The sequence below is a fragment of the Acidovorax sp. GW821-FHT11A03 genome (genome assembly GCF_058809075.1).
In genome coordinates, this window is record NZ_JBXASG010000007.1 from 218686 (window position 1) to 331553 (window position 112868).

At 68.1% G+C, this 112868-nt stretch carries 101 protein-coding genes and 1 other RNA gene (2 of these 102 only partly in view); 40 read left to right on the top strand and 62 right to left on the bottom strand.

Annotated elements, in window-relative coordinates; translation table 11 throughout:
* A protein-coding gene (locus AC1RVY_RS18865) for a cation-translocating P-type ATPase (protein ID WP_492807686.1) crosses the window boundary here: on the top strand, nt 1–437 show its 3' end. The gene continues 2107 nt to the left of window position 1, outside the view; 437 of the gene's 2544 nt are visible here — the last part of the coding sequence; its start codon lies off the left edge, out of view; its stop codon occupies nt 435–437.
* 17 nt (nt 438–454) lie between these two features.
* Nucleotides 455–841 carry a VOC family protein gene (locus AC1RVY_RS18870; RefSeq protein ID WP_218297618.1) on the top strand — a complete coding sequence of 129 codons (387 nt, stop codon included), beginning with the start codon at nt 455–457 and terminating at the stop codon, nt 839–841.
* A gap of 43 nt (nt 842–884) precedes the next feature.
* Here AC1RVY_RS18870 and AC1RVY_RS18875 read toward each other — a convergent pair whose 3' ends face one another.
* The gene (locus AC1RVY_RS18875) at nt 885–1493 is read right to left on the bottom strand and encodes a TetR/AcrR family transcriptional regulator (protein WP_218297619.1); all 609 of its coding nucleotides are present in this window, start codon (nt 1491–1493) and stop codon (nt 885–887) included.
* Nucleotides 1494–1614: 121 nt separating this feature from the next.
* On the opposite strand from AC1RVY_RS18875, the gene AC1RVY_RS18880 reads away from it, so the two are divergent.
* The 5 genes from AC1RVY_RS18880 (at nt 1615) to AC1RVY_RS18900 (ending at nt 7573) form a co-directional block, all read left to right on the top strand.
* Nucleotides 1615–2436, top strand: coding sequence for a metal-dependent hydrolase (locus tag AC1RVY_RS18880; protein ID WP_492807688.1), 822 nt, complete (start codon nt 1615–1617; stop codon nt 2434–2436).
* Nucleotides 2437–2569: 133 nt separating this feature from the next.
* Nucleotides 2570–4003 (top strand): TolC family protein, encoded by a 1434-nt coding sequence (locus tag AC1RVY_RS18885; RefSeq protein ID WP_218297621.1) that lies wholly within the window; start codon nt 2570–2572, stop codon nt 4001–4003.
* A 30-nt stretch (nt 4004–4033) separates the two neighbouring features.
* On the top strand, nt 4034–5026 hold the full coding sequence (locus tag AC1RVY_RS18890) for an HlyD family secretion protein (RefSeq protein WP_492245470.1): 993 nt from the start codon (nt 4034–4036) through the stop codon (nt 5024–5026).
* A gap of 218 nt (nt 5027–5244) precedes the next feature.
* On the top strand, nt 5245–6417 hold the full coding sequence (locus AC1RVY_RS18895) for an ABC transporter permease (protein WP_492807690.1): 1173 nt from the start codon (nt 5245–5247) through the stop codon (nt 6415–6417).
* A 1-nt stretch (nt 6418) separates the two neighbouring features.
* Nucleotides 6419–7573: an ABC transporter permease gene (locus AC1RVY_RS18900; RefSeq protein WP_492807692.1), complete on the top strand. Its 1155-nt coding sequence runs from the start codon at nt 6419–6421 to the stop codon at nt 7571–7573.
* A gap of 49 nt (nt 7574–7622) precedes the next feature.
* On the opposite strand, the gene AC1RVY_RS18905 is transcribed toward AC1RVY_RS18900, so the two are convergent.
* The 3 genes from AC1RVY_RS18905 to AC1RVY_RS18915 all read right to left on the bottom strand — a co-directional run bounded on the left by AC1RVY_RS18905 (nt 7623) and on the right by AC1RVY_RS18915 (nt 10223).
* Complete coding sequence (locus AC1RVY_RS18905) at nt 7623–8642, bottom strand: MBL fold metallo-hydrolase (RefSeq protein ID WP_255594920.1); 1020 nt, start codon at nt 8640–8642, stop codon at nt 7623–7625.
* A gap of 5 nt (nt 8643–8647) precedes the next feature.
* On the bottom strand, nt 8648–9529 hold the full coding sequence (locus tag AC1RVY_RS18910) for a bile acid:sodium symporter family protein (RefSeq protein WP_492807694.1): 882 nt from the start codon (nt 9527–9529) through the stop codon (nt 8648–8650).
* Between the two features lie 169 nt (nt 9530–9698).
* Complete coding sequence (locus tag AC1RVY_RS18915) at nt 9699–10223, bottom strand: Mpo1 family 2-hydroxy fatty acid dioxygenase (protein ID WP_492807695.1); 525 nt, start codon at nt 10221–10223, stop codon at nt 9699–9701.
* 150 nt (nt 10224–10373) lie between these two features.
* On the opposite strand from AC1RVY_RS18915, the gene AC1RVY_RS18920 reads away from it, so the two are divergent.
* The 7 genes from AC1RVY_RS18920 to AC1RVY_RS18950 all read left to right on the top strand — a co-directional run bounded on the left by AC1RVY_RS18920 (nt 10374) and on the right by AC1RVY_RS18950 (nt 16445).
* A complete protein-coding gene (locus tag AC1RVY_RS18920) occupies nt 10374–11078 on the top strand; it encodes a Crp/Fnr family transcriptional regulator (protein WP_492245465.1) in 705 nt (234 codons plus the stop codon).
* A gap of 104 nt (nt 11079–11182) precedes the next feature.
* Nucleotides 11183–12616: an aldehyde dehydrogenase family protein gene (locus AC1RVY_RS18925; RefSeq protein ID WP_218297629.1), complete on the top strand. Its 1434-nt coding sequence runs from the start codon at nt 11183–11185 to the stop codon at nt 12614–12616.
* 356 nt (nt 12617–12972) lie between these two features.
* A complete protein-coding gene (locus AC1RVY_RS18930) occupies nt 12973–13590 on the top strand; it encodes a DUF2889 domain-containing protein (RefSeq protein WP_218341621.1) in 618 nt (205 codons plus the stop codon).
* A 58-nt stretch (nt 13591–13648) separates the two neighbouring features.
* Nucleotides 13649–14410 (top strand): SDR family oxidoreductase, encoded by a 762-nt coding sequence (locus AC1RVY_RS18935; protein ID WP_492245463.1) that lies wholly within the window; start codon nt 13649–13651, stop codon nt 14408–14410.
* Between the two features lie 149 nt (nt 14411–14559).
* Nucleotides 14560–14685, top strand: a complete 126-nt coding sequence (locus AC1RVY_RS18940) for a hypothetical protein (protein WP_255593112.1) — start codon at nt 14560–14562, stop codon at nt 14683–14685.
* Between the two features lie 114 nt (nt 14686–14799).
* On the top strand, nt 14800–15774 hold the full coding sequence (locus AC1RVY_RS18945; RefSeq protein WP_492245462.1) for a bactofilin family protein: 975 nt from the start codon (nt 14800–14802) through the stop codon (nt 15772–15774).
* A gap of 17 nt (nt 15775–15791) precedes the next feature.
* Nucleotides 15792–16445 (top strand): hypothetical protein, encoded by a 654-nt coding sequence (locus AC1RVY_RS18950; protein ID WP_492245461.1) that lies wholly within the window; start codon nt 15792–15794, stop codon nt 16443–16445.
* Between the two features lie 34 nt (nt 16446–16479).
* Here AC1RVY_RS18950 and AC1RVY_RS18955 read toward each other — a convergent pair whose 3' ends face one another.
* Nucleotides 16480–17322 (bottom strand): type IV pili methyl-accepting chemotaxis transducer N-terminal domain-containing protein, encoded by an 843-nt coding sequence (locus tag AC1RVY_RS18955; RefSeq protein WP_369642773.1) that lies wholly within the window; start codon nt 17320–17322, stop codon nt 16480–16482.
* Between the two features lie 166 nt (nt 17323–17488).
* Here AC1RVY_RS18955 and moaA point away from each other — a divergent pair, with 166 nt between their 5' ends.
* The 6 genes from moaA (at nt 17489) to AC1RVY_RS18985 (ending at nt 22199) form a co-directional block, all read left to right on the top strand.
* Nucleotides 17489–18628 carry a GTP 3',8-cyclase MoaA gene (gene moaA, locus AC1RVY_RS18960; RefSeq protein WP_492807699.1) on the top strand — a complete coding sequence of 380 codons (1140 nt, stop codon included), beginning with the start codon at nt 17489–17491 and terminating at the stop codon, nt 18626–18628.
* Between the two features lie 124 nt (nt 18629–18752).
* The gene (locus tag AC1RVY_RS18965; RefSeq protein WP_492807701.1) at nt 18753–19136 is read left to right on the top strand and encodes a DUF6713 family protein; all 384 of its coding nucleotides are present in this window, start codon (nt 18753–18755) and stop codon (nt 19134–19136) included.
* Between the two features lie 31 nt (nt 19137–19167).
* A complete protein-coding gene (gene mobA, locus AC1RVY_RS18970; protein WP_218297637.1) occupies nt 19168–19824 on the top strand; it encodes a molybdenum cofactor guanylyltransferase MobA in 657 nt (218 codons plus the stop codon).
* A 17-nt stretch (nt 19825–19841) separates the two neighbouring features.
* Entirely contained in the window at nt 19842–20387 is a 546-nt protein-coding gene (locus AC1RVY_RS18975) for a GNAT family N-acetyltransferase (protein WP_492245458.1), read from the top strand.
* A 19-nt stretch (nt 20388–20406) separates the two neighbouring features.
* Nucleotides 20407–21765 (top strand): molybdopterin molybdotransferase MoeA, encoded by a 1359-nt coding sequence (gene moeA / locus AC1RVY_RS18980; protein ID WP_492807703.1) that lies wholly within the window; start codon nt 20407–20409, stop codon nt 21763–21765.
* Between the two features lie 101 nt (nt 21766–21866).
* Nucleotides 21867–22199, top strand: a complete 333-nt coding sequence (locus AC1RVY_RS18985; protein ID WP_492807705.1) for a thioredoxin family protein — start codon at nt 21867–21869, stop codon at nt 22197–22199.
* Between the two features lie 96 nt (nt 22200–22295).
* Here AC1RVY_RS18985 and AC1RVY_RS18990 read toward each other — a convergent pair whose 3' ends face one another.
* The 4 genes from AC1RVY_RS18990 to AC1RVY_RS19005 all read right to left on the bottom strand — a co-directional run bounded on the left by AC1RVY_RS18990 (nt 22296) and on the right by AC1RVY_RS19005 (nt 28355).
* Entirely contained in the window at nt 22296–25451 is a 3156-nt protein-coding gene (locus tag AC1RVY_RS18990) for an efflux RND transporter permease subunit (protein ID WP_218297641.1), read from the bottom strand.
* 18 nt (nt 25452–25469) lie between these two features.
* The gene (locus AC1RVY_RS18995) at nt 25470–26861 is read right to left on the bottom strand and encodes an efflux RND transporter periplasmic adaptor subunit (RefSeq protein WP_492807707.1); all 1392 of its coding nucleotides are present in this window, start codon (nt 26859–26861) and stop codon (nt 25470–25472) included.
* A gap of 178 nt (nt 26862–27039) precedes the next feature.
* Nucleotides 27040–27489 carry a ribonuclease HI gene (gene rnhA, locus AC1RVY_RS19000; RefSeq protein ID WP_218297643.1) on the bottom strand — a complete coding sequence of 150 codons (450 nt, stop codon included), beginning with the start codon at nt 27487–27489 and terminating at the stop codon, nt 27040–27042.
* Complete coding sequence (locus AC1RVY_RS19005; RefSeq protein ID WP_218297644.1) at nt 27486–28355, bottom strand: class I SAM-dependent methyltransferase; 870 nt, start codon at nt 28353–28355, stop codon at nt 27486–27488. Before AC1RVY_RS19005 ends, rnhA begins: the two co-directional genes overlap by 4 nt.
* Here AC1RVY_RS19005 and gloB point away from each other — a divergent pair.
* Both gloB and AC1RVY_RS19015 read left to right on the top strand, forming a co-directional pair.
* Nucleotides 28354–29130, top strand: a complete 777-nt coding sequence (gene gloB, locus AC1RVY_RS19010; protein WP_492245455.1) for a hydroxyacylglutathione hydrolase — start codon at nt 28354–28356, stop codon at nt 29128–29130. The genes AC1RVY_RS19005 and gloB overlap by 2 nt on opposite strands.
* On the top strand, nt 29127–30653 hold the full coding sequence (locus AC1RVY_RS19015) for a transglycosylase SLT domain-containing protein (RefSeq protein WP_218297646.1): 1527 nt from the start codon (nt 29127–29129) through the stop codon (nt 30651–30653). The genes gloB and AC1RVY_RS19015 overlap by 4 nt, the downstream gene beginning before the upstream one ends.
* Nucleotides 30654–30696: 43 nt before the next feature.
* Here AC1RVY_RS19015 and AC1RVY_RS19020 read toward each other — a convergent pair whose 3' ends face one another.
* The 6 genes from AC1RVY_RS19020 to dnaX all read right to left on the bottom strand — a co-directional run bounded on the left by AC1RVY_RS19020 (nt 30697) and on the right by dnaX (nt 36071).
* Nucleotides 30697–30849 carry a DUF3096 domain-containing protein gene (locus tag AC1RVY_RS19020; RefSeq protein ID WP_218297647.1) on the bottom strand — a complete coding sequence of 51 codons (153 nt, stop codon included), beginning with the start codon at nt 30847–30849 and terminating at the stop codon, nt 30697–30699.
* Nucleotides 30850–31048: 199 nt separating this feature from the next.
* The gene (locus AC1RVY_RS19025; protein WP_492807710.1) at nt 31049–32101 is read right to left on the bottom strand and encodes an ABC transporter substrate-binding protein; all 1053 of its coding nucleotides are present in this window, start codon (nt 32099–32101) and stop codon (nt 31049–31051) included.
* Nucleotides 32102–32272: 171 nt separating this feature from the next.
* Nucleotides 32273–32698 (bottom strand): MAPEG family protein, encoded by a 426-nt coding sequence (locus tag AC1RVY_RS19030; RefSeq protein ID WP_218297649.1) that lies wholly within the window; start codon nt 32696–32698, stop codon nt 32273–32275.
* 100 nt (nt 32699–32798) lie between these two features.
* Nucleotides 32799–33389, bottom strand: coding sequence for a recombination mediator RecR (gene recR / locus AC1RVY_RS19035; RefSeq protein ID WP_218297650.1), 591 nt, complete (start codon nt 33387–33389; stop codon nt 32799–32801).
* A 153-nt stretch (nt 33390–33542) separates the two neighbouring features.
* The gene (locus AC1RVY_RS19040; protein WP_010457931.1) at nt 33543–33875 is read right to left on the bottom strand and encodes a YbaB/EbfC family nucleoid-associated protein; all 333 of its coding nucleotides are present in this window, start codon (nt 33873–33875) and stop codon (nt 33543–33545) included.
* Nucleotides 33876–34103: 228 nt separating this feature from the next.
* Nucleotides 34104–36071 (bottom strand): DNA polymerase III subunit gamma/tau, encoded by a 1968-nt coding sequence (gene dnaX, locus AC1RVY_RS19045; protein WP_492807712.1) that lies wholly within the window; start codon nt 36069–36071, stop codon nt 34104–34106.
* A 228-nt stretch (nt 36072–36299) separates the two neighbouring features.
* On the opposite strand from dnaX, the gene ffs reads away from it, so the two are divergent.
* Both ffs and AC1RVY_RS19055 read left to right on the top strand, forming a co-directional pair.
* Nucleotides 36300–36396, top strand: an RNA gene (ffs, locus tag AC1RVY_RS19050) — signal recognition particle sRNA small type.
* Nucleotides 36397–36645: 249 nt separating this feature from the next.
* A complete protein-coding gene (locus tag AC1RVY_RS19055; RefSeq protein WP_492807714.1) occupies nt 36646–37401 on the top strand; it encodes a hypothetical protein in 756 nt (251 codons plus the stop codon).
* 155 nt (nt 37402–37556) lie between these two features.
* Here the strand turns inward: AC1RVY_RS19055 and AC1RVY_RS19060 are convergent, their stop codons facing one another.
* From AC1RVY_RS19060 to AC1RVY_RS19070, 3 genes are all read right to left on the bottom strand, one after another.
* Nucleotides 37557–38912, bottom strand: coding sequence for a TIGR03862 family flavoprotein (locus tag AC1RVY_RS19060; RefSeq protein WP_492807715.1), 1356 nt, complete (start codon nt 38910–38912; stop codon nt 37557–37559).
* A 44-nt stretch (nt 38913–38956) separates the two neighbouring features.
* The gene (locus tag AC1RVY_RS19065; RefSeq protein WP_492807717.1) at nt 38957–42451 is read right to left on the bottom strand and encodes a UvrD-helicase domain-containing protein; all 3495 of its coding nucleotides are present in this window, start codon (nt 42449–42451) and stop codon (nt 38957–38959) included.
* Between the two features lie 165 nt (nt 42452–42616).
* Entirely contained in the window at nt 42617–45172 is a 2556-nt protein-coding gene (locus AC1RVY_RS19070) for a PD-(D/E)XK nuclease family protein (RefSeq protein WP_492807718.1), read from the bottom strand.
* A gap of 109 nt (nt 45173–45281) precedes the next feature.
* Between AC1RVY_RS19070 and trxA the strand changes: the two genes are divergently transcribed.
* From trxA to AC1RVY_RS19095, 5 genes are all read left to right on the top strand, one after another.
* Complete coding sequence (trxA, locus tag AC1RVY_RS19075; protein WP_218297655.1) at nt 45282–45614, top strand: thioredoxin TrxA; 333 nt, start codon at nt 45282–45284, stop codon at nt 45612–45614.
* Nucleotides 45615–45888: 274 nt separating this feature from the next.
* Complete coding sequence (gene rho, locus AC1RVY_RS19080; RefSeq protein ID WP_056067265.1) at nt 45889–47151, top strand: transcription termination factor Rho; 1263 nt, start codon at nt 45889–45891, stop codon at nt 47149–47151.
* 259 nt (nt 47152–47410) lie between these two features.
* Nucleotides 47411–47665: a type B 50S ribosomal protein L31 gene (locus tag AC1RVY_RS19085; RefSeq protein WP_008906759.1), complete on the top strand. Its 255-nt coding sequence runs from the start codon at nt 47411–47413 to the stop codon at nt 47663–47665.
* Between the two features lie 106 nt (nt 47666–47771).
* Nucleotides 47772–49472, top strand: coding sequence for a hypothetical protein (locus AC1RVY_RS19090; RefSeq protein ID WP_218297656.1), 1701 nt, complete (start codon nt 47772–47774; stop codon nt 49470–49472).
* The gene (locus tag AC1RVY_RS19095; protein WP_492807720.1) at nt 49472–50839 is read left to right on the top strand and encodes an MATE family efflux transporter; all 1368 of its coding nucleotides are present in this window, start codon (nt 49472–49474) and stop codon (nt 50837–50839) included. The genes AC1RVY_RS19090 and AC1RVY_RS19095 overlap by 1 nt, the downstream gene beginning before the upstream one ends.
* Here the strand turns inward: AC1RVY_RS19095 and phoR are convergent.
* The 7 genes from phoR to pstS all read right to left on the bottom strand — a co-directional run bounded on the left by phoR (nt 50793) and on the right by pstS (nt 57559).
* Nucleotides 50793–52139 (bottom strand): phosphate regulon sensor histidine kinase PhoR, encoded by a 1347-nt coding sequence (gene phoR, locus AC1RVY_RS19100; protein WP_492807721.1) that lies wholly within the window; start codon nt 52137–52139, stop codon nt 50793–50795. The two genes, AC1RVY_RS19095 and phoR, sit on opposite strands and share 47 nt — an antisense overlap.
* Before the next feature lie 117 nt (nt 52140–52256).
* The gene (phoB, locus tag AC1RVY_RS19105) at nt 52257–52964 is read right to left on the bottom strand and encodes a phosphate regulon transcriptional regulator PhoB (protein WP_492807722.1); all 708 of its coding nucleotides are present in this window, start codon (nt 52962–52964) and stop codon (nt 52257–52259) included.
* A gap of 21 nt (nt 52965–52985) precedes the next feature.
* Nucleotides 52986–53687, bottom strand: a complete 702-nt coding sequence (gene phoU / locus AC1RVY_RS19110) for a phosphate signaling complex protein PhoU (protein WP_010457902.1) — start codon at nt 53685–53687, stop codon at nt 52986–52988.
* A gap of 11 nt (nt 53688–53698) precedes the next feature.
* Nucleotides 53699–54481 (bottom strand): phosphate ABC transporter ATP-binding protein PstB, encoded by a 783-nt coding sequence (pstB, locus tag AC1RVY_RS19115; RefSeq protein WP_218297659.1) that lies wholly within the window; start codon nt 54479–54481, stop codon nt 53699–53701.
* Nucleotides 54482–54539: 58 nt separating this feature from the next.
* Nucleotides 54540–55394: a phosphate ABC transporter permease PstA gene (gene pstA / locus AC1RVY_RS19120; protein ID WP_492807724.1), complete on the bottom strand. Its 855-nt coding sequence runs from the start codon at nt 55392–55394 to the stop codon at nt 54540–54542.
* Between the two features lie 43 nt (nt 55395–55437).
* Nucleotides 55438–56457, bottom strand: a complete 1020-nt coding sequence (pstC, locus tag AC1RVY_RS19125) for a phosphate ABC transporter permease subunit PstC (protein ID WP_218297661.1) — start codon at nt 56455–56457, stop codon at nt 55438–55440.
* A 79-nt stretch (nt 56458–56536) separates the two neighbouring features.
* Entirely contained in the window at nt 56537–57559 is a 1023-nt protein-coding gene (gene pstS, locus AC1RVY_RS19130) for a phosphate ABC transporter substrate-binding protein PstS (RefSeq protein ID WP_218297662.1), read from the bottom strand.
* Nucleotides 57560–57826: 267 nt separating this feature from the next.
* On the opposite strand from pstS, the gene AC1RVY_RS19135 reads away from it, so the two are divergent.
* Both AC1RVY_RS19135 and AC1RVY_RS19140 read left to right on the top strand, forming a co-directional pair.
* On the top strand, nt 57827–59305 hold the full coding sequence (locus AC1RVY_RS19135) for a Ppx/GppA phosphatase family protein (RefSeq protein WP_492807726.1): 1479 nt from the start codon (nt 57827–57829) through the stop codon (nt 59303–59305).
* A 62-nt stretch (nt 59306–59367) separates the two neighbouring features.
* Nucleotides 59368–59925 (top strand): hypothetical protein, encoded by a 558-nt coding sequence (locus AC1RVY_RS19140; RefSeq protein ID WP_492807727.1) that lies wholly within the window; start codon nt 59368–59370, stop codon nt 59923–59925.
* A gap of 40 nt (nt 59926–59965) precedes the next feature.
* Here AC1RVY_RS19140 and AC1RVY_RS19145 read toward each other — a convergent pair whose 3' ends face one another.
* Genes AC1RVY_RS19145 through AC1RVY_RS19165 form a run of 5 tightly spaced genes read right to left on the bottom strand, consistent with a single transcriptional unit; the run spans nt 59966 to nt 65443 of the window.
* A complete protein-coding gene (locus AC1RVY_RS19145; RefSeq protein WP_492807729.1) occupies nt 59966–60430 on the bottom strand; it encodes a SixA phosphatase family protein in 465 nt (154 codons plus the stop codon).
* Nucleotides 60427–62613, bottom strand: a complete 2187-nt coding sequence (ppk1, locus tag AC1RVY_RS19150; protein WP_492807731.1) for a polyphosphate kinase 1 — start codon at nt 62611–62613, stop codon at nt 60427–60429. Before ppk1 ends, AC1RVY_RS19145 begins: the two co-directional genes overlap by 4 nt.
* Nucleotides 62614–62652: 39 nt before the next feature.
* Nucleotides 62653–63741: a glycosyltransferase family 4 protein gene (locus AC1RVY_RS19155; RefSeq protein WP_492807732.1), complete on the bottom strand. Its 1089-nt coding sequence runs from the start codon at nt 63739–63741 to the stop codon at nt 62653–62655.
* Nucleotides 63738–64607 (bottom strand): UDP-2,3-diacylglucosamine diphosphatase, encoded by an 870-nt coding sequence (locus AC1RVY_RS19160; RefSeq protein WP_218297668.1) that lies wholly within the window; start codon nt 64605–64607, stop codon nt 63738–63740. Before AC1RVY_RS19160 ends, AC1RVY_RS19155 begins: the two co-directional genes overlap by 4 nt.
* Complete coding sequence (locus AC1RVY_RS19165; RefSeq protein WP_492807734.1) at nt 64607–65443, bottom strand: GNAT family N-acetyltransferase; 837 nt, start codon at nt 65441–65443, stop codon at nt 64607–64609. Before AC1RVY_RS19165 ends, AC1RVY_RS19160 begins: the two co-directional genes overlap by 1 nt.
* Nucleotides 65444–65645: 202 nt before the next feature.
* On the opposite strand from AC1RVY_RS19165, the gene AC1RVY_RS19170 reads away from it, so the two are divergent.
* Together AC1RVY_RS19170 and AC1RVY_RS19175 are read left to right on the top strand one after the other, a co-directional pair.
* Nucleotides 65646–68597, top strand: a complete 2952-nt coding sequence (locus tag AC1RVY_RS19170; RefSeq protein ID WP_492807736.1) for a bifunctional diguanylate cyclase/phosphodiesterase — start codon at nt 65646–65648, stop codon at nt 68595–68597.
* A gap of 122 nt (nt 68598–68719) precedes the next feature.
* Nucleotides 68720–70945, top strand: coding sequence for a bifunctional diguanylate cyclase/phosphodiesterase (locus AC1RVY_RS19175; protein ID WP_218297671.1), 2226 nt, complete (start codon nt 68720–68722; stop codon nt 70943–70945).
* 237 nt (nt 70946–71182) lie between these two features.
* Here AC1RVY_RS19175 and AC1RVY_RS19180 read toward each other — a convergent pair whose 3' ends face one another.
* From AC1RVY_RS19180 to AC1RVY_RS19205, 6 genes are all read right to left on the bottom strand, one after another.
* A complete protein-coding gene (locus tag AC1RVY_RS19180; RefSeq protein ID WP_218341597.1) occupies nt 71183–72220 on the bottom strand; it encodes an amino acid ABC transporter substrate-binding protein in 1038 nt (345 codons plus the stop codon).
* A gap of 26 nt (nt 72221–72246) precedes the next feature.
* Nucleotides 72247–72810 carry a GNAT family N-acetyltransferase gene (locus tag AC1RVY_RS19185; RefSeq protein ID WP_492807738.1) on the bottom strand — a complete coding sequence of 188 codons (564 nt, stop codon included), beginning with the start codon at nt 72808–72810 and terminating at the stop codon, nt 72247–72249.
* Nucleotides 72811–72898: 88 nt separating this feature from the next.
* A complete protein-coding gene (glmM, locus tag AC1RVY_RS19190; protein ID WP_218297674.1) occupies nt 72899–74233 on the bottom strand; it encodes a phosphoglucosamine mutase in 1335 nt (444 codons plus the stop codon).
* A gap of 93 nt (nt 74234–74326) precedes the next feature.
* On the bottom strand, nt 74327–75157 hold the full coding sequence (gene folP, locus AC1RVY_RS19195) for a dihydropteroate synthase (protein WP_492245440.1): 831 nt from the start codon (nt 75155–75157) through the stop codon (nt 74327–74329).
* Between the two features lie 116 nt (nt 75158–75273).
* The gene (gene ftsH / locus AC1RVY_RS19200; RefSeq protein ID WP_218297676.1) at nt 75274–77193 is read right to left on the bottom strand and encodes an ATP-dependent zinc metalloprotease FtsH; all 1920 of its coding nucleotides are present in this window, start codon (nt 77191–77193) and stop codon (nt 75274–75276) included.
* A 175-nt stretch (nt 77194–77368) separates the two neighbouring features.
* Nucleotides 77369–78031 (bottom strand): RlmE family RNA methyltransferase, encoded by a 663-nt coding sequence (locus AC1RVY_RS19205; RefSeq protein WP_218297677.1) that lies wholly within the window; start codon nt 78029–78031, stop codon nt 77369–77371.
* Nucleotides 78032–78138: 107 nt separating this feature from the next.
* Between AC1RVY_RS19205 and AC1RVY_RS19210 the strand changes: the two genes are divergently transcribed.
* Both AC1RVY_RS19210 and AC1RVY_RS19215 read left to right on the top strand, forming a co-directional pair.
* On the top strand, nt 78139–78612 hold the full coding sequence (locus tag AC1RVY_RS19210) for a YhbY family RNA-binding protein (protein WP_218297678.1): 474 nt from the start codon (nt 78139–78141) through the stop codon (nt 78610–78612).
* Entirely contained in the window at nt 78612–79400 is a 789-nt protein-coding gene (locus tag AC1RVY_RS19215; RefSeq protein ID WP_492807741.1) for a glycosyltransferase, read from the top strand. The genes AC1RVY_RS19210 and AC1RVY_RS19215 overlap by 1 nt, the downstream gene beginning before the upstream one ends.
* A 46-nt stretch (nt 79401–79446) precedes the next feature.
* On the opposite strand, the gene AC1RVY_RS19220 is transcribed toward AC1RVY_RS19215, so the two are convergent.
* From AC1RVY_RS19220 to carA, 5 genes are all read right to left on the bottom strand, one after another.
* On the bottom strand, nt 79447–79893 hold the full coding sequence (locus AC1RVY_RS19220) for a DUF4149 domain-containing protein (protein ID WP_218341594.1): 447 nt from the start codon (nt 79891–79893) through the stop codon (nt 79447–79449).
* Between the two features lie 11 nt (nt 79894–79904).
* Complete coding sequence (greA, locus tag AC1RVY_RS19225) at nt 79905–80381, bottom strand: transcription elongation factor GreA (protein ID WP_218297680.1); 477 nt, start codon at nt 80379–80381, stop codon at nt 79905–79907.
* A gap of 180 nt (nt 80382–80561) precedes the next feature.
* Complete coding sequence (gene carB, locus AC1RVY_RS19230) at nt 80562–83807, bottom strand: carbamoyl-phosphate synthase large subunit (protein WP_492807743.1); 3246 nt, start codon at nt 83805–83807, stop codon at nt 80562–80564.
* A 10-nt stretch (nt 83808–83817) separates the two neighbouring features.
* Nucleotides 83818–84240 carry a hypothetical protein gene (locus AC1RVY_RS19235; protein WP_492807744.1) on the bottom strand — a complete coding sequence of 141 codons (423 nt, stop codon included), beginning with the start codon at nt 84238–84240 and terminating at the stop codon, nt 83818–83820.
* Between the two features lie 20 nt (nt 84241–84260).
* Entirely contained in the window at nt 84261–85433 is a 1173-nt protein-coding gene (gene carA, locus AC1RVY_RS19240) for a glutamine-hydrolyzing carbamoyl-phosphate synthase small subunit (RefSeq protein ID WP_492807745.1), read from the bottom strand.
* Between the two features lie 286 nt (nt 85434–85719).
* Between carA and AC1RVY_RS19245 the strand changes: the two genes are divergently transcribed.
* A complete protein-coding gene (locus AC1RVY_RS19245) occupies nt 85720–86535 on the top strand; it encodes a hypothetical protein (RefSeq protein WP_218297684.1) in 816 nt (271 codons plus the stop codon).
* Between the two features lie 60 nt (nt 86536–86595).
* Here the strand turns inward: AC1RVY_RS19245 and AC1RVY_RS19250 are convergent, their stop codons facing one another.
* From AC1RVY_RS19250 to rpsB, 16 genes are all read right to left on the bottom strand, one after another.
* On the bottom strand, nt 86596–87369 hold the full coding sequence (locus AC1RVY_RS19250) for a TrmH family RNA methyltransferase (RefSeq protein ID WP_492253494.1): 774 nt from the start codon (nt 87367–87369) through the stop codon (nt 86596–86598).
* A 17-nt stretch (nt 87370–87386) separates the two neighbouring features.
* Entirely contained in the window at nt 87387–88013 is a 627-nt protein-coding gene (gene rnhB / locus AC1RVY_RS19255) for a ribonuclease HII (RefSeq protein ID WP_218297686.1), read from the bottom strand.
* Nucleotides 87979–89142 carry a lipid-A-disaccharide synthase gene (lpxB, locus tag AC1RVY_RS19260; RefSeq protein ID WP_218297687.1) on the bottom strand — a complete coding sequence of 388 codons (1164 nt, stop codon included), beginning with the start codon at nt 89140–89142 and terminating at the stop codon, nt 87979–87981. Before lpxB ends, rnhB begins: the two co-directional genes overlap by 35 nt.
* A 9-nt stretch (nt 89143–89151) precedes the next feature.
* Nucleotides 89152–89940 (bottom strand): acyl-ACP--UDP-N-acetylglucosamine O-acyltransferase, encoded by a 789-nt coding sequence (gene lpxA / locus AC1RVY_RS19265; protein ID WP_218341591.1) that lies wholly within the window; start codon nt 89938–89940, stop codon nt 89152–89154.
* A 20-nt stretch (nt 89941–89960) separates the two neighbouring features.
* Nucleotides 89961–90401 (bottom strand): 3-hydroxyacyl-ACP dehydratase FabZ, encoded by a 441-nt coding sequence (fabZ, locus tag AC1RVY_RS19270; protein WP_010457855.1) that lies wholly within the window; start codon nt 90399–90401, stop codon nt 89961–89963.
* A 16-nt stretch (nt 90402–90417) separates the two neighbouring features.
* Complete coding sequence (gene lpxD / locus AC1RVY_RS19275) at nt 90418–91401, bottom strand: UDP-3-O-(3-hydroxymyristoyl)glucosamine N-acyltransferase (protein WP_218341590.1); 984 nt, start codon at nt 91399–91401, stop codon at nt 90418–90420.
* Nucleotides 91402–91425: 24 nt separating this feature from the next.
* Nucleotides 91426–91944, bottom strand: a complete 519-nt coding sequence (locus AC1RVY_RS19280; protein WP_218297690.1) for an OmpH/Skp family outer membrane protein — start codon at nt 91942–91944, stop codon at nt 91426–91428.
* Nucleotides 91944–94241, bottom strand: a complete 2298-nt coding sequence (bamA, locus tag AC1RVY_RS19285; protein ID WP_218297691.1) for an outer membrane protein assembly factor BamA — start codon at nt 94239–94241, stop codon at nt 91944–91946. The genes AC1RVY_RS19280 and bamA overlap by 1 nt, the downstream gene beginning before the upstream one ends.
* A 45-nt stretch (nt 94242–94286) precedes the next feature.
* The gene (rseP, locus tag AC1RVY_RS19290) at nt 94287–95651 is read right to left on the bottom strand and encodes an RIP metalloprotease RseP (protein WP_492807750.1); all 1365 of its coding nucleotides are present in this window, start codon (nt 95649–95651) and stop codon (nt 94287–94289) included.
* Between the two features lie 26 nt (nt 95652–95677).
* Complete coding sequence (gene ispC, locus AC1RVY_RS19295) at nt 95678–96856, bottom strand: 1-deoxy-D-xylulose-5-phosphate reductoisomerase (RefSeq protein WP_369643761.1); 1179 nt, start codon at nt 96854–96856, stop codon at nt 95678–95680.
* A complete protein-coding gene (locus AC1RVY_RS19300) occupies nt 96856–97713 on the bottom strand; it encodes a phosphatidate cytidylyltransferase (RefSeq protein ID WP_492807751.1) in 858 nt (285 codons plus the stop codon). The genes ispC and AC1RVY_RS19300 overlap by 1 nt, the downstream gene beginning before the upstream one ends.
* 8 nt (nt 97714–97721) lie before the next feature.
* On the bottom strand, nt 97722–98453 hold the full coding sequence (gene uppS / locus AC1RVY_RS19305) for a polyprenyl diphosphate synthase (RefSeq protein ID WP_218297694.1): 732 nt from the start codon (nt 98451–98453) through the stop codon (nt 97722–97724).
* A 23-nt stretch (nt 98454–98476) separates the two neighbouring features.
* A complete protein-coding gene (gene frr / locus AC1RVY_RS19310; protein WP_218297695.1) occupies nt 98477–99037 on the bottom strand; it encodes a ribosome recycling factor in 561 nt (186 codons plus the stop codon).
* Between the two features lie 58 nt (nt 99038–99095).
* Complete coding sequence (pyrH, locus tag AC1RVY_RS19315) at nt 99096–99818, bottom strand: UMP kinase (protein ID WP_056413356.1); 723 nt, start codon at nt 99816–99818, stop codon at nt 99096–99098.
* Between the two features lie 50 nt (nt 99819–99868).
* Nucleotides 99869–100795 (bottom strand): translation elongation factor Ts, encoded by a 927-nt coding sequence (gene tsf, locus AC1RVY_RS19320; protein WP_218297696.1) that lies wholly within the window; start codon nt 100793–100795, stop codon nt 99869–99871.
* Between the two features lie 104 nt (nt 100796–100899).
* Nucleotides 100900–101652, bottom strand: coding sequence for a 30S ribosomal protein S2 (gene rpsB, locus AC1RVY_RS19325; RefSeq protein WP_218297697.1), 753 nt, complete (start codon nt 101650–101652; stop codon nt 100900–100902).
* Nucleotides 101653–101866: 214 nt separating this feature from the next.
* Between rpsB and AC1RVY_RS19330 the strand changes: the two genes are divergently transcribed.
* The gene (locus AC1RVY_RS19330; RefSeq protein ID WP_492807753.1) at nt 101867–103225 is read left to right on the top strand and encodes an amidase; all 1359 of its coding nucleotides are present in this window, start codon (nt 101867–101869) and stop codon (nt 103223–103225) included.
* A 49-nt stretch (nt 103226–103274) separates the two neighbouring features.
* Nucleotides 103275–104507, top strand: coding sequence for an FAD-dependent oxidoreductase (locus tag AC1RVY_RS19335; RefSeq protein ID WP_218341587.1), 1233 nt, complete (start codon nt 103275–103277; stop codon nt 104505–104507).
* 145 nt (nt 104508–104652) lie between these two features.
* Here the strand turns inward: AC1RVY_RS19335 and AC1RVY_RS19340 are convergent, their stop codons facing one another.
* Nucleotides 104653–106176, bottom strand: coding sequence for a CoA-acylating methylmalonate-semialdehyde dehydrogenase (locus AC1RVY_RS19340; RefSeq protein WP_492807754.1), 1524 nt, complete (start codon nt 106174–106176; stop codon nt 104653–104655).
* Between the two features lie 112 nt (nt 106177–106288).
* On the opposite strand from AC1RVY_RS19340, the gene AC1RVY_RS19345 reads away from it, so the two are divergent.
* A complete protein-coding gene (locus AC1RVY_RS19345) occupies nt 106289–107233 on the top strand; it encodes a LysR family transcriptional regulator (protein WP_218297701.1) in 945 nt (314 codons plus the stop codon).
* A 162-nt stretch (nt 107234–107395) separates the two neighbouring features.
* Here the strand turns inward: AC1RVY_RS19345 and AC1RVY_RS19350 are convergent, their stop codons facing one another.
* From AC1RVY_RS19350 to AC1RVY_RS19365, 4 genes are all read right to left on the bottom strand, one after another.
* Nucleotides 107396–108373 carry a tripartite tricarboxylate transporter substrate binding protein gene (locus tag AC1RVY_RS19350; protein ID WP_492807756.1) on the bottom strand — a complete coding sequence of 326 codons (978 nt, stop codon included), beginning with the start codon at nt 108371–108373 and terminating at the stop codon, nt 107396–107398.
* Nucleotides 108374–108417: 44 nt separating this feature from the next.
* Nucleotides 108418–109392, bottom strand: a complete 975-nt coding sequence (locus AC1RVY_RS19355; protein ID WP_218297703.1) for a Bug family tripartite tricarboxylate transporter substrate binding protein — start codon at nt 109390–109392, stop codon at nt 108418–108420.
* Nucleotides 109393–109519: 127 nt separating this feature from the next.
* Complete coding sequence (gene iolB, locus AC1RVY_RS19360; protein WP_218297704.1) at nt 109520–110326, bottom strand: 5-deoxy-glucuronate isomerase; 807 nt, start codon at nt 110324–110326, stop codon at nt 109520–109522.
* Complete coding sequence (locus tag AC1RVY_RS19365; RefSeq protein ID WP_492807758.1) at nt 110323–112290, bottom strand: bifunctional 5-dehydro-2-deoxygluconokinase/5-dehydro-2-deoxyphosphogluconate aldolase; 1968 nt, start codon at nt 112288–112290, stop codon at nt 110323–110325. The genes iolB and AC1RVY_RS19365 overlap by 4 nt, the downstream gene beginning before the upstream one ends.
* Before the next feature lie 99 nt (nt 112291–112389).
* Here AC1RVY_RS19365 and AC1RVY_RS19370 point away from each other — a divergent pair, with 99 nt between their 5' ends.
* Nucleotides 112390–112868, top strand: partial view of a MurR/RpiR family transcriptional regulator gene (locus AC1RVY_RS19370; RefSeq protein WP_492245430.1) — the 5' portion only. The gene runs 433 nt beyond the window's last position; only the first 479 of its 912 coding nucleotides appear in the window; the start codon lies at nt 112390–112392; its stop codon lies off the right edge, out of view.

Sequence of the window (112868 nt, forward strand, 5' to 3'; positions counted from 1 at the left end):
TCTCGGCACGCCACTTCCTGCTGAGCATGTTGCAAGGCAGCGTGGTGACCGCCGCCGTGGTGGGCCTGTATGCCTGGCTCCTGGGCCAGCCGGCACATGCCGCCACTGCCAGCACGGCCGCATTCGTGGTGCTGGTGGCTGCGAACGCAGCGCTCATCCTGCCCAGCCGCAGCAGCGACACCCCCGGCATCTTGGGTTGGCGCAGCCTGTGGGCGGGCCTCACCCCCGTCAGCCTGTGGGTGTCGGGGGGCACGCTGGCGGCGCTGACCGCGATCACCACCGTGCCGGGGCTGGCCAGCGCTTTCAAGTTTGCGCCGCTATCGCCCCCGCACTGGTTCATGGCGCTGCTGGCCGGGCTGGCGCTGACGGCAGTGTTTGCGGCCAACAAGCGGTGGCTGCAGCCCGCGACACTGGAGCACAATCACCCGCCTGCTTGACCACACCGCCGCACGCCATGCCCATCGCTCTGGAATCAATCGACCACGTCGTCCTCACCGTTGCCAGCATCGACAAGACCATTGCGTTTTATGAGCGCGTGCTGGGCATGATCGCGCGGGAGTTCAAGCCCCGGCGGTACGCGCTGCACTTCGGCGCGCAAAAGATCAACCTGCACGAAGTAGGCACGGTGGTGGACCCCAATGTGCGCCATGCCACTGCGGGCTCGGGCGACCTGTGTTTTCTCACCAGGATGCCGCTTGACGATGTCATCGCGCACCTGCAGGCCGAAGGCGTCGCCATCGTGCAAGGCCCGGTGGGTGCAACGGGCGCACGCCACAGGCTGCGCTCGGTCTATATCTACGACCCGGACGAAAACCTGATCGAGATTGCCAACGAGGTGTGACCGGCTCGCGGCGCGGGCTGCGGCACCCGTGCCGGCAACACGCTCAGAATTCCGCCGAAATCGCGGCCCGCAGCAATGCTGCGGCGGGCTCCACCAGCTCCTGCAACTGGCCCGCCCGCTCCTGCTCGATCGCCTGCAGGACCATCTCGTTGATGCCGCCCACGACCGCCATGGCCATGGTGGGCTGCAGCGGCGTCTTGCGCAGGCGCTCGCCCGGGCGGTTGTTCACCACGTCCAGCATCAGGTCGGCCAGTTGCTGGTTGGCGCGCCGCCGCGCTCCCAGGCCCGGGGCGCCCAGGCCCAGGATCTCGATGAACAGCGTGCGCAGCAGCACCGGGTTGCGCGTGAGCACGCCGAAGTACGCACCCATCGCCTGCTCCACCTGCGCCTGCCAGTCGCTGTGCGGGTCGATCGCCGCGCGCAGCACCGCGATCGCATTACCGCTGGCCACCTCGTACAGAGCGATCAGGCACTCGGCCTTGTCGGCGAAATTCTCGTAGAACGTGCGGCGCGACACGCTGGCCTCGCGCACGATGTCGGCGATGGTGGTGTCGGCATAGCCTTTGGAGGCCACCGCGCGGGCCATGCCCTCGAGCAGGCGGGCGCGGGGCTCGGGGGCCGGGGCGGAGGGGGCGGCGTCAGGGGTCGGCATGCGGATGGGGGCAGGAATCACAGCGGGTACTTGACAGTACCACACCCGGCAGGCATGATCCAGATCATTGGTACCCACCAGTACCAACCCTGTTCCCCGGCCTTCCCAAGGAGTGTTTTCCATGACCGAACTTGTTGTCCGCCGCCTGCTGATCGATCTTGAAACGCCGTTTGCGCGCCACTGGTGCGGCGGCGACGCGTTTCGCTCGGCCTTCTTCAATGCGCTGTCGATGAGCTTTCCGGTGGGCGAGCAGTTCTTCATCGACGCCGTGAAGGACGGCCACAAGGCCCTGCCGCCCGAACAGCATGCGCGGTTCGCGGACGAAGTGCGCGGCTTCATCGGCCAGGAGGCCACGCACCGCCGCATCCACGCGCTGTTCAACGGCCACCTGGAAAAGCAGGGCCTGGTCAACGAATGGGCTCCCCGCGCGCAGGAGCGCATGAAGCTTTTCGCCCATGCCGATCCGCGCCACCCGCTGGCCGTGACCGCCGCCAACGAGCACTTCACCGCCCTGCTGGCCGAATGGCTGCTGGCGCACCCCGAAACGCTCGCCGGCGCCGAGCCGCGCCTGGCCACGATGTGGCAATGGCACTGCGCCGAAGAATCGGAGCACCGGAACACGGCCTTCGACCTATACCAGGCCCTGGGCGGCAACCACGAATGGCGCATCACCTGGTTTCGCCGCATCACCCTGGTGTTCCTGGGCGATGTGCTGCGCCAGACCCTGGGCAACCTGCGCCGCCACGGCACGCTGTGGAAGTGGAGCACCTGGGCCAGCGCCGCCCGCACGCTGCTTGGCAAGGGCGGCCTCGTGCGCGAGACGTGGCGGCCCTGGCGCGAATACCTGCGGCGCGACTTCCATCCCGGCCAGCACGGCAGCGACCTGTCCGCGCGCTGGCTGGCCGAACACAGCGACGCCTTCACCCCCGTGGGCGCGCGCTGATGCCGGCAACGGACCACCGCGCACCGCCCCTTTGACCCGCAAGCCCCGTGCTGCTACAAACCAACCACCTGCCCTGCACCGCGCGGCCTGCCCCCGGCCACCGGGGCAGGCGCTGACCACGACGAGCTGAAACATGACATCCAACAGAACGCACCGGCGCAAGAGCCGGGCAGGCGAAGCTTTGCTGTGCCTGATCGCCACCGTCCCCCTCGCGCTTGCCGCCGGGGCCGCACATGCGCAACCCATGGCGTTCGACGCCGCGCTGCAGCAGCTCGGCCAGCGTTCCGACCAGCTTGCCGCCTCGAAAAGCGCCATCGAGAGCGCACGGCTGCGCCGCGATGCGATGCAGCGCCTGGGCGGCCCGGTGGTCAACCTGACCGGAGCGGCCTATGCCTACAACGCCAACCTGGATGTGGACCTGAACCCGCTCAACCGCGTGCTGCCCGGCGTGCTGTCGCAGCTGCCGCCACAGCTGGCGGCCCCACTGGCGCAGCTGCCACACCTGCCGTCGAGCTACACGCTCAACCGCCACAAGAGCGACACCACCAGCTCCGTCTCGGCCGTCTGGCCGATCTACATGGGGGGCGCCAGCCAGGCGGCGCGCGGCCTGCTCGATGCGCAGACCCACGAGGCCGAGGCCGACGCCGCCAGGACGGGCCATGAAGCGACCACGCTGCTGGTGCAGCGCTACTTCGGCACCCAGCTGGCCGAGCGGGCGGCCGCGCTGCGCGAGGCGGCCCTGGCCACCATCGAGCAGCACGACGCGGCCGCGCAGAAGATGCTGGACGCCGGCGTGATCGCCCGCGTGGAGCGCCTGCAGGCCCGCTCCGCCCTGGAAGAGGCCCGCCGCAACGCCCGCAAGGCGCGCGACGACGCCGAGCTGGCCGCCACCGCCCTCACCCGCACGCTCAAGGCCAGCGAACGCGTGACGCCCACCAGCCCGCTGTTCGTGCTGAACGGGCCGCTCGAGCCCCTGCCGCAGTTCATCGACACCGCGCTCGCGCGCCACCCGGGCCTGTCCAAGGTGGCCGCCAAGAAGGAGCAGGCCACGCAGCTGCACGCCGCGCAGGAGGCACTGCGCAAGCCCCAGGTGTTCGCCTTCGGCCAGCGCCAGCTCAAGACCGGCAAGGAGGCCGACTGGGTGGCGGGCGTGGGCGTGCGCTGGACGCTGTGGGATTCGATCGACCGCAATGCGCTGGCCGAGTCGTCCAACCGCCAGATCGAGCAGGCCGAGCGCACCGGCGCGCAGGCGCAGAACGACATCGCCCTGCTGGTGGAAAAGCGCTGGCTGGGCGTGGAGCAGGCCCGCCGCCAGTTCCTGGCCATGGCCCCCAGCCTGGAACTGGCCGACGAGGTGCTGCGCCTGCGCGCCGCGGGCCTGAAGGCCGGCACCAGCACCACGCTGGACCTGATCGACGCGCAGGTGAACCAGGCCAAGGCCCAGACTGAACGCGCCCAGGCGGCGCACGACTACGTGAAGGCCCTGGCCGACCTGCTGGAGAGCTGCGGCCTGTCGGAAGACTTTGGCAACTACATGGCGCGCGCCGATGCAGTGCGGCTGGAATGAACGAAGGCGAAACGAACGAAGGCGAATGACATGAGCAACAGCAAGAACAACAGCAAGAAGGCCGCCGTGATCGGCACCGTGGCCGTCGTGGCCGTGGCCGGTTTCGTGGGCTTTGGCCTGTGGAAGGCCTCGCAGCCCGCACCCGAGCTTTTCCAGGGCCAGATGGAGGCCCAGGAGGCCGACATCGCTCCCAAGGTGACCGCGCGCATCGCGCAGATCCTGGTGAAGGAAGGCGACCAGATCGCCGTGGGCGCGCCGCTGATCCGCATGGACAGCCCCGAGGTCAAGGCCAAGCTGGCCCAGGCCACCGCCGCGCAGGAGGCCGCCCAGGCCGTGGCCGACAAGGCCCAGCACGGCGCCCGCCCGCAGGAAATCGAAATGGCCCGGCTGAACTGGCAGCGCGCCGTGGCCGCCGCCGACCTGGCCGAGTCCTCCTTCAAGCGCGTGGACGGCCTGGCCCGCGAGGGCCTGGTGGCCGCGCAAAAGCGTGACGAGGCCGAGGCCAACTTCAAGGCATCGCGCGACCAGGCGCTGGCCGCCAGGGCCCAGTACGACCTGGCCCGCGCCGGCGCCCGCACCGAAGACCGCTCGGCCGCCAGCGCCCAGGCGCGCCAGGTCGCGGGCGTGGTGGCCGAGGTCGAGGCCGCCCAGGCCGAGACCGAACTCAAGAGCCCCGTGGCGGGCGAAGTGGCCAAGGTGCTGGCCCGCACCGGCGAACTCTCTCCCCAGGGCGTGGCCGTGGTCACCGTGGTGGACCTCAAGGACCAGTGGGTGGTGCTGAACGTGCGCGAGGACCGCCTGCAGCGCTTTGCCATCGGCAGCGAGTTCGACGCCACGCTGCCGGCCCTGGGCAACAAGGCGGTGAAGTTCAAGGTCTACCACACCGGCGCCCTGCCCGACTTCGCCACCTGGCGCGCCACGCGCGCGGGCCAGGGCTTCGACGCCCGCACCTTCGAGGTGCGCGCCCGCCCCGCCGCGCCCATCGAGGGCGCGCGCCCCGGCATGACGGTGCTGGTGCAGTGAAATGTACCGACACCCCCTGAGCGCCTGCGGCGCTTCCCCCCGGCTCTCGCAACGCTGTGCGTTGCGGGCAGGGGAACGCAGCCCTCGCCGCGGGGCGGCCCTTGTCCGGCTGCCCTGGCTGGGCCGCGCGTCTTCCATGCCCTGCGATGGTCGTGAAGCGCAATGGATCATCGACGTAAAAATTGCCTTCAGCGCTTGATACATAAGCGCCAGCAGCTATGAATTCAATAGTAAACAGCTTTCGCCGCGAGGCCCGCCGCCTGGCGGCCGACCCCTGGGACCTGGCCATGGTCACCTGGGTGCCGCTGCTGGCCGTGGCGCTGCTGTGGTGGATCTTCTCGGCCGGCCTGGCGCGCCACCTGCCCGTGGGGGTGGTCGATGAGGACCACTCCAGCCTGTCGCGCCAGCTGGTGCGCATGCTCGACGCCACGCCGGGCGTGCGCATCGCGCAGAACCACGCCAACACGGCCGAGGCGGAGCGCGCGCTGCGCGCCCTCGAGGTCTATGCCGTCGTCACCATCCCGCGCGACTTCGCGCGCACCGTGAAGGAAGGCCGCGCAGCCCAGGTCACGCTGCTGCACAACGCGCAGATGGGCACGCATTCGGGCCTGCTGCAGCGCGACGTGCGCGCCGCCGTGGGCACGCTGTCGGCGGGCATCGAGATGGCCGCGCGCAACAAGCGCGGCGAAAGCGCGCAGGCCGTGCGCGTGAGCATGGAGCCCATCCACACGCAGCTGGTGGCGCTGTTCAACGTGTCGAGCAACTACGAGCAGTTCCTGGGCGCGGCGCTGATCCCCGCGCTGCTGCACATCCTGGCCATGACGGCCGGAGCCTGGACGGTGGGCCGCGAGCTGCGCGACCGCAGCCTGGGCGAGTGGCTGGGCACAGGCCGTTTCGTCCCTGTCGCAGGCGCCTTGCTGGGCAAGCTCGTGCTGCCCTGGACCACCCTCACGCTGGTGGGCCTGCTGGCGCTGGCGGGCATCACCTGGGGCCGGGGCTGGCACCCGCCGGGCAGCCTGCCCTGGGTGGCCGCCGCGCTGGCGCTGCTGATGGCCGTGTCGGTGGCGGCGGGCGCGGCCCTGGCGGCCCTCACGCGCTCGCTGCGCACCGCGCTGTCGGGCGCGGGGTTCTTCGCGGCGCCGGCGTTCGCGTTCAGCGGCGTGGCGTTTCCCCTGGCGGGCATGCCCGCCAGCGCGCGCGCCTGGGCCGAGGCCATGCCGTTCACGCACTACATCCGGCTGCAGATCGAGCAGTTGCAGATGGGCGCGCCGCTGGCCACCAGCGTGTCCACCATGGCGGCGCTGCTCATCGCCACCGGCGTGCTCTGGCTCGTGGCCGCCATGGGGCTGAGCCTTGCCGCGGGCCAGCCCGCCAGTTGGGGAGGCCGCTGACATGCACGTCCACACGAACCCCGCCCCCCGGGGCCTGCTGCACGCCTGGCTGCTGGCGCTGGCCACCATGGCGCGCGACAAGGGCGTGCTGCTGCTGCTGATCGGCGCGCCCGTGCTCTACGGTTTCTTCTACCCCTGGTTCTATGCCGACGAGGTGCTCACCCGCGTGCCCGTGGCGGTGGTGGACATGGACCACAGCAGCCTGTCGCGCCAGATCACGCGCTTTGCCGACGCCGACCCGCGCATCGAGGTGCGCCTAGTCACGGGCAGCGAGCGCGAGGCGCAGGAGGCCCTGTGGCGCGGCGAGATCGAAGGCTATGCGCTGATCCCCGCCAACCTCAAGCGCAGCGTGGTGCGCGGCGAGAACGCGGTGGTCAGCATCGAGGCCAACGGTGCCTATGCGCTGCTCAACAAGGCCGTGCAGTACGGCTTCGCCGAGGCGGTGGGCACGGTGTCCGCCGGGGTCGAGATCCGCAAGCTGCAGGCCGGCGGCCAGAGCGCGCAGCAGGCCGCGGCCAGCCGCGCGCCGGTGCAGCTGCAGATGGTGGCGCTCTTCAATCCCATCGAGGGCTATGGCAGCTTCGTGGTGCCCGCCGTGGCGCTGCTGATCCTGCAGCAGACCCTGCTCATGGGCGCCGCCCTGCTCACCGGCACCTGGGTGGAGGCCGGCGAGCACCGCGCCAGCGCCACCACCTGGCTGGGCCGCCTGCTGGCGCTGAGCACGCTGGGCTGGGCCAGCGGGCTGTTCTACTTTGGCTGGATCTTCGTGCTGCACGGCTACCCGCGCGGCGGCAACCCGCTGGGCGCGCTGGCGCTCCTGGCCTGCTACGTACCCGCCATCGCCGCGCTGGGGTCGCTGCTGGGGCTGTGGTTCGGCAACCGCGAGCGCGCGCTGCAGGTACTGCTGTTCACCACGCTGCCCATCGCGTTCGTGGCCGGTTTCTCGTGGCCCGTGGAGGCCCTGCCCGAGCCGCTGCAGTGGCTGCGCTGGCTGCTGCCCAGCACCTCGGGCGTGCAGGCCTCGCTGCGGCTCAACCAGCTGGGCGCGCCGCTGTCGGCCGCCCTGCCCCACCTGTGCGCGCTGGTGGCGCTGTGCGCGGTGGCCACGGCGGCGCTGCTGTACAAGACCCGCCCCCGGCTCCTGCCAGCCGTCTGAGCACCACGCCGCGCCGGGCCCGCCGCCCTGCCCCCTCACCCCTCACCGCTCAACGGCGCGCGGGCAGCCCGGCCCACACGTCCATCGCCTGCCACTCCAGCGGCAGGCGGACATCCACGCCGTCGCGCGCGCCCCGCTCGCGCAGGTAGGCCATGGACACATCGAAGGCATCGAGCGGCGGGGGCATGGGCTGCATGGGCCGGCCCGGAGGCTGCCAGAAGTCGTCCCAGTGGATGGGAATGACGCGCCGGGCGCCCACGGCGGCGATCACCTCGGTCCACAGCGCATCGCGGTAGCTCTCGGGCCGGGGCCCCAGCGCGCCGATGCCCTGCAGCACCACGTCGGCCTGCACGCCGCGCAGCGCACCAGGCTCGAAGCCCGCGCTGCCCACGATGAGCAGCGTCCTGCCGCCATGCTCCACATGCAGGGCATAACTTTGCCCCTCCTTGTAGTCGCTGGCACGCACCGGCGGGTGCAGCGGGGCGGTGACCTCGCCCCCCGTGAAGCCGGTGGGCGCATGGCGGCTGGCGAACAGCGTCGCCGTGAAGCGGCCAAAGCGCTGCGGCTCGCCCAGCTTCGCCACGCGGATCTGCGCCTCGGCCAGGCCCCAGCCGCGCCCCACGTTGGCCGTGGACTCGGAGCCCAGCAGCAGCGCACCCATGCGCCGCGCGACCTCGGGCGCATCCATGGCGTGGTCGTAGTGCGAATGCACGGGGATCACCGCCGCCAGCCTGCCCGTTTCGCCCGGCAGGCCGGCACGCCGCAGGCCCTGCGTGATGGCCTGCATGTCGGGCTCCACCTTGCCCAGGAAGGTCTGCAGCTTGCCGGGGCGCGAGAAAAATCCGTCCGTCATCAGCGCCGTCTCGCCGTCGTCCAGCAGCACGGTGGAAACGCCCAGGAAGGTCACCTTGACGGGTGGCGGCGCCTCGCCGCCAGCGGGCACCTTCCAGCGCAGATCCGCGTACGGCTGCAGTGAGGGGTGCTGCTGCAGCGCCCAGGCCAGCGCGCCCAGCGCGAACACCGCCAGCAGCCCCAGGGCCAGCAGCGCCTTCGTCAGCAGCGGCCGCATCGCGCTCACGCCACCTTGGCCGCGGCCGCCGTGTCAGGGCGGCGCAGCACCAGCATGCCGAACAGCGTGGCCAGGAGGTACATGCTGACCGAGTAGATGGCGGCGGGCAGCGCGAGCTGGAAGTTGCCGAGCACCGACAGCGCGATGAAGATCGCGAGCGTGGAATTGTGGATGCCGATCTCGAAGCTGATCGCCGTGGCCATGGACTTGTCCAGCCCCGCCGCGCGTGCGAGGTAGTAGCCCGATGCGAGGCTGATGGCGTTGAACAGCAGCACGGCCGGGCCGATGCCCGCGAAGGACTCCACGAGCGCCGTCCACTCCTTGGCGATGGCGATGAGCGCGAACGCCGCCAGCACCACGGCGCTGAAGATCTTCATGGGCTTTTCCATGCGTGCGCTGAACGCCGGCGCGCGCTGGTGCACCGCCATGCCCAGCACCACGGGCACCAGCACGATGACGATCACCTCCACCACCTTGCCGAACTGCAGCGGCACCACCTGGCCCGTGCGGGCAAAGGTGTCGATGGCCCAGTTGGTGATGAGCGGCAGGCTCGCGATGGACAGCACGGTGTTGATGGCGGTGAGCGAGATGTTCATCGCCACGTTGCCGCCGAACAGATGGCTGAACAGGTTGGCCGACACGCCGCCGGGCGATGCCGCCAGCAGCATCAGCCCCACCGCGTAGACGGGGGCCACGCCCAGCAGCACGATGAGGGCGTAGCACGCCGCCGGCAGCACCAGCACCTGCAGCACCAGGGCCAGCAGCACCGCGCGCGGATGCTGCAGCAGGCGCCTGAAGTCGCCCACCGTGAGCGACAGGCCCAGGCCGAACATGACCAGCCCGAGCGCAATGAACAGCAGGGTGGGAAGGATGGAAACAAAGCTCATGTGCACACACGGCCCGCAGAGGGCCGTGCTCCGTTCAAAGCGGGTGGAAACGGCGATGCCCACGGCGCCACAAGGGCGCCGTGGGCGGAGTGCCGCGACCGGACGACAAGGAGAGAGAGAAAGAGAAGGAAAAAGGGACAGCGAGGCGGGCGGAAAAAGCGGCGTACCCCTAGGCCGCCGCCTGGCCCGTGCGCAGGCGCACCGGTCCGCTGCGCAGTTCGATGGCGGCCTGCACTTCCTTGCGCAGGCCCAGCGCGAAGGCCCACTCGGCCACCACGAACAGCGGGCCCACGATCAGGCCCACGAGGTCGTCCACGAACGCGGGCTTGCGGCCTTCGTAATGGTGGCCCACGAACTGGATCACCCAGCCCACGGCGAACAGGCCGATGCCCGTGGCCAGCCACACGGCCATGGACTGCAGCGCCACCCACTGCGCCACCACCAGCATCGCGGCCAGCAGCGCCGCCATGGCCAGGCCAAAACGCAGGTCGAGCCGCAGGTAGAAGACGCTGCTGGCCAGCGCGCAGAACAGCGCCGGGGTCAGGGGCAGGCCGCCCACCGCCCACGCGGGGCGCGAGAGCAGCACCACCACCGCGAACATGATCATCGGCACGCCCACGAAGTGGGTGTGGATGTTGCGCGGGTCGCGGTGGTAGTCGGCGTACTGGGTCAGGTGGTCGATCAGGGTTTTCATGGGTGTCTCCTGGTATTGTTTTGAGCAGGATCAATGGTCGCCCCGCAGGGGCCGCAACGTCTGTCGTACACACGACAAAAAGCCCCCTTCCCTTCAGCCCTTCCCTTTCAGCCCCTTCCTTCCGCCCCGCGCGCGCCCCGCCCTCCCCACATGACCGACCCCGCCGCCTACCTGCCCGTTCTCCAGTCCGGCCGCTGGTTTGCCCACCTGCCGCCGGACTTTGCCCAGCCGCTGATCGCCATGGCCCACCTGCGCCAGTTGCAGCCGGGCGAGGTGCTGTTCCTGCGCGGCGACGCGCCCTGCGGGCTGTACGCGGTGGTGCGCGGGGCCATCAGCATCTCGGGCACGGGCGGGCGGGCGCACGAGGCGCGCGCTGCGCTGCTCACGCGGTTGGAGCCGCCGCACTGGTTTGGTGAAATCTCGGTGTTCGACGGCTCGGCGCGCACCCACGACGCCCATGCCGCCGAGGCCAGCACGCTGCTGCAGGTGCCGCACGAACGGCTGCAGGCCTGGCTGCAGGCCCACCCGCAACACTGGCATGCGCTGGCCCTGCTGCTCACCGACAAGCTGCGCACCGCCTTCGTGGCCATGGAGGAACTGGCGCTGCTGCCCGCCCCGCAGCGCCTGGCGCGCCGCCTGGTGATGATGGCCGAGGGCTACGGCCAGTGGACGGCCGAGGGCCAGTCGCGCCGCGTGATCGGCATCTCGCAGGAGCAGCTGTCGCTGATGCTGGCCATCTCGCGCCAGACCACCAACCAGATCCTCAAGGACCTGGAGTCGCGCCACCTGGTGCGCGTGCAGCGTGGCGAGGTGGAGATTTTGGACCTGGCGGCGCTGCGGGCCACTTGCTATTGAATTACTATTAAATATATAGCAACCAGCGCTTTACCATCAAGCGCCATAGCCATTTTTCATACAAATAGTAAGCACACATTCCATTTCCGGGCAAAATGACGGCCATGCAACTGAACTACATCGCCAACGCCTCGGTTCCGTCCGCCTCGGGCCGCACGATCCCCGTGATCGACCCGTCCGACGGCCAGACCTTCGACGAAATCCAGCGCAGCAACGCCGACGACATCGATGCGGCGGTGCATGCGGCGCGCCAGTGCTACCACGCGGTGTGGCAGAAGATGGCGCCCGTGGAGCGCGGCCGCCTGCTGCAAAAGCTCTCGGCCAAGATCCTGGAGCATGCCGACGAACTCACGGCCCTGGAGCAGCGCGACTGCGGCAAGCCCACCAAGCAGGCACGCGCCGATGCGATTGCGCTGGCGCGCTACTTCGAGTTCTACGCCGGTGCGTGCGACAAGTTCCACGGCGAGACGATTCCCTACCCCGACGGCTACAGCGTGCTCACCTGGCGCGAGCCCCACGGCGTCACGGGCCACGTCATCCCCTGGAACTACCCCATGCAGATCTTCGGCCGCAGCGTGGGCGGCGCCCTGGCGGCGGGCAACGTCTGCGTGGTCAAGCCCGCCGAGGACGCCTGCCTGTCGCTGATCCGCGTGGCGCAGCTGGCGGCCGAGGTGGGCTTCCCCTCCGGCGCGCTGAACATCGTCACCGGCTACGGCCACGAGGTGGGCGACGCGCTGGCGCGCCACCCCGGCATCGACCACATCAGCTTCACCGGCAGCCCCAAGATCGGCACGCTGATCCAGCAGGTGGCCGCCGAGCGCCACTGCCCCGTGACGCTGGAGCTGGGCGGCAAGAGCCCGCAGATCATCTTTGCCGATGCCGACCTGGACGCCGCCATTCCCGTGGTCATCAACGCCATCGTGCAGAACGCCGGGCAGACCTGCTCGGCGGGCTCGCGCGTGCTGATCGACTCGCTGATCTATGAACCCCTGCTCGAACGCCTGGGCAAGGCGTTTGAAAAGCTGCGCGTGGGCCCCGCCGCCATGGACCTGGACGTGGGCCCGCTGATCCGCCAGACGCAGCAGCAGCGCGTGTGGGACTTCCTGTCCGACGCGCAGGTGGCCGGCATCCCCATGGTGGCCCAGGGCGTGGTGGTGGACGAAGCCCCCGAGACCGGCTACTACCAAGCCCCCACGCTGCTGCGCGATGTGCCTGTGCAGCACCGCCTGGCGCAGGAAGAAGTCTTCGGCCCCGTGCTGTCGGCCATGGCCTTCCAGGACGAGGACCATGCGGTGGAACTCGCCAACGCCACGCAGTTCGGCCTGGTGGCCGGGATCTGGACGCGCGACGGTGCGCGCCAGTTCCGCATGGCCAAGCGCGTGCACAGCGGGCAGGTGTTCATCAACAACTACGGCGCTGCGGGCGGTGTGGAGCTGCCATTTGGCGGCGTCAAATCCAGCGGCTACGGGCGCGAAAAGGGCTTTGAGGCGCTGTACGGCTTCACCACCTTGAAGACCGTCGCCATCAAGTACGGTTGAAGGCCTTAGAACGTGTTCACGATCTCCCAGGGGTCGCGCAGTGGTTTTTGCGGGATGGGATGCAAGGCGCGGTGGACAGCCAATAGCTCGGCTATTGGCAAGCGCCGCAACGCCGCAGACCGCCCGCAAAGACCACTGCCCGAAGGGTTGGAGCGAAATCGGGCGATTGGGCGCCTCGGCTGCTTGCATGGGCATGAGCCCATGCGGCGCATCCGAAGCATCCACTCATCCCGATTGCGCTCCAACGCGATCCCCTGCGAGATCGTGAACACGTTCTCAGTGTCCCGCCCGCGCACGACGGCACGGGCAGGCCCCGCTAACCTCGGCTGCTTCTGTACGACGATTTTTCTTCCTCCATGCCCCTGAGCCCCCCCGCCCCCCGCACCCTGAAGCATGTCCGCCGGGTGAACTACCAGGGCTTTGAACGCGACGATGGCCTGTGGGACATCGAGGGCGAGCTGCACGACAGCAAGGCCTACGACGCCCCCTCGCACCGCGACCCGACGCGCACGCGCCTGGCGGGTGAGGCCATCCACCACATGTGGCTGCGCGTGACCGTGAACCGCCAGCTGGTGGTGCAGGCGGTGGACGTGTCCATGGACTCGCACCCGCTCAAAGGCTGCACCGAGGCCCAGGCGGCGCTGCAGCGCATGGTGGGCTGCAGCATGGCGCGCGGCTGGCGCCAGGCCATTCAGAAGCACCTGGGCGGCGTGGAAAGCTGCACACACCTGCGCGAACTGCTGTTCAACCTGGCCACGGCGGCCTTCCAGTCGGTGCCTGCGGTGTTTGCCGCCAGCCACCCCGACGAGCCGCCGCGCCACCTGGGCCAGTGCACGGGGTGGGACTTCAACGGCAGCGGCGTGAAGGAATTTTTCCCCCAGTTCCATGGCCGGGAATCCAAGGCACCCGCCCCGGCCGCCCCGACGGCCCCTGCCACTGAAGTTTCAGCCCCATCGGGCTCTAGCGCTGGTTGAATAAGCGCTGGCAGCTATCAATTTTGATATATCTCACCACAACCCATCGGAGACACCCATGCGTGTGCAGAACAAATCCATCATCGTCACCGGCGCCGGCAACGGCATTGGCGAAGGCATCGCCAAGCGCCTGGCCGCGGAGGGCGGCAAGGTCATCGTCAATGACATCAACGAGGCAGGAGGCCAGCGCGTGGTGGCCGAGATCACGGCGGCAGGCGGCACGGCCGCTTTCTTCAAGGCCGACGTGACGAAGTCCGCCGAAGTGAAGGCCATGGTGGACGAGGCCGTGCGCCTGTACGGCCGCCTGGACGTGGTGGTGAACAACGCGGGCTGGACGCACCGCAACCGCCCCATGCTCGAAGTGAGCGAGGACGAGTTCGACAAGGTCTATGCCATCAACATGAAGAGCATCTACCTGTCGGCCATCCACGCCGTGCCCGCATTGCGCCAGGCCGGTGGCGGCAGCATCATCAACATCGCCTCCACCGCCGGCCTGCGCCCCCGCCCGGGCCTGACCTGGTACAACGGCTCCAAGGGCGCCGTCATCATCACCAGCAAGTCCATGGCCGCCGAGCTGGGCCCCGACAACATCCGCGTGAACTGCATCAACCCCGTGTTCAACCCCGACACCGGCCTGGCCGCCGAGTTCGCGGGCGGCCCGGTGGACGAGGCGCGCCGCGCCAAGTTCCTGGCCACCATTCCGCTGGGCCGCTTCTCCACCGCGCTCGACGTGGCCAACGCCGCGCTGTACCTGGCGAGCGAAGAGGCGTCCTTCGTCAGCGGCGTGTGCATCGAGGTGGACGGCGGGCGCTGCGTGTAGGCACCTGCTGGCGGTCTCGCAAGGGATCGCGCCCGGGCGCCCGCCACCTGCAAGGCCGCCGGAGGCCGCCCCGCGCAGGCACAAGCCGCACCAGGGAGGTGCGGATTGATTGACGGTTGCAGGGCAGCTGCCTATAGTGCCGCCCATCCATGTTTGCAAGCGCCTCTCCCGTCACGACCCCCAGCGGCACCGCGCCGCTGCGCCGTGCCGCGCGCTCGCAAGCCACCCTCCAGGCCGGCGACCGCCGGGTCTGCACGCTTGCTGCAGACTCCTGAGCCCGGCGACACCCTCTCCCCCACGTTCTTTCGCGCACCTCCTGTCGCCGGGCCCATCCCCCAGGCGCTTGCTTGCGCCCAGGCCACGGCCCGGGGCAGCCTTGAGGAGTGTTGATGCCCCCGTTCCCTTCCGGCGAGATCTCGCTCGCCCCGTGCCCCCCCGCGCGCCACGACCCCGCCGACGGGGCCGCTGCCGGCCTGACGGCCGCCACCGACATCACCCGCCACTTCATCCGCGCCAAACGGCCCTGCGCCGACGGCTACCGCTGGTACCTGCGCCGCCAGGAGGGCGCCAGCAACTACCAGGCCTTGCTGGACGACCTGGTGCGCGAAGGCCGGGTGGAGGACGCCTGCTGGATGCTCGACCAGTTCGGCCCCACCAACGACGTGCTGGAGGTGGACCATCTGGAGGCCGACGCGCTGGTGTTCGCCGGCAGCGTTCGGTGCCAGGGCAGCGCCGACGTGGACGGTGTGCTGCGCACCGGCCGCAGCCTCAGCGTGCTGGGCGGCCTGCGGGTGGGCGGTGCGCTGCGGGTGGGAGAAGACCTGCGCGTCGCGGGCGCGCTGCGCTGTGAGGGCAGCGTGCGGCTGCACGGCGATGCGCGCGTGGGCGGCTCCCTGGTGGTGGCGCAGCGGCTGCAGTGCACGGGCGGCCTGCGCGTGGGCGGTGAGCTGGACGCTGGCGCCTCGGCCCACATCGGCGGCCACTGCACGGTGGGCCAGGACCTGCGCGTGGCAGGCGCCCTGGACGGCGGCGGAGGCATCAAGGTGGGCGGCCACCTTCACGGCGACGCGGCCGTGCAGGCCACGCACGGCCTGCAGGTGGCGGGCGACGTGGACTGCCGGGGCCACCTGCAGGTGGGCTCGGGCGTGCGCGCGGGCGGGCGCATCCACGCAGGAGGGGCCATCCGCGCGGGCGAAAGCCTGTCGGCGGGGGAAACCATCGCGGCGGGTGAAGCCTATGGCGTGTACGCCGGCCTGGTGGTGCCGCTGCCCGACTGGCCCCACAGCGCCCGGGTGTGCGCCCGTGAGCAGCCCGCGCGCCTGCTGAGCGGCTGCTGGACCGATGGCCAGGGGCACACGCCATGATGCCCGGAGCCTGCGCCTTGCACCTCGCGCCCCGCATCGCCCCCGGTGCCCCGGCCGGCCGGGGCTGGCTGGGTGCGCTGGGCCACCTGCTGACCGAACTGCGCATCGACGTGGACCTGTCGGGCCGCGACATCCAGCGCGAGTTCGACGCACTGCACGAACGCATCCGCACCAACCACCGCACCCGCGACGCGATGCGCGCGCTGCCCCTGCGCCTGCACGGGCTGGAGTTGCGCCTGCGCGAAGCCGACGGCGAGTATTTTGTCTACGCCATCGACCCGCAGCGCAACCGCATCGTGGCCTACACCGTGTTCAACCGGCTGGTCGAGGTGGACCGCCGCACCGACCGCCACCTGCGCGCGCCCCACACCAAGGTGGTGGACGGCTACCGCCGCATGGGCATTGCCTCCGCCATCTACCGCTGGTGGCTGGACTCGGGCCGCAGCCTCATGACCGGGGCACGCCAGTCCGCCGGGGCCCACGGCCTGTGGATGGCCCTGGCGCGCGACTATGAGCTGGCGGCGGTGCGCATCGACGCGCACAAACGCGTGCAGCGCCTGCCCCTGCCACCACCCCCGGGATTCTTCGACGCGCTGGACACCCGGCTGGTGCTGGTGGGGCGCGATTGCCGCCTGGCGGACTTCACGCAGCACGCGGCCTGCAGCGGCTGATGGGGGGCCGGATGGCCGGATTGCCCCCGGACGCTCAGCCCAGCACCTCGCGCAGGGCTGCCTCGTACAGGTTGGTGAGCTTGTCCATCACGCCCAGCAGGCGCTCGCTGGTGGTGGCCACGGCGTTGAGCCCCACGTCATCGGCCGGGCGGCGCAGGGCCGATTCAAAGAACAGCCACTGCGAGTCGGCCAGCTCCAGCTCGTTGCGGATGGCGGGGGTGGACACCGGCGCCGCCTTCAACGTCTGCAGTGCCTGGCGAAAGTCGGCGGCGTCGGAGGCCAGTTGCGCCTGCACTACCTTGGACTCCACCTTGGCCGCGTGCAGAAAGTAGTTCTTGGCCAGGCGCTGCGACAGCATGCGCTGGCGGCCCGCCAGGTTCACCAGCCGCGCGCTGGGGGCCTGCGCCAGCCTCTCGATCGACTCGGTCACGGCCTGGGAAACCAGCAGCGTGCGGTCGGCCTGGTCGGACGCCGCCACCACCAGCGCCGTCTGGGTGGCTGGCACGGCGGTCAACTGGTTGAGCAGGGCAAACTGCTTTTGCACTTCTTCCAGCTGGCGCCCCACGTCGGCCGGCCAGCGCCCCGACTGCAGGCCCCGCGCCAGTTCGCTGCTGCCCGACTGCACCATCTTGCGCGCCAGCCCCATCGCATCCACCGCCGCCCCCGGCAGCACCTGCAGGTACTGCTGGCAATAGGCCTTGGCCATCCGCTGCGACAGGGCGCGGAACCAGCCCGCATAGTTGATGGCCCCCGACAGCCCTATCTGCGCCTGGGCACTGTGGCCCCAGGTGGGCAGCAGGATGCCCGCCGCCACCCATTGAACCGCCACGCGGCGCTGGCATGGCAGGGCGTCGGCGAAGAACTCACGAACTGGCATGGGAATCCCCTGAAATCGGATGACGTATTGTTGCAATGCAACATCCAGACCGCCCTGCGCCATGTCAAAGGCGGGCCACGCCGCCGCCGGGGCAAAACTTGACCGCGATCAACTCCGCGCGCAGGGGCTTGCCCCTCTGCGGGGCCCCTTGCGGCAAAATCACCCCATGGCCGAACGTGTGATTCCCCTGGTGGACCAACGCATCGCCGCACTGGCGGCGCGGGTGCCCACGCACCCGGCGGCCCCCACGGGCCAACTCACCGACACCCGGGGCCGCCCGCTGCGCGACCTGCGCATCAGCGTGACGGACCGCTGCAACTTCCGCTGCAACTACTGCATGCCCAAGGAAGTGTTCGACAAGGACTACCCCTACCTGCCGCACGGTGCCTTGCTGAGCTTCGAGGAGATCACCCGGCTGGCGCGGCTGTTCCTGGCGCACGGCGTGCGCAAGATCCGCCTGACCGGCGGCGAGCCCCTGCTGCGCAAGAACCTGGAAGCGCTGGTGGCCCAGCTGGCCCAGCTGCGCACGGTGGACGGCCTGGCGCCCGACCTCACCCTCACCACCAACGGGTCGCTGCTGGCGCGCAAGGCCCAGGCCTTGAAGGATGCGGGCCTGAACCGCGTGACCGTGAGCCTGGACGGACTGGACGACACGATCTTTCGCCGCATGAACGATGTGGACTTTCCGGTGGCCGACGTGCTGGCGGGCATCGAAGCCGCGCACGCGGCGGGCCTGTCGCACATCAAGGTCAACATGGTGGTCAAGCGCGGCACCAACGACCATGAAATCTTGCCCATGGCGCGCCACTTTCGCGGCACGGGCACCACGCTGCGTTTCATCGAGTACATGGACGTGGGCGCCACCAATGGCTGGCGCATGGACGAGGTGCTGCCCTCGGCCGAGCTGATCGAACGCCTGCGCGCCGAGCTGCCGCTGGTGCAGCTCGACCCCAGCAGCCCCGGCGAGACCGCCGAGCGCTGGGGCTACACCAACGCACAAGGCCAGTACGACCCCGCCCTGGGCGAGGTGGGCGTGATCAGCAGCGTGACCCAGGCCTTCTGCCACGACTGCAACCGCGCGCGCCTGTCCACCGAAGGCAAGCTCTACCTGTGCCTGTTTGCCTCGGAGGGTTACGACCTGCGCACCCTGCTGCGCGGCGGCGCCAGCGACGAAGCGATCGCCTCGGCCATCGCCCCCATCTGGCAACAGCGCGGCGACCGCTATTCGGAGCTGCGCAGCAGCCTGCCGGCGGACACCACACAGGGTGGCGCGCGGCGGGTGGAGATGAGCTATATCGGTGGCTAGCGGTGGGGCCGGCCCCGTGCATCTCGGCCCTGCGGAGCCCCCGCCCCGCGCCATGGTCCTGGCGCCGACGGTTTTCAGGCACCATGGGTGGCCGCGGCCTTCACCTCTTGCCCACACCCACCCCATGCCCCTTCAATCTAAACACCGCGCACTGTTCCTGGCCAATGCCACCGTCCTGGTCACGCACCAGATCGACGCCGCGTACTGGCATGAGTGGGAGCTGTTCCACATTCCCGGCGGCAACCAGGTCAACCTGCTGCTCAACCTGCCCATCATTGCGCTGGTGCTGTATGCCCAGGCGCAGGTCGCCCGGGGCGACGGCCGTTCGGCCCTGGCCTTCTACAAGCTCATGCCCTGCCTGGGAGCCTTGACCGTGGCGATCCACGGCCTGTTCTTTGCGCTGGGGCACGGGGCGTTCGCGCAACCCGTGTCCCTGGGCCTGCTGGCCTGCACGGCCGTCCTTTCGTGCCTGCAACTGACCGCGCTGCGTGCCCGGCAGCCGCTGTAGCACCCTGCTTTTCACCCCATCGCCCACCCCCATGATCGAAACCCAAGACATCACCGGCCTCGTGCTCGCAGGCGGACGCGGCAGCCGCATGGGCGGCGTCGACAAAGGCCTGCAGAACTTTCGCGGCCTGCCGCTGGCGCTGCACACGCTGATGCGGCTGCAGATGCAGACCGGCGCCACCATGGTTAATGCCAACCGCAACCTCGCGGCCTACGAGGCGTTTGGCGCCCCCGTGTGGCCCGATGTGCTGGCCGACTACGCTGGTCCGCTGGCGGGCTTTCTGACGGGGCTGGAGCGTTGCGAAACACCCTGGCTGCTGACGGTGCCCTGCGACACCCCGCTGTTCCCGCTGGACCTGGCCCAGCGCCTGGCGGCCGCGGCAGACGCCCAGGACGCCGACATCGCCATGGCCGCGGCGCCCGAAGACGATGGCACGGGCCGCACCAGCGTGCGCACCCAGCCGGTGTTCTGCCTGCTGCGCGTGGACCTGCTCGAAAGCCTGGTCGCCTTCACCCAGGCCGGCGGCCGCAAGATCGACGCCTGGACGGGCCAGCACCACTGCGCCATCGTGCCCTTCGACCAGCCGGGCGATGACCCCAAGGCCTTCTTCAACGCCAATACGCTGGCCGAGCTGCACGCGCTGGAGAGCACCAGCACACCGCAGGCCCCACAGGCCTCACAGGCTTGACGCGCCTCCCAACCGCCATGAACACGCGCCCGTTTCCGGCCACCAGCTCCGTACAGATCCGCCCCTTGGCCGCCGCGGATGCCGTGGCCTACAAGGCCCTGCGCGACGAGGCGCTGCGCACCGCGCCGGATGCGTTCACCTCCGACTACGAATCCTCGGTGGGCCGCGATGCCAGCGAGTACGTGACGCGCTTTGGCACCCTGGAATCCGGCCAGTTCTTCCTGGGGGCCTTCGACGCCACGGGCCAGCTGCTCGGCTGCCTGGGCTGTGAACGCGAACAGCGCGCCAAGCAGCGCCACTGCGCCGTGGTGGTGGGCATGATGGTGGCGCCCCGTGCGCAGCGCCAGGGCATCGGCCAGCAACTGGTGGCCGCCTGTGTGGAGGCCGCCAGCCGCGTGCCCGGGCTGACCCAGCTGGTGCTGACCGTCACCGCCTCCAACACGCACGTCGTGCGCCTGTACGAGCAGGCCGGGTTCCGCGCCTGGGGCCTGCTGCCCCACGCCATCGTGGTGGACGGCGTGGGCTTCGACAAGCTGCACATGGTGCGCGTGCTGCACGACTGATTGAAAGCTACTGAGACCCATGAAAACCATTGCCCAGATTGCCGCCGAACTGCAAGGCTACGACCCGCAGGCCCTGAGCGCCGCCGACGTGAACGCGTTTCTGCAGCGGCTGGTCGAGCCCGTGACCGCCACCGAAGAGCTCCCCCTCTTCGACGCCCTGGGCCGCGTGCTGGCGCGGGATGTGGTCTCGCCCCTCAGCGTGCCGCCCCACGACAACTCGGCGATGGATGGCTATGCGTTCGCCGGCGCACAGCTCACCCCAGGGCAGCCCCTCACGCTGCGGGTGGTGGGCACGGCGCTGGCGGGCAAGGCCTGGGTGGGCACCGTGGCGGCGGGCGATTGCGTGAAGATCATGACCGGCGCCATCATGCCCCCGGGCCTGGACACCGTGGTGCCGCAGGAGTTCACCACGGCCGCAGCCGATGATGGCCACATCACCATCGCGGCCGACGTGCTCAAGACCGGCGACAACCGCCGCTTCAAGGGCGAAGACCTCCTGGAAGGCGGCGTTGCGCTGGCCCAGGGCACGCTGCTGGCACCCGCCGCGCTGGGCCTGGTGGCCAGCCTGGGCCTGCCCACGGTGACGGTGTTCCGCCGCCTGCGCGTGGCGTATTTCTCGACCGGCGACGAGATCCTGAGCCTGGGCGAAGCCCCACGCGAAGGCGCGGTGTACGACAGCAACCGCTACACCGTCTTCGGCCTGCTCACCCGCCTGGGCGTGGAGGTGATCGACCTGGGCGTGGTGCGCGACGAGCCCGCGCTGCTGGAGGCGGCCTTTCGCAACGCGGCACAGCGCGCCGACGCCATCATCACCAGCGGCGGCGTGAGCGTGGGCGAGGCCGACCACACGCGCACCATGATGAAAAAGCTGGGCGACGTGGCCTTCTGGCGCATCGCCATGCGGCCCGGCCGCCCCATGGCCGCAGGGAGCATCGCCGCCACGGAATTTGAGGAAAAAACAGCCTCTGGCGCTGATCCAGCAAGCGCCAATAGCTACCAAAATAATAGCAAACAATCCCACAATGGCGCGGTGCTGTTCGGCTTGCCCGGCAACCCGGTGGCCGTGATGGTGACGTTTCTGGCCTTCGTGCGCCCTGCCCTGCTGCGCATGATGGGCAGCACACACACCGCCCCGCCCCTGGTGCGCGCCACCAGCACCGAAGCCCTGCGCAAGAAACCTGGCCGCACCGAGTACCAGCGCGGGACCGTCACCACCGCCGCCGACTGCACGCTGCAGGTGCGCACCACGGGCAACCAGGGCTCGGGCGTGCTCAGCTCCATGGTGCAGGCCAACGGGCTCATCGTGTTGCACCACGGCCAAGGCAATGTGGCGGTGGGCGACACGGTGGATGTGATGCTTTTTGACGGCGTGATCTGACACGGCCACGGGTACCGGGCCGGTACCCGTCCACCCCTGTCCCGCTAATCTGGAACTCACTGCTTTCCATTTATTTTTATTTCCCTCCGTGGACTCTGCCCATGACCTACGCCGCCCAGCACCTTGCCACGCCCCCCTCCCGCGACGATGTGGACCGCCTGCCGGGCACGGCCGTCGTCGAGTTCGGCACGCCCTGGTGCGGCCACTGCCAGCGGGCCCAGCCCCTCATCGAGCAGGCGCTCAAGGGCCGCGCGGACGTGGCGCACATCAAGGTGGAAGACGGCCCCGGCCAGCGCCTGGGCCGCACTTTTGGGGTCAAGCTGTGGCCGACGCTGGTGTTCCTGAAGAACGGGCAGGAAGTGGCGCGCCTCGTGCGGCCGCAGGCCCTGCAGGAGGTGCTGGATGCGTTGCAGGCGAACGCGGGGCCGGCCTGACCACGCCCCGGCGCCCTGAACGAAAAGAAGCCCGAGGGGGCTTTCCTTTCATCCGGTCCTCATGCACGCGCCCGGCGCCCCGGACCGGAAGGGGCGCTACTTGGCCACGTAGTCATGCGGGTGCAGCGGATGCGCGGGCTCCTCGGCCGCCACCGCCGTGTTCGCGCCCGGCACGGCCCGGCGCGCGAACAGCGTGTACATGGTGGGCACCACGAAGATGGTGAGCAATGTGCCCAGCGACATGCCGCCCACGATCACCCAGCCGATCTGCGTGCGCGTCTCGGCCCCCGCGCCCGAGGCCAGCGCCAGCGGGATGGCGCCGAGCACCATCGCGCCCGTGGTCATCAGGATGGGGCGCAGGCGCTGCGCCGAGGCCTTGACCAGCGCGTCCACCATCTCCATGCCCTGCTCGCGCAGCTGGTTGGTGAACTCGACGATCAGGATCCCGTGCTTGGTGATCAGCCCCACGAGCGTGATCAACCCGATCTGCGAATACACGTTGAGCGACCCCCCGCTCCACTTGAGGGCCAGCAGTGCCCCGATCATCGACAGCGGCACCGAGACCATGATCACCAGCGGGTCGATGAAGCTCTCGAACTGCGCCGCCAGCACCAGGAAGATGAACACCAGCGCCAGCACGAACACGATGCCCAAAGCGCCCTGTGAGCTCTTGAACTCGCGCGACGTGCCGTTCAGATCCGTGGTGTAGCCCGGCCGGATGACCTTGGCGGCGGTGTCATCCATGAACTTGAGCGCCTCGCCCAGCGAGTAGTCGGGCGACAGGTTGGCCGTGATGGTGGCCGAGCGGCGCTGCCCGAAGTGGTTGAGCTCGCGCGGGCTCACGCTCTCGCGCACCTTGACCAGGCTGGACAGCGGGATCATCGAATCGTTGCGTCCCCGCACGTAGATGGTGTCGATGTTCTCGGGCGTGGTGCGGCCCCGGGCCGCCGTCTGCACGATCACGTCGTACTGCTCGGCATCGCGCTTGTAGCGCGTCACCGTGCGCCCGCCCAGCATGGTCTCGATGGCCTTGGCCACCACGTCCACGCTCACGCCCAGGTCGGCCGCGCGCTCGCGGTTCACCTCGATGCGCAGCTCGGGCTTGTTCAGGCGCAGGTCGATGTCGGGCCCGATGATGCCGGGGTTCCGGGCGATCTCGGCCATGAACGCGGTGGTCACCTGGTTGAGGTTCTCGTAGCTGTCCGAGGTCTGGATCACATAGGTGAGCGGGCGCGCCCGGAACCCCTGGCCCAGCGACGGCGGGGTGATGAGGAACGAGCTGACGCCCGGCAGGTTGCCCACCTTGGGCTGGAGCTCGCGCGCAAGCTCCAGCGTGGTGCGCTTGCGGTTTTCCCAGTCCACCGTGCGGTAGATCACGCTGCCCTGCGCCACGGTGGGGTTGCCGATGTTGGCGAAGATGCGGTCGAACTCGGGGTACTCGCGGCCGACCTTCTCCAGCTCCAGCGCGTAGCGGTTGGTGTAGTCCAGCGTGGCGCCGTCGGGGGCGGTGACGTTGACGAGCACCGTGCCCCGGTCTTCCAGCGGCGAGAGCTCCTGCCGCATGCTCGGGTACACCACCACCAGCGCGGCGCCGCTGACCGCCATGACCGCGATCACGATCCAGCGCGCCTGGAAGACCGCGCCACGAATGCCGCCGCGCCCCGCGCCCTGACCGCCCCAGCGCGCCGTCACGATCCAGCGCAGCAGGCGGCCGTAGGCGTCCGACAGTGCCGTGAGCCAGCGCTCCATGGAGCGGTCGAACCAGTTGGGCTTGGGGTTGTGCTTGAGCAGGAGCGAACACATCATGGGCGACAGCGTGAGCGCCACGAAGCCCGACACCACCACCGCGCCGGCCAGCGCCAGCGCGAACTCCACGAACAGGCGCCCGGTGCGGCCGGGCGTGAAGGCCAGCGGCGCATACACGGCCACCAGCGTGAGCGTCATGGCCACGATGGCAAAGCCGATCTCGCGCGCGCCCTTGATGGCGGCGGAGAACGGGTCCAGGCCTTCCTCGATGTGCCGGTAGATGTTCTCCAGCATCACGATGGCGTCGTCCACCACCAGGCCGATGGCCAGCACCAGCGCCAGCAGCGTGAGCGTGTTGATGGAAAAGCCCGCCAGCGACATGAGCGCGAAGCTGCCCACCAGGCTCACCGGGATGGTGATGATGGGGATGATGGACGCGCGCAGCGTGCGCAGGAACACGAAGATCACCAGCGCCACGAGCACCACGGCTTCGGCGATGGTGGAGTACACGCTCTTGATGGACCGGTCGATGAACAGCGAGTTGTCGTTGGCCACGTCGATCACGATGTCCGAGGGCAGGTCGTCCTTGAGCACGGGCATCATCGCGCGCACGCCCTGCGACAGCTCCAGCGGGTTGGCCGTGGCCTGCCGGATCACGCCGACCGAGATGGCCTCGCGCCCGTTCAGGCGCACGCGGCTGCGGTCGCTGGCCGCGCCCTCCTCCACGCGCGCCACGTCGCGGATGCGCACCGGAAAGCCGTTGACGGTGCGGATCACCACCTCGGCGAACTGCCCGGGCGTGGCCAGGTCGGTCTGCGATGTCACGCTGAACTCGCGCTGCTGCGACTCGATGCGCCCCGCGGGCAGCTCCAGGTTGTTGCGCCGGATGGCGTCTTCCACATCCTGCGTGGTCAGGCGGTAGCCGGCCATGCGCTCGGGGTCCAGCCACACCCGCATCGCGTACTTGCGCTCGCCATAGATGGGCACGTCGGCCACGCCGGTCACCGTCTGCAGGCGCGGCTTGACGATGCGGTTGACGAGGTCGTTGATCTCCAGCGGCGTGCGGGTGTCGCTGCTGAAGGCCAGCCACATCACGGGCGAGGCGTCGGCCTCCACCTTGGCGATCACGGGCTCGTCCACCGCGTCGGGCAGGCGGTTGCGCACGCGGGCCGTGCGGTCGCGCACTTCGGCGGCCGCGTTGTCCGCGTCCTTCTCCAGGCGGAAGCGCACGCTGATCTGGCTCTGCTCGGGGCGGCTGATGGAGGTGATCACATCCACCGCGTCGATGCCGGCGATGGAATCCTCCAGCGGCTTGGTGACCTGCGACTCGATCACCTCCGCCGAGGCGCCCGCATAGCGCACGCTCACCGTCACCACGGGCTCGTCGATCTTGGGGTACTCGCGCACCGACAGGCGCGTGAAGCTCACGGCGCCGATCAGCAGCACCAGCAGGGACAGCACGGTCGCAAAGACCGGCCGGCGTATCGATATTTCAGCGAGTTGCATGGCAGTCCTGGTGCTTCATCAATCGCGCGCGGGGCGCGGGCCGGATGGCACCGCCTTGCCGGATGCGCCCGCAAGCTGGCAGGGGCTGGCCCCGGGCAGCGGGGCCACCAGGGCCGGCGAAGGCGCCGCGGCCACAGGCACGGGGGCGGGAACGGCGGCCGACGGCTGCTGCGCGGCGGGCATGCCCGCCGCGGAGCCGGCCGCGCCCGGTGCCGGGGCATCGGCCAGCGCCGCGGGCGCCGCCGAAGCGGGCTGCGCCGCGCCGGTGGCCGGCTTGCCCAGTTCCACCACGCGCACCACGGTGCCGTCCTTCTGGATGCGCTGCTGCCCTGCGGTCACCACCAGGTCACCCGTGGCAAGGCCGTCCACCACTTCCACAAACCCCGGCGTGCGCACGCCCAGCTTGACCGGCGTGCGCCGCGTGACCCGGCTGCCGGGCTCCTTGCCCTCGACGATCCTGAGCACGTAGGGGCTGGTGCCGTCCGGCACGACAGCCTCTTCCGGGATGACCCGGGCGTCGGCGCGCTCCGAAAACACCGCCGTCACCCGGGCAAACATGCCAGGGCGCAGCTGCAGGCGGCGGTTGTCGATGCATCCGCGCACCGCCACGGCACGGCCGTCGGCATCGATCTGGGGGTTGATGGCCTGCACCACGGCGGCATAGCGCACGCCCGGCAGCGCGTCGAACGCCACCTGGGCGGTCTGGCCCGTGCGGATCTTGCCTTGCAGGCGCTCGGGCAGGCGGAAGTCCACGTACACGGCATCCAGGTCTTCCACGTTGACGATGTCGGCGCCATCCTTGAGGTAGTCGCCCACGTTCACGCCCCGGATGCCCGCAATGCCGTCGAACGGCGCCACGATCTTCAGGCGCGAGGCCGTGGCCTGCGCCAGGGAGAGCTTGGCCTGGGCCACCTCCAGGTTCGCGGCGCTTTCGTCCACGGACCGCTGGCTGATGAAGCCCTGGGCCACGAGCTCCTGGTTGCGCTTGTGGTTGGCCCGGGCAATCGACAGTTCGGCCTGGCCCTGCTGGACCTGGGCACGCGGCAACTGGTCGTCGAACTGCACCAGCACCTGCCCGCGCCGCACGCGCTCGCCGTCCCGGAAATTGAGCTGGGTGATGCGCCCGCTCACCTCGGGGCGCAGCACCACGCTCTGGCGCGAACGCAGGCTGCCCACGGCCTCGGCGTCATCGCGCATGGCCATCTGCCGGACGGCCACCGCCTCGACCGCCACCGGCCGGCCGGCCCCACCCGGGGCGCCGCCCCGGGCGGGTGCACCATTGCCACCGCCGGCCAGGGCCGCCTCGGTGCGCGGGGCCTGCACGGATTTCTTCTGCAGCCACCATGCGGCACCGGAGGCTGCAGCGATGCCGATGACGGCGAAAACGATGTATCTGTGCTTGGACGCCATGGATCAATGAAACCGGGTGAAGTGGAAAAGCGCAACCAAAGAATGTATCAGTGCGTGTCTTGACCTGCAGCAACTCGCGGCTTGACCCCAAGGTCAATTGCGGCAGTTTTACGCAGGCTTTACACAAGGCGCGCACAAAAAAGGCTCCCGAAGGAGCCTTGGCTGGCGAAGAGCGCCGTCACGCGCGGCCCAGGGCCTTGTCCACGCCGCGGTTGGCCAGCGCGTCCGCGCGCTCGTTGCCCGGATCGCCAGAATGCCCCTTCACCCATCGCCACTCGATGCGATGCCCGCCGGTGCTCACCAGCGCATCCAGGCGCTGCCACAGCTCGACGTTCTTGACGGGCTGCTTGGAGGCGGTGCGCCAGCCCCGGGCCTTCCAGCCATGAATCCATTCGGTGATGCCCTTGCGCACATATTCGCTGTCCAGGTACAGCGTCACGGCGCAGGGCCGCTTCAAGGCGGAGAGTGCCTCGATCACGGCCAACAGCTCCATGCGGTTGTTGGTGGTGCCCAGTTCGCCGCCAAAAATCTCCTTCTCCGTCGGGCCGGAACGGAGCACGGCGCCCCATCCCCCCGGACCCGGGTTGCCCTTGCAGGCGCCATCTGTGTATATCTCTACCTGGTTCAAACTGTGTTCCTGTCTCTTTCGGCGGCCGTGATGGCCCGGGAGGTGCGCGCGGGCGTACCCGCCGCGTGTGCGCGGTTGGCGATGGGCACCGTGGCGGCGGACCGCTGGCGGCTGGTGCGCCAGGCGGGCTCCAGCAAGCGCATGCCATGCACCCGCTTGACCGCCACGATGAAATAGGCGGCGCCAAAAATGGGCCACCATTTCTCACCCAGCCCATCCATGAAGCCAAAGCGCTCCAGCCACCGGGTGGTGCGCACCGCTGGACGATAACAGCCAAACCGGGCGGATTCGACCTCGAAACTCAAAAGCCTGAGCCAGTCGCGCAACCGCCGGTAGCCAATGAACTCGCCCACGTCGGGCAGGTACAGCGTGCCATTGCCCATGCGCTGGTACATGCGTGCGCGCCACTGGCGCAGCCCCCACAGGCTCGTGGGGTTCAGCCCGCTGATGACCACGCGGCCCTCGGGCACCAGCACCCGCTCCACCTCGCGCAGGGCGGCGTGGGGGTCGACGCTCAGCTCCAGCGTATGGGGCAGGACCAGCAGGTCCAGGCTGGCCTGCGCGAACGGCAGGGCCACGGGTTCGGCGAGCAGGTTGACCATGCGGCACTGCAGGGGTGCGTCCACGCCACTGCCCGCCTCCAGAAAGCCCAGGGAGCCCTGGACGCCCTCCTGGCCCAGGGCCAGCCACTGGTGCGGCATGCGGTTGGCGCGCAGGCCGTCAAGCAGGGGCATGCCAAGCTGCAGGCTGTGATATCCAAAAATATCCGCCACCGCCTCGTCGAAGCGCGCCTGCTCCCACGCCAGCAGGTACCGGCCCGGCGGGGAATCGAACCAGTGGTGCAAACCTATAATTTGATCGCTCATGAACTTGCTGCCGCTGCCCGCCTTTACCGACAACTACATCTGGATGCTGCACAACGGCCGCCAGGCGCTCGTCGTCGACCCGGGGGATTCCGCGCCCGTGCTGCAGGCACTGCAGCAACTGGACCTGCAGTTGCAGGCCATTCTAGTCACGCACCACCACGCCGATCATGTCGGTGGCGTCGATGCCGTGCGCGACGCCACCGGCGCCACGGTGTATGGCCCCGCGCGGGAGCAGATCCCCGGGCCCCTGCACCGCCTCGCGCAGGGCGATACGGTGGACGCGCTGGGGCTGCGCTTCGAGGTCATCGACGTTCCGGGCCACACCGCCGGCCACATCGCCTACTACTGCCCCGACATCGACGGTGAGCCCCTGCTGTTCTGCGGCGACACGCTTTTTTCCGGCGGCTGCGGCCGGCTGTTCGAGGGCACGCCGGCCCAGATGCTGGACTCCCTGGACCAGCTGGCGGCCTTGCCCGGCAACACCCGCGTGTGCTGCACGCACGAGTACACCCTGTCCAACCTGAAATTCGCACGGGCCGTGGAACCCGGCAACGATGCGCTGCTCCACTACAGCAGCCAGTGCGAGGCGCTGCGGGCACGCCACCAGCCCACGCTGCCTTCGCGCATGGCCCTGGAGCGAGACATCAACCCCTTCCTGCGTGTGCGCCAGCCCGCGGTGGCCCAGGCCGCCCGAGGCTACGACGCGCAGGTGAATCAAGACGATGCAGTGGCGGTACTGGCCGCGCTGCGCCAATGGAAAAACGAGTTTCGATGAAAATTTTGCACATCGCCTGCCTGGCCTGCGCGCTCTGGCTCACGGGCTGCGCCACCACCGCGCCATCGCAGGACAGCGCAGCCGGCACCGCCCCTTCATCCTCCACCGGCGCTGCGCCCCGCACCGCCTCCCACACCCCCGTCATTCCCAACGGACCGCTGCGCCCCATCACGGCGGCGCAGGCGGCCAGCGGCGAGGTCGCATCGCTCTCCACCCCCGCCGACCTGTGGGACCGCATCCGCCGGGGCTTCGCGATGCCCGACCTGCAGCACGAACTGGTGCAGGACCGCGAGCAGTGGTACGCCACGCGCCCCGACTACATGCAGCGCATGACCGAGCGCTCCAGCAAGTACCTGTTCCACATCGTCGAGGAGCTGGAGCGGCGCGGCATGCCCACCGAGCTGGCGCTGCTGCCCTACATCGAAAGCGCGTTCAATCCCCAGGCCGTCTCCAGCGCCAAGGCGGCTGGCATGTGGCAGTTCATGCCCGCCACGGGCAACTATTTCGACCTCAAGCAGAACGCATTTCGCGATGACCGCCGCGATGTGCTCGCATCCACGCGCGCCGCGCTCGACTACCTGCAAAAGCTCCATGGCATGTTTGGCGACTGGCACCTGGCCCTGGCCGCCTACAACTGGGGCGAAGGCAGCGTGGGCCGGGCCATCGCCCGCAACCAGAAGCAGGGGCTGGGCACCACCTACACCGACCTCAACATGCCGGCCGAAACCCGCATGTACGTGCCCAAGCTGCAGGCCGTCAAGAACATCGTTGCCCACCCCGAGGCCTTCCGCACCGAGTTGCCGCTCATCGAGAACCACCCCTACTTCCAGACGGTGGACATCACCCACGACATCGACGTGGCCCTGGTGGCCACGCTGGCGGGCGTGCGCGAGGAGGACTTCCGGGCGCTGAACCCCTCCTTCAACAAGCCGGTGATCCTGGCGGCCGGCACGCCGCAGATCCTGCTGCCCTGGGACAACGCCAAGGTGTTCCAGCGCAACCTCGAAGCCCGCCGCGAAGGGCAGTACGCCAGCTGGACCGTGTGGTCCGTGCCCTCCACCATGACGGTGGCCGAAGCGGCGCAGCGCGCGGGCATGAGCGAGAACGACCTGCGCAGCGTCAACAACATACCGCCCCGCATGCTGATCAAGGCGGGCTCGGCCCTCATGGTTCCGCGCTCCTCGGCCATCCGCCAGGACGTGTCGTCCCACCTGGCGGACAACGGGCAGGTCGCTTTCTCGCCGGAGATCGTCACCCGCCGCACCACCGTGCGGGCGGGCAAGGGCGAAACCGTGGCGAGCATCGCCCGCCGCTACAAGCTCGCGGCGGCCAGTGTCGCGGACTGGAACGATGTGCGCGCGACGGCCGCCTTCAAGGCAGGCCAGCAGGTCGTGGTGTATCTGCCGGTGCGGCAGGCCAGCCAGGCACGGGGCACGGTGGCGCGGGCGGGCACCGCCGCCAAGCGGCCGGCGGCCGCGCCGTCGCGCCGGGGCGGCACGCCCTCCAAGGTCAAGCGCCGCTGAAAAGCCCCTGAAAGGGCAGCGCGGACAGAGGCGCCCGCCCGCCTCAGAACTTCAGCGTGTGCATGCCCAGCAGCCCCAGGATGCCCATGATGATGAGGTACAGCGCCACGATGGTGCTGAGCAGGCGGGGCATGACCAGGATGAGGATGCCCGCGATCAGGGAGACAAGCGGGCCGATGCTGAGGGTGAACGTCATGGAGCGATCCTTGGTGGATGGGTGAGTGGTATGCCGAGGCTACGGCCAACCGAACGCCGACGAATGTAAGCCATCTTCCCGACCCGGATGCCGCAGGCGCCACACGGAATGGGCGGCCTCACTTCATGTCTCCAGCGCCCTGCCCCCGCCCCACGGCAACGGCCGCCGCAAAGCGCCCCCGAGAGGCGCCGCCGCACGTTCAGACGCTGAATTTCTGGCGCGCCTTGCGCACGAAGTCGTTGGTGTAGGTGCGCGCCAGCTCCACCTTGAAATCCCCCAGCTCGGGGTGCACGCGCGCCAGCACGCGCAGCGCCGTGGCCGCGCCGTCGTCGGGCATCACCCCGTTGGGCGAGTAGGTTTCCCGCACGCGGCTGAAGGCGGCCAGGTACAGCCCCCGGTCGCCCATCAGGTAGCCCGCGGGCACGGCCTTGACAAGGTCGGCAGGGGCCGCGGTCTGCAGCCACTTGAGGGCGTGCACGATGCCGTTGGCCAGCGCCTGGGCCTGGGCGGCGTTCTTTTGCAGGAAGGCCTGCGGCGCGTAGAGGCAGCTGGCGGGCATCGCGCCGCCGAACATCTCATGCGCGGCCTTGAGCGAGCGCATGTCGGCCGTGATGCGGGTGTCCGCCTTCTGCTCCAGCAGCGTCATGATCGGGTCGGCATGGCACAGCGCATGCACCTGGCCGGAGCGCAGCGCATTCATCGCGGCCGTGCCGGAGCCCACGCCGACAAAGGCCACATCGCGCGGGCCCAGGCCCGCGCGCGCCAGCACCAGGCTGGCCGCCAGGTGCGTGGACGACCCCGCGGACGACACCCCGATGCGCCGCCCCTGCAGGTCGCCGAGATCCTTGTAGGCCGGCAGCGACCGCAGCGAGACCCCCAGTGCCAGCTGGGGCGCGCGCCCCTGCACCACCAGCGACCGGAACGCCTGGCCCCGCACCTGCTGGCGGATGGTGTGCTCGAAGGCGCCGGCACAGACATCGGCCGCGCCCTCCTGCACCGCCTGCAGCGCCAGCGCGCCGGCCGAGAAATCGCGCACCGTCACGTCCAGCCCCTCGGCGCGGAAATAGCCCAGCTGGACAGCGAGCGCCAGCGGCAGGTGGTAGAGCACGCCCTGCCCGCCCACGGCGATCGTGACATTGCCCAATGCCGCGCCTTCGGCCTGTGCCCGCACGGCGGCCGGCGCGAACACCGCGGCCGCCGACAGGGCGGACACGGCACCAAAGGCGCGGCGGGTGAGCAAGGGGCGGGTCATGGCAATCCGGAAAAATATCGATGCTGCGTTGCAACAATCGTGCCGCAGAGCGGGCCAGCCCGCATCAGGGGGATTCCCAGCGGGTTTCTACGTACCAGGGTCGAAAAACAGGGGCTACGGCCCCGGGCGAACCGGCCGTCCTGGCCCTTTGCAAGCCAGGCGCGGCGCGGGTCAGCGGTAGCCGACGAACAGGATGGCGATGTTGACCAGAAACGCCCCGGCCCAGATCGCGCTGCGCACGGTGGGCATGTCGGAAACGTACATCATGATGTAGAAGATGCGCAACATGACATACAAAAATGCCAGGATGTCCAGCAATGTCTGCCCCGCCCCCAGCAGGTGCGCAATGATCACGGCGCCGATGAAGAACGGCAGTGCCTCGAAGCTGTTGGCCTGCGCCGCATTGGCGCGGGCCCGCCAGTCGGTCTGACGGGCCATCCAGGCGCGGGGGTCCCGGTTGTCGAAACCCCCGTCCTTGCGCGGCTTGCCGAAGCTGCCGCTCTTGGCCAGCCAGGCACAGGCGATGGGAAGCAGTGCCGCGATCAGCACGCACCAGTAGGCCACTGTGAACCGTGCGACATGCATGGTGGTATTCATTTTCAAGCCTTTTCGGGCCCCAGCGCTTTATAGATAAGCGCTGGCAGCTATTAAATTGTGAGTATTCTAGCCGCCGTGGCGCCCTTTTTCCACGCAGGGCCTAGCGGCGGTCCACCAGCGCATGCGCAATCGTGCCCAGGTCCACATATTCCAGTTCGCTGCCCACGGGCACGCCGCGCGCCAGCCGCGTCACGTGCAGCCCCCGGCTCTTGAGCGCCTCGCTGATCACATGGGCCGTGGCCTCGCCTTCGGCATTGAAATTGGTCGCCAGGATGACCTCCTGCACCGTGCCATCGGTGGCGCGGCCCATGAGTTTCTGCAGGCCGATCTCCTTGGGGCCGATGCCGTCGAGCGGGCTCAGGCGCCCCATGAGCACGAAGTACAGCCCCTTGAATGCCCCCGTGCGCTCCAGCGCCGCCTGGTCGGCCGGCGTCTCCACCACGCACAGCCGCGTGGCGTCGCGCGCAGGGTCCAGGCAGGTGCCGCACACCTCGGCCTCGGTGAACGTATGGCAGCGCGCGCAATGGTGCACGGTGCCCACCGCCTCGCCCAGCGCCCGCGCCAGCGCCAGCGCCCCCTCCCGGTCATGCTGCAGCAGATGGAACGCCATGCGCTGCGCAGACTTCACCCCCACCCCCGGCAACCGGCGCAGCGCCTGGATCAAGACATCAAGGGAATCGGAAGCAGACATGCAGGTATTGGTTTTCAAAAACTCCGCCCTCAAGGGCGTAGCGAGCGGGATCAGCTGCCAGGCGGCCGGAGCGCAGGAACCGCAGCGTACTTCCTGTACGTGAGGATTGCGAGCACCGCCCAACGACGCAGATGGCCCGCTCGGCAGCCAGCTTCAGAAGGGGAATTTCATGCCGCCGGGGAGGCCTGGCATGCCTTGCGTCAGCTTGCCCATCTTCTCCGCCGAAGTCTCCTCCGCCTTGCGCACCGCCGCATTGAACGCCGCAGCCACGAGGTCTTCCAGCATGTCCTTGTCTTCGGCCAGCAGGCTCGGGTCGATGGTGATGCGCTTGACGTCGTGCTTGCAGGTCATCAGCACCTTCACCAGGCCGGCACCCGATTCACCTTCCACCTCGATGAAGGCCAGCTCGTCCTGCGCCTTCTTGAGGTTGTCCTGCATCGCCTGGGCTTGCTTCATGAGACCGGCGAGTTGTCCTTTGTTGAACATGGTGTGTTTCCTTTGCTTCTTTCTGGTTGATCGATTCCCACGAAGGGACAGAGATTCGGTATCCGAGATGCACGGTATTGTGCTGTGCAATGTCAGCGGCCGTCGAAACTGGCACACCCCAATCCAGTGCACTCGTGGAGCTGGCCGTGCCAGGCCACCGAGTGCGTCCGCCTCCCGCGAAGCGAGAGAGGGGGAAGGCGCCGAAGGCGACTGAGGGGGAGCCTCATCTCACGCAGGCTTGATGCTGCCCGGCACGATTCTCGCGCCGTAGTCGCGCATCAGCGATTGCACATAGGGGTCGTTGTTCACGATCTCTTCGGCGCGGCGCTGGCGCTCGGCAGCGGCGGCCGCATTGCGGCGGGCCGGGCTGTCGATGACATTGCCCACCTCCACACTGATCTGGGTGGCGTGCCCCGCGGCCTCCAGCGCGGCGCGCAGGCGCTCGCGGGCGGTGGGCTGATTGAGCGACTCGCGCTCCACGCGCAGCAGCCAGTGGCCACCGTCGCGCGCCACCAGCTGCGACTGCAGGGCCAGCTCACGCACCAGAGCGGTGATCGATTCCGCAGCCACCATCTGCTGCACGGTGGCATGCCAGACATCGCCCTCCTCGGTGGGCGTGTAGCGCGCGGAAACAGGCGCGGGGGCCGAAAGCGGCAGCGGTTGCAGCCGCTCCCCGGGTTCGGGCGTCTCGCGCACCGGAATCGCTACGAATTCAGGAGCACCTTGCGCTTGCGGGGACTGCGCTGGGGGCCGATTTCGCTCAAACCGATCGGACGTGCGCACCGGCAGCGCGGTGGCGGCCGAGGGGGCAGGCGCCGCGGCGCCCGGCTCGTCCGAGCCCGGCCAGGGAGGTGGCTCGGAGGCATCGGCGGATTCTGGTGAAGGGGCGTCTTGCGCCAACGCCGGGGCCACGGCGGGCTCCGGCGAAGCCGCCGGCACCTGGGGAGGTGGCGCGGCGGCCAGGGCCGGGGCAACCACGGGTGCCGGCATGGCGGCATCCGCCGCCGCGGGCACCGCGGAAACCGCCGGTGGCGGGCCAGAAGACGCCGCTTCAGGCCGCGTCAGAGTTTTTTTTTCAGCCGTTTCGCCCGAAGGCTTGAACGCCAGCAAGCGCAGCAGCACCATGGTCAGCGCCGCATACTCATCGGGCGCCAGGCCCAGTTCGCCGCGCCCGTGCAGGCACAGGCTGTAAAGCAGCTGGGTTTCGTCGGCGGGCATCAGGCCGGCAAGCCGGGCCGTTTCCACCGCCTCGGGGTCGTCGGCATCCACGGCAGCCGCCATCTGCGGCACGGCCTGGAACACGGCCATGCGCTGCAGCACGGCGCTCATCTCTTCCAGCGTGGAAGCGGCAGACAGGCCATTGAGGCGCAGCGTGTCCGAGGTTTCCACCACCGTCTTGCCATCGCCCCGGGCCAGCGCGTCGATGAGGCGGAACACGTAGGAGCGGTCCACCGCGCCCAGCATCTGGCGCACGGCGGCCTCCTGCAGCTGGCCGCTGCCAAAGGCGATGGCCTGGTCGGTGAGCGACAGCGCATCGCGCATGGAGCCACGCGCCGCGCGCGAGAGCAGGCGCAGCGCCGGGGGCTCGGCCGGCACGTTCTCCGACGCCAGCACCTGCGTGAGGTGCGACAGCACGGTCTCCGGCGCCATGGGGCGCAGGTTGAACTGCAGGCAGCGCGAAAGGACGGTGACCGGCACCTTCTGCGGGTCGGTCGTGGCGAGCACGAACTTGAGGTACTCGGGCGGCTCTTCCAGCGTCTTGAGCATGGCGTTGAACGCCGTGTTCGTGAGCATGTGCACTTCGTCGATCATGAAGACCTTGAAGCGGCCCTGCACCGGCTTGTAGACGGCCTGTTCCAGCAGGCTCTGCACCTCGTCCACGCCCCGGTTGGAGGCCGCGTCGAGCTCGGTGTAGTCCGGAAACCGGCCACTGTCGATGTCGCTGCAGGCCGCGCACACGCCACACGGCGTGGCGGTGATGCCGCCCTGCCCATCGGGCCCCTGGCAGTTGAGCGACTTGGCCAGGATGCGCGACACCGTCGTCTTGCCCACGCCCCGCGTCCCTGTGAACAGGTAGGCATGGTGCAGCCGCTGCTGGGTGAGCGCGTTGGTCAGGGCCTGCACCACGTGCTCCTGCCCCACCATTTCGGTGAAATTGCGGGGGCGGTACTTGCGGGCGAGCACGAGATAGGACATGGGGGGTGATTCTAGGGCCCATGGCGTACCGGGTCTGGGTGCCGCGGCCCGCCATCCGCGAAAGCCCTGCGCCGCCCGGCACCGGCTCGCGCGCCCACGCCAGGGACGCCGCCCAGGGGCCGCCCCTGGCGTGGGCAACGCCGCGCTGGCGTCGTCGCCCTTTGCAATTGCAGGCCATTCGAGAGGAGTAAAAAATGGCGTCCTGTTCAGGAGGTAGAATCCCATCCTGACGGGCCTCCCCGCATGGTGAAGCGGCCAACCGGGTCAGGTGGGGAACCAAGCAGCCCTAACTGTGGAGCCAGTGCCGGGGGTAAGGCTCGTCAACTTCTCTTTTCTTGCCTGCGCGGCGTGCCCGCGAGCGGCATTCCTGGCGCGGTGTTGTCGCGCATCCCCTCCCCCACCCCGTTCCCCTTCGTGGCATGTGCTGGCCGCCTCCTGCGCGCACAGGCACGCGGCGCGAGCGCATGTCAGTCCTTTCCCACGCTGTTTTGCGGCTTTCGGGATTGCGCCGCCCCGGGCGGCAGGCGCACACTTTGTTGCATCGCTTCATCCTTTCTTTTCATCGGGTGCCGCCATGTCAACCCCCCTGACTGCGCAAGTGATTTTTTCCTTCCGTTACCGGCGCGCCTTGCCGGCGCGTGCGCGCCGGCCGCAAGCCCTGGCCCGCATGCTGCCGGCGCGCCCGGTGGTAGGCTGGCTGTGCCTGGCCGTCGCGGGCGCGGCCTGGGGAGCCGACTCCCAGTTCGCCGACGAGGCGCGGGCCAGCCTGGAGCAGGAAACGGCCCGCCTTTCCGCCGCGTACGAGGTCCACAGCGTCGAGCTGCCCAGCATGGGCGAGACGGCCCCGCCATGGGCCACCTTGGGGGCGGCCCAGCCGGGCAGCAGCTTCAACAGCACGCAGCACATCGGCGTGACGCGCTGGCTCACGCCCGAAACGTCCGATAGCGGGGGCCGATTCGGGCTGTCGCTGGGCATGAGCGCGCCGGCACCCTCGGCCGCTGGCGCCCCCCTGGCGGGCGGCGCCCTGCCCCCCGCCAGCCTGGACCTCGGGGTTCGCTGGCGGTCCCGCCTGGACAGCGGGCGCCATCTGGACATTTCCGCCTGGACACGGCCTCTCCCGGCAGGCCAGCCCCAGGACGCGATGGGCATGATCTGGCAGTCGCAGCCGCCGATGTATGGAACCCGGGTGGAGGTGCAATGGGCCTCCTCCCGCACCCGGGGGCTGGTGCCCGAGTTTGGCGCCATCGGCGTGCAGTTGCAGGGCGGATCGCGCCTGGTGCTGCGGGCGCGCAAGGGCGGCCCGATGCTGTATTACCGCGCCAAGTTTTGAGCCCTCCTGATCCCCCTGAGCCGCCTTCGGCGTCTTCCTCCCCCGGGGGGGACGCCTCCGGTGGACCGGCGCAGCCGGATCCACGGTGGCGGTGGCGGCGTGTCAGTTTTGAACGCCGAAGGGAACTGCCATCTGGATGAAGGAGCCGCCGAAAGCTACACCCCGCGTTGGCGAATCCAGTCCAGCGCGCCGTGCCCGGCCACGCGACCACTCGCCAGACAAGCCGTGAGCAGGTAGCCGCCGGTGGGGGCTTCCCAGTCGAGCATCTCCCCCGCGCAGAACACGCCGGGCGCGGCGTTGGCCATGAGGCGGGCATCGAGCGCGTCAAAAGCCACGCCGCCCGCGGTGCTGATGGCCTCGTCCAGCGGCCGCGCGGCGACCACCGTGACGGGCAGCGCCTTGATCGCGTGGGCCAGCGCCACGGGGTCGTTCATCCCGTCCTTGCCCAGGTGCTCGTACAGGATGCCGGCCTTGATGCCGTCCAGCCCCAGGCGGCTCTTGAGATGGCTGGACAGCGAGCGCGACCCGCGTGGATGGCGCACCTCCACCAGCACGCGTTCGGGCGTGTGGTCGGGCAGCAGATCCAGGTGAAAAGTGGCATGGCCGTGGGCCTCGATCTCGTCGCGCAGCAGGTGCGATGCGGCATAGACCAGGCTGCCCTCCACGCCCGTGGCCGTGGCCACGAACTCGCCCCGGCGGCTGAAGGCGCGGCCCTGGCTGTCGGTGAACGCCAATGCCACCGTCTTGAACGGCTGGCCCGCGAACCGCCCGGCGAAGTGGGGCGTCCAGCCCGTGGCGGGAGCAGGTGTGCGACCGATGAGCTCCTGCAGGAACGCGCGGCGCGTCTCCCCCGCAGGCACATCCCCACGAAGCACGTCGAAACCGCAGTTGGCGGGGCGCAGCGGCGCCACGGCAAGCCCACGCCCGGCCAGCAGGGGCACCCAGGCGCCGTCCGAGCCGAGGCGCGCCCAGCTGCCGCCCCCGAGCGCCAGCACCACGGCGCGCGCCTGCACCCGCTCCTCGCCCGACGGCGCGGCGAAGCGCAGCGCGCCATCGTCCGCCCAGCCCAGCCAGCGGCGGCGCATGTGGAACACCACGCCCTGCCCCCGCAGGCGCTGCAGCCAGGCGCGCAGCAGCGGGGCGGCCTTCATGTCGGCCGGAAAGACCCGGCCCGAGGTGCCCACGAAGGTCTCCACCCCCAGCCCCTGCGCCCAGGCGCGGATCTCGGGCCCGCCCCACGCGGTGAGCCAGGGCTCGACCTGCGGCTGGCGCTCCGCAAACCGGGCGGCGAACGGCGCATGGGGCTCGGAATGCGTGAGGTTCAGCCCCCCCTTGCCCGCCAGCAGGAACTTGCGCCCCACCGAGGGCATGGCGTCGAACAGATGCACCGCCACGCCCGCCTGCGCCAGCACTTCGGCGGCCATGAGCCCGGCGGGGCCTCCGCCCACGATGGCGACGTCGCAGTGCAGGCCGGCCACGTCGTCGGGGGCGGGAGGAAGGGAAACATTCATGGGGAAAACCTTTGGATGGGAGGCCGGCAATCGGGAAAAAAGCGTCAGAACAGGGAACCCTGGGGCGAATCGTCGGGGCCGGGTCCCCGCGGCAGGGGCAGCGGCGGCGGCACGGCCCCGGGTTCCTGCGCGGCGGGGGCGAGAGTATGCCGCAGCGCGGCCTCTGCGCCCTGCACTGCATCGGGCCCGGCAGGCACGGCGTCGGGCACGGGCACGAGGCGCCCGTCGCCCGTGAGGAAGGCCGCGCGCACGCGCTCGCCGGGCGTCTGCCCCTGCACGGCGCTGCGGTAGCGCTGCAGCTGGGCCAGCAGCGCGGGCTGGCGCTCGGGCTCGGCCGCGCTCTTGTAGTCCAGCACCCACCACCCGGCGCGTTCGGGCGGCTGGTGGCAATGCACCAGGCGGTCCAGCCGCAGGCTCAGGCCCTGGTAGCGCAAGGGCGCCTCGTTGATGGCGGTGTCCACGGCCGACGCCTCCCAGGCCCAGGCGCCTTCACCCGCCAGGATGCGCTGCGCGGTCAGCGCGGCGTGCCGCGCGGCCGCGATGGTGATGTCGAAATCCCGCGCCAGCCGCGCCACCCGCGCGGGCGGCCAGCCCTGGGCGCGCAGCTCCACCAGCGGGGCCCCCGCCACGCCCGCCTGCTCCAGCAGCTGGTGCATGGCCTCGCCCAGCCGGGACAGCGGCGTGGAGGCAGCCGTGGCATCGCCGGGGTCGGCGGCCCGGTCGGCATCCACCGGCCCCGCGGCGGGTGCCGCGCGCAGGTGCTCCGGCAGCGGCGGCAGCTCCGCCAGCATGAAGTGATCGTGGCGGCCCGGCCCGGCCAGGGTTTCGCCCCCGGGCGCGCCAGGGCCCTCCTGCACGGCGATCTCGGCCGCCAGCGGCGCCAGGCGGTTCCACCAGCTGCCCGGCGCGGATGCGGCCGGCTGCACGCTGGACAGCGCCAGGCAGTGCTTGGCCCGCGTCATCGCCACGTAGAGCATGTTCAGCTCTTCGCGCTGGCGGGCCTGCTGCTCGGCGGCCAGCACTTCCACGGCGCTGGGCGGCGGGTTCGATTCGCTGGCGAGGAAGACGAAGGCCCTGGGCACGGCCTGCTCGCCGGGCCAGTCCACCAGCACGCCCATGGTCTCGGCCTTCTGGGGGCGGGTGTCGGTGTCCAGCAGCAGCACGCAGCGCGCCTCCAGCCCCTTGGCGCCGTGCACGGTGAGCAGGCGCACCGCCTGCGCATCCACCCGGCCCGGCGCGCGCACGCCGCCCTTTTTCATGGCACGCACAAAGGCATAGGGCGTGAGATAGCGGCCGCCGTCGTGCTGCAGCGCGGCCGACAGCAAGGCGCGCAGATTGGCCTGCACCGCGGTGCGCTGCGCGGCGGGGGCGGCCGCCGCGAAGCGCGCCAGCACATCGGCGTGCTGGTAGATGGCGTGCAGCGCGTCGTGCGGGGGCAGGCCATCCACCCAGGCCCTGTATTGAGCCAAAACGGGCCCCAGCGCTTTCATTTCAAGCGGTAGCAGCTCACTTTTCTGCAGCAAATCAAACCAGCTGCAGGCAGCGTGTTCCGGCTGGCGGCGCAGCAGCGCCAGGGTCACCAGGGCCTCGTCGCCGCAGCTAAACAGGGGCGAGCGGAGTGCCCGAGACAGGGAAAGGTCGTGCCCGGTGGACACCAGCGCATCGAGCAGCGCCACGATGTCCTGCACCTCGGGTGCGTCGAACAGGTCGGCCTTCTCGGGCTGCACGCAGGGCAGGTGCAGGGCGCGCAGGGCCTCCTGCAGGGCGGCGAGCCGGTCGCGCTTGCGGGCCAGCACCAGCACTTCGTAGGGCGGCGTGCCCTGCGCGATCTGCGCCGCCACCCACGCGGCGGCCTGTGTGCATTCGCGCATGCGCTGGGTTTCCTCGGCCTCGTGGCGGGGCTCGGTCAGGCTGTCGCGCCAGGCGAAAGGGTCCGCGCCCGCGCCGCCGCTGCCGGCATCCGGCGGCAGGATGGCGGGCAGGCGCAGCAGCACGCCGGGGTCCCTGGACTCGGTGGTGTGGTCGCGAAAGCCGCTGGTCTCGTGCTGCGCCTGGGCGGTGCCCATGACGTGGTTCACGGCGCCGATCACGCCCGTGGCGTTGCGGCGCGTGTGGTCGCAGCTGAGCAGGTCGCCCGCGAGCCCGTGGCGCACGAAGGCCTGCGCGGCGATGAACACCTGTGGCTCGGCGCGGCGAAAACGGTAGATGCTCTGCTTGGGGTCGCCCACGATGAACACGCTGGGCGGCGTCTGGCCGCTGGCGCCGCCGCCCGAACCCGCATAGCCCGACAGCCAGGCGTGCAGCGCCTGCCACTGCAGCGGGTTGGTGTCCTGGAACTCGTCGACCAGCAGGTGGCGCACGCGCGCATCGAGCCGCTCCTGCACCCACCCCGAGAGGATGGGATCGGACAGCATGACCAGCGCCGTGCGCTCCACGTCGTTCATGTCCACCCAGCCGTGCCGGTTCTTCACGGCGGCAAATTCGCCGATCAGGCAGCGTGCCAGGCGGGCCATGCGCTGCTGGTGCTGCCAGGCCTCGTGCTGGCGCCGCGCCAGCAGCAGGCGCTGCAGCTCGGGCTCGGCCTCCTGGGCGGCTGCGAACTTCTCGAGGTTCTTGGACAGCCTATCTTCCTTGGCCACGAACATCGCCTTGCGCAGCAGGTCCAGGCGCAGGTTCGGGTCGCCGCAGGCCAATGCGTCCACGATGGCGTCCGCCGCCTTCTGGGGCGTCTTGTTGGTCTCGGCCCCCAGCGCCCTGGCGCGCGCCAGCCAGCGCTGGTGGCAGGCATCGCCCTGCAGCGCGCCGGCGGGCTCATCCAGTCCCGCCAGTTCCGGGCAGTGCGCCTGAAAGGAAGGCACCGAGGCATCGAGCACGCCCGCCGCGTCGGCCAGGTCGAATTCCACGCGCTTGGCCAGCGCCGCCGCCAGCGCCTTGTGGGTCTGCGAGCGGCCGTGGCGGGCCACCACGGCCTCGTAGTCGGCCCGCAGGCCGGCGCTGGTGGCCACGGTGTGCAGGAACGGGGCCCACACCTCGCGCACGGCTTCGGCATCGTCTTCGAGCAGTTCGAAGTTGGCCGGCAGGCCCTGCGCCTGCAGCAGCGCCAGCGGGGCCGTGCCCAGCAGCGCGGCAAACCAGCTGTGGAAGGTGCGGATCTGCACCGGGCGGCCGCTGGCCAGCATCTGACGGTATAAATTTTGTAGCGCCTCGCGCTTGTCCTGAGCGCGCTCGGGGCTGATTCCTCTGGCAACCAGCTCGCGGGTGAGGTCTTCCAGGGGGGCCTGGGCAAAGGCTTCGAGCCATTCCTGCAGGCGCTGGCGCATTTCACCGGCCGCTTTCTTGGTGAAGGTGATGGCCAGGATCTCGTGCGGCGCGGCGCCATCGAGCAAGGCACGCAGCATGCGCGACACCAGCATCCAGGTCTTGCCCGCGCCCGCGCAGGCCTCCACGGCCACGCTGCGCGCCGGGTCGCAGGCGATGGCGTAGAAGGCCTCGCGGGAGACGGGACGGCCGTTGTGTTCGTAGGCGGCTTGTTCAGTCATTCTCGTGATCCACCGCGCCCTGTCCGCCGGGGGTCGGCAAAACCGGCGCGCGTCCAGGCGGGGGATGCCGCGCAAGGGCCGCCCCGCCGCGCTGGCATCGTTCCCCCTCCCGGCGCAGCCGGGAGAGGCAGGAAGCCGCGAAGCGGCTCAGGGGGGTGTTCCTCTTCATGTCCAGAAGTCTTTTCTGCACAGTCCGCGTGCGGCGCAGTAGTCGCACACGGCGCCCTCGCCCAGGGCGGGCATCGGCGCGCCCGCGGCAATGCGCTCAAAGTCGTGCTGGATGCCCTCCACCAGCAGGTCGCGCAGGTGCACCACCTCTTCCTGTTCGTGCATCTGCGTCTCGCCCCGCTCGCCCACGTTCACATAGGCGGCGCGCAGCGTGTCGTGGCTCAGCAAGGCTGCGTAGAAAGCAAGCTGGGTGTCTTCGGCACCCGCGCCAATGCGCTTGCGCGTGACGGTGTCGTTCTCGGTCTTGTAGTCGATGACCAGCGGCGTGGGCTCGCCGGTGGACGAGATGGCATCGATGCGGTCGATGGTGCCCACCAGCTGCAGGGCGCCCAGCGGTTGGGTGGTCTGCACCTCGGCCTGCCGGAAGTGCCCCCCGGCCTGTTCATGCTGCGCAAGCCAGCGCAGGTAGCCATCGCGCACCTGCGGCCAGCCCGCGGCGAACGGCAGGAAGTCGCCCTCCCCCAGGCCCTGCTCCAGCGTGACGGCCTGCGCGGCGCTGTCCATGCGCGCCGCGCGCCCGCCCGCGTCGTCCGTCGGCTCGGCCAGCAGCGCCTCATGGAAGTGCTGCAGCACCGCGTGCAGCCAGTTGCCGAAGTCGCGCTTGTCCACCTCGGCGGCCAGCTCGTCGGCCTCCTGCAGGCCCAGCTGGCGCAGCGCAAAGAAGCGGTAGGGGCAATGCCGCAGGTCGGAATAGGCCGTGGACGACAGGCGCTGGACAGGCAGGGCACTCCCGTCGGGCCCGGGGCGCGGGGTGGGCGCGGCCGGCACGGTGCGCGCGCGGCGCCCATCGGTGCCAGGGCGGGCGGCGCCATCCAGGTGCAGCGCCAGCACCAGCGCGCTGGCCAGCAGGGGCTCGCCACCTTCGTCGCCCGTTCGCCACAGCACATCCACCTCGGGTGTCTGCAGGGCGTAGTGCCAGGCCGCGCGCTGGGCGGCCTCGAGCGATCCGCGCGTGGGCAGGCCCCAGGCCTCGCGCTGGGCCGTGGTCCAGTCGCCCGTGGGCTCCGGTGACGACTGGAGGCGTTTTTCGTCGCACCCGGGCAGCACGAGCGCCGCAAACGGCCGTGCCAGCAGCTGCGGCAGGGGCAGGACGACCACGGGCGCATCGCCCGCGAGAGCCGGCACGTAGCGCGCGGCCTCGCACACCTCGCTGGCCCAGCGCGTGAATTCGGCGAGCGCCATGGGCCGCCCCACGCTGTCCCAGCCGTCGAGCTCGGCCTCTTGCCCCGCCTGCAGGCGCAGCGCGGCCAGCACGCGGGCGCCCGCGTCATCCGCCTCCAGTTGCGCCCACTGGCCGCTGGCCTGCAGCAGCAGGCGCAGGGCCTGCAGCCACTGCGCCAGCGGGCGGGGCGCGCGCAGGCCCTCACGCCAGCCCTGCGCGAGCGCCACGCACTGCGCCAGGGCCGGCTTGCCGGACCAGTCGCGCTGCGCCGCACCGGCCCAGTTCGCCACCGGGGCCTTGCGCAGCGCGCGCTCGAGCGCATCGAGCGCTGGCGCCGCCACGGCGGGGGCGTGCTTGAGCCAGTCGAGCACTTCATCCGCATGGGCATCCCATGCGCAGGCCTTGAGTGCGGCCATCAGCTGCGCGGCGGCGCGGGTGGTGGACAGCGTCCAGCCGTTTTCGTCGCGCACCGCCACGCCCGAGCTTGCCAGGTGCGCGCCAATGCGGCGCGTGAGAGCCCGGTCGTTGGCCGCCAGCGCCACCGGTGTGCGGCCCGCCGCCACATGCGCCAGCACGCAGGCGGCGGCCCGCTGGGCTTCGTCCTCGGCATCCTGCGCGGCATGCAGCGCGACCCGCCCCATGGGACCTGGATCGCCAGGCCCGGGAGGCAGCGCCAGGGCCGTGGCCTTGTCGCCCCAGTGGTTCTGCAAGGCCTGCGCCAGGGGTTCTGCCTGGAACCCGTGCAGCACCACCAGCGCGTCCACGGACTCCCGCACGCCGGCCTCGAACAGCACATCGGTGGCATGGCGCGAGGCAAGCACCCATTCGAGCGCAATGCGCGCCACGACGGCCTCGAAGCGCAGCGCCGAGGCGCCATCGGCCTCGGGCAGCAGGCCGCGCGCATGCGCGGCCCATGCTGGCCGCTGCGCGGGCGGCACCGCGGCCACCACGGTCGCCAGTTGCGCCGCGGCCTCCTGCAGCGGCGCGGCCAGCACGTCGCGCTGGGCCGAAAGGCCCGCGCGGTCCAGCAGCGCCCGCGCCGTCAAGGTGTCGCGCGCCACATCCCCGGCCAGGTCGTCGCCCATGGGCACGAACGCCGCCAGCTGCCGTGCCCAGTTGCGCGTTGTTTCAAACCGGGGAGCAAAACCGTCCGCATGGAACACGGCCCAATAGCGCTGCGCCCACGGCATGAGCTGGGCATAGGGGACCAGCACCACCGTGCGCGCGGGATGCGCGCCCTGCTGGCGCAGGTGCCCGGCCACCTGTCCCAGCACGCGCCGCCACAGGGGCACCAGGGCTGCGCACTGATCGCTTTTCGCTATGACAGTCATAGCGTCGCAGGGCCCGGCCACACCGGTGAACGTGGGATTGGTTTCTGTCACAATGCCCAGACTTTAAACGTACACCGGTCACAACCCGCTCAAAAACAAGGAATCCGCCATGGCCAGCGAACTCATCAAACATGTCTCTGACGCCAGCTTTGAAGCCGACGTGCTGAAACCCGGCACCGCCGTGCTGGTGGACTACTGGGCCGAATGGTGCGGCCCCTGCAAAATGATTGCCCCCATCCTGGACGAAGTCGCGGGCACCTACCAGGGCAAGCTGCAGATCGCCAAGATGAACGTGGACGAGAACCGCGAGATTCCCGCCAAGTTCGGCATCCGCGGCATCCCCACGCTGATGCTGTTCAAGGATGGCCAGCTGGCCGCCACGAAAGTGGGCGCCATGAGCAAGGCACAGCTGACCGCCTTCATCGACCAGCAACTGGCCTGACCGACGGCCCAGCCCCGGCCCCGCACGCGATCACCCGGCATGCGGGGCTTTCTTGATGAAGGTGCATGGCCCGGGCCGCCAGCCCGGCGCCCACCGAATCTGGCCCGCGTGAATCCCCTGCTTTTTTTCCTGTCATAATTCCCCCAGATCACCGGCCTGCACGCATTGGCAGCCGGACCGAGATCCCCGGCAAGCCGGACCTGCAAACAGCAGCCCATCCGGCACCAGCCCTCCTCCCCCAAGATTCATACCAGCTCCGCCAAGGAGTCATTCCATGCACTTAAACGAACTCAAGGCACTGCACGTGTCTGAAGTCCTGAAGCAGGCCGAAGAACTCGAAATCGAAAACACGGGCCGGATGCGCAAGCAGGAGCTGATGTTTGCCATCATCAAGAAGCGCGCCAAGGCGGGAGAGCAGGTGTTCGCGGACGGGGTGCTGGAAATCCTGCCGGACGGCTTCGGCTTCCTGCGCAGCCCGGACACGAGCTTCACGGCGAGCACGGACGACATCTACATCTCCCCCAGCCAAGTGCGCCGCTTCAACCTGCACACCGGCGACATGATCGAAGGCGAAGTGCGCACCCCGAAGGACGGCGAGCGCTACTTTGCCCTGACCAAGCTCGACAAGGTCAACGACGGCCCGCCCGAGCAGAACAAGCACAAGGTGATGTTCGAAAACCTGACGCCCCTGTTCCCCAAGGAGCAGATGCGCCTGGAGCGCGACGTCAAGAGCGAAGAGAACATCACCGGCCGCATCATCGACATCATCGCGCCCATCGGCCGCGGCCAGCGCGCATTGATCGTCGCCCCGCCCAAGAGCGGCAAGACGGTGATGATGCAGCACATCGCCCACGCCATCACGGCCAACAACCCCGACGTGCACCTGATGGTGCTGCTGGTGGACGAGCGCCCTGAGGAAGTGACCGAAATGCAGCGCACGGTGAAGGGCGAGATCATCGCCTCCACCTTCGACGAGCCCGCCGCGCGCCACGTGCACGTGGCCGAGATGGTGATCGAGCGCGCCAAGCGCCTGGTCGAGCTCAAGAAGGACGTGGTGATCCTGCTCGACTCCATCACCCGCCTGGCCCGCGCCTACAACAACGTCGTGCCTTCCAGCGGCAAGGTGTTGTCCGGTGGTGTGGACGCCGCCGCGCTGCAGCGCCCCAAGCGCTTCTTCGGCGCGGCGCGCAAGGTCGAGGAAGGTGGCTCGCTCACCATCATCGCCACCGCGCTGGTCGACACCGGCAGCCGCATGGACGAAGTGATCTTTGAAGAATTCAAGGGCACCGGCAACTGCGAGATCCACCTGAACCGCCGCCTGTACGAAAAGCGCGTGTTCCCGGCCATCGAGCTCAACAAGAGCGGCACCCGCCGCGAAGAGCTGCTGCTGGCGCCCGAGATCCTGCAAAAGACCCGCATCCTGCGCCAGTTCATGTACAACATGGACGAGATCGAGTCCATGGAGCTCATGATCAAGAACATGAAGGCCACCAAGACCAACGTGGACTTCTTCGACATGATGCGACGAGGCGGGTAAGCCCCCCTGAGTCGCCTTCGGTGCCTTCCCCCGGAGGGGGACGCCACCCGTGGCCTGGCAGAGCCAGTTCCACGGTGGCACTGGGCTTGGGCCGCGCCGGTTTCCATCGCTGTGACGGATGCGCAGCGACGTTGAAGAAGACACGTATTCGCCCTGTGCCATAATAGAGGGCTTTTTCTGCGGAAAGTACGCTGGATGTTCCACGGCGCAAAGGTTGCACCGGGTTCAGCACGGCTCCCGCACTTGACAAGGATTGATCATGAAAGAAGGCATTCACCCCAACTACCGCGAAGTCCTGTTCTCGGACCTGTCCAACGGTTTCAAGTTCGTGACCCGTTCGTGCGTGAACACGAAGGAAATGGAAACCTTCGAAGGCAAGGAATACCCGCTGTTCAAGCTGGACACCTCCTCTGAATCGCACCCCTTCTACACCGGCACGCAAAAGTCCGTGGACAACATGGGTGGCCGCGTCGAGCGCTTCCGCAACCGTTTCGGCAAGACCGCAGCGAAGTAATTCGCCTTCTGCGCTCCGCCACAAAGGCAGCCCGGGCAACCGCGCTGCCTTTTTCTATGCTTTTGCCTTTATTCTCGGTGGCTCCGCTTTTGCCGCCCCCTGACGCGTGAATCCACCGACCCCCGCCATCGTCACCCAGAACGCCGTCAGCCCCCTTCCACGCTGGGCGCTGATGCTGCTGTGCATCGCCTACGTCGTGCCGGGCTTCATCGGGCGCGATCCTTGGAAGAGCGCGGATGTCACGGCATTTGGGTACATGCTGGAGCTGGCACAGGGGCGCACTCCGTGGCTCAGCCCCTTGCTCGGGGGCATGCCTCCGGAAACCGAGGGGCTGCTTCCGTATTGGCTGGGTGCGTGGGCCATCCAGCTGGCGCCGCAGTGGGTGTCCGCCGAGATGGCCGTGCGCCTTCCGTTCGCGGCCCTGCTGGCGATCACCTTGACCGCCACCTGGTATGCCGTGTACTACCTCGCGCGCAGCCCGGGGGCCCAGCCCGTGGCCTTCGCCTTCGGCGGCGAAGCCAACCCGCCCGACTATGCCCGCGCCATCGCCGATGGCGGCCTGCTGGCCCTGATTGCCTGCCTGGGCCTGGCGCAGCTGTCGCATGAGGTGACGAGCTACCTGGCGCAGCTCAGTTGCACGGCGCTGCTCTTCTTCGCCGTGGCTGCCATGCCGCACCGCACGGTCGCGCCCGCCGTGGCGCTTGTCGCCGGCATGGCCGGCCTGACGCTGGCCGGGGCTCCCGCGCTCGCGGCCCTGCTCGGGCTGGGCAGCATGGCGGTGGTGGTGTATGCGCCCGGCAGCGGTTCCGACCGCCGCCTGCGGTGGGCGCTGGCCTTCGCGGCGGTCACGCTGGCGGCGGCGCTGCTGGCCTGGGGCCTGGACCTCTGGCGCTGGCGGATCGTGGGCTCCGGCTCCGGGGGCAAGGAGTGGCAGAGCCTGGCACGGCTGCTGCTGTGGTTTGGATGGCCCGCCTGGCCCCTGGCCCTGTGGACCCTGTGGCGCTGGCGCAAGCAGATCGTCAGCCGCCAGGGGCACCGGCACCTGCTGCTTCCGCTGTGGTTTGTGGCGGTATCCGTCGCCGCCACCGCCACCACCCAGCCCGCCGACCGGGCCTTGCTGCTGGGCCTGCCCGCCATGGCCGCGCTGGCGGCCTTCGCGCTGCCCACGCTGCGGCGCAGCGTGGGCGCCCTGATCGACTGGTTCACGCTGCTGTTCTTCACGGTGTCGGCGTTGGCGATCTGGGTCATCTGGATCGCCATGCAGACCGGGTTTCCCGCCAAGCCCGCCGCCAATGTGGCCAAGCTGGCCCCCGGCTTCGTGCCGGAGTTCTCCGCGCTGGCCCTGGTCGTGGCCCTGGCGGCCACCGTGGGCTGGTGCAGCCTGGTCTGGTGGCGCGCTTCGCGCGACCGGGCCCCGATCTGGAAAAGCCTGGTGCTGCCCGCCGGCGGCGCGGCGCTGGGCTGGCTGCTGCTCATGACGCTGTGGCTGCCGCTTCTGGACTACGCCCGCAGCTACCGGCCCCAGGTTCGCAGCGTGATGGCGGCACTCGGGCCGGCACCGGGCTGCGTGCAGACCGTGGGATTGAACCGCGCCCAGGTGGCGGCGCTGCAGTACCACGGCGGCCTTTCGCTGCAGCGGGCGGGACTGCAGGACGAGTGCGACTGGCTGGTGGCAGACATCGCGTCCTGGCCGCCTTCCGAGCGCATGGTCAACACGGCGCGCTGGGAAGCCCGGGCCACCATTCCCCGCCCCACCGACAAGAACGACCACCTCCTGGTGTTTCGCCGCGCAGGGCCTGCGCGCTGATGTCCGAACTGTCGGGCATCTCGCGCCACGCGGTGACGGTGCTGGCGGGGCAGCTGGCCGTGATGGCCTTTGGCGTCACGGACACCATCGTTGCCGGGCGCCATGCGGAATCCTCGCTGGCCGCGCTGTCGGTGGGTTCGGCCATCTTCATCAGCGTGTATGTGGCGCTGATCGGGATTCTGCAGGCCCTGCTGCCGGTATGGGCCGAGCAGCGCGGCGCCCGGCAGACCGACGCCCTGGGCCGCTCCCTGCGGCAGGCGCTGTACCTGTGCGGCGCGGCATCGCTGCTGGGAATGGCCATCCTGCTGTCGCCGGGGCCCCTGCTGCGCTGGACCGAGGTGCCCCCCGCCCTGCGCACCGAGGTGGAGAGCTACCTGGCCGTGCTGGCCCTGGCGCTGCCACCCGCCCTGCTCTTTCGGATCTACAGCACCCTGAACCAGGCCCTGGGCCGCCCCCAGCTGGTGACCTGGCTGCAGGTGGGATCGCTGCTCGTGAAGCTGCCCCTGTCGGTCTGGTTCACCTTCGGCGGCGGCGGGCTGCCCGCGCTGGGCGTGGTCGGATGCGCCTGGGCCACGCTGGTGGTCAACTGCAGCATGCTCGCGGTGGCGGTCTGGCTGCTGCGCACCCAGGATCTCTATGGGCCCCTGTGCATCTGGCGCCGCATGGAACCCCCTCACTGGCCCACCATCGCGGGCTTTGCCCGGCTTGGCATCCCGGCCGGGCTCGCGGTCATGGTCGAGGTGACCTCGTTCACGCTGATGGCCTTGTTCATCGCGCGCCAGGGCACCACGGCGTCGGCGGCCCACCAGATTGCGGCCAATGTGGCGGCCGTGCTCTACATGGTGCCTCTGTCGCTGGCGATCGCCACCAGCGCCCGCGTCAGCTACTGGCTGGGGGCGGGCGAACCTGCGCGGGCACGCCAGGTGGTTTTCATAGGTTTCAAGCTCTCAGCGCTTATCGGTATTGCGCTGGCAGCTATATTATTAATAGCAAAAGACCAGATTGGAGGCGTGTACTCCGGCAACACCGGCGTGGTGGCCCTGACGGGAGGGGTCATGGTGTGGGTGGCCGCCTACCACGCGGCCGATGCGCTGCAGACACTGTGCGTCTTCGTGCTGCGCTGCTACCGCATCACGGTGGCGCCGCTGGTGGTGTATTGCGTGCTGCTGTGGGGCGCCGGCCTGGGGGGCGGCTACCTGCTGGCCTATCGTGGCCTGGGGCCGTGGGCCGCTGAGCCATCGCCTACGCCTTTCTGGGCCGCGAGTGCAGCGGCGCTGGTCGCGACGGCCGCGCTGTTCCTGGCGATGCTCTGGCGTGCGGTCAATCCGGCAGCGAGAAAACACGCAACCGGTTCGCCGGGAAGGTGACCGCGAACACCGAGCCCTTGCCCAGGGTGCTGGAGATGTCCAGCGTGGCGCCGTGCCGCTGCAGCACATGCTTGACGATGGCCAGTCCCAGGCCCGTGCCGCCGGTCTCGCGGGAACGGCTGCGGTCCACGCGGTAAAAGCGCTCCGTCAGGCGTGGCAGGTGTTCCGGCGCGATGCCCGGCCCCGTGTCCTGCACCGAGAAGACGGCACGGCCGTCCTCCTTGCGCTGCCAGGCCACCGTGATCGATCCGCCCGCGGGCGTGTAGCGCACGGCGTTGCTGATGAGGTTGGACAGCGCGCTCTGCAGCTCGGCGGGCACGCCCGCGATATCGCCTTCGGCACGCAGGCTGTCCACGGCCGGAAAAACCATCACATGCTGGCGCGGCTGGTTCTGCGTGAGCAGGGCGGACAATGCGCGGCCCTCTTCCTCGCACCGCTGCATCAGCGCCTGCACGGGCGTCCACTCCGCCATGCCGGGCGGCGGGCTGCCCTCCAGGCGCGACAGGGTCAACAGGTCCTGCACCACGCTTTGCATGCGCAGCGCCTGCTGCGCCATCATGCCCAGGTAGCGCGCCCGCTCATCGGCATTCAGCGGCAGGGTCTGCAGGGTTTCGACGAAACCGGCCAGCACCGTCAGGGGCGTGCGGATCTCATGGGACACATTGGCCACGAAGTCACGCCGCATGGCCTCGGCCTGCTCCAGCGCCGTGACATCGCGCGACAGCAGCAGGGTACGCCCATCGCCATAGGGGTGCAGATGCACCGAGATGCGCACCGGCCGCGAAGGCGTGCTGAAACGCCCCTCCAGCACCACATCGTGGGTGAAGTCCTGGGCGGCAAAGTAGGCGGTGAACTCGGGGTCACGCACCAGGTTGCCGATCGACTGCATCACATCGCGCTGCGCATCAAAGCCGAACTGGCTGGCCGCCATCTGGTTGCACCACTCAATGCGGCCTTGCGCATCCAGCAAGACCACCCCATTGGGCGTGGCCTGCAGCGCGGCCAGGATCTCCTGCAGCCGGTCCTGGCTGTCGCGGATCTGGGCCTCCTGCCTGCGCAAGAGGCGCCGCGCACGGTCTGCCGCCTCGCCCCAGATACCGCGCATGGCCGGGACTTCGGACAGATCCCCCGTGCGCAGCCAGCGCAGCACGCGCGCACCGCGCAGCAGGTCCCAGACAAACCAGGCCCACGCCGCCAGGGCTGCACCCAGGGCAGCGCCCCAGGGGCCGCCACCGTGCCACCATCCCAGCCCACCACCCGCTATCTGCCAGAGCAGGAAATACGAAATACGCCACAGCATGCGGTCAGCAAAGCCTTCTCAGAAAAGCAGGGGCGCATCCTGTGCGCCCCATCGACAACATCAGGCTTGCGCCCTCAGCACCCGTTCACCCTATTGCAGGGGATCGTGAACAAGCACTCACGCCTGCAACTGCACCTGGGGCTGTGCCGTGAGCCGGTAGCCCGCACCGCGCACGGTTTCGACCATCACGGAGGCGGCGCCCAGCGCTTCGCGCAGGCGCTTCACATGCACGTCCACCGTGCGCTCCTCGATGAAGACATGGTCGCCCCACACCTTGTCGAGCAGCTGCGAGCGGCTGTGCACACGCTCGGCATGCTTCATCAGGAAGTGCAGCAGCTTGAACTCCGTAGGACCTACCTTGAGCGGCTGGCCCTGGAAGGTCACGCGGTACGTTCCGGCATCGAGCACCAGCTCGCCAATGGTCACGCTGTCGCTGACCTGCTCGGGCGCACGACGGCGCAGCACCGAGCGGATGCGGGCCAGCAGTTCCTGTGTGGAGAACGGCTTGGTGATGTAGTCGTCCGCGCCAGCATCGAGCCCTGCAATCTTGTCGGGCTCATCGCCGCGGGCCGTGAGCATCAGGATCGGGATCGGCTTGGTGCGGCTGTCGGCCCGCCATTTGCGGGCCAGCGACAGGCCGCTTTGCCCGGGCAGCATCCAGTCGAGCAGGATGACGTCGGGCAGCACGGCGTCGAGCTCGCGCTGGGCCGAGTCGCCGTCTTCCGCCCAGAAGGGCTGGAATCCGTTGTGGCGCAGATTGACAGCAATCAGCTCGGCAATCGCGGGTTCGTCCTCCACGATGAGGACGCGTGGGAGCTTTCTCATAAATGTGCCAAAGCCCTTTCGCTACAAGACAGCCGACTCGATCTCGTCGAGGGCAGTGTGGCGCACATCCTTGCCCTTGACCAGATAGATGATGAGCTCGGCCACGTTCTTGGAATGGTCACCGATGCGCTCGATGGCCTTGGCCAGGAACAACAGGTCCAGGCTGGGCGAGATGGTGCGCGGGTCTTCCATCATGTAGGTGATGAGCTTGCGCACGAAGCCGTCGAATTCCTTGTCGATGAGGTCATCCTCCTTGAGGATGGCCACGGCCGCCTTGACGTCCAGCCGCGCGAACGCGTCCAGCGTCTTGCGCAGCTGGCCCGAGGCCAGCTCGGCTGCCACGCGCAGGTCGCTCGACGGCAGCGAACGCGGGGCGCCGCCTTCGATGATGGAGCGCACCATGCGCGCCATCTTGTTGGCCTCGTCGCCCATGCGCTCGAGGTTGGCCGTGGCCTTGGAGAAGGCCAGCAGCAGGCGCAAATCGCGCGCGGTGGGCTGGCGGCGGGCGATGATGGAGGACAGCTCCTGGTCGATCTCGACCTCCATCGCATTGATGCGGGTCTCCATCGAGGCCACGGTCTCCACGGCCTCCAGGCTGAACTGGGACAGCGCGTAGACCGCCTGCCGGATCTGCGATTCCACCAGCCCCCCCATCTCCATGACACGGGCGGACACGCTGTTGAGTTCGCTGTCGAACTGGGACGAAAGATGTTTATCGGGCATCTGCTGTCTCCTTAGCCGAAACGGCCGGTAATGTAGTCTTCGGTTTCCTTGCGCTCGGGCTTGAAGAAGATCTGTTCGGTGGCACCGAACTCGATCATTTCGCCGAGGTACATGTAGGCGGTGTAGTCGCTGCAGCGGGCGGCTTGCTGCATGTTGTGCGTCACGATGGCGATGGTGTAGTCGTGCTTGAGCTCGTCGATCAGTTCTTCGATCTTGGCGGTGGACAGCGGGTCCAGCGCCGAGGTGGGCTCGTCGAGCAGGAGCACCGAGGGCTTGACGGCCACGCTGCGCGCGATGCACAGGCGCTGCTGCTGGCCGCCGGACAGGGACAGGCCGCTCTGGTGCAGCTTGTCCTTCACCTCGGTCCACAGCGCGGCCTTGGACAGCGCCCATTCCACGCGGTCGTCCATCTCGCTCTTGCTCAGCGTCTCGTAGAGCTTCACGCCGAAGGCGATGTTGTCGTAGATGGACATGGGAAACGGCGTGGGCTTCTGGAACACCATGCCGATGCGCGCGCGCAGCAGGTTGATGTCCTGCTTGGGGTCCAGGATGTCCTGGCCGTAGAAGTTGATCGAGCCTTCCGCACGCTGGCCCGGGTACAGGCTGTACATGCGGTTGAGCGTGCGCAGCAGGGTGGACTTGCCGCAGCCCGAAGGGCCGATGAAGGCGGTGACCTTGTGTTCCGCGATGTTGAGGCTGACATTGCGCAGCCCCTGGAACTTGCCGTAGAAGAAGCTCAGGTTGCGCAGTTCCAGCGCATTCTTGCTGGCGGTGGCGGTAGCGGTGGCGTTCATTGTCAATTCCTGAAAATGGAGGCGGTCTGTATCTGCAATGGGGAGGGCTGGCGTGGGGTCAGACGCGGTTCTTCTCGCGCAGGAAGACCCGTGCCACGACGTTGAGGATCAGCACCGACAGCGTGATGAGCAAGGCACCGCCCCAGGCCAGGCGCACCCAGTTCTCATAGGGGCTCAGGGCAAACTGGAAGATCACCACCGGCAGGTTGGCCATGGGGGCGCTCATGTTGGTGCTGAAGAACTGGTTGTTGAGCGCGGTGAACAGCAGGGGCGCCGTCTCGCCGCTGATGCGGGCCACCGCCAGCAGCAGGCCGGTCATCACGCCGCTGCGCGCGGCACGCAGGGTGACCATGGTGGACACCTTCCAGCGCGGCGCGCCGAGCGCGAAGGCCGCTTCGCGCAGGCTGCCGGGCACCAGGCGCAGCATGTTCTCGGTGGTGCGCACCACCACGGGCACGGCGATCAGCGACAGCGCCAGGCTGCCAGCCCAGCCCGAGAAGTTGCCCACCGTGGCCACGGCGATCGCGTAGACGAAGAGCCCGAGCACGATGGACGGGGCCGACAGCATGATGTCGGTCACGAAACGGGTGAGTTCGGCCGTCTTGCTCTGGTCGCCGTATTCCGCCAGGTACACGCCCGCCAGAATACCGATCGGCGTCGATACCAGCACGGTGAAGCCCACCATCATGAGGCTGCCGACGATGGCGTTGGCCAGGCCGCCGCCCTCGGAGCCCGGTGCCGGCGTGGACTGGGTGAACATGTTCAGGTCCAGCGCGGCCAGGCCGTTGGCCAGCAGCACGCTCAGTATCCACAGCAGCACGAACAGGCCCAGCACCATCGCGCCCAGGGACAGGGTCAGGCCGACGGCGTTGGAGCGCTGGCGCTTTTTGTAGAGTTGTTGGTTGAATTCCATGGAGCTTGTCTCAAAGGAGGTTCATGGGCAGTGCGGCGCGGGCTCAGAGGCCCTTGGCCTTTTCGGCGCGCAGCATCATGATCTTGGCGGCCGACAGGACCACGAACGTGATCACGAACAGCAGGAAACCGAGGGCAAACAGCGTGGAGAGGTGGAAATCCGCCGCCTCGCCAAATTCATTGGCCAGCGTGGAGGCAATGGACGTCCCTGGCGAAAACAGCGAAGTGGGCATGCGGTTGGCATTGCCGATCACGAAGGTCACCGCCATGGTCTCGCCCAGGGCGCGGCCCAGGCCCAGCATGACGCCGCCGATCACGCCCTTTTGCGTGTAGGGCAGCACGACGCGGCGCACCACCTCCCAGGTCGTGCAGCCCAGGCCGTAGGCCGACTCGCGCAGGATGGGCGGAACGATCTCGAACACATCGCGCATCACGGCCGCCACGAAGGGCAGCACCATGAACGCCAGCACGATGCCGGCGGCCAGGATGCCGAAACCGTTGGTGCTGCCGCCAAACAGGAAGCCCACCAGCGGCATCGAGCCCAGCAGCTTCTGCACCGGCATCTGGAAGTAGTCGGCAAACAGCGGGGCAAACACGAACAGGCCGAACATGCCGTAGATGATCGAAGGCACGGCCGCCAGCAACTCCACCGCCGTGCCCAGCGGGCGCCGCAGCCAGACCGGGCAGGTTTCCGTGAGGAAAAGGGCGATGCCGAAAGCCAGGGGCACCGCGATCAGCAGCGCGATGCCGGCGCTCGCCAGGGTGCCGACGATGGCAATCGCGGCACCGAATTCTTCATTGATGATGTCCCATTCCACGCGCCAGATGAACTGGACTCCGAACTTGTGGAATGTCGGCCACGCGTAGACAAAAAGGGAAACGATGATGCCCAGCAGCGCCGCGAGCACCAGCAGCGACAGGCTTTGGGTCAGGCGATGGAAAAAGATGTCCTGCAGGCGCTGCCGCCTGGCAATCGATACCATGGACTCTGTGGGGGCATCCGTCGTCTTGACGGACACAGGTTGCGAACTCATGGTGGTTCCCACGCTCATGTTGACTCCCATCTGGCTTCTGGAGGCCCCACAAACCAGCACCCATCAGCCAGACCAGCCGACCGATGGGGGGTATTCTGGGGCAACTGGCTTACTTCTTGATCTGCGACCAGACCTTGGAGCGGATCTCGGCGGTCAGGCTGTCGGGCAGCGGAACATAGTCCAGTTCCGTGGCCATGCCCTTGCCGTTCTTGAACGCCCACTCGAAGAACTTCAACACTTCGGCCGACTGCGCCTTGTCGGCGGGGTCCTTGTACATCAGGATGAAAGAAGCGGTGCTGACGGGCCAGCTGTCCGCGCCCTTGGCGTTGACCATCGAGATGCCCATGCCCGGCACGCTGAACCAGTCGGCGCTGGCGGCGGCGGCCGCAAAAGTCTTGTCGTCAGGGCTCACGTACTTGCCGTCTGCATTCTGCAGTTGCAGGAAGTTCATGTTGTTCTTCTTGACGTAGGCGTATTCCACATAGCCGACAGCGCCCTTCACGCGGGTCACGTTGGCGGCCACGCCTTCGTTGCCCTTGCCGCCCACGGACGACGCGGCAGGCCACTTCACGGCCGCGCCCTTGCCCACGGAATCAGCCCACTCCTTGCTGACCGCCGACAGGTAGTCGGTCCAGTTGAAGGTGGTGCCCGAACCATCCGCGCGGTGTACCACGGTGATGTTCTGGTCGGGCAGGGTCTTGCCAGGATTCAGCGCGGCGAGCTTGGCATCGTTCCACTTGGCGATCTTGCCCAGGAAGATGTCCGCCAGCACGGGGCCCGTCACGCGCAGTTCGCCGGGCTTGAAGCCGTCCAGGTTGATCACGGGCACCGTGCCGCCGATGATGGCGGGAAACTGCACCATGCCGTCCTTGTCCAGGTCGGCGCCGGACACGGGCGCATCGGTGGCGCCGAAAGCCACGGTCTTGGCGCGGATCTGGCGGATGCCGCCGGAAGATCCGATGGACTGGTAGTTCAGGCCCGTGCCCGTTTCCTTCTTGTAGGCCTCGGCCCACTTGGCGTACATGGGGAACGGAAAGGTCGCGCCTGCACCGGTGATGTCCGCCGCAAAGGCACTGCCCACAGCCATGGTGGCCAGTGCGACAGCGACGGTTTTGAGAAATGTGCGTTTCATTATTCAGTACCTTTTGGCTAGGGTTAACAGGAACAGCACGAACTCTAGGCCCCCAAGATGACAATTCGGTGACACAAGGCACCCCGTCGCACAGAGCCGCCACACGGTCATCCAGCGCCGCGCGTACCGTCATGAATCTGTCACACGGTCCACGGACACTGGGCGGCTCGCGATCAGCACCCGCCTCCATGAGGGAGACGACGGGTGCCGCACCGATGCACCTGACGCTCGCGGTACGATGCCGAACGAAGCTCCCACCAGAAATACATGCAGAACGGCACACGCCTCGCCGCGGTCGACCTCGGCTCCAATAGTTTTCGCCTTGAAATCGGGCGCTATGAGTTCGGACATATCCAGCGGGTGGAATACCTCAAGGAAACCGTGCGCCAGGGCAACGGCCTCGATGAAGACCGCAATCTGACGCGCGACGCCATGGAGCGTGGCTGGGCCTGCCTGGCACGATTCGGGGAGCGGCTGGCGGGGTTTCCCCGTGCCCAGGTCCGGGCCGTGGCGACCCAGACGCTGCGCGAGGCACGCAATCGGGACGAGTTCCTGTCACGCGGCAGCGAGGTGCTGGGCTATCCGATCGATGTGGTGTCGGGCCCGGAAGAAGCACGGCTGATCTACCAGGGGGTGGCCCGCCTGCTGCCGCAATCCGACGAGCGCCGCCTGGTCGTGGACATCGGAGGGCGTTCCACGGAGCTCATCCTGGGCCAGCAGTTCACACCCTACTCCGTGGCCTCGTACCGCGTGGGCAACGTGGCCTGGTCGCAGCGCTACTTCGCCAACGGCGAATTCACGGCCCAGGCGTTCCTGGCCGCCGAGATCGCGGCCAAGGCCGTGCTGGACGAAGCGCTGGAAACCTTCCGCCCCGAGACCTGGGACGTGTCTTACGGCTCCTCCGGCACCGCGGGCGCCGTGGGTGACATCCTGGCCGCCGCCGGCGGCCCGCAGGGCCTCATCACGCGGGACGGGCTGGGCTGGCTGCACGAGCGCCTGCTGCGCGCCCAGTCTGCCGACCGCGTGCGCCTGGAAGGGCTGAAGGAAGAGCGGCGCGCCGTCATCGGCGGGGGAATCAGCGTGCTGCGCGCCGTCTTCGACCTGCTGGACATCGAGCACATGCAGGTGGCACAGGGCGCCTTGCGCCAGGGCGCCCTCTACGACCTGCTGGACAGGGAGCAACCCGGCACCGACCTGCGTACCACCACCGTCAATGGACTCATGCAGCGGTTTGGCGTGGACATGGAGCACGCGGAACGGGTGGCGCGCACCGCGTGTGCCCTGTTCGAGCAGGCCACGCCCGGCGACAGCGAGCGAGCGTCGCGCAAGCTTGACTGGGCGGCGCGGCTGCACGAGATCGGCTGCCGCATATCCCACAGCGACTACCACCGCCACGGCGCCTACATCCTGGACAACACCGATGCCGCCGGGTTTGCCGTTCCCGAGCTGCATCGCCTGGGCGTGCTGGTGCAGGGACAGCGCGGCAAGGTGCGCAAGCTCGGCGCGGACCTGCAAGATCCTGTCTTCGTGCTGCAGCTGCTGAGCCTGCGCCTGTCCGTGGCGCTGTGCCATGCGCGCCGCGATCCGGACACGGCAGGCCTCTCATTGCAAGCCGAGGGGCCGCGTTTTCTCCTGCGCGCCCGCCCCGGCTGGGCTGCGGCCTTTCCGCAGTCTGCGCACCTTCTTCGCGAGGAAGTCCAGGCCTGGCAGAAGACGCCCTGGGAACTGGTGGTTGACCTTCCCTGAGCATTGGCAATAAACTATATAAACTGTTTATACCGTTTATTTATTGACCCACTGCCTTCATCATGACCACCACCAGCGCCACACCACCCGCCCCGTCCGCCCCCGCAGCCACAGCCACAGCGCCCGCAAAACCTGCCAAGCCCTCTGCCGCGGTGGCCGCCAAATCACCCGCCAAGGCAGTGGCTCCCGCCAAGCAGGCCAGGAAAGCGGGCGCGAAGCCCGCTGCTGCCGCCCCCAAGGCGAAAGGGGCCAGCTCCAAGAAGGCTGCGGCCGCGCCCCAGCCCGCCAAAGCAAAAGCACCCACGCCGCAGCCGGCGCCGGACACCAAGGCCAAGAAGCCCAAGCTGGTGCGTGACAGCTTTACCATCCCGAAGGATGAATACGCCGTTATCGAGACACTGAAGCAGCGCTCTGCGGCGCTCGCGCAGCCCGTGAAGAAGAGCGAGCTGTTGCGCGCCGGCCTGAAGGTGCTGGCGGCGATGTCCGACAACGCACTGCGCACCGCAGTGCAGGCCGTGCCGTCCATCAAGACGGGACGGCCCAGGGCCCAAGCGGCCGCAGCCCCCGTCGCCGCGGCCGCACCGGCCGCCAGGACCGCCGCCAAGGCCACGCGCAAGTGAGCCGGTCTGCGCCGGGGACGGCCCCCTGGCGCAACCGGCATCAAACAAACTCGGGCGACTGAACGGCGATCAGCAATGTCTGGCTTTGGTCCAGCCGCTGCCGTTGCCTCAGCCACCAGACCGAGCCCTTGCGCACGGCGCATTCCGAAGCCTGCAGTCCCATCAGCTGGGCGATGGTCTGCCCCAGCATGGGCTGGTGGCCCACGATCAGCACCGTGCCCTTGGCGCGCGGCCACTGTGCGAGGTCCAGCAGTTCCTGCGGCGTCCCGCCCGGCAGCAGCTCGGCCCGCATCTTGAACTTGCGCCCCAGGGCGCTGGCCGTCTGCTCGGTGCGCCGCGAGGGGCTGACCAGCACGCGCAGGCCCTCGGGCAGCTGCCGGTCCAGCCATGCAGCCATGCGCGCTGCCTGCTTTTCGCCCCGCGGCGTCAAGGCCCGCGCCAGGTCATCACCCCCCTCAGCGGCTTCTTCCGCCTCCGCATGTCGCCACAGGATGAGATCCATCATGCTGTCCCTTGGTCGAGTTGCGCCGGGGAAGGGGCCGGTCCGTAGCGGACCATCAGGGCGTCCTGGGCGCCCACTCCGTCCTCGGGGCGGGGTGCCCGGTCATAGCCTCCCTGCGCATTCAGCGTCCATGCGTCCCGGTCATCGTGCAGGTAGGCCACCAGGCACTCGTCAACGATCTGCTGCCGCAGGCGCGGGTCCGTCACGGGCCAGGCCAGTTCCACGCGCCGCATCATGTTGCGGTTCATCCAGTCGGCACTGGAAAGGTACAGGTCCTCGTCGCTGCCGCAGCGGAAGTAGAAGACCCGCGTGTGCTCGAGGAAGCGGCCGATCACCGAGCGCACCCGGATGTTGTCGGTTACCCCGGGCACCTGGGCCGCGAGCATGCAGGCCCCGCGCACGATGAGGTCGATGCGCGCTCCGCGCTGGGCGGCCAGAATCAGCGCGCGCATCAAGGCTTCATCGGTCAGGGCATTCATCTTGGCCACGATGCGCGCATCCTCTCCCCGGCTCGCGGCCTGCCCCACCTGCTCGATCTTCTCCAGCATGCGCCGGTGCAGATGGAACGGCGCCAGCATCAGCTTGCGCAGCTTGGGCGGGCGGTTCTGGCTCGCGAGGTGGTTGAACACCCCGTCCATGTCCGCCGTGGTTTCCTCGTCGGCAGTGAGATAGCTCAGATCGGTATAGAGCCGGGCCGTGCGCACGTTGTAGTTGCCGGTGGACAGGTGCCCGTACCGCCGCAGCTGGCGCCCTTCCCTGCGCGTGACCAGCAGCATCTTGGCATGTGTCTTGAGCCCCACCACGCCATACACCACCTGCGCGCCGATCGACTCCAGCGCCTCGGCCCAGTTGATGTTGGCTTCCTCGTCAAAGCGGGCCTTGAGTTCCACGACCGCCATGACCTCCTTGCCCCGGCGCACGGCCTCGGTCAGCAGGTCCATGAGTTCGGAATCGCCACCGGTGCGGTAGATCGTCTGCTTGATGACGAGGACGTCGGGATCGTTGACGGCCTCGCGCAGGAAAGCGAGCAGTCCGTCGAAGCTCTCGAACGGCTGGTGGATGAGCACGTCGCGCTGGCGCAGCTGCTCCATGATGGACACTCCGGCCTGCAATTGCCGTGGCCAGGCGGAATTCCAGGTCGGAAACAGCAGGGCGGGTGCATCCACCAGGTCCACCAGCTGGGTCAGGCGCACCAGGTTCACGGGCCCGGGTACCCGGTACAAGGCGGCGGGGGGCAAGGCAAACTGCGCCAGCAAAAAGTCGGACAGGAATTGCGAACATCCCGCGGACACTTCCAGCCGGACGGCCTGCCCGTAGTGCCTGTGCTGCAAGCCCTGGCGCAGGGCTGTCCGCAGATTGCGCACATCCTCCTCATCCAGCGCGAGGTCGGAATGGCGCGTCACCCGGAATTGCGAGAACTCCGTCACCTCGCGCCCCGGAAAGAGCTCGTCCAGGTGTGCCCGCACGATGCTGGAAAGGCTCACGAAAAGCGCTTCCGAGGGTGCCACGCGGGCAGGCATGCGAATCAGCCTGGGCAGGGCCCTGGGAACCTTGACGATGGCGATCTCGTTCTCTCGCCCGAATGCATCGTGCCCCTTCAGGCGCACGATGAAGTTCAGGGACTTGTTGGCCACCTGGGGAAAGGGGTGCGCGGGGTCCAGCCCCACCGGGATCAGCAGCGGCCGCACCTCGCCCACGAAATACTCGTGGACCCAGCGCTTCTGGGCGGGCGAACGCTCCCCATGCCCGACGATCCGGATGCCATGGGCGGCAAACGCAGGCACCAGGGACTCGTTGTACAGCGTGTACTGCCGGTCCACCAGCCCGTGCACCTTGGCGGCCACGGCTTCGAAGGATGCCGTCGAATAAAGGCCCTGGGTCTCGCCTTTCTGGGCCGCGGTGATGTGCGGCGCGGCACGCACTTCAAAAAACTCGTCCAGGTTGGACGACACGATGCACAGGTAGCGCAGCCGCTCCAGCAGCGGCACATCCGTTCTCACGGCCCAGTCGAACACCCGTTCGTTGAACGCGAGGATGCTGTGGTCCCTGTCCAGGAACATGTGCGGCGCCGCCGCAGTGGGCGCGGCTGCCGGTGCGTGGCCCACGCCGCCGTCGCGTGGCGCCGGCGTGGCATCGGGACTGTCACACGACAGGGCAACAGCGTCATCGGGGGGCAAGGGCAACATGGATACGCAAGCGCGGCGAGTGCAGGATGGCTGCAGTATTTAACGCCCAGATGACAAAGATGTGACAGGCTCCGTGACAGTCACACGCGCCACGCCCTGTGTCCGGGCAGGAACCAGGTACTGCTCGAACAGCCGCGCGGCGTGGGCCCATGTGAAATCGAGCGCACGCGCCCGGGCGTCGGAGCGGGCAATCGCCAGCGCCTCCTGGCTTGCAGTCAGCAAATCGTCATGCAGCACGCCCCCCCGTGCCGGCTGGCCAGGATGTGCACCCAGCACTTCCATCGGCCCGTCCACGGGGAAAGCGGCCACCGGCGTTCCGCAGGCCATGGCCTCGAGCATGACCAGCCCGAAGGTTTCAGAACGGCTGGGAAACACAAAAACATCCGCCGCCGCATACACCTGTGCCAGTGCCGGGCGGTCCAGGATGCCCAGCCAGCGGACCTGCGGGTACCTGGCCTTCAGGCGCGCCTCCAGCGGGCCGACACCACACACCACCTTGGAGCCGGGCATGTCCAGCCGGAGGAAGGCCCCGATGTTCTTTTCGTACGAGATCCGTCCCACGTACAAGGCCACGGGATGGGCCAGGGCCCCCATGAGCGGGCTGGGGGTGGTGGCACCGTGGAACGCGAAAGCCTGCGTGTCAACGCCATGGGTCCACAGGCGCAGGTTGCGAAATCCCCGGTGCTCCAGCATCTGCAGGACGCCGTGCGTCGGCACCATCACGCCCGATGACGGGCGATGGAAATGACGGAACAGCGCGTACCCCCATCCAAGCGGCACCCGCAAGGCCGCGTTCAGTATTTCCGGGAAACGGGTATGGAATGCCGTGGTGAATGCCAGGCCCTTGCGCAGGCAGTAGCGGCGCCCCGCCCAGCCCAGCGGCCCCTCGGTGGCAAGGTGGATGGCGTCGGGCTCCATCGCATCCAGCATCCCTGCCACGCGCTGCGCGGGCCGCACGGCCAGATCGATCCCTGCATAGCCAGGGCACGGGCGCGTTGCGAACTGGCCGGGATGCAGCACCTGGACCGCGTGCCCGGCGGCTTCCAGCTCCCGCACCAGCTCCAGCAGCGTGGTGACGACCCCGTTGACCTGGGGAAGCCAGGCATCCGTCAGCAAGGCGATTTTCATAGGGCAACGGCGGCCTCGGTCCGCGATGTGTCGGCGAAGGGAGAAGCGGGCCACTGGAGCAGTTCCAGCCGGCCGTCCAGGTGTTCGACCAGCGCGGTGTGGCTTTCCACCCAGTCGCCGTCATTGCAATACAGGGTTCCGCCGATCTCCCGCATCTCCGCGCGGTGGATATGGCCGCACACCACGCCGTCATGTCCCCTGCGGCGCGCCTCGGCGGCCACGGCCACTTCAAAGTCGGTCACGTAATTGAGCGCCTTCTTGACCTTGCCCTTCAGGTAGGCCGACAGCGACCAGTAGGGCAGCCCCATGCGGGCGCGCAAGGTGTTGAGGTGCCGGTTGAGCCGCAGCGTGAACTCATACAGGTTGTCCCCCAGGTATGCCAGCCACTTGGCGCACTGGATCACTCCGTCAAAGTGGTCTCCGTGCGTGACCCACAGGCTGCGGCCGTCCGCCGTGGTGTGCACCGCCTCGGCCAGCACTTCGATGCCGCCGAACGAGTGGCCGACAAAGGCGCGTGCAAACTCGTCATGGTTGCCAGGCACGAAGACCACCCGGCATCCCTTGCGCGCGCGCCGCAGGAGCTTTTGCACGACATCGTTGTGGGCCTGGGGCCAGAACCACTTGCGGCGCAGCTGCCAGCCGTCGACGATGTCGCCCACGAGGTAGAGGTGGTCGCTGGGGTGGTGCTTGAGAAAGTCCAGCAGCGCGACCGCCTGGCACCCCGGGGTGCCCAGGTGCAAATCCGAAATGAAGACCGCGCGGTACCGGCGATGACCCGCCGCGAAGGCATGTGCGTCGTCGGCCATGTCCTCGTGGCCCACGGACGGTTCCATCCAGGGGCCCAGGGCATCGAACGCGGTGCGCATCAGGCCCCCAGGAAATGCTTGCGATAGCGGGGGTGCAGGTCCGCCAGGCGCATCAGCATCGGCAGGTCCGCGGTGTTGAAGTCCGGGTCCCAGGCTGGAGCGCCCAGCACGCGCGCGCCCAAGCGCAGGTAGCCCTTGATGAGCGCCGGGGGATCCACCGTGATCGAGCCGTCCAGCTGCTCGACGGGCAGCGGCAGTCGGGGAAGCACGTGGTATTCGATGGGAGCCAGGTGTGTCTTGCGCACCTGCTGCCAGATGCTCGCGGCCGCGTCGCCGCTGACGACGCCGTTGTGCAGCATGGGGATGCTGGCGCAGCCGATCATCGTGTCGAGCTGGTTGCGCACCATGAAGTCCGCCAGCGCGCTCCACAGCGCCATGATCACGCCGCCGTGGCGGTGGTCGGGGTGCACGCAGCTGCGGCCCAGCTCCACCATGCGCGGGCGCAGGGAGCGCAGCCGCGTCAGGTCGAACTCGGTGTCGCTGTAGGTGCCGCCGACGCGCCGGGCCTGTGCGGGAGTGAGCACGCGGTAAGTCCCAATGACTTGCTGGCTCTGGGCGTCGCGCACCAGCAGGTGCTCGCAATAGTCGTCGAACAGGTCCACGTCGTGGCCGGGGATGGGGGTCGTCAATCGAGCGCCCATCTCCGCCGCGAACACATCGAACCGCAACCGCTGCGCCTGGCGCACCTCATCTTCATGCCGCGCCCATGCCACCTCGATGGCCCCCCGCGCCGCCACCGGCTGCAGGGCGCCGGGCATGGCAGCCGTGCCGCGAAGCGGCCGCTGGGGAACGATTTCGGCGGACAGGGGCGGCGTCAAGGTGGGCAGCTCATTCATGGTGCAACATCTCCTTGTGTCAGGACGGGTTCGGCTGGAGGCCCCAACCATGGGCTGGGAACCGTTTCCCCTGGGCACGAGTGTGAAATTGCCGCGTGACGCCGCCATGTCGGCCGCATGTCAATCCCATGACAGCGGATCGCCGCGCAGAACCCCGCATCGACGCCAACGGGCCTGCATAATTGGTTCAGGAAACCGCACCGTGCACGCATCCGCCCCCACCCGCTCCCGAAGCCCTCTTGCGGGCTCGCTGATCGTGTTTGTTCTGGCGGCGGCCTGTGCCGGGGTGGTGGTGTGGGCCCTTGAGCGCCAGGAGCGCGCCCAGCACCGCACGCAGGTGACGGACATGGCGGGTGACCACGTCCAGGCGCTGCAACGCGCCATCGAGCTGGCCCTGTCGGCCAACAACACCCTGGTGGCGCTGGTGCGCCAGGGCCGGGGAGAGGTGACGCAGTTCGAGGAGATCGGCACGCAGATGCTGCCCTTCTACCCGGGCATCACGGCCATGGGCCTCTCTCCCGGGGGAGTGGTCAAACAGGTCGTGCCGCGCCAGGGCAACGAGAACTCCATCGGGTTCGACCAGCTCAACGACCCCCGGCAGGGCCCCGAATCCGCCAGGGCCCGGGAGTCGGGCCGGCTGACCCTGGCCGGCCCCATGGAGCTGGTGCAAGGCGGCCTGGGCGTGGTGGGGCGCCAGCCCGTCTACCTCGACGATGCCCAGGGGCACCGCGCCTTCTGGGGGTTCACCTACGTCACCATCCGCCTGCCCGAAGTGCTGGCCGCGGCGCGCCTGCCGCAGCTGACGCTGCGCGGCTACCACTACCGGCTGTGGCGCGTCCGGCCCGACACGGGCGAGGAACAGACCATTGCCGCATCCGACCCGCCCCCGGGCGCGGACGCGGTGGGCCGGTCGCTGACCCTGCCCAACGGGCAATGGACCCTGAGCCTGGTCCCCATCAAGGGCTGGGGCGACCCGGCCGTGCTGCTCATGCGCTGCGCGGTGGGCCTGCTGTTTGCCTTGATGATGACCTACCTGGCCCGGCTTCTTTTCGAGCTGAAGGCCCACGAGCGCGGGCTGGCCTATCAGGTGGCCCAGCGCACCTCGGAAATCCAGGCCACCCAGCAGCAGCTGCACGCCACCATCGACGCCATCCCGGACCCTCTCTTCGAACTCGACCAGGACGGGTTCTATTGCAGCGTGCACAGCCAGCGCGCCGAATTGCTCATGGGCCCCGCCGAAACGCTGGTGGGACGCAACGTGACCGAGGTGCTGCCAGCGCTGGCAGCCCTGTCGGTGCTGGACGTGCTGAGCGATGCCCAGGCGCAGGGCTGGTCCTCCGGGCGGCAGATCATGCTCGACCTGCCCGGGGTGGGCACCACGTGGTTTGAGCTGTCCGCCGCGCGCAAGGCCACGTCCCCGGGCGCGAAGCCACGGTTCATCCTGCTGTCGCGCGACATCACGGAGCGCAAGCGGTCCCAGGAGCAACTGCAGCTGACCGCCCAGGTGTTCGACCAGAGCAGCGAGGCCATCGTGATCGCCGACGCGGCCCATACGATCGTGCGCATCAACCGGGCTTTCACGCGGATCACGGGGTACACGGAAGCCGAGGCCGTGGGGCAGTCCGTGCGCCTGCTCACGGTCGCCCGGCCGGCAGACAACGCCAGCGCCGACGCCGTGTACGCACGGCTGTCCCAGGACGGCCACTGGGAGGGGGAGGCCTGCGGCCGCCGCAAGGACGGGTCCACCTACCCCCAGTGGCTGTCGGTCAGCAGCGTGCGCGATGGCAATGGCGTCGCCACGCACTCCATCACGCTGTTTCGCGACATCACGCAGCAGCGCGAGGCCCAGGACCGCATCCAGCGCCTGGCGCATTTCGACCCGCTCACGAACCTTCCCAACCGCGCGCTGCTGGCCGAGCGCGCGCAGCACCTCATTGCCAACGAGCAGGCGCGAGGCGGCACCCTGGCCATGCTGTTCCTGGACCTGGACCACTTCAAGAACGTCAACGATTCGCTGGGCCACCGCATTGGAGACATCCTGCTCGTGGCGGTGGCGCAGCGCCTTCAGTCCCTGCTGCGGCCTCAGGACACCGTCTCGCGCCTCGGGGGCGATGAATTTCTGCTGCTGCTGCCCGCCACCTCGGCACCCTCCGCGGCTGACATGGCAACCCGGCTGCTCGCGGCCATCGCCCAGCCGTTTCAGGTGGACCCGTACGAACTCACCACCACCTTGTCGGTGGGCATCGCGATGTATCCCGCCGATGGCGACTCCTTCGACACGCTGTACCAGCGGGCCGATGCCGCCATGTACCGTGCCAAGCAGAACGGACGCAACCGGTACGGTTTCTTCACCGCCGACCTCGAGGCGCGCACGGCGCGCGCCCTGCTGATCGAGAACGCCCTGCGCCGCGCGCTGGAGCGCAACCAGTTCGAACTGCACTACCAGCCCCAGGTCTCGCTCACCGCGCGCCAGGTGGTGGGGGCCGAGGCACTGCTGCGCTGGCGCCATCCCGAGCTGGGCATGGTGTCGCCGGCCGAGTTCATTCCGGTGGCCGAAAGCAGCGGCATGATCGTGGCGATCGGGGAATGGGTGATCCACACCGCGGTGAAGGACGCCAAACGCTGGCTGGATCTGCAGCTGCCCTTGCGGGCGGTGTCCGTGAACGTCTCCGCCGTCCAGTTCAGGCATCCCCAGCTGCCCGAGATGGTCACGCGCTGCCTGGAACAGGCAGGCCTGCCCGCGCGCCGGCTGGAGCTGGAGCTGACCGAGGGCGCGGCGGTGGACGACCCCGCCGCCGCGCTCGCCATGATGGACCAGCTTCACGACCGCGGCGTGCGCCTGTCCATGGACGACTTCGGCACCGGATATTCCTCGTTGAGCTACCTCAAGCGGTTCCAGATCTACAAGCTCAAGATCGACCAGTCGTTCGTGCGCGATCTGGAAGACGATGCCAATGACCGGGCCATCGTGAGCGCCATCATCCGCATGGCGCAGGCCCTGGGCATGCAGACCACGGCGGAGGGGGTGGAAACCGACGGCCAGGTCGAGTTCCTGCAGGCCCAGGGCTGCGACGAGGGCCAGGGGTTCTACTTCAGCCGCCCCCTGCCCGCGCCGGAGTTCGAGGCGTACCTGCGCGCTCAGCGGGACCACTGAAGCCGACCCGACCCTGCACGGGAAAGGGCCGGACGCCCCGCCGAAAGGCTTGTAAGGGAGCGCTGCTACACTTTGGTACAAATTACCAAGGCCGCCTGGCCCTCCCGCCCGTACCGGTTTCCATGTCTGCGCCGTACAGCTCTCCAGAATTGCAGCGTCCTGGAGTTGCCACCGACACCCCCCTGCAACGCGCGCTGCGCGAACAGCAAACCCTGCTCGACAGTGCGGGCGTGGGCATTGTTTTCCTGCGCCAGCGCAGCGTGGTGCGCTGCAACCAGCGGTACGCCGAGATCTTCGGCTACGCCAGCGCCGAAGGGCTGGTGGGCCTCAACACCGAGGCGTTCTACCCTTCGCGCGATGCCTTTCGCGATCTGGGCCGCACCGCCTACCCGGTGCTCGCCCAGGGCCAGGCCTTCCGCGTGGAGCGCCAATTGCGCCGGCGCGACGGCTCCTTGTTCTGGGGCAGCCTGACGGGGCGGCTCATCAATCCGCACGACACGACCGAAGGCTCCATCTGGATCCTGGACGATATCGACGAGCAACGGCGCGCGCAGGCCGCGCTGGGCGCCGCGGTCCGCGAAAAGCAGCTGCTGTTCGACAGCGCCATGGTGGGCATCGTGTTCCTGCGCGACCGGCGCCTGACCCGGTGCAACCACCACTTCGAGCAGATGCTGGGCTACCAGCCGGGGGAACTGGCGGGCAGCCCGTCGCGCCGCTGGTATGCCAGCGACGCCGCGTGGGAAGAAGTCGGCCGCCGGTGCTATCCGCAGCTGGCCGCCGGCCATTCGTACGAAGGCGAGCTGGAACTGTGCCGCAAGGACGGCACCCCCGTGATCTGCGAGGTGCGCAGCAAATCCATAGATCCCGCCGATCCATCGCAGGGCTCCATCTGGATCACCATGGACATCACGGAGCGAAAGCAGGCACAGGCCGTCCTGGCCAGCACGCACGAGGACCTGGAACGGCAGGTGCAGGACCGCACCCGCGAACTGCGCGAGACCGTGGACAACCTGCACCGCGAGATCAACGACCGCAAGGCCGACCAGGAGCGCATCTACTGGCTCGCCCACTATGACGCCCTCACGGGCCTGCCCAACCGCGCCCTGCTGTCCGAGCGCGCGCAGCAGGCCATCCGCGTGGCCCAGGAGGGCAACACGCCCCTGGCCCTGATCTTCCTGGACCTGGATCACTTCAAGCACGTGAACGACTCGCTGGGCCACCGGGTGGGCGATGCACTGCTGGTGGAGATCGCCAAGCGGCTGCGCGCCGTGGTGCGCGACAAGGACACGGTGTCGCGCCTGGGTGGCGACGAGTTCATCCTGCTGCTGCCCGGCGCCAATGCGCACGGCGCGGCCCGCGTGGCCGGCAAGCTGCAGGAGGCCTCGCGCCAGCACTACCAGATCGACCACCATGAACTGACCATGGCCCCGTCCATGGGCATCGCGCTGTTCCCCCAGGACGGCAAGGACTTCGACACCCTGACGCAGTCGGCCGACGTGGCCATGTACCGCGCCAAGCTCGACGGGCGCAACACATTCAAGTTCTTCACGCCGGAAATGCAGGCGCAGTCGGTGCGCGCGCTGCAGCTCGAAAACGCCCTGCGCCGGGCGCTGGAGCGCAACCAGTTCCACTTGCACTACCAGCCGCAGATGAGCCTGACCACCGGGGCCGTGCGCAGCGTGGAAGCCCTGCTGCGCTGGCAGCACCCGCAGCTCGGTGGGGTGTCGCCCGCCGAATTCATTCCCATTGCAGAAGACAGCGGGCAGATCCTGCAGATCGGCGAATGGGTGCTGCGCACCGCGCTCTCGCAGCTCAAGACCTGGCGGGCCTGCGGGTTCCCGGGCCTGACGATGGCCGTGAACCTCTCGGCCATCCAGTTCCGCCAGCCCCAGCTGCCCGAACTGGTAAGCCGCATGCTGGCCGAATTCGACCTGCCGCCGGATTGCCTGGAGCTGGAGCTGACCGAAGGCGTGGCCGTGGACGACCCGCATGCCGCGGTGGCCACCATGGACCAGCTGCACGCGCGCGGCGTGCGCATGTCGATGGATGACTTCGGCACCGGCTATTCATCGCTGAGCCAGCTCAAGCGATTTCAGATCTTCAAGCTCAAGATCGACCAGTCGTTCGTGCGCGACCTGGGCAACGACAACAACGACCGCGCCATCGTGAGCGCCATCATCCGCATGGCGCAGGCGCTGGGCATGCGCACCACGGCCGAAGGCGTGGAGACCGAAGGCCAGCTGACCTTCCTGCGCGAGCAGGGGTGCGACGAGGCGCAGGGCTACCACTTCAGCATGCCGCTGTCGGCACCGGAGCTGGAAGCCTTCATGCGGCGGCAGCTGCATTGAGCCGGCCGGCCGGCAGCACAATCGTGCCGCGGCCCGGACCCGCCGGACCGGCTCTCACAGACCCGCCCGGGCAACAGGCCTCCACACGGGGAAATTTTGAATAAAATCAGCCCCTGACGCTTTATAGATAAGCGCGAGCAGCTATAAATATAATAGCAAATGCACTGTATTGCATTGCACTGCCGCGATGCCCGAGCTGTCGTCCGCACCGCGCGCGCAGATCCCTCCAGGCAACGCTCAGCGGATCGGAAAGGCGTACATCAGGCCCTGCCTGTTCCACAGGTTGTTGAGGCCGCGCGGCAGCGCCAGCGCCGACTTCTGCCCGACGTTGCGCTCGAAGATCTCGCCATAGTTGCCGGTGGTCCTGACGGCGCGCAGCAGCCAGTCGCGATCCAGGCCGAGCAGCTTTCCGGTGTCTTCAGAGGTCCCCAGCATGCGCTGCACCGCCGGGTGGCTGCTGCTGGTTTTCAGCTGGTCCGCGTTGGCCTGTGTCACGCCCTGCTCTTCGGCTTCGATGAGGCCGTAGATCACCCACTTGACCACCGCGAACCACTCGTCGTCCCCCCGCCGCACCATGGGGCCCAGAGGCTCCTTGGAGATGAGCTCGGGCAGGATGGTGTGCGTTGCCGCGCCTTGCGAAACGCCGCTCCGCAGGGATGCCAGGCCCGAGGCATCGGTGGTGAACGCGGAGCAGCGCCCCGACAGGTAGGCCGACGTTGCCGCGTCCACCTTCTCGAACATCACGGGCTTGATGTCGAGGTCGTGGGCACGGGAATAGTCGGCCAGGTTCTTTTCCGTCGTGGTGCCTGACTGCACGCACACGGTCTGCCCCTTGAGCTGGCGGAGGTTCTTGATCTTGCTCCTGGCCGGCACGATGAAGCCCTGGCCGTCGTAGTAGGTCACGGCCGTCTGGTGCAGGCCCAGCGATGCGTCGCGCGCCAGCGAGAATGTGGTGTTGCGCGAAAGCACGTCCACCTCGCCGGATTGCAGCGCGGTGAAGCGCTGCGGCACGTCCAGCGGCACGTATTTGACCTTCTGGCCGTCGCCCAGCACCGCGGCCGCAAGCGCCCGGCAGATGTCGACGTCCAGGCCCGACCACCGGCCACTGGAGTCCGCGATCGCAAACCCGGCCAGCCCGGTGTTGACGCCACACACCACCTGCCCGCGCGCCCGGATGCCGTCAAGCGTCTTGCCCGCATGGGCAGCGGGCGCCGCGAGCAACGCCGCCAATGCGGTGGCGCCCACCGCGGCGATCTGGCCCAGAGATGTCTTCATACGGTCTTGTCTCCCGGAAAAGTGATTCAGAGTACCGCGGGTGGCACAGGCCCTGCCCCGTCCAGCATCTTCTGCAGAAACTGCGCCTGTCCCATGCTGGGGTCCAGCGTGTAGGCGGCGAAGCCTTCCCGTTCGTACGCGCGCAGGGCGCTGCGGTTGCCCGAAAGCACTTCCAGCGTGAGCTTGCAGGCACCCCGCTCGCGCGCCAGCGCCTCCACCGACTGCAGCATGCGCTGGGCAATGCGGTGGCCGCGCCAGCCGGGGGCCACCACCACGTCATGCACGTTGACCAGGGGCCGGCAGGCAAAGGTCGAAAAGCCCTCCAGGCAATTGACCAGCCCCACGGGCACCTCGCCGTGCGGCGCCGCGGCGTCGGCCGCCCATGCGATCACGCTGAAAGCCTGGGGCCTGCGCCGCAAGGCTTCGGGCAGGCCGCGCAGGACCTCGGCGCTAAGCGGCACGCCTCCCCCCGCCACGTCCTTCGCATAGCTGTCGAGCAGTTCGACCAACGCCCGGGCTTGGCGGGCATCGCCATAGTCCACGCGCCGGACGGTGATGGGAGTGAGAGCATCGGTGGTGGTGGAAGGCATCAGCAACGGTTCCAGGCTGGCGGCAAAGACAGCAGCGTAGCCGATCGCACGGCGCGCCCCACAGTGGCGATGGCGCGCGGCGCCACCATCAGCCGGCACGGGCCGCGTCGGCCAGCTTCTGCGCACACGCGCTGGCCTGCTGCGCATCGCGCGCCTCGACCATCACGCGCAGCAGCGGTTCGGTGCCGCTCGCGCGGATCAGCACCCGGCCCGTGGCGCCCAGCTCCTGCTCCACGGCGCGGGTGGTCTCCTCCAGGCGGCGGTTGGACTTCCAGTCCTGCCCGGGCGCCAGGCGCACATTGAGCAGCACCTGGGGGTAGAGCGTGATGTCCGCCAGCAGCTGCGCCAGCGTGCGCCCGCTGCGCACGCTAGCCTGCAGCACCTGCAGCGCGCTCACCAGGCCGTCGCCGGTGGTGTGGCGGTCCAGCGCGAGCAGGTGGCCCGACCCCTCGCCGCCCAGCACCCACTGGTGCCGCGCCAGCTCTTCGAGCACATAGCGGTCACCCACCTTGGCGCGCACAAACTTCACGCCCCGGGCCTGCAGCGCCACCTCCACCGCCATGTTTGTCATCAGGGTGCCGACGACGCCGGGCACATGCTCGTCACGGCCCATGCGGTCCGACGCCATGAGGTACAGAAGCTCGTCGCCGTTGTACAGCCGCCCGGTGGCATCCACGATCTGCAGCCGGTCGGCATCGCCATCAAGCGCGATGCCATAGTCGGCGCGGTTGGCGCGCACGGCGCGCACGAGCGCGTCAGGGTGGGTGGCGCCCACCTCGTGGTTGATGTTGAGGCCATCGGGCGAGCAGCCAATCGACAGCACCTCGGCACCGAGTTCGTGAAAGACCTTGGGCGCCACCTGGTACGCCGCGCCATGGGCCGCGTCCACCACGATCTTGAGGCCCTTGAGGGTCAGGTCCTGCGGGAACGTGCTCTTGCAGAACTCGATGTAGCGGCCCGCGGCGTCATCAAGCCGGCGCGCCTTGCCCAGGCTGGCCGAGTCGGCCCACACCGGGGGCTCTGCCAGGGCGGCTTCGACCGCCTGCTCCCAGGCGTCGGGCAATTTGGTGCCCTGGGCGCTGAAGAACTTGATGCCGTTGTCGGGGTAAGGGTTGTGGCTGGCACTGATGACGACCCCCAGGCTCGCGCGCTGGGCACGGGTCAGGTACGCGACACCCGGGGTCGGCAAGGGGCCCAGCAGCACCACGTCCACGCCGGCGGAATTGAAACCCGACTCCAGCGCACTCTCCAGCATGTAGCCTGAAATGCGGGTGTCCTTGCCGATCAGCACCGTGGGCCGGTCTTCGGCCCTGCGCAGCACGCGCCCGACGGCATGGGCCAGGCGCAAGACGAAATCCGGGGTGATCGGAGGTTGCCCGACGGTGCCACGGATACCGTCGGTTCCAAAGTATTGGCGCGTCATGTTCTGGTGTCTCCTCGTGTGAATCTCTCGTTGTTTATTAATATGTGGATGCGGGCCGCCCGGCATGCTGCCCTCTCCTTGCAGCGCCCGGCCTCAACGCTCTCGCTGCATGGCGCTCCACACCGCCAGCGCCGACACGGTTTCTCGCACATCGTGCACGCGCACCACGGAAGCCCCGCGCTCCACGGCCAGCACGGCCGCGGCCACGCTCGGAACCATGCGCTGCTCCACCGCCAGCCCCGTCGCGGCCCCCAGGGACGACTTGCGCGACCAGCCCGCCAGGAGGGGGTAGCCCGCGCGCAACAATGCAGGCTGATGGGCCAGCAGCGCAAAATTCTGCTCCGGCGTCTTGCCGAATCCAATGCCAGGGTCCAGCACGATCCGGGTATTCTTGACCCCCAGCGCTTGCAGATCAAGCGCTGACTGCTGCAAGAACAATAGCACCTGCCGGACCACATCCCCCTGCATGGGGGCCGCTTGCATGGTCTGGGGGTCACGGTGCATGTGCATCAGGCACACGCCGCACTGCGGGTGCGAGGCCACAACCTGCGCCGCGCCTGGCTGGCGCAGCGCCCAGATGTCGTTGACGATGTCGGCGCCAAGGTCCAGCACCGCCCGCATGACCTCGGGCTTGTAGGTATCGACGGAGACCGGGGCGCCCAGGGACACCGCGTCCCGCACCAGGGGCACCACGCGCGCGAGTTCTTCGTCCAGGGGCACCGCGGGGCTGCCGGGCCGCGTGGACTCCCCCCCGATATCCAGAATGTGCGCCCCGTCCTTGAGCAGCTGCTCACAATGCCGCAGGGCCCCCGCCGTGGAGCCATGGCGTCCGCCATCGGAAAACGAATCCGGCGTGGCGTTGACGATCCCCATGACGCGGGGCTCGGAAAGATCGATGGAAAAGCGGGAGGTCTGCCAGAGCATGGTCCGTGGGGAAAAGAGATAGGGGTGCCGCCGCGAGGATCAGCAAGGGGACCAAACAGACCATGAAAAACGGGGCACAAGGCCCCGTTGGAACGGCTGGAACTGCAACAGGCTCCTCAGGCTGCCGAAGGCGCGGTGTCCGTTGCCACGGCGGGCGTGCCGCCGCTGGAATTGTCGCCGCCCGAGGGAGGCGTGCGGGGCGTCCAGTCCTTCGGAGGACGAGGCTCCTTGCCTGCCATTATGTCGTCCAATTGCTCGGTATCGATGGTCTCCCATTCGAGCAGGGCCTTGGCCATGGCGTGCATCTTGTCGCTGTTCTCCTCGATCAGGCGGCGGGCGAGGTTGTACTGCTCGTCGATGATGCGGCGCACTTCCATGTCGACCTTTTCCATGGTCTGCTCGCTCATGGTCGTGGTCTTGGTGACCGAGCGGCCCAGGAACACCTCGCCTTCGTTTTCCGCATAGACCATGGGGCCCAGCGCATCCGTCATGCCGTAGCGGGTAACCATGTCGCGGGCGATGTGCGTGGCGCGCTCGAAGTCGTTGCTGGCGCCGGTGGTCATCTGGTTCATGAACACTTCCTCGGCGATGCGGCCGCCGAACAGCATGCTGATCTGGTTGAGCATGTATTCGCGGTCATAGCTGTAGCGGTCCTGTGCGGGCAGGCTCATCGTCACGCCCAGGGCACGGCCACGGGGAATGATGGTGACCTTGTGCACCGGGTCGCACTTGGGCAGCAGCTTGCCGATGAGCGCGTGGCCGGACTCGTGGTAGGCCGTGTTGCGGCGCTCTTCCTCGGGCATGACCATGCTCTTGCGCTCGGGGCCCATGAGGATCTTGTCCTTGGCCTTCTCGAAGTCCTGCATCTCCACCGTGCGCGCATTGCGGCGGGCGGCCATCAGGGCGGCTTCGTTGCACAGGTTCGCCAGGTCGGCACCGCTCATGCCGGGCGTGCCGCGCGCGATGATGCCGGGGGCCACGTCCTGGCCGATCGGGATCTTGCGCATGTGCACGTTCAGAATCTGCTCGCGGCCCCGGATGTCGGGCAGCGTCACGTAGACCTGGCGGTCGAAGCGGCCGGGGCGCAGCAGGGCCGCGTCCAGGATGTCGGGGCGGTTGGTGGCAGCCACCACGATCACGCCCAGGTTGGTCTCGAAACCGTCCATCTCGACCAACATCTGGTTCAGGGTCTGCTCGCGCTCGTCGTTGCCACCGCCCAGGCCGGCACCGCGCTGGCGGCCCACGGCGTCGATTTCATCGATGAAGATGATGCAGGGGGCGTTCTTCTTGGCGTTGTCGAACATGTCGCGCACACGGGCCGCGCCCACGCCGACGAACATTTCCACGAAATCGGAGCCCGAGATGCTGAAGAACGGGACCTTGGCTTCGCCCGCGATGGACTTGGCCAGCAGGGTCTTGCCGGTGCCCGGAGGGCCCACCAGCAGCAGGCCGCGCGGAATGCGGCCGCCCAGCTTCTGGAACTTCTGTGGGTCTTTCAGGAAGTCCACGACTTCCTTGACTTCTTCCTTGGCCTCGTCGCAACCGGCCACATCCGCGAACGTGACCTGGTTGTTGTTCTCGTCGAGCATGCGCGCCTTGCTCTTGCCGAAGCTGAAGGCGCCGCCCTTGCCGCCGCCCTGCATCTGGCGCATGAAGTACACCCACACGCCAATCAGCAGCAGCATGGGGCCCCAGCTGACCAGCAGGGTCATGAGCAGGGAGCCTTCTTCGCGGGGCTTGACGTCGAACTTGACGTTGTTGTTGATGAGATCGCCCACGAGGCCGCGGTCCAGATAGGTCGCGGTGGTGCGGATCTTTCGGTCGTCGTTGGTGACGGCCACGATCTCGGTGCCGCCCTGGCCTTCCTGGATGGTTGCGCTCTTGATGCGGTTGCTGCGGACTTCCTCGAGGAATTCCGAGTAGCCGACGTGGCCTGCGCTGGCACCGGCACGGGTGTCAAACTGTTTGAACACCGTGAACAGCACCATGGCGATAACCAGCCACACGGCAATTTTTGAAAACCACTGATTGTTCAAGCGGGGCTCCAGTTGCAGGGAACAGAAAACGGACACACTGCCGTCATGGCACGCATGTGCGGCCCATTTTAGGTCTTTCAAGCCACCCAGCCATCCCTATTCCCCCTAGCCGCCATGGAAACAGCACGGGCTTTACGGGCGAATTTCACGGATTCATGACCTGGGGCAAGACCTTTCAGGCGGCCTTTTTGAGGCCCATTCCCACCAGGAAGGTCTCCGAAGATTTGTCGCGCGACGCCTTGGGCTTCAAGGGCTTGACCACCTTGAAGGTCTGCTTGAACAGCGTCACCAGATCGCTGTACCCGCCGCCGTGGAAGAGCTTGACCACCAGCGCACCGTCCGGTTTCAAATGGTTGCAAGCGAAATCCACCGCCAGCTCCACCAGGTGGGCGATGCGGGCCGCATCGGCCGATCCGATGCCCGAAAGATTGGGCGCCATGTCCGACACCACGACATCCACCGCGCGGCCGCCGAGCGCCTGCTCCAGGCGCTCGAGCACCTGCGCCTCGCGAAAATCGCCATTGAGGTAGGTCACCCCCTCGATGGGCTCCATGGGCAGGATGTCCAAGGCGATGATGGTGCCATTGAGCTGCCCCGCAGCCGCACCCGAGGGCGACATGCGCCTGCGCAGGTACTGGCTCCATGCGCCGGGCGTGGAGCCCAGGTCCACCACCGTGTAGCCGGGCTTGATGAGGCCCAGCTGCTCGTCGATCTCCTTGAGCTTGTAGGCCGCGCGCGCGCGGTATCCCTCTTTCTGGGCCAATTTGACATAGGTGTCGTTGACGTGGTCGTTCAACCATGCCTTGTTGACCTTCTTGCTCTGGGTTTTGACTTTCATACGGCTCCATTGTCTCTCGACAATCGGCACAGCCGATTGGACACAAGGCCCATTTCGCGCGGCGACGCGAAGGCACCCCGCGGCGGGCCGCAGACATAATACGGCCCATGCCTCAAATTCAACTGACTCCCGCCGAGCGCCGGGAACAACGCGCCAATGCCCACCACCTGGACCCCGTCGTCCTGATTGGCGGCGATGGCCTGACCCCCGCCGTCAAGAAGGAGATCGACGCCGCCCTGAATGCCCACGGGCTGATCAAGGTGCGTGTTTTCAATGACGACCGCGCGGCCCGCGAGCTGATGTACCAGCAGATCACGGCCGACCTCAACGCCGCCCCCATCCAGCACATCGGCAAGCTGCTGGTGCTCTGGCGCCCTCAGCCCGTCAAGGAGCGCGTGGTCGATGAAGACCGGATGCCGGGCCCGCGCGACGTCAAGGTGCTGAAGTTCAGCAAGCGCGGCGGCCAGCGTCCCGAAATCAAGCAGCTGCGCGTGCTGGGCAACCAGCGCCTGACCTCGGGCGGCCAGATCAAGCGCGCCAAACCCAAGCAAAAGTCGATCAAGAAGCGCCAGGCAGACTGATGATCCCCCCCGCAGTCTCTGCAGTACCTGCAGCTTCTGCAGCGCCTGCCGGCAGGGCCGCCCACGCGCGCCACATCCTCTGCATGAAGTGGGGCACGAAATACGGCCCCGAATATGTCAATCGGCTGTACGCGATGGTTCGGCGGCACCTGCGTGGTGACTTCCGCTTCGTCTGCCTGACCGACGACAGCGCCGGCATCCGCAGCGAAGTGCAGTGCTTGCCTATCCCCGCGCTCGATCTGCCACCCGGCATTCCCGAGCGGGGCTGGACCAAGCTGGCCACCTTCAGCCAGGACCTGCACGGACTCCGCGGCACGGCCCTGTTCCTGGATGTGGACGTGGTCATCACCGGCAGCCTGGACGATTTTTTCACCCAGCCGGGCGAATTCCTGATCATCCATGACTACAAGCGCCCCTGGCGCGTCACGGGCAATTCATCGGTCTACCGGTTCGAACTGGGGGCGCACCCTGACGTGCTGGCACACTTTCGCGCCCACTTCGCAGAAATCCGCGCGCAGTTCCGCAACGAACAGGCCTACCTGTCGGACTTTCTGCACCGGCAGGGCAAGCTGCAGTACTGGCCCGAAGCGTGGTGCCCGAGCTTCAAGTACCACGGCATACCGCCCTGGCCCACCAACTACTGGCGCGCGCCGTTCGTGCCGCCCGGTGCGCGCATCGTGATCTTTCACGGGGAGTGCAATCCACCGGACGCACTGGCGGGACGGCGCAACCGCCGCTTTCGCTACATTCGCCCCGCCACCTGGGTGGCGGAACACTGGCACGAGTAGGCGGCGTCGGCGCTGACGCTGGCCGAGCCGCCGCGGTGCATGCGCTTCAGGCTCCGGCGGAGCCACCCCCGGCGGGCGCCTGAGGGTCGTGGCGAAGCGTTTGCCACAGCACGGCCAACGCACAGCACCATTGCAGCGCGTACATCACTGTTCCCACGCTGTGCCACACGCGCAGATCCTGCCGCGCCACGATGCGCGGTGCCACGCCAAACTGCGTGAGCAGTGCCAGCAGCATGCCGCCCAGTATGAAAACCATAGCAGCTTGCGCCCATGGGTGCTGCGCTACAGCCTGCCTAGGCCTGGAGACCAGCAGCAGCACCAGGCAGCAGGCCACCGCCACCCAGGTCTGTGCCGCAAACAGCCTGGCCGCCATGTTGCCCGCCACCGTCGGCGACGGGAGGTGGGCAAACAGCATGGGCACGACCAGAAAGCCGATGGTGGTCAGGCTTCCCCACCACAGGGCGGCCACCAGGGCAGGAAGGCGATGGAGCATGCCGCGCCTGTTCACTGGTAGCTGACCGCCACCACCTCATAGCGGCGAACGCCGCCGGGCGCCAGCACTTCGGCGGTATCGCCCTCTTCCTTGCCGATGAGCGCACGGGCGATGGGGCTGGAGATATTGATCAGGCCCTGCTTCAGGTCGGCCTCGTCCTCGCCCACGATCTGGTACTTCACGGTGTCGCCAGACTCTTCATCCTCCAGCTCGACCGTGGCGCCAAAGACCACCTTGCCGCCGCCGTCGACGGCACTGGGATCGATGACCTGCGCGACCGAGAGCTTGCCCTCGATCTCCTGGATGCGGCCCTCGATGAAGCCCTGGCGGTCCTTGGCGGCGTCGTAGTCGGCGTTTTCGCTGAGGTCCCCCTGCGCACGCGCTTCGGCGATCGCCGTGATCACCGCGGGCCGTTCCACGGTCTTGAGGCGGTGCAACTCTTCCTTGAGCTTTTCAGCGCCGCGCTTGGTAATCGGAATGGTGGCCATTCTGTCGAGTCTCCATAAGTCAAAACGGTGAAAGCGCCAAGGCACTTCCACCGGTCAGTCACCACGTCACGCCCGGGCTGTGCCGGACTTCGTGAATGGCAAGTCTACAAAAGGAAACCGCCGCACGTTGCCGCGCGGCGGTGTCTGGTCAGGCGAAGATTATGCCGCTTTTGCCGGGGCTCAGGCCACCAGCTGGGCGTGCAGCTCCTGCACCGAGTACACGTCGAGCTTGTCCAGGTACTTCATGCCCTCCACGGCTGCCTCGGCGCCAAAGATGGTCGTGAAGGTGGTCACGCGGGCCAGCAGCGACGAGGTGCGAATCGCGCGCGAGTCTGCAATCGCGTTGCGGCGCTCTTCCACCGTGTTGATGACCATGACGATCTCGTTGTTCTTGATCATGTCCACGATGTGCGGACGGCCTTCCGTGACCTTGTTGACCACCACCACCGGGACGCCCGCCTCGGCAATGGCTGCAGCGGTGCCTTTGGTCGCCACCAGGTCAAAGCCCAGCGCCACCAGCTGGCGGGCAATGTCCACCGCGCGGGGCTTGTCATTGTTCTTCACCGTGAGGAACACCTTGCCCGACGTCGGCAGCTTGGTGCCCGCGCCCAACTGGCTCTTCACGAAGGCTTCGCCAAAGGTCTTGCCCACGCCCATCACCTCGCCGGTGGACTTCATCTCGGGGCCGAGGATGGTGTCCACGCCGGGGAACTTGACGAACGGGAACACGGCCTCCTTCACGCTGAAGTAGGGCGGCGTCACCTCCTTGGTGATGCCCTGCGAGGCCAGCGTCTGGCCGGCCATGCAGCGCGCGGCCACCTTGGCCAGCTGGATGCCCGTGGCCTTGGAGACGAACGGCACGGTGCGCGAGGCGCGGGGGTTCACTTCCAGCACGTAGATCACGTCCTTGCCGTCCACTTCCTGGATGGCGAACTGCACGTTCATCAGGCCCACCACGTTCAGGCCTTCGGCCATGGCCGCGGACTGGCGCTTGAGTTCATCGACCGTGGCCTGCTTGAGGTAGTACGGCGGCAGCGAGCAGGCGGAGTCGCCCGAGTGCACACCGGCTTGTTCGATGTGCTCCATCACGCCACCGATGAAGGTCTTGCCCTCGGGATCGCGCAGGCAGTCCACGTCGCACTCGATGGCATCGTTCAGGAAGCGGTCCAGCAGCACGGGCGAGTCGTTGCTCACCTTCACGGCCTCGCGCATGTAGCGCTCCAGGTCGCGCTGCTCGTGCACGATTTCCATCGCACGGCCGCCCAGCACGTAGCTGGGGCGCACCACCAGCGGGTAGCCCAGGGCGGCGGCCTTTTCCAGCGCCTCGGCCTCGGTGCGGGCCGTGGCATTGGGGGGCTGGCGCAGCCCCAGGTCGTGCAGCAGCTTCTGGAAGCGCTCACGATCCTCGGCGGCATCGATCATGTCGGGGCTGGTGCCGATGATGGGCACGCCCTCTGCTTCGAGGCCCAGCGCCAGCTTCAGCGGCGTCTGGCCGCCGTACTGCACGATCACGCCAGTGGGCTTTTCCTTGTCCACGATTTCGAGCACGTCTTCGAGCGTGAGGGGCTCGAAGTACAGGCGGTCCGAGGTGTCGTAGTCCGTGGACACGGTTTCGGGGTTGCAGTTGACCATGATGGTCTCGTAGCCGTCCTCGCGCATGGCCAGCGCGGCGTGCACGCAGCAGTAGTCGAACTCGATGCCCTGGCCGATGCGGTTGGGGCCGCCACCGAGCACCATGATCTTCTTGTTGTTGGTCGGCTCGGCCTCGCACTCGTCCTCGTAGGTCGAGTACATGTAGGCGGTGTTGGTCGCGAATTCGGCGGCGCAGGTGTCCACGCGCTTGTACACCGGGCGCACGTTCAGCGCGCGGCGGGCTTCGCGCACGGCTTTTTCCGTCGTCTTGAGCAGCTTGGCCAGGCGGCGGTCCGAGAAGCCCTTCTTCTTGAGCGAGCGCAGCGTGCCGGCATCCAGGCTGGCCAGTGCCGCATCGCCCTTGTCCACGGCCAGCTGGTCCAGCTCCAGTTCGATCTTCACGATCTCTTCGATCTGCACCAGGAACCACTTGTCGATCTTGGTGAGGTCATACACCTCGTCCACGGAGAGGCCCATGGCGAACGCATCGCCCACGTACCAGATGCGCTCGGGGCCGGGCTCGCCCAGCTCCTTTTCGAGCACTTCACGGTCCTGGGTCTTCTCGTTCATGCCGTCCACGCCCACTTCCAGGCCGCGCAGGGCCTTCTGGAAGGACTCCTGGAAGGTGCGGCCCATGGCCATGACCTCGCCCACCGACTTCATCTGCGTGGTCAGGCGGCTGTCGGCCGTGGGGAATTTCTCGAACGCGAAACGCGGGATCTTGGTGACCACGTAGTCGATGGAGGGCTCGAACGACGCGGGCGTGGCGCCGCCGGTGATCTCGTTCTTGAGCTCGTCGAGCGTGTAGCCCACGGCCAGCTTGGCGGCGACCTTGGCGATCGGGAAGCCCGTGGCCTTGGACGCGAGGGCCGACGAACGCGACACACGGGGGTTCATCTCGATGACGATCATGCGGCCGTCCTTCGGGTTCACCGAGAACTGCACGTTGGAGCCGCCCGTGTCCACACCGATCTCGCGCAGCACCGCCAGGCTGGCGTTGCGCATGATCTGGTATTCCTTGTCGGTCAGCGTCTGCGCGGGGGCCACGGTGATGGAGTCGCCCGTGTGCACGCCCATGGGGTCCAGGTTCTCGATGGAGCAGATGATGATGCAGTTGTCCGCCTTGTCGCGGACCACCTCCATCTCGTACTCCTTCCAGCCGAGCAGCGACTCCTCGATCAGCAGCTCGTTGGTGGGCGAGGCTTCCAGGCCGCGCTTGCAGATGGTCTCGAACTCTTCGGGGTTGTAGGCAATGCCGCCGCCCGTGCCACCGAGCGTGAAGCTGGGGCGGATCACGGTGGGGAAGCCCACGCTCTTCTGGACGGCCCAGGCTTCGTCCATGCTGTGGGCGATCCCTGAGCGCGCGGAGCCCAGACCGATCTTGGTCATGGCCTCCTTGAACTTCAGGCGGTCCTCGGCCTTGTCGATGGCTTCGGGCGTGGCGCCGATCAGCTCGACCTTGTACTTGTCGAGCACGCCGTTGTGCCACAGGTCCAGCGCGCAGTTGAGCGCGGTCTGGCCGCCCATGGTGGGCAGGATGGCGTCGGGGCGCTCCTTGGCGATGATCTTCTCGACCGTCTGCCAGGTGATGGGCTCGATGTAGGTCACGTCGGCCGTGGCCGGGTCGGTCATGATCGTCGCGGGGTTGCTGTTGATCAGAATGACCTTGTAGCCTTCCTCGCGCAGGGCCTTGCAGGCCTGCACGCCGGAGTAGTCGAACTCGCAGGCCTGGCCGATGATGATCGGGCCGGCGCCGATGATGAGAATGCTTTTGATGTCTGTGCGTTTTGGCATGGTGCGTCGATCAGTCGATCGTGGGTTCGGCTGCCTGGGGGCTGGGGGTCGGGGCAGAGGCTGCTGCGTCCGATGGCGGGCGCCGCTCGGTCAACTTGGCAAGCAGCGCCTGGGCCCGTTCGGGAGGAAGGTTCTTCTGCATCAGCTGCAGCAGGCCGTCGCCCTGGATCAGCGGGCGCAGGACCTCTTCTTCCGCGTCATAAAACGTCACTTCCCATTCCTTCAGCAGCTCTGCGAAGGCGGCATCGTCCAGGGTCTTGCCCTTGGCCACCAGCGTGACGAGGGGCATGGCCTTGTTCTCGACAAACGCCTTCTTGTAGGGCTTTTGCGCCCAGCGTTCCGTGAACCACTCGCGGTGGGGCGAGGGCAGGGTCAGGACACGCTTGTGGATCGCCTTTTCCAGCGATGCGAGGGGAAAGCTGAACAGTTTCATGGCGCTAGTCCTTCCCGGGTTCAACCGGCTTTCGCCGCGCGCATGGCATCGGTGAATCGGTCGAAAAGGTAGGCGATGTCGTGCGGCCCGGGGGAAGCCTCAGGGTGGCCCTGGAAGCAGAATGCCGGCTTGTCCTTGTGGACCAGCCCTTGCAGCGTGCCGTCGAACAGGCTGATGTGCGTGGCGCGCAGGTTGGCAGGCAGCGATTCTATGTCCACCGCGAAACCGTGGTTCTGGCTCGTGATGCTCACGCGGCCGGTGTCCAGGTCCTTCACGGGGTGATTGGCCCCGTGGTGGCTGTGGGTCATCTTGAATGTCTTGGCGCCGGCGGCCAGGGCCATGATCTGATGACCCAGGCAGATGCCGAACGTGGGCACGCCGCTGTCCACGATGGTGCGGGTGGCGGCAATGGCGTAATCGCAGGGCTCCGGATCGCCGGGGCCGTTGGACAGGAACACGCCATCGGGCTTGAGTGCCAGCACATCGGCGGCGGGCGTCTTGGCAGGCACCACGGTGACCTTGCAGCCACGCTCGGCCAGCATGCGCAGGATGTTCTTCTTCACGCCGAAGTCGTACGCCACCACATGGAACTGCGGCGCCGCGAGTTCGCCGTAGCCCGAGCCCAGCTTCCACTCGGTCTGCGTCCACTCGTAACGCGACGCCGTGGTCACCACCTGGGCCAGGTCCAGCCCGGCCATGTTGGGGGCGGCCTTGGCCTTGGCGATGGCTTCGTCGATGAGCGCCTGCGTGACCGGCTGCCCGGCGGCCAGTCCGATGATGGCGCCGTTTTGCGCACCCTTGCTGCGCAGCAGGCGCGTGAGCTTGCGGGTATCGATGTTGGCGATGGCCACGGTGTTCTCGCGCACGAGGTACTGCGAGAGCGTTTCCGTGGAGCGGAAGTTGCTGGCCAGCAGGGGCAGGTCCTTGATGATCAGGCCCGCGGCATGGACCTTGTCGGCTTCGATGTCCTCCACGTTGACGCCGTAGTTGCCGATGTGCGGATACGTCAACGTGACGATCTGCTGGCAGTAGCTGGGGTCGGTGAGGATTTCCTGGTAGCCGGTGATCGCGGTGTTGAACACCACTTCGCCGACGGTGGTGCCGGTGGCACCAATCGAATTGCCGATAAAGACCGTGCCGTCTGCGAGCGCCAGGATGGCGGGCGGGAAATTTCCCTGTAGAGACAAAAGCACTGGGTTCTCCGGATGGTTACGGTCGCCCGGCGCCTGCAGGCCACTCGTGCACGCAAAGGTACGCAAGTGCCGGTGGCTGCTCTCAGATGGGTTGTTGCTTTGGGTGCGGTCGGGCGACGCTGTTGCGAGAAAAGCTCCCGATTATACCCATCGCGGTGCATTCACTCACAAATGCATGCCTTGCATAACCTTGTTACGTAAGCAAGTGTTCCAGGCATTTCAGGTGACAACGGTCCGCCTAGACTTTGCCCGACGCCTCCCGCCACTCCCACAGAGAACCCTCCCGATGCGCACTTTTCTCCGCCCTCTTGCCCTTTCCCTGGCCGGCCTGTGCGCCGCCGTCGCCGCCCAGGCCCTGGAACTGGCCAGGTACCCCCAGGTCTTCGTGGCCCCCCAGGGGGTGGAAGTGGTGCTGGCGCCCAGCGCGGATGGCAAACAGGCCCTGGTGCGCGTGAGCGGCATCAACGATCCCATTGACCAGGTCGTGTTCCTGAGCCAGCTGGAGCAACAGGGCTCCGCGCGGGAGGTCTATGCCACCCGGCTCGACGGCCGCAGCTACGGCCTGCTGCAAAAGCAGAGCCACGCCTATCGCCACGGCGAGCAGTATGTGGTGTACCTGCCCGGCAAACGCGATGGCCTGCCGCTTTCCTTCAGCGAGGAAAAGAGCAAGGCCTTCAAGCTGGCGGACCTGCAGGCGAGCTACCAGAGCCAGCAAAAGCAGGGCGTGCAGGAAAAGCTGGCCCGCTTTGACCGCAGCAAGCGCCTCGCGGGGGCGCAGGCCGAGCTGGCCAGGGCCGACCAGGAAGCCTCCGCGGCCTGCGGCACGCCGGTGAAGACCACGGTCGACTGGAGCACGATCGATGACGAGAAGCTGCAGACCTTGAGCATCGGCAGCTTCTGCGGCGTGGTGGCCTCGGAGCTGGACTCCATGTGCCGCAACACGCCCGCCTTCAAGAGCACGGCGTCCGGGCTGGGCCAGGTGCAGTGCAGGTTCGCGCCACAGCTCAAGATCCGCGTGGAAAACCAGCAGGTGCTGTTCAGCACCGAGAAGGATGCGCCCAACCAGGGCGATTTCGTGCGCCAGTTCCTGCGCAACCTCTAGAAAAACGGGAGAAGACGGGCTTCCGCGGCCCCCCCCGGAGCCGGCTGCGAAGGGAGGTGTTCAGCGCCCGGCGCCGCTCGCATGCAGGCAGATCGCCGCCGCCGCCGCGACGTTCAGCGACTCCTCGCCGCCGGGCTGCGCGATGCGGATGCGCATCGCAGCCCGCTCCTCCAGCACGGCGGAGACGCCCTGCCCTTCATGGCCCATGACCCATGCGCAGGGCCAGGGCAGCGCGGCCCGGTGCAGCCAGTCCCCGGCGTGCGAACTGGTCACCAGCATGGGCACCTTCAGGGACTGGAGTTCGCCGTGCTCCACGCCTTCGATCAGGTCCAGCGCGAAATGCGCGCCCATGCCGGCGCGCAGCACCTTGGGGGACCACAGGGCGGCGCTGCCCTTGACGGCGACCACCTGACGGAATCCGAATGCCGACGCGCTGCGCAGGATGGAACCCACATTGCCGGCGTCCTGCACCCGGTCCAGCACGACGGTGGCGGCGTCCGTGCGCAATGCGGCGGCAGCGGGCAGATCGATGATGAAGCCCATGCGGGCAGGCGACTCCAGACCGCTGATGTCGGCAAACAGGGCATCGGCGAGCACTATGGTTTTCATAGCTGCCTGCGCCCATTCCACTTGCGCCTGAGGCCAAAAAGACTCGGAAAATACCGCGATTGATGCCCGCTGGCCCCGTTCCAGGGCGGCGCGGCAGAGGTGGTCACCCTCCAGCCACACCCTGCCCTGCTTGCGGTAGGCGGTGGTGTCCTGCGCGAGCCGGCGCAGTTCCTTCACGAAGGTGTTGTCCCGCGAATGGATCGCGGTGATGGACGGAGAGGTCATGGGGCGAGCAGGTTCCGTCAGGCAAGCAGGCTCTGCGCCACGGGCGCAAAGGAACGCCGGTGATGGACGCAGGCCCCGTGCTCGCGCAAGGCGGCCATGTGCACCGCGGTGCCATAGCCCTTGTGGCCGGCAAACCCGTACTGCGGAAACTCTTCATGCACCTGCACGCACCAGCGGTCGCGGTGCACCTTGGCCAGGATGGAGGCGGCCGAGATGGCCGGCACCAGCGCATCGCCCTTGACGATGGCCTCGGCCTGGATGCCCAGCGTGGGCAGGCGGTTGCCATCGACCAGCACCATGACGGGTTTCAGGCGCAGCCCCATCACGGCCCGCCGCATGGCCAGCAGCGTGGCCTGCAGGATGTTGAGCTGGTCGATCTCTTCCACGCTGGCCTCGGCAATGCTGCAGCACAGCGCCTTGGCACGGATTTCGTCGTAGAGTTTCTCGCGCCGGGCAGGCGTGAGCTTCTTGGAATCGGCAAGGCCGGCGATCGGATTGAGGTCATCCAGGATGACCGCGGCCGCCACCACGGGCCCCGCCAGCGGGCCGCGGCCCGCCTCGTCCACGCCGGACACAAGACCCGGCGGGTGCCATGGCAGGCAGGCCTGTTCAGGCAGCTGGGTGAAGGATTTTCTGGATCGCATCGGCAGCCAGTTGGGGGGTATTGCGTTGCAGGCTTTCGTGCAGCGCCGTAAAGCGCTGCTCCAGGGCCGTGATTTTCTCAGGATTGTGCTGGCGCGCATCCAGCCATTGCAGCGTTGCCGCGCAGAGCGCCTGGGGTGTCGCGGCATCCTGGATCAGCTCGGGGACCACGAATTCTCCGCAAAGGATATTGGGCAGCCCCACCCAGGGCTGCAGCTGCTTGCGGCGCATGAGCCACCAGCTCAACGGGTGCATGTGGTAGCCGATGACCATGGGACGCTTGAACAGCGCCGCCTCCAGCGTCGCGGTGCCGCTGGCGATCAGCGTGGCGTCGCAGGCGGCCAGCACGGCATGGGACTGGCCGGACACGATCTGCACCGCCCCACCCAGACCCGCGGCCCGTGCCGCCTGCACGATGCGCTCCCGCAGCGCCGGCACGGCAGGAACTATCAATTTAATAGCTGGACGCGCTTTCAGGACAAGCGCTGCAGCCTCAAAGAAAGGCTGCGTGATGTAGGCGATCTCCGAGGAGCGGCTGCCCGGCAGAATGGCCAGCACCTCGTCGGCATCCTGCAGGCCGAGCTGGGCGCGGGCGGCGGCGCGGTCCGGCACCATGGGAATCACGCCGGCAAGCGGGTGGCCCACATAGGTCGCCGCAATGCCGTGCCGCGCCAGCAGCTCGGGCTCGAACGGAAAGATGCACAGCACGTGGTCGGCGCTGCGGCGTATCTTCTCGACACGGTCCGCGCGCCAGGCCCAGATCGACGGGCACACGAAGTGCACGGTCTTGACGCCCGCGGCACGCAGGTCGGCCTCCAACTTCAGGTTGAAGTCAGGCGCATCCACGCCGATGAACACGTCCGGACGCTCCTTGAGCAGCCGCTCACGCAGTTGCTTGCGAATGCCCAGCAGCTCGCGCAGGCGGCGCAGCACCTCCATGCTGTACCCATGTACGGCGAGCTTCTCGCTGGGCCACCAGGCGGCAAAACCCCGGCGCTGCATCTGCGGGCCACCAATGCCGCAGGACTGCAGGCCTGGCCAATGGGCCTGCATGCCGTCGATCAGCAGGCCGGCAAGCAGGTCGCCGGAGGTCTCGCCCGCCACCATGGCGACGCGGGGGGAAGCCTTCATCATTGCCCCTCAGCGCGCGATGCCGCGCGTGGAGGTATCCAGGAAACCCAGCATCATGGCGATGTCGGGCGCAGCCTCCGGATGGGCGGCTGGCAACTCGGCCACGCCTGCGCGTGCGGCCTCCAGTGTCAGCCCCTGGCGATAGAGCAGGCGGTGCATCTGCTTGATGCCCGCCACACGCTCTGCCGAGAAGCCCCGGCGGCGCAGCCCGACGATGTTGAGGCCGCGCAGCGCCAGCGGATTGCCGTCGGCCAGCATGAAGGGGGGCACATCCTGCGACACGGCGCTGGCAAAGCCGACCATGGCATGGGCACCGATCGAGACGAACTGGTGAATGCCGGTGAGCCCGCCGATGGTGACCCAGTCGGCAAGGTGCACATGGCCTGCCAGCGTGGTGTTGTTGGAGAGCGTGGTGTGGTTGTCAACGCGGCAGTCGTGCGCGATGTGGGTGTACGCCATGATCCAGTTGTCGCTGCCCACGCGCGTGATACCGCCGGCTCCCGGCACACCGAGGTTGAAGGTGCAGAACTCGCGGATCACGTTGCGGTCGCCGATGACGAGTTCGGTCGGCTCGCCCGCGTACTTCTTGTCCTGCGGCACGGCACCCAGCGATGCGAACTGGAAAATGCGGTTGTCGGCCCCGATCGTGGTGCGCCCTTCGATCACGCAGTGCGGCCCCACCGTGGTTCCCGCCCCGATCACCACGTCGGGACCAATCACCGCGTAGGGCCCCACCGTGACCGTGGGATCCAGACTGGCGCCTTGCGCGACTATGGCCGTGGGATGAATATTGCTCACGATCTGCAAGTCTGAGCGGATCAACCCACGCTGCGCATGGTGCACATGAGTTCGGCCTCGCAGGCCACTTCCTCGCCCACGCTGGCCACGCCCTTGAACTTCCAGATGCCGCCGCGCACGCGGTCGATCGTGATGGAGAGAATCAGCTGATCGCCCGGCTCCACCGGCCGCTTGAAGCGCGCGCCATCGATGCCGACGAAGTAGTAGATGTTGTTTTCATCGGGCACCTTGCCCATCGCGTCGAACGCCAGCAGGCCGGCGGCCTGCGCCAGGGCCTCGAGGATCAACACACCCGGCATCACCGGGCGCCCTGGAAAGTGCCCCATGAAATAAGGCTCGTTGAACGTCACGTTCTTGATCGCCTTGATGCGGGTGTTGCTCTCAAGCTCGATCACTTTGTCCACCAGCAGGAACGGGTAGCGGTGGGGCAGTTGCTTGAGAATTGCGTGGATATCCATCATCGAGTTGTTCTTCCGTTCATGCTGCTTTCAGAGCTTGCTCCAGCGCCTTGATGCGCTCTCGCAAGCTGTGCAGTTGTTTGAGTGTTGCAGCGTTTTTTTCCCAACGCGCATTGTCGTCGATGGGAAACATGCCCGTGTATTGCCCAGGCTGGCTCAAAGAGCGCGTGACCACCGTGGCGGCAGAGATGTGCACGTTGTCCGCCATCTCCAGATGGCCCAGCACGATGGCGCCGCCGCCCACGGTGCAGTGCGCACCAATGGTCGCGCTGCCGGCCACGCCCACGCACCCCGCCAGGGCAGAGTGCTTGCCGATGCGCACGTTGTGCCCGATCTGGATCAGGTTGTCGAGCTTGACGCCGTCTTCGATGACGGTGTCCAGCAGCGCACCACGGTCGATGCAGGTGTTGGCGCCGATCTCGACATCGTCGCCAATGTGCACGGCCCCCAGTTGCTCGATCTTGACCCACTGCCCGTTCTCGGGCGCAAAACCAAAGCCGTCGGCGCCGATCACCACGCCGGGGTGCACGATGCAGCGCGCGCCGATGCGGCAGCCCTCGCCCACCGTGACACGGGACTTGAGCACGGTTCCTGCGCCAATGCGCGCACCGCGTTCCACCACGCACAGGGGACCGATGGTGGCGGTGGCATCGACCTGCGCCGACGGGTCCACGACCGCGCTCGCGTGCACACCGCCCTGCACTGCGGGGGCATTGAGCCGGCGCCAAAGCTGCGTGGCCCGCGCGAAGTACACGTAGGGGTTGTCCGCCACGATGCAGGCGCCACGGGCCAGGGCGGCATCGCGCATGGCAGGCGCCACAATGACACAGGCCGCCCGGGAGGCGGCCAGTTGCTGTTGGTAGCGGGGGTTGCTCAGGAAACTGAGGTCTCCCGGCCCTGCAACCTCCAGGGGCGCGATGCGGGAAATGACGGCATCCCGTGCCGCACCTCCTTCCAGCGAGCCACCGAGCGCATCAACTATGTGCCCGAGAAGCAAGCTCACGCGCCACCTGTCCAGCGCTGGGGCTTACTTGCCGGCAGCGGCATTCAGCGCCTTGATCACCTTGTCGGTGATGTCGTGCTTGGGGTTGATGTAGACGGCCTCCTGCAGGATCACGTCGTACTTCTCCGCCTCTGCCACCTGCTTGACCACCTTGTTCGCACGTTCGAGCACCTGGGACAGTTCCTCGTTCTTGCGGGCGCTCAGGTCTTCCTGGAATTCGCGGCGCTTGCGCTGGAATTCACGGTCCTGGTCCACCAGCTGGCGCTGGCGGGTGGTGCGCTGGCTTTCAGCCATCGTGGGAGCTTCGCGCTCGAACTTCTCCGTGGCGGTCTTCAGGGTGTTGCCCATGTCCACCAGTTCTTTCTCACGGCGGGAGAATTCCTGCTCCAGCTTGGCCTGTGCAGCCTTGGCGGTGCTGGCCTCGCGGAAGATGCGGTCGGTGTTGACAAACCCGGCTTTGAACTCTTGCGCTTGTGCAGGCGCTGCGATGGCAAGCGTGCCAAGCAGCAGGGCCAGAGAGATATGGCGAGAAAAGGATTTCATTAGAAAGACGTTCCAATCTGGAATTGCAGTTTCTGGATTCTATCGCCGGCGAACTTGCGCACCGGTTGCGCAAAGGCCAGGCGCAACGGACCCAGCGGGGAAATCCAGCTCAGGCCCAGGCCGACGGAGGAACGCATGTCACTGAAAGTAACTTTTTCGTTCTCTCCGTACACATTACCCACATCAAAGAAGGTGAATACACGCAGTGTCCGGTCGTTGCCCGCGCCCGGAAAGGGTGCGATCAGCTCCGCGTTCAAGGTGACCTTCTTGGGTCCCCCCAACGACGCGCCCGTCACGTCACGCGGCCCCAGCGTACCCTGGTCGAAGCCGCGCACGGATCCCAGCCCACCCGAATAGAAGTTCTTGAACACGGGGAACGGCCTGCCGTTCATGCCCTTGCCGATGCCCACCTCGCCGTTGAAGGCGATGGTGAAGCGCTTGTTCAGCGGCACGTACTGCTGGTACTGGTAGTTGGCCCGTACATAACGGGCATCCCCTGCCACCGACCATTCTGAATTGAGGCGCTGATAGCGGCCGGAATTCGGCGCCAGAGCGCTGTCGCGGTCGTCCCGCGACCAACCGATCGTCAAAGGAATGGAGGTGCTGCTGTAGCCAAACTGGTCGGCATAGGCCAAGTAGGTGGCGGGAATGTTCGTACCCGCCTTGATCTTGGTCTGCTCCAGCCCCCCACCAAAGAACACGGTATCGGTTTCACTGAACGGAACACCGAATCGCACCGAAGTTCCGGTGGTCACCAACTCGTAGTTGCCGCCCTGGTCTTCGTAGGGCTTGTCCGTGCGGTAGTACACATCCAGCGTGCGCGAGATGCCTTCCGGCGTGAAGTACGGGTTGGTGGTACTGAACACCAGCGTGCGACGGTACTTGCTGGTGTTGACATCGATGCCCAGGTAGTTGCCGGAACCGAAGATGTTTTCCTGCTTGATGCCGAACGACAGCGACACCTTTTCGGCGCTGGAGAAACCCACCCCCATCTGCAGCGAGCCCGTGGGCTTTTCCGCCACGTTGATCACGAGGTCCACCTGGTCGGGGGAACCCGGCACTTCCTGGGTTTCCACATTGACTTCGGTGAAGAAGCCCAGGCGGTCCACGCGGTCGCGCGACAGGCGGATCTTCTCGCCGTCGTACCACGAGGCTTCGTACTGGCGGAATTCACGGCGGATCACTTCATCGCGCGTGCGGTTGTTGCCGCTCACGTTGATGCGGCGCACATAGGCGCGGCGCGAGGGTTCGGCCTGCAGCACGAAGGCGACCCGGTTGTTTTCGCGATCGATTTCGGGCACGGCTTCCACGCGCGCGAAGGCGAAGCCAAAACGCGAGAAATACTCTGAAAACGCCTTGGTCGTTTCCGTGACCTGGTCCGCGTTGTAGGGCTCGCCCGCGCGGATGGTGACCAGGGACTTGAACTCGTCTTCGCGGTCCAGGTAGTTGCCCTCCAGCTTGACGCCCGAGACCACGTAGCGCTCGCCTTCCGTCACGTTGACGGTGATGGAGATGTCCTGCTTGTCGGGCGAGATGGCGACCTGCGTGGAGTCGACCCGGAACTCCAGATACCCGCGCTGCAGGTAGTACGAACGCAGCGTCTCCAGATCGGCATTGAGCTTGGCGCGCGAGTAGCGGTCCGACTTGGTGTACCAGCTGAGCCAGCCCCCGGTGTCCTGGTCGAACAGGCCTTTGAGCGTGGATTCACTGAAGGCCTTGTTGCCGACGAGGCGCACTTCCTTGATGCGGGCAGGTTCGCCCTCGACCACGGTGAAGGTCAGGTTGACACGGTTGCGCTCGATCGGCGTCACGGTGGTGACGACCTCGGCACCGTACAGGCTCTTGTTGATGTACTGGCGCTTGAGCTCCTGCTCGGCGCGGTCCGTCAACGCCTTGTCGTAAGGCCGGCCCTCGGTGAGTCCGACATCGCGCATGGCCTTCTTGAGCGCGTCCTTGTCGAACTCGCGCGTGCCGGCGAAGTCAACGTCGGCGACGGTGGGCCGCTCTTCCACCACCACCACCAGCACGTTGCCGGCCGCCTCCAGGCGCACGTCCTTGAACAGGCCCAGTCCGAAAAGAGCGCGGATGGCCGCGGCGCCCTTCTCGTCGTTGTAGTCGTCACCAACCCGCAGCGGCATGGAGGCAAACACGGTGCCGGGCTCCACGCGCTGCAGGCCCTCGACGCGGATGTCCTGCACCTTGAAAGGCTCCAGAGCCCATGCCGCATTGGCGGCAAAAATCATGGCTGCAACGGCCGATGCGGTACGCACGCCCAGGCGATTGATGTGTTTTTTCATGAATGAAGCTGGAGCCGCAGTTGCAGGGCAAGCGCGGCAAAAGTGTTAGCCAAAGAGCCGGGTGATATCGTTGAACAGGGCAATGGACATCATGAGAAGCAGGACCGCAACGCCTCCACGCTGCAGGCGCTCCATCCATGCATCCGACACCCCCCTGCCCGTGACACCCTCCCAAAGATAATACATCAGGTGCCCTCCGTCCAAGACAGGGAGCGGCAGCAGGTTGAGCACGCCCAGGCTCACGCTGATCAGCGCAAGGAAGACAAGGTACTGCGAGAGTCCCAGGCTGGCGGAGCGCCCTGCGTAGTCGGCGATCGTCAGGGGGCCGCTGAGGTTCTTGAGCGATGCCTCGCCGATCACCATGCGCCCCATCATCCGAAGCGTGAGGATGGAGACATCCCAGGTCTTGACCACGCCGGCCCAGGCCCCCTCGAACACGCCATATTCCACCGTCACGAATTCAGGGGGGGCCCCGACATACGCCCCGATGCGGCCGACGGAGGCGCCCAGTTCCGGCTTGGCCTCGGGCAACACGTCCACGCTCAGCACCTGGCCTGAGCGATCAATGCGCCAGGACTGTGCCAATGGCTCGCTTCCCCGCACCGACTGGCGGATCAGCTCGCGCAGCTGCTGGCCGTCCACCACGTCGCTGGCACCGATTCTGAGCACCACGTCCCCCTGGCGCAATCCAGCGCGGGCTGCGGCCCCGTCAGGCATGACCTCGCCCAGCACCGGCCGTGTCCACGGCCCCAGGATGCCGATCTTGCGAAACAGCTGGGCGTCCGCCTCCCGGCTGTCGATCTTCGACATGTCCAGCAGGATTTCCCGGTGCACGGCGCCCGACTGCGGCTGCACGTCGAGGTGCACGTTCACACCCTCCAGCGCACCGCGCGTGAGCAGCCAGCGCAGATCTTCAAACGACCGCACGGGCTCCATCTCGTCCGACCCCAGCGCTGCCTGCGCGACCAGCTCGCCGCCCCGCAGGCCGGCACTCTGCGCGACGGACCCGGCCACCGGACTGGCGAGCACCGCCTTGGGCTCGTCCACCCCGTTCCAGTTCACAATGGAATACAGCAGCACCGCCAGCAGCAGGTTTGCCAGCGGCCCCGCGGCCACGATGGCCGCGCGGGAGCGCAGCGGCTGGGTATTGAAAGCCAGATGCCGCTCCTCGGCGGCCACAGGCGCTTCCCGCTCGTCCAGCATGCGCACATAGCCCCCCAGCGGAAAAGCCCCCAGCACGAACTCCGTGGGCGACCCCTTGGGCTGCCAGCGCAGCAATGGTTTGCCAAAGCCCACCGAGAAGCGCAGCACCTTGACCCCGCACGCCACGGCCACCCGGTAGTGGCCATATTCGTGCACGGCGATCAGAAGGCCCAGGGCCACGATGAAGGCAACGATGGTAAGGAGCATGTACGGGTCCGTGGTGCTGTGAGAACTCAGGCCGCCAGGCGGCCCGCGGCGTGCTCGGCAGCATTGCGTGCCTGGGCATCCAGGTCCAGCAGGGCTTCGAGGGAATCCGGCTTGGAGGGAGAAACCGCGTCCAAAGTTGCAAGATTCACGGCATGGATACGGTCGAAACGCAGCCGCCCCGACAGGAAGGCCCCGACCGCGACCTCGTTGGCGGCGTTCAATACGGCGGTCGTGCCTTCGGCCGCCTTGAGCGCCTGCCAGGACAGGTGCAGCCCGGGAAAACGGGCCGCGTCGGCATCTTCAAACGCCAGCGCCGTCAAGGCAGAGAAGTCGAGCCGGCTGGCACCGCTGGCGATGCGCTCCGGCCAGGCCAGGCCGCAGGCGATCGGCACGCGCATGTCGGGGGTGCCGAGCTGGGCGAGGATCGATGCATCCTTGAACTGCACCATCGAGTGGATGATCTGCTGCGGATGGATCACCACCTTGATCTGGTCGGGGTGCAGGTCGAACAGCCAGCGCGCCTCGATCACTTCCAGCGCCTTGTTCATCATGGTGGCCGAATCCACCGAGATCTTGCGGCCCATCGAGAAATTGGGGTGCGCGCAGGCCTGGTCGGGCGTGATCTGCGAGAGCGTGGACGGATCCCGCTGGCGGAAGGGACCGCCAGACGCGGTCAGCAGGATGCTGTCGACGCGTTCGGCCCAGGTCGCCGGATCTTCGGGCAGGCACTGGAAAATCGCGGAATGCTCGCTGTCGATGGGCAGCAGCGTCGCGCCGCCCTCGCGCACGGTCTGCATGAACAACCCGCCGCCCACCACCAAGGCCTCCTTGTTGGCCAGGAGCAGCCGCTTGCCCGCGCGCGCTGCAGCCAGGCACGGCGCCAGGCCGGCAGCGCCCACGATGGCCGCCATCACGGCATCCACGTCAGGGTGGGATGCTATTATTTCAAGAGCATCTTGCGCTTGAAGGACTTGCGTTGGAAGGGCATTTGCCTGCAGTCTTTCAGCCAGCAGCGCCGCATGGGGGGCACTCGCCATCACGGCGTAGCGGGGGCGGAACTGCGCGCACTGCGCCAGCATCAGGTCCACCTGGGTCGCGGCACTGAGCGCGAACACCTCGAAGCGCTCGGGATGGCGAGCCACCACGTCGAGCGTGCTGGTACCGATGGAGCCCGTGGAACCCAGGACAGTCAGTCGTTGTTTCATCATTGCGTTGTCAGGCTCGTGAGCATCATGGCCAGCGGCAGGGTGGGCAGCAAGGCGTCCACCCGGTCGAGCACGCCACCGTGCCCGGGCAACAGGCCGCTGCTGTCCTTCACGCCCGCGCTGCGCTTGATCAGGGACTCCACAAGGTCACCCGACACGCTCATGGCCACCATGAACGGGGCGGCGATCACGAGCAGCCACCAGCCTTGCTGCGCCATGCGGCTGTAGAAACTGGGAACGGCCGCCTGCCAGTGGGCATCGGCGGCCACCCAGATGAACGCCATGGCCAGCACGCCGGCAAGGCCGCCCCACACGCCCTCCCAGCTTTTGCCGGGACTGATGGAAGGGGCCAGCTTGCCCTTGGTGAAGCGCAGGCCAAAAGCACGGCCCGCGAAGTACGCGAAGATGTCGGCGACCCACACCAGCAGCAGCACCGACAGCAGGAAGTTGACGCCCACGTTGCGCGCCTGCACGACCGCCAGCCACGCAAGCCAGAGGGCCAGCACCCCGGCCACCAGGCGCACCGCCGCCGGAATGCGAGGCCAGCCGGGCACGCCGGCCCTGAGCAGCCAGGCCGCGGACAGCACCCAAAGGCCACCCCCCGCCACCCAGAGCCCCGCCAGCGGGCGGTCAATCCAGCCCAGGGCCCACGACCCGGCGCACAGGGCGACGCACGCGCCCCCCACAGCCACGGAGCCCGCCTGTCCGAAACCGCTCAAACGGCCCCATTCCCAGGCGCCAGCCGCCATGAGCACCAGCACCACCAGGGTGAACGGGACGGTGGACGATGAATAAAAAAGCGCCGGCAGCAGAATGGCCAGCAGGACAAGGGCTGTGATGACGCGCTGTTTGAGCATGGGGCCTTTCAGCCCGGCATCGGATGGGGATGCGCGGACAGGATCTGTTCGGAGGTTTTGCCAAAACGGCGCTCGCGGCCGCCAAAGGCAGCAATCGCCTCGTCCAGCGCCGACTCGTCGAAATCCGGCCACAGCCGGTCGCTGAAGAAGAACTCGGAGTATGCGGCCTGCCACAGCAGAAAGTTGCTGATCCGCATTTCCCCCCCGGTGCGGATCACCAGGTCCGGATCGGGCACATGGGCCAGACCCATCGCACCGTGCAGGCTGGCCTCGGTGATGGGCTCGCCGCGCGCTGCCAGCGATGCGGCGGCCTGGGCGATGTCCCAGCGGCCGCCATAGTTGAAACAGACGTTGAGGACGAGGCGGGTGTTTTGCGCCGTGGCGGCTTCTGCCTGCGCCAGGCCATCGCGCACCTTGGGCGACAGGCCGGCACGCTCACCCACGAAATACAGGCGCACGCCATCCTTCTTGAGCTGCGGCACTTCGCGTGCCAGCGCCATCGCCAGGAGTTCCATGAGGCCAGAGACCTCATCCGCCGGGCGGTTCCAGTTTTCAGACGAGAACGCGAAGACGGTCAACACCCCCACGCCACGCTGCACGCAGGCGCGCGCGCAGCGGCGCAGTGAATCAACCCCTTGCTTGTGGCCGGCCAGGCGCGGCAGAAAGCGGCGCGTGGCCCAGCGGCCGTTGCCATCCATGACGATGGCGATGTGGTGCGGCACCACCGGAGATACAGACATGTGAACGTTCAAGCCCTCAAGGCTTAAACCGCCATGATTTCCTGCTCTTTGGCCGCCACCAGCGCATCGATCTCGGCGATGTGCCTGTCGGTGAATTTCTGCACGTCGGTTTCGGCGCGCTTCTGGTCGTCTTCGGACGCCAGCTTGTCCTTGACCAGCTTCTTGACGGACTCGTTGGCATCGCGGCGCAGGTTGCGCACGGCGATCTTGGCGCTTTCGCCTTCATTGCGGGCCAGCTTGGTCATTTCCTTGCGGCGCTCTTCGCTCATGGGCGGCATGGGCACGCGGATGAGATCGCCCATGGACGCGGGGTTCAGGCCCAGATCGCTTTCGCGGATGGCCTTCTCGATCTTGGCGCCCATGCCCTTTTCCCAGGGCTGGACGCTGATGGTGCGCGAATCGATCAGCGCCACATTGGCCACCTGGCTCAGGGGCACGAAGGAGCCGTAGTACTCGACCTGCACGGTGTCGAGCAAGGCGGGGTTGGCACGGCCGGTGCGGATCTTCTGCAGGTTGTTCTTGAACGCCGCGATGGACTGGTCCATCTTGGTCTCTGCATTCTTCTTGATGTCGGCAATCGTCATGTTTTCTCCTCGGGGCCGGCCTGCATCCGGTGCAGGCCGCAAGCCATCATCGTCGTCGTCAAGCGTAAACCAGCGTACCTTCGTCTTCGCCCATCACCACGCGCTTCAAGGCGCCATGCTTGATGATCGAGAACACCCGCACCGGCAGCTTCTGGTCGCGGCACAGCGCGAAGGCGGTCGCATCCATGATGCCCAGGTTGCGGGACATGGCCTCGTCGAAGCTGAGCTTCGTGTAGCGCGTGGCCGTGGGGTCCTTCTGGGGGTCGGCAGTATAAACGCCGTCCACCTTGGTGGCCTTGAGCACCAGCTCGGCGCCAATCTCGGCACCGCGCAGGGCAGCCGCCGTGTCGGTGGTGAAGAACGGATTGCCCGTACCGGCCGCGAACACCACGACCTTGCCCTCTTCGAGGTACTGCAGGGCCTTGGGACGCACGTAGGGCTCGACGACCTGCTCGATGGCGATGGCGGACATCACGCGGGCCACCAGGCCCTGCTTGTCCATGGCGTCCGCCAGGGCCAGCGCGTTCATGACGGTGGCCAGCATGCCCATGTAGTCGGCGGTGGCACGGTCCATGCCGACCGAGCCGCCGGCCACGCCACGGAAAATGTTGCCCCCACCGATCACCACGGCCACCTGGACACCCAGGCGCGTCACTTCGGCGATCTCCTCCACCATGCGGACGATGGTGGCGCGGTTGATGCCGAAGGCGTCATCCCCCATCAGCGCCTCACCAGACAGCTTGAGCAGGATGCGCTTGTGGGCTGGTGCGGCGTGGGACATGGGAAATTTCTCCGGTGATAGATGCGGGGCTTGGGGGGTTGCGGAAACGATCAGGCAGCAGCCTTGGCAGCAGCCACCTGGGCGGCCACTTCGGCGGCGAAGTCGTCGACCTTCTTCTCGATGCCTTCACCCACGACGTAGAGCGTGAAGCCCTTCACGTTGGTGTTGGCGGCCTTGAGCATCTGGGCCACGGTCTGCTTGCCGTCGGCGGCCTTCACGAAGACCTGGTCAGCCAGCGAGACTTCCTTGAGGTACTTCTGCACGGCGCCGTCGATGCGCTTGGCGGTGATTTCCGCGCTTTGCGCGGGCTTGCCGGCGGCCACGAGTTCCTTGTTGGCTTCGTCGGCCTTGCCTTCGGCGACAGAGCGTTCCTTGGCGATCAGGTCGGCAGGCACGTCGGCGCTGGTCAGGGCCACGGGCTTCATGGCGGCCACGTGCATGGCCACGTCCTTGGCGGCAGCGGCATCGCCGTCGAACTCGACGACCACGCCAATGCGCGAGCCATGCAGGTAGGCTGCCAGGCTGGAGCCGCTGAAGCGCTTGAAGCGGCGGAACGACATGTTTTCGCCGATCTTGCCGATCAGGCCCTTGCGCACGTCTTCCAGCGTGGGGCCGAAGCTGTCCTGGCTGTAGGGCAGCGCGCCCAGGGCTTCGACGGTGGCGGGGTTGTGCTCGGCCACCAGCTTCGCGGCGGCATTGGCCATGGCGATGAAGCTGTCGTTCTTGGAGACGAAGTCGGTTTCGCTGTTGACTTCAACCAGGGCACCGGTGGTGCCGTCGATGTAGCTCGCCACCACGCCTTCGGCCGTGATGCGCGATGCAGCCTTGCCCGCCTTGGTGCCCAGCTTGACGCGCAGCAGCTCTTCGGCCTTGGCCATGTCGCCGTCGGCTTCCGTCAGGGCCTTCTTGCATTCCATCATGGGCGCGTCGGTCTTGCCACGCAGTTCAGCCACCATGCTTGCGGTAATTGCAGCCATCTTTATTCCTTCAGTGTTCAGTTCAATCGATTAGATTCAGCCTAAAAAAAAGGGGGCTCACCAGGGGCCCCGCTTTCATTCGCGACGGATCGCGCAGCCGGGTATCAGGCGGCGGCTTCTTGCACTTCCACGAACTCGTCGGAGCTCTCGGCCGTCACGGCCTTGACCACTTCGTTCACGGCGTTCGCACGGCCTTCGATGATCGCGTCGGCGATGCCACGGGCGTACAGCGTCACGGCCTTGGCCGAGTCGTCGTTGCCAGGGATCACGTAGTCGATGCCTTCAGGCGAGTGGTTCGTATCGACCACACCGATCAGCGGGATGCCGAGCTTCTTGGCTTCGGCCACGGCGATCTTGTGGAAGCCCACGTCGATGATGAAGATGGCGTCGGGCAGCGCAGCCATGTCCTGGATGCCGCCGATGTCCTTTTCGAGCTTCTCGATCTCGCGGGAGAACGTCAGCTGCTCCTTCTTGCTCAGGCTGTCGAGGCCAGCTTCTTGCTGGGCCTTCATGTCCTTGAGGCGCTTGATCGAGGTCTTGACCGTCTTGAAGTTGGTCAGCATGCCGCCCAGCCAGCGCTGGTCCACGAAGGGCACGCCAGCGCGCAGGGCTTCGGTGGACAGGATCTCACGGGCCTGGCGCTTCGTGCCGACCATCAGGATCGTGCCGCGGTTGGCAGCCAGTTGCTTGGCGAACTTCTGGGCTTCCTGGAACAGTGGCAGCGACTTTTCCAGGTTGATGATGTGGATCTTGTTGCGATGGCCGAAGATGTAGGGGGCCATCTTGGGGTTCCAGAAGCGGGTCTGGTGACCGAAGTGGACACCGGCTTCCAGCATTTCGCGCATGGTAACGGACATAAAAATACTCCAAAGGTTGGGTCTAAAATCCAGCCCCAATACTTGCGCCGCCGTGGTTTCTCACGAAAGACGCAACACCTTGACAGGGCTGGTTTGCGATTGGTTCTGCGCAAGCCGCCACACGCACATTGCGACAATGCCCGATCACACCGGATTGCACTGCCCCTTGCCCGCGTTACTGCTCCCAGCAAAACCCAAAGATTCTAGCACACCCATGCTCCCTGACCTGATCGCCACCCGCGACCGCCTGCGGGACGGCACCACCGCCGTGCCCGCAGAGCTGGAACGTTGCATCGAAGCCGCCCAGTCCCCTGCGAACACCCACAGTTTCGTGCGCACGCTGTTCGCGGAAGCACGCACCAATGCGGTGCAAGCCGGCCTGGACCGCCTGCCCCTGGCCGGCCTGGCGGTATCGGTCAAGGACCTGTTCGACATCGCCGGCCAGCCCACGCCCGCCGGCTCCACGGTGCTGGCGGATGCGCCCGCCGCAGCGGCCGACAGCCCCGCGGTGGCGCGCCTGCGTGCCGCGGGTGGCGTTGTCATCGGCCGCACGAACATGGTGGAGTTCGCGTTTTCAGGCGTGGGGGTGAATCCGCACTTCGGCACGCCCGCGGCCTTCGATGCCCGGTCGGGCGCATTGCCCGGCGCGCCACGGGTTCCCGGCGGCTCGTCGTCGGGCGCCGCCGTGTCGGTGGCCAGGGGGGCTGCGTTCATCGGACTGGGGTCGGACACGGGAGGGTCGATCCGCATTCCGGCGGCGCTCAACGGCATCGTGGGCTTCAAGAACACCGCGCGGCTGGTCCCCACGGCCGGGGCCGTCCCGCTGTCCACCACGCTCGACACGGCCTGCGCCATGACCCGCAGCGTGCGCGATGCCATCGTGGCGCACGAGGTGCTGGCCGCCCGGAGCGTCACGCGCAGCCTGGCACCGCTGTCGCAATACCGCCTGGCCGTCCCCTCGACGGTCTTCCTGGACGGCATGGACGCCACGGTGGCCCGGGCGTTCGAGCGCACCCTGTCCGCGCTGCGCGCGGCGGGCGCCACCATCGACACCATCGACATGCCCCCCATGCAGGAGCAGCCGGTGCATGGCTTCTCCGCGCCCGAAGCCTACGCCTGGCACCGCGAACTGCTGCAGCGCGCGGGCACGCGCTACGACCCCCGTGTGCGTGCGCGCATCGACAAGGGTGCGGCGCTGATGGCATGGGAATACATCGACCTGCTGCAGGCCCGCCAGCACTGGATGGCCCGCATGCACGCGTGCATGGAAGGCTACGACGTCCTGCTGTCCCCCACCGTGCCCATCGTGGCCCCCGCCCTGGCGGATGTGGCCCCGGCCGGCGGCCAGGACGCCGCGCAGGATGCGGCGCGCGACGCCGAGTTCTTCCGCGTCAACACCCTGCTGCTGCGCAATACCAGCGCCGTCAATCTGCTGGATGGCTGCGCGCTGTCCCTGCCCTGCCATGTACCGGGGGAACTCCCGGTGGGCCTGATGGTCTGGCACGGGGCCCTGCGGGATGACACCGTGCTCAACACGGGCCTGCAAATCGAAAAAATACTACAAAAACAATAGCTGCAAGCGCTTGATAATCAAGCTCTAGAGGCTAAAAACACCCAAATTCATGAAGATTGCCATCGTGGGCGCCGGCATTGTCGGCGTCACCACTGCCTATGAGCTGGCCAGCGACGGCCACGAGGTCACCGTGTTCGAGCAGCGCAGCGCTGCCGCCGAAGAAGCCAGTTTTGCCACGGCCGGCCTGCTGGGCTCCCACGTGCTCAGCCCCTGGGCCCTGCCCGGCTTCGGCCAGGCGCTGCGGCTCATGGGCGCCCACGCCACGCTGCGGCTGGCGTCCGGCTTGGGCCAGGACCATCTGGCCTGGCTGTGGCGCTGGCGCCGAGCGGCACGCGCCAACAGCGCGCCGGCCCCGGCGCTGGAGCAACTGGCGCGGTACAGCCAGGAGCGCCTGAAGGCCATCGCCAGCCAGCACGAGCTGGATTTCGAATCCAGTGACGGACGCCTGGTGCTGCTGCGCAGCGAGCAGGAGCAGGCCGCGCTGCAGCCGGCCCTGCAGGTGCTGCGCGACTGCGGCGTGGCGGCACGCGAGATCGATGCCGCGACGGCGCGCCACATCGAGCCCGGGCTGTCCCCCGACGCCCCGCTGGCCTGCGCCATCCACCTGCCCGACGCCAGCGCCGGCAACTGCCGCCTGTTCGCGCAACTGCTGCGCCAGGGCACGCAAGGTTCGGGCGTGCAGTTCGCGTTCAACACCCGTGTCGAACGCATCGGCACCAGCCCCCTGGGCATTGCGGTGCCCGGCGAGCCCGAGCTGCGCCGCTTCGATGCCGTGGTGCTGTGCGCGGGCATGGCCTCGGCCGCGCTGCTGCCGCCGCTGGGGCTGCGCCTGCCGATGACCGCCGTGTACGGCTATTCGGTCAGCGCGCCCCTGCGCGAGTCCACGCACGCGCCACGCGCCAGCGTGGTGGACATGGCCCAGCAGATCTCCATCACCCGCCTGGGGCAGCGTGTGCGCATTGCCGGTGGCGCGGAGCTGGCGGGCGCCGACGCGGACCACCATGCGCCCACCCTGCAGCGCCTGTACCGCACGCTCAACGACTGGTTCCCCGGAGGGGCGCAGCTGTCCTCGGGGCTGCAGGTTTGGCGCGGCGCGCGCACCATGCTCCCCGACGCGGCCCCCGTGGTGGGCCCCAGCGGGGTGCCGGGGCTGTGGCTCAACACGGGCCACGGCGCCGGCGGCTGGGCCCTGGCCTGCGGGAGCGCCCGGGCCGTGGCGGACCTGATCGGCCAGCGCAGCCCCGAGATCGGCCTCGAGGAGTTCGGCATCCAGCGTTTCTAGAGCGTGCTGGAGTCCCCCCTGAACGGGAGGCCCGGCAAACCCGCCAGGGATGCTGGGCGCGGGGATCGAAAGGGCCCGCGGCAACGCGCCGCGGCCACGAAAAAAATGGGGCCAAAGCCCCATTCCAGCGACCGCGCGCCGGGTCCTACTTGGCCGTCGGCATCACGAACTCGGCCCCCTTGGGCGTGCTTTCAGGCCAGCGCTGCATGATGCTCTTTTGCTTGGTGTAGAAGCGCACGCCTTCCTCGCCGTAGGCGTGCATGTCGCCAAACAGGCTGCGCTTCCAGCCGCCAAAGCCATGCCAGGCCATGGGCACGGGAATCGGCACGTTGATGCCGACCATGCCGGCCTGGATGCGGCGGCCGAACTCGCGGGCCACGTTGCCGTCGCGCGTGAAGCAGGCCACGCCGTTGCCGAACTCATGGTCGTTGACCAGCTTCACGGCCTCGCCAAAATCCTTGGCGCGCACCACCGCCAGCACCGGGCCGAAGATCTCCTCCCGGTAGATGCGCATCTGCGGCGTGACATGGTCGAACAGGGTGCCTCCCATCCAGAAGCCGCCTTCGCAGCCCTCGCCGGCCTGCGCCGCGTCAAAGCCGCGGCCATCCACCAGCAATTGCGCGCCCTCCTTCACGCCCAGGTCGATGTAGCCCGAGATGCGCTCGTGGGCCGCGCGGGTGACGATGGGGCCCATCTCCGCCGCCAGGTTCGTGCCGTCGAGCACCTTGAGCGCCTTCGTGCGCTCGACGAGCTTGGGCACCACCTTGTCGGCGGCATCTCCCACCAGCACGGCCACGCTGATGGCCATGCAGCGCTCACCGGCCGATCCGTAGCCCGCGCCGATGAGGGCGTCCACGGCCTGGTCCATGTCGGCATCGGGCATGACGATCATGTGGTTCTTGGCGCCGCCCAGGGCCTGCACGCGCTTGCCGTGGCGGGCGCCGGTCTCGTAGATGTAGTTGGCGATGGGGGTGGAGCCGACAAAGCTGATCGCCCGGACATCGGGGTGCTCGATGAGCGCATCCACCGCCTCCTTGTCGCCCTGCACCACGTTGAAGACGCCGTCGGGCAGGCCCGCCTGCCGGAACAGGTCGGCCATGAGCAGCGAGGCCGTGGGATCGGTGGGGCTGGGCTTGAGCACGAAGGTGTTGCCGGTCGCGATGGCCACCGGAAACATCCACATGGGCACCATGACCGGAAAGTTGAAAGGCGTGATCCCCGCCACCACGCCCAGGGGCTGGCGCAACGTCCAGTTGTCGATGCCGGTGCTCACCTGGTCGGTGAAATCGCCCTTGAGCAGTTGCGGAACGCCGCAGGCGAACTCGATGATGTCGATGCCGCGCGCCACCTCGCCCTGCGCATCGGTGAACACCTTGCCATGCTCGGCCGTGATGGCGCGGGCCAGCGCATCCTTGTGCTGGTTGACCAGCTCCAGGAACTTGAACAGCACGCGGGCGCGGCGGATGGGCGGCGTGTCCGCCCAGGCGGGAAAGGCGGCCTGCGCGGCGGCCACGGCCGCATCCACATCGGCGCGGTGGGCCAGCGCCACGCGGCCCGTCACGGCGCCCGTGGCGGGATTGGTCACCTCCTGGCTGCGTGTGCTGGTGCCCATGGTGCGCTGGCCGTGGATGTAGTGGCCAATGGGGGCCGGCTGGGTGGCGGTGGTCATGCAAACCTCTTTCAAAGAACGGTGGAAAGTGGCCTGCAGTCTAGGAGCGACAACCCGCCGCGCCAAGACCGTGGCGGTGAATTGATTGTTCACATTGATGAACAATAGAGCCATGAAATCGACAATCCACCCCAAACCCGAAGCCCTGTGGTCGCACCTGCACTGGCTCGTCGTGCTGGGCGAACAGGGCAGCTACACCGGCGCCGCCGCGCGCCTGGGCGTGAGCAAGGCGGCCATGAGCCAGCACATCGCGGAGCTGGAACGCGCGGCAGGCGTGCCGCTGGTGCGGCGCACCACGCGCAGCGTGGGCCTGACCGAGGCGGGGCGGCAGCTGGTGGACGACACGCGGGGCGCGTTCGACAGCATCGCCGAGAGCTTTGCGAGCGTGCGCGACCGCGCCGGCGTGCCCCAGGGCCGCCTGCGCGTGACCGCCCCCGTCGCGCTGGCACGCCAGCAACTGGTGCCCCGGCTGCCCGCGTTCGTGCGCGCCTATCCCGAAGTGCGGCTGGAGCTGGACCTGTCGGACAACCTGCGCTCGCTGACGCTCGAAGGGCTGGACCTGGCCATCCGCCACACCGCCGTGGCCCCCGACACCCATGTGGCCTGGCTGCTGTGCACCACGCGGTCCGTGCTGGTGGCCAGCCGCGCCTACCTGCGCCGCGCCGGCCTGCCCCGCACGCCCGGCGACCTGCGCGGGCACGACTGCCTGCACTACCCCCGCACCCAGGAAGCTCCGGCCTGGACCTTCGAGCCCGTGGTGCCGGGCACCGCCCCCCGACTGACCGTGCCCGTGGCCGGGCCGCTGGCCGCCAGCAACAGCGAGGCCCTGCGCGACGCGGCCCTGGCGGGCCTGGGCATCGCGCTGGTCCCCGACTTCAGCGCGCAGGCCGCGCTGCAGTCGGGCAAGCTCGTCCAGGTGCTGCCCGACTGGCGCTCCGTGGGCACCTTCAGCGAGACGATCCACGCGATACGCCCCTACTCGGCCCATGTGCCGCGTTCGGTGTCGGTGTTCGTGGAATGGCTGCGCGAGGCCTTTGCCCCCGGCTTCGGGGCATGAGGCCGTGCGCGTGCCGCGGCCCCCGGGGCGGGGGAAGCCGTGCGGCCATGCCCACCGCGAGGCGGACACCGTGGACCCGGCGGACGCACATCCAAAAAAAGAAAACCGCCCGCAGCGGCCCCGTGGGGCGCCGCAGGGCGGGCCTGCAGGTTCGGCGGCTTCTCAGGCCTTGATGCCCAGCCTGTCCACCAGTTGCTTGAACGTGGCGTTGTCCCGTGCGATCAGGGCGTTGAAGTCCGCCTGGTCCAGGTAGCCCTCCCCCATGTTCTGGCGGGCCATGGTGTCGCGCAGCGCGGGCTCCTGCAGGGTCTTGGCGATGGCGGCGCGCAATACCGCCACCACTTCGGGCGGAGTGCCCTTGGGCGCGGCCAGACCGCGCCAGCCCCCGATCACGAGGTCGATCTTGCGTTCCTTGAGCGTCGGCACCGCCTCCCACCCGGCGGCGATGCGCTGCTCTGACATCACGGCCAGCGGGCGGATCTTGCCCGCCGCCACATAGGTGGCCACCTCCACCGGCGTGACGGCCACCACCTCGATGTGCCCGCCCAGCAGGTCCAGCACGGCGGGGTTGGCACCGCGGTACGGCGCATGGTTGAACGACACGCCCACCTTGTCCTCCAGCGCCGCGGCCGCCAGATGCCCCAGCGAGCCCGGCCCCGCATTGCCCACGCGCACGCCGCCCGGGCTCTTGCGGGCGGCCGCCAGCAGGTCCTCGATGGTGCGCAGGGGGGAGTCCGCGCGCACGGCCAGCGTGGCCGGGTCGGCGTTCAGCCGAGCGATGGGGGCCAGGCTGTCGGCCGTGATCCTGGTGATGCCCATGTGGGGGATCATCGTGATCTCCACCGTGATGATGGCGAGCTTGTAGCCGTCGGGCCGGGCATTGGCCAACTCGGTCCAGCCCACGGCGCCGCTGGCGCCCGCCTTGTTGAGAACGATCAGGTCCTGCGGCAGGTGCTTGCGCGCCGCCTCGGCCAGCGCCCGGGCCAGCACATCGGTGCCGCCGCCCGCGGCGAAGGGCACGATGAGTTCAATGGGCTTGCCAGGATAGGCCGCGGTCTGGGCGGCGGCGGGCAGCATGGCACCTGCGGCCAGGCTGGCCAGGGCCGCGCAGGCATGGCGGCGGTTCAGGGAAACGGTCATGGCGTGGTGTCTCGTGTCGGGTATCAGGGGTCGTATCGGCCCGGTCAATCAAGGCGGATGTTGGCGGCGCGGATCACGCCCGCCCACAGCTTCTGTTCGCTGCGCACGAAGTCGGTGAACTGCTGGGGCGTCATGGACAGCGGCTGGATGCCGATCTCTTCGAGCTTGGCGCGCGTCTCGGGATGGCGCAGGGCGGCCGCCAGGTCCTTGTTCAGGCGCTCCACCACCGCCGCAGGCATCCGGGCCGGGCCCACGAACCCCTGCCACGCATAGGCCTCGAAGCCGGGTACGCCGGCCTCGGCCATGGTGGGCACATCGGGCAGGATGGACAGCCGCTGCGGCGTGGCCACGGCCAGCACGCGCACCTTGCCCGCCTTGATCATCGACAGGCTGGGCGGAAGGTCGACGAACATCGACTGCACCTGGCCCGCCATGAGGTCCTGCAGCGCCGGGGCCGAGCCCTTGTAGGGGACATGCAGGATGTCCGTGCCGGTGCGCTGCTTGAACAGTTCCAGTGCCACGTGCAGCGGAGAGCCCGGGCCCGACGAGGCCGACGAGACGGTCCCCGGGCTCTTGCGCACCTGGGCCAGGAACTCCTGCATGTTCCGGGCCGGGAAGTCGGGGTGCACGGCCAGCACCAGGGGCATGCGGCCCAGGCCGCCGATGAAGCTGAAGTCCTTCTCGGCGTTGTAGCTCAGCGCGGAATACATGGCCGGGTTGAAGGCCAGCGTGCCCGAATCGGCCGTGCCCACGGTGTAGCCGTCTGCCGCGGAGCGCGCGATGAAGGTGGCGCCGATGATGCTGGCCGCGCCCGGCTTGTTGTCCACCACCACGGGCTGGCCCAGGTCCTGCCCCATGCGCACGGCCAGGCTGCGCGCGATCACGTCGGTGGTGCCGCCGGGCGCATAGGGAACCACCCATTTGACGGGCTGGGACGGGTAGGCGGCGGTCTGCGCCTGGGCGCCGAGCGTGCAGGCGAGCAGTGCACCGGCAAGGATGCGAAGGGTGTTGCGTTTCATGGTGTGTTTGTCTCCAGAGGTTGGCGGTTCAGGGGCAAGGTTTTCTGCGAACCTTTTCGGAAATCTTTGGTGTTTTTGCGCTCTTGCGCTTGATGCGATTGCGCCAGCAGCTATCAAATAAATAGCATCAGCGCGGCGCGACCATCCAGGCATGCGCGGGATCGTTCCTGAACGCCCAGCGGCGCTCGGGCCCCGCCATGGTGTTGAGGTAGTACAGGTCGTAGCCATGCGGGGCCACGCAGGGGTGGTAGCCGCGCGGCACCATCACCGTGTCGCGGTGTTCCACGGCCATGGATTCGTCCAGCGAGCGGTCGTCGGTGTACACGCGCTGAAAGGCGAATCCCTGCGCGGGATGGAGCTGGTGGTAGTAGGTTTCCTCGAGCACGGTTTCGGCGTGTGGCTGGCCCGCGTCGGCGCTGTCGTGCTTGTGCGGCGGGTAGCTCGATGAATGCCCGGCCGGGGTGATCACCTCCACGACCAGCAGGCCTTCGGCGGGCTGCGACTCGGGCAGGATGTCGCAGACGTGGCGCGTGTTGCTGCCCTGCCCGCGCACGCTGCGCTGCATCTGCGCGGGTTCGATCACCCGCTCGGGATACAGGCCGCGCGCCGGCGCGCTGCTCAACGCCACCTCGGCGGCGCCCCGCGCCACGATGCGCACCGCCCGGTCTGGCGGCACATACACGGCCGTGGGCGAGGCCTCCTCGAACACCGAGGCACGGCTGCCCAGGGCGCGGTAGGCCTGTGCCCCCACGTGCACGTCCACCTGCCCGCTGAGCACCGTGATGCACAGCTCGCGCGCGCCGGTGGCCAGCGACTCCTCGTCCCCCGCGCCCAGGCGCAGGGCCTTGAACCCCACGTGGGTCCATCCGGCCGTGGCCGGCGTCACATCCACCACCACCCGGCCCGACGGGTTGGCCTTGACAAGCAGTGTCATGCGGGCACTCCCGCGGCGTCGGGGGCGGTGGCGGCCTGCGCCGGGCGGCTGTCGCGCCAGCCCGCGATGAGGCGGCGGAAATTGGCGGCCACCTGGGCCTGCAGCCCGGCGTCGTCGATCTCGCCCTTGAGCCAGGCCAGGCTGGGCCCGGCCCAGACGGTGCGCCCGATCATGAAGCCCTTGACGATGGGCGCGCGCGCCTCGGCAAAGCCTGCGATGAGCTGCTCCACCGGCTGCGACAGCCCCAGGATCACCGCGCCACGGCAGTACGGGTCGCGCTCGCGCACCAGGGCGTCCAGCGCCTCCCAGTGGCGCGCGGCCATGGCGCCGACCTTCCACCACTCGGGCTTGAGGCCGATCCCGTAGAAGTGGCGGATGGCGCGCAGCACGGCCTCGCCGGTATCGCCCGGGGCCAGCATGTCCTTGGGCGGAATCACCTCCAGCAGCAGTTCATGCCCGCTGGCGCGCGTGGCCTCCCACACCTGCTGCAGCCACTCGTCCTGCTCGGCGCGCAGCGCGGCCGCGTCGTCCGGGTGGTAGAACACCAGGCATTTCACGACCTGCTCGCGCGGCCAGTGCACCAGCTGCGAGGCCAGCGAATGCGTGCCGTCGAAACGCAGCGGGCGCGAGCCGGGCCGCTCGATCGGGCGCCCCAGCCACCAGCCCCGGCCCGTGGCGCCGTGCAGCGCGGCCTCGCCGATGCGTCCGTCGATCAGCACGCCCATGCGCCCCCCGCACCCGGGATCCCGCTCGACCTCGGCCACCACGGCGTTGAGCAGCTGCTTGAGCACGGGCAGGCGTGCGCCCTGCGCACCGGCCTGGCGCGCCAGGTCTTCAAACTGGGCGCGGTGGTCGTAGGCCAGCACGAACAGCTCGGGCCACTGCGGCCGCGCCGCCGTCACCCGGTGCAGATGGGCCAGTTGCGGGTCCTGGTCGGGCCGGGGGTGGCGGTGCCCCGAGAACCAGTGGGCCAGCTCGGCCGGTGTGGGCATGGCGGGCGCGCAGCCGTGGCGCGACACCACGATGGCCCCGCAGGCATTGGCGATCGCCGCCGACTCGACCAGGGTCTTGCCCCGCAGCAGGCCCGACAGCAGGCCCGACGCGAAGGCATCGCCCGCGCCCAGCACGTTGAGCACCTCGATGCGCTCGCCCAGCACTGTGGGCGCATCGTCCAGGGCGGCGGGCACCGCCCCCTCGATGATGCTGCAGCCCAGCGGGCCCCGCTTGACCACCAGCACGGCCTGTGTGTGCCCGCGCACTGCGCGCAGGCTGGCCATCAGGTCCCCGGGCACGCCGCCGGCGATCAGCCACTCCTCTTCGGTGCCGATGATGAGTTCGAACGATCCGAGCTGCGCCTGCAGGTGGCGGCTCACCGCGTCGCTGCCCACGTAGCGCGTTTCGCCATCGCCCTTGGCGGCCAGCCCCCACAGCACGGGGCGGTAGTCGATGTCCAGCACCCGCACCAGGCCATGGCGCTGCGCGATGTCCAGCGCGCGGCGGCTCGCGGCCAGCACGGTGGGCGTGCTCAGGTGCGTTCCTGTGACCACCAGGCTGCGGCAGCGCGCCAGGAACTCCTCGCTGATCGCGTCGGCGTCCAGCGCCATGTCGGCGCAGTTCTCGCGGGCGAAAAGCAGGGGGAAGGTGTCCTGGTCCTTGATGCCCAGCAGCACCATGCCCGTCAGGCGCTGGTCGTCCACCTGCACCTGGCTCACGTCGCAGCCCTCGCGCCGCAGGGTGTCGAGCAGGAAGCGGCCGTTCTGCTCATTGCCCACGCGCGACACCATGGCCGAGCGCAGCCCCAGCCGGGCAGTGCCAAAGGCGATGTTGGCCGACGAGCCTCCCAGGTATTTGGCGAAACTGGTCGCGGCCTCCAGGCTGCAGCCGATCTGCTGGGCATAGAGGTCCACGGCCAGCCGGCCCAGGCAGGCCACGTCAAAGGACCGATTGGAAGGAAAAGAGAGCATGCACGGGTCTCCGCAAGGGCGCGGCGGCGGGAAAGCGCGCGCCGGATAATGGTTCGTTGCGCCTATGATAGCCCAAAATAGAAAATATTTTCTAATTTAATGAAAAATAGAAATACCCTGGCCGATCCCATTGCCACGCCCCCCGGCAACGCGTCCGCCCCCTACCCCGACGCGGACGCGTTCCTGGCGGCCGTGCATGCGGGCTTCGAGCCCTTGAGCCGCCAGCTCAAGACCATCGCGCGCTATGTCGAAAAGCAACGCGACCAGCTGGCGCTCGATGGCGTGCAGGCCACGGCCGCGCAATGCGGCGTGCAGCCGTCGGCACTGGTGCGGTTTGCCAAGCATTTCGGGTTTTCGGGCTACACGGAAATGCAGGCCCTGTTCCGCGCCGGAGCCGTGCGGCAGCTGGCCCCCAACCGCAACTACCAGGAGCGCATCCGCGAACTGATCGTGCCCGGCGGCAGCGCGCGGTCGGCCGCCCAGCTCGCGCACGAGGTGATCGACGGCAACATCGACAGCCTGCAGGCGCTGCAGCGCAACCTGCCGGACGCACAGTTCGATGCGGCGGTGGAGCTGAT

Coding starts and splice junctions, on each gene's coding strand:
- AC1RVY_RS18870 (WP_218297618.1), top strand. CDS start 455: ATGCCCATCGCTCTGGAATCAATCGACCACGTCGTCCTCACCGTTGCC.
- AC1RVY_RS18875 (WP_218297619.1), bottom strand. CDS start 1,493: ATGCCGACCCCTGACGCCGCCCCCTCCGCCCCGGCCCCCGAGCCCCGC.
- AC1RVY_RS18880 (WP_492807688.1), top strand. CDS start 1,615: ATGACCGAACTTGTTGTCCGCCGCCTGCTGATCGATCTTGAAACGCCG.
- AC1RVY_RS18885 (WP_218297621.1), top strand. CDS start 2,570: ATGACATCCAACAGAACGCACCGGCGCAAGAGCCGGGCAGGCGAAGCT.
- AC1RVY_RS18890 (WP_492245470.1), top strand. CDS start 4,034: ATGAGCAACAGCAAGAACAACAGCAAGAAGGCCGCCGTGATCGGCACC.
- AC1RVY_RS18895 (WP_492807690.1), top strand. CDS start 5,245: ATGAATTCAATAGTAAACAGCTTTCGCCGCGAGGCCCGCCGCCTGGCG.
- AC1RVY_RS18900 (WP_492807692.1), top strand. CDS start 6,419: ATGCACGTCCACACGAACCCCGCCCCCCGGGGCCTGCTGCACGCCTGG.
- AC1RVY_RS18905 (WP_255594920.1), bottom strand. CDS start 8,642: ATGCGGCCGCTGCTGACGAAGGCGCTGCTGGCCCTGGGGCTGCTGGCG.
- AC1RVY_RS18910 (WP_492807694.1), bottom strand. CDS start 9,529: ATGAGCTTTGTTTCCATCCTTCCCACCCTGCTGTTCATTGCGCTCGGG.
- AC1RVY_RS18915 (WP_492807695.1), bottom strand. CDS start 10,223: ATGAAAACCCTGATCGACCACCTGACCCAGTACGCCGACTACCACCGC.
- AC1RVY_RS18920 (WP_492245465.1), top strand. CDS start 10,374: ATGACCGACCCCGCCGCCTACCTGCCCGTTCTCCAGTCCGGCCGCTGG.
- AC1RVY_RS18925 (WP_218297629.1), top strand. CDS start 11,183: ATGCAACTGAACTACATCGCCAACGCCTCGGTTCCGTCCGCCTCGGGC.
- AC1RVY_RS18930 (WP_218341621.1), top strand. CDS start 12,973: ATGCCCCTGAGCCCCCCCGCCCCCCGCACCCTGAAGCATGTCCGCCGG.
- AC1RVY_RS18935 (WP_492245463.1), top strand. CDS start 13,649: ATGCGTGTGCAGAACAAATCCATCATCGTCACCGGCGCCGGCAACGGC.
- AC1RVY_RS18940 (WP_255593112.1), top strand. CDS start 14,560: ATGTTTGCAAGCGCCTCTCCCGTCACGACCCCCAGCGGCACCGCGCCG.
- AC1RVY_RS18945 (WP_492245462.1), top strand. CDS start 14,800: ATGCCCCCGTTCCCTTCCGGCGAGATCTCGCTCGCCCCGTGCCCCCCC.
- AC1RVY_RS18955 (WP_369642773.1), bottom strand. CDS start 17,322: ATGCCAGTTCGTGAGTTCTTCGCCGACGCCCTGCCATGCCAGCGCCGC.
- moaA (WP_492807699.1), top strand. CDS start 17,489: ATGGCCGAACGTGTGATTCCCCTGGTGGACCAACGCATCGCCGCACTG.
- AC1RVY_RS18965 (WP_492807701.1), top strand. CDS start 18,753: ATGCCCCTTCAATCTAAACACCGCGCACTGTTCCTGGCCAATGCCACC.
- mobA (WP_218297637.1), top strand. CDS start 19,168: ATGATCGAAACCCAAGACATCACCGGCCTCGTGCTCGCAGGCGGACGC.
- AC1RVY_RS18975 (WP_492245458.1), top strand. CDS start 19,842: ATGAACACGCGCCCGTTTCCGGCCACCAGCTCCGTACAGATCCGCCCC.
- moeA (WP_492807703.1), top strand. CDS start 20,407: ATGAAAACCATTGCCCAGATTGCCGCCGAACTGCAAGGCTACGACCCG.
- AC1RVY_RS18985 (WP_492807705.1), top strand. CDS start 21,867: ATGACCTACGCCGCCCAGCACCTTGCCACGCCCCCCTCCCGCGACGAT.
- AC1RVY_RS18990 (WP_218297641.1), bottom strand. CDS start 25,451: ATGCAACTCGCTGAAATATCGATACGCCGGCCGGTCTTTGCGACCGTG.
- AC1RVY_RS18995 (WP_492807707.1), bottom strand. CDS start 26,861: ATGGCGTCCAAGCACAGATACATCGTTTTCGCCGTCATCGGCATCGCT.
- gloB (WP_492245455.1), top strand. CDS start 28,354: ATGAACTTGCTGCCGCTGCCCGCCTTTACCGACAACTACATCTGGATG.
- AC1RVY_RS19005 (WP_218297644.1), bottom strand. CDS start 28,355: ATGAGCGATCAAATTATAGGTTTGCACCACTGGTTCGATTCCCCGCCG.
- AC1RVY_RS19015 (WP_218297646.1), top strand. CDS start 29,127: ATGAAAATTTTGCACATCGCCTGCCTGGCCTGCGCGCTCTGGCTCACG.
- AC1RVY_RS19020 (WP_218297647.1), bottom strand. CDS start 30,849: ATGACGTTCACCCTCAGCATCGGCCCGCTTGTCTCCCTGATCGCGGGC.
- AC1RVY_RS19025 (WP_492807710.1), bottom strand. CDS start 32,101: ATGACCCGCCCCTTGCTCACCCGCCGCGCCTTTGGTGCCGTGTCCGCC.
- AC1RVY_RS19030 (WP_218297649.1), bottom strand. CDS start 32,698: ATGAATACCACCATGCATGTCGCACGGTTCACAGTGGCCTACTGGTGC.
- recR (WP_218297650.1), bottom strand. CDS start 33,389: ATGTCTGCTTCCGATTCCCTTGATGTCTTGATCCAGGCGCTGCGCCGG.
- AC1RVY_RS19040 (WP_010457931.1), bottom strand. CDS start 33,875: ATGTTCAACAAAGGACAACTCGCCGGTCTCATGAAGCAAGCCCAGGCG.
- dnaX (WP_492807712.1), bottom strand. CDS start 36,071: ATGTCCTATCTCGTGCTCGCCCGCAAGTACCGCCCCCGCAATTTCACC.
- AC1RVY_RS19055 (WP_492807714.1), top strand. CDS start 36,646: ATGTCAACCCCCCTGACTGCGCAAGTGATTTTTTCCTTCCGTTACCGG.
- AC1RVY_RS19060 (WP_492807715.1), bottom strand. CDS start 38,912: ATGAATGTTTCCCTTCCTCCCGCCCCCGACGACGTGGCCGGCCTGCAC.
- AC1RVY_RS19065 (WP_492807717.1), bottom strand. CDS start 42,451: ATGACTGAACAAGCCGCCTACGAACACAACGGCCGTCCCGTCTCCCGC.
- AC1RVY_RS19070 (WP_492807718.1), bottom strand. CDS start 45,172: ATGACTGTCATAGCGAAAAGCGATCAGTGCGCAGCCCTGGTGCCCCTG.
- trxA (WP_218297655.1), top strand. CDS start 45,282: ATGGCCAGCGAACTCATCAAACATGTCTCTGACGCCAGCTTTGAAGCC.
- rho (WP_056067265.1), top strand. CDS start 45,889: ATGCACTTAAACGAACTCAAGGCACTGCACGTGTCTGAAGTCCTGAAG.
- AC1RVY_RS19085 (WP_008906759.1), top strand. CDS start 47,411: ATGAAAGAAGGCATTCACCCCAACTACCGCGAAGTCCTGTTCTCGGAC.
- AC1RVY_RS19095 (WP_492807720.1), top strand. CDS start 49,472: ATGTCCGAACTGTCGGGCATCTCGCGCCACGCGGTGACGGTGCTGGCG.
- phoR (WP_492807721.1), bottom strand. CDS start 52,139: ATGCTGTGGCGTATTTCGTATTTCCTGCTCTGGCAGATAGCGGGTGGT.
- phoB (WP_492807722.1), bottom strand. CDS start 52,964: ATGAGAAAGCTCCCACGCGTCCTCATCGTGGAGGACGAACCCGCGATT.
- phoU (WP_010457902.1), bottom strand. CDS start 53,687: ATGCCCGATAAACATCTTTCGTCCCAGTTCGACAGCGAACTCAACAGC.
- pstB (WP_218297659.1), bottom strand. CDS start 54,481: ATGAACGCCACCGCTACCGCCACCGCCAGCAAGAATGCGCTGGAACTG.
- pstA (WP_492807724.1), bottom strand. CDS start 55,394: ATGGAATTCAACCAACAACTCTACAAAAAGCGCCAGCGCTCCAACGCC.
- pstC (WP_218297661.1), bottom strand. CDS start 56,457: ATGGGAGTCAACATGAGCGTGGGAACCACCATGAGTTCGCAACCTGTG.
- pstS (WP_218297662.1), bottom strand. CDS start 57,559: ATGAAACGCACATTTCTCAAAACCGTCGCTGTCGCACTGGCCACCATG.
- AC1RVY_RS19135 (WP_492807726.1), top strand. CDS start 57,827: ATGCAGAACGGCACACGCCTCGCCGCGGTCGACCTCGGCTCCAATAGT.
- AC1RVY_RS19140 (WP_492807727.1), top strand. CDS start 59,368: ATGACCACCACCAGCGCCACACCACCCGCCCCGTCCGCCCCCGCAGCC.
- AC1RVY_RS19145 (WP_492807729.1), bottom strand. CDS start 60,430: ATGATGGATCTCATCCTGTGGCGACATGCGGAGGCGGAAGAAGCCGCT.
- ppk1 (WP_492807731.1), bottom strand. CDS start 62,613: ATGTTGCCCTTGCCCCCCGATGACGCTGTTGCCCTGTCGTGTGACAGT.
- AC1RVY_RS19155 (WP_492807732.1), bottom strand. CDS start 63,741: ATGAAAATCGCCTTGCTGACGGATGCCTGGCTTCCCCAGGTCAACGGG.
- AC1RVY_RS19160 (WP_218297668.1), bottom strand. CDS start 64,607: ATGCGCACCGCGTTCGATGCCCTGGGCCCCTGGATGGAACCGTCCGTG.
- AC1RVY_RS19165 (WP_492807734.1), bottom strand. CDS start 65,443: ATGAATGAGCTGCCCACCTTGACGCCGCCCCTGTCCGCCGAAATCGTT.
- AC1RVY_RS19175 (WP_218297671.1), top strand. CDS start 68,720: ATGTCTGCGCCGTACAGCTCTCCAGAATTGCAGCGTCCTGGAGTTGCC.
- AC1RVY_RS19180 (WP_218341597.1), bottom strand. CDS start 72,220: ATGAAGACATCTCTGGGCCAGATCGCCGCGGTGGGCGCCACCGCATTG.
- AC1RVY_RS19185 (WP_492807738.1), bottom strand. CDS start 72,810: ATGCCTTCCACCACCACCGATGCTCTCACTCCCATCACCGTCCGGCGC.
- glmM (WP_218297674.1), bottom strand. CDS start 74,233: ATGACGCGCCAATACTTTGGAACCGACGGTATCCGTGGCACCGTCGGG.
- folP (WP_492245440.1), bottom strand. CDS start 75,157: ATGCTCTGGCAGACCTCCCGCTTTTCCATCGATCTTTCCGAGCCCCGC.
- AC1RVY_RS19205 (WP_218297677.1), bottom strand. CDS start 78,031: ATGAAAGTCAAAACCCAGAGCAAGAAGGTCAACAAGGCATGGTTGAAC.
- AC1RVY_RS19210 (WP_218297678.1), top strand. CDS start 78,139: ATGCCTCAAATTCAACTGACTCCCGCCGAGCGCCGGGAACAACGCGCC.
- AC1RVY_RS19215 (WP_492807741.1), top strand. CDS start 78,612: ATGATCCCCCCCGCAGTCTCTGCAGTACCTGCAGCTTCTGCAGCGCCT.
- AC1RVY_RS19220 (WP_218341594.1), bottom strand. CDS start 79,893: ATGCTCCATCGCCTTCCTGCCCTGGTGGCCGCCCTGTGGTGGGGAAGC.
- greA (WP_218297680.1), bottom strand. CDS start 80,381: ATGGCCACCATTCCGATTACCAAGCGCGGCGCTGAAAAGCTCAAGGAA.
- carB (WP_492807743.1), bottom strand. CDS start 83,807: ATGCCAAAACGCACAGACATCAAAAGCATTCTCATCATCGGCGCCGGC.
- AC1RVY_RS19235 (WP_492807744.1), bottom strand. CDS start 84,240: ATGAAACTGTTCAGCTTTCCCCTCGCATCGCTGGAAAAGGCGATCCAC.
- AC1RVY_RS19245 (WP_218297684.1), top strand. CDS start 85,720: ATGCGCACTTTTCTCCGCCCTCTTGCCCTTTCCCTGGCCGGCCTGTGC.
- AC1RVY_RS19250 (WP_492253494.1), bottom strand. CDS start 87,369: ATGACCTCTCCGTCCATCACCGCGATCCATTCGCGGGACAACACCTTC.
- rnhB (WP_218297686.1), bottom strand. CDS start 88,013: ATGCGATCCAGAAAATCCTTCACCCAGCTGCCTGAACAGGCCTGCCTG.
- lpxB (WP_218297687.1), bottom strand. CDS start 89,142: ATGAAGGCTTCCCCCCGCGTCGCCATGGTGGCGGGCGAGACCTCCGGC.
- fabZ (WP_010457855.1), bottom strand. CDS start 90,401: ATGATGGATATCCACGCAATTCTCAAGCAACTGCCCCACCGCTACCCG.
- AC1RVY_RS19280 (WP_218297690.1), bottom strand. CDS start 91,944: ATGAAATCCTTTTCTCGCCATATCTCTCTGGCCCTGCTGCTTGGCACG.
- bamA (WP_218297691.1), bottom strand. CDS start 94,241: ATGAAAAAACACATCAATCGCCTGGGCGTGCGTACCGCATCGGCCGTT.
- rseP (WP_492807750.1), bottom strand. CDS start 95,651: ATGCTCCTTACCATCGTTGCCTTCATCGTGGCCCTGGGCCTTCTGATC.
- ispC (WP_369643761.1), bottom strand. CDS start 96,856: ATGAAACAACGACTGACTGTCCTGGGTTCCACGGGCTCCATCGGTACC.
- AC1RVY_RS19300 (WP_492807751.1), bottom strand. CDS start 97,713: ATGCTCAAACAGCGCGTCATCACAGCCCTTGTCCTGCTGGCCATTCTG.
- uppS (WP_218297694.1), bottom strand. CDS start 98,453: ATGTCTGTATCTCCGGTGGTGCCGCACCACATCGCCATCGTCATGGAT.
- frr (WP_218297695.1), bottom strand. CDS start 99,037: ATGACGATTGCCGACATCAAGAAGAATGCAGAGACCAAGATGGACCAG.
- pyrH (WP_056413356.1), bottom strand. CDS start 99,818: ATGTCCCACGCCGCACCAGCCCACAAGCGCATCCTGCTCAAGCTGTCT.
- tsf (WP_218297696.1), bottom strand. CDS start 100,795: ATGGCTGCAATTACCGCAAGCATGGTGGCTGAACTGCGTGGCAAGACC.
- rpsB (WP_218297697.1), bottom strand. CDS start 101,652: ATGTCCGTTACCATGCGCGAAATGCTGGAAGCCGGTGTCCACTTCGGT.
- AC1RVY_RS19330 (WP_492807753.1), top strand. CDS start 101,867: ATGCTCCCTGACCTGATCGCCACCCGCGACCGCCTGCGGGACGGCACC.
- AC1RVY_RS19335 (WP_218341587.1), top strand. CDS start 103,275: ATGAAGATTGCCATCGTGGGCGCCGGCATTGTCGGCGTCACCACTGCC.
- AC1RVY_RS19340 (WP_492807754.1), bottom strand. CDS start 106,176: ATGACCACCGCCACCCAGCCGGCCCCCATTGGCCACTACATCCACGGC.
- AC1RVY_RS19345 (WP_218297701.1), top strand. CDS start 106,289: ATGAAATCGACAATCCACCCCAAACCCGAAGCCCTGTGGTCGCACCTG.
- AC1RVY_RS19350 (WP_492807756.1), bottom strand. CDS start 108,373: ATGACCGTTTCCCTGAACCGCCGCCATGCCTGCGCGGCCCTGGCCAGC.
- AC1RVY_RS19355 (WP_218297703.1), bottom strand. CDS start 109,392: ATGAAACGCAACACCCTTCGCATCCTTGCCGGTGCACTGCTCGCCTGC.
- iolB (WP_218297704.1), bottom strand. CDS start 110,326: ATGACACTGCTTGTCAAGGCCAACCCGTCGGGCCGGGTGGTGGTGGAT.
- AC1RVY_RS19365 (WP_492807758.1), bottom strand. CDS start 112,290: ATGCTCTCTTTTCCTTCCAATCGGTCCTTTGACGTGGCCTGCCTGGGC.